This window comes from Umezawaea endophytica (assembly GCF_025061645.1).
Lineage (GTDB): Bacteria > Actinomycetota > Actinomycetes > Mycobacteriales > Pseudonocardiaceae > Umezawaea > Umezawaea endophytica.
Map to the genome: position 1 here is coordinate 112,314 of NZ_JANYMP010000014.1, position 93,423 is coordinate 205,736.

General features: G+C 72.5%; 88 protein-coding genes (1 of these 88 cut by a window edge). 40 read left to right on the plus strand and 48 right to left on the minus strand.

Features of this window, described 5'->3' with window-relative positions:
- Both NZH93_RS27280 and NZH93_RS27285 read right to left on the minus strand, forming a co-directional pair.
- On the minus strand, window positions 1-28 hold the beginning of the coding sequence (locus NZH93_RS27280) for a Zn-dependent alcohol dehydrogenase (protein WP_259626066.1). Its footprint begins 1,058 nt before the window's first position; 28 of the gene's 1,086 nt are visible here — the first part of the coding sequence; the start codon lies at window positions 26-28; the stop codon falls past the left edge of the window.
- A 92-nt stretch (window positions 29-120) separates the two neighbouring features.
- The gene (locus tag NZH93_RS27285; protein WP_259626067.1) at window positions 121-312 is read right to left on the minus strand and encodes a ferredoxin; all 192 of its coding nucleotides are present in this window, start codon (window positions 310-312) and stop codon (window positions 121-123) included.
- 84 nt (window positions 313-396) lie between these two features.
- Between NZH93_RS27285 and NZH93_RS27290 the strand changes: the two genes are divergently transcribed.
- Both NZH93_RS27290 and NZH93_RS27295 read left to right on the plus strand, forming a co-directional pair.
- Entirely contained in the window at window positions 397-1,581 is a 1,185-nt protein-coding gene (locus tag NZH93_RS27290; protein ID WP_259626068.1) for an acyl-CoA dehydrogenase family protein, read from the plus strand.
- Between the two features lie 13 nt (window positions 1,582-1,594).
- Window positions 1,595-2,710, plus strand: coding sequence for an acyl-CoA dehydrogenase family protein (locus NZH93_RS27295; protein WP_259626069.1), 1,116 nt, complete (start codon window positions 1,595-1,597; stop codon window positions 2,708-2,710).
- 42 nt (window positions 2,711-2,752) lie between these two features.
- Here the strand turns inward: NZH93_RS27295 and NZH93_RS27300 are convergent, their stop codons facing one another.
- Together NZH93_RS27300 and NZH93_RS27305 are read right to left on the minus strand one after the other, a co-directional pair.
- Entirely contained in the window at window positions 2,753-3,856 is a 1,104-nt protein-coding gene (locus NZH93_RS27300) for an NAD(P)H-dependent flavin oxidoreductase (protein ID WP_259626070.1), read from the minus strand.
- A gap of 9 nt (window positions 3,857-3,865) precedes the next feature.
- Entirely contained in the window at window positions 3,866-5,479 is a 1,614-nt protein-coding gene (locus tag NZH93_RS27305) for an acyl-CoA synthetase (RefSeq protein WP_259626071.1), read from the minus strand.
- A 75-nt stretch (window positions 5,480-5,554) separates the two neighbouring features.
- Between NZH93_RS27305 and NZH93_RS27310 the strand changes: the two genes are divergently transcribed.
- Window positions 5,555-6,352, plus strand: coding sequence for a crotonase/enoyl-CoA hydratase family protein (locus NZH93_RS27310; protein ID WP_276024224.1), 798 nt, complete (start codon window positions 5,555-5,557; stop codon window positions 6,350-6,352).
- A 45-nt stretch (window positions 6,353-6,397) separates the two neighbouring features.
- On the opposite strand, the gene kstD (NZH93_RS27315) is transcribed toward NZH93_RS27310, so the two are convergent.
- From kstD (NZH93_RS27315) to NZH93_RS27325, 3 genes are read right to left on the minus strand one after another with little or no spacing between them, the layout of a single operon-like run.
- The gene (gene kstD, locus NZH93_RS27315) at window positions 6,398-8,164 is read right to left on the minus strand and encodes a 3-oxosteroid 1-dehydrogenase (RefSeq protein ID WP_259626072.1); all 1,767 of its coding nucleotides are present in this window, start codon (window positions 8,162-8,164) and stop codon (window positions 6,398-6,400) included.
- 3 nt (window positions 8,165-8,167) lie between these two features.
- Window positions 8,168-10,168: a TIGR03618 family F420-dependent PPOX class oxidoreductase gene (locus tag NZH93_RS27320; protein WP_259626073.1), complete on the minus strand. Its 2,001-nt coding sequence runs from the start codon at window positions 10,166-10,168 to the stop codon at window positions 8,168-8,170.
- A 32-nt stretch (window positions 10,169-10,200) separates the two neighbouring features.
- A complete protein-coding gene (locus NZH93_RS27325) occupies window positions 10,201-11,256 on the minus strand; it encodes an LLM class F420-dependent oxidoreductase (protein WP_259626074.1) in 1,056 nt (351 codons plus the stop codon).
- A 63-nt stretch (window positions 11,257-11,319) separates the two neighbouring features.
- Between NZH93_RS27325 and NZH93_RS27330 the strand changes: the two genes are divergently transcribed.
- Genes NZH93_RS27330 through NZH93_RS27350 form a run of 5 tightly spaced genes read left to right on the plus strand, consistent with a single transcriptional unit; the run spans window position 11,320 to window position 15,823 of the window.
- Window positions 11,320-12,270 carry a Zn-ribbon domain-containing OB-fold protein gene (locus NZH93_RS27330; protein ID WP_372506862.1) on the plus strand — a complete coding sequence of 317 codons (951 nt, stop codon included), beginning with the start codon at window positions 11,320-11,322 and terminating at the stop codon, window positions 12,268-12,270.
- A gap of 17 nt (window positions 12,271-12,287) precedes the next feature.
- A complete protein-coding gene (locus NZH93_RS27335; RefSeq protein ID WP_259626075.1) occupies window positions 12,288-13,343 on the plus strand; it encodes a thiolase family protein in 1,056 nt (351 codons plus the stop codon).
- Window positions 13,343-14,500: a thiolase family protein gene (locus NZH93_RS27340; protein WP_259626076.1), complete on the plus strand. Its 1,158-nt coding sequence runs from the start codon at window positions 13,343-13,345 to the stop codon at window positions 14,498-14,500. The genes NZH93_RS27335 and NZH93_RS27340 overlap by 1 nt, the downstream gene beginning before the upstream one ends.
- Entirely contained in the window at window positions 14,497-15,366 is an 870-nt protein-coding gene (locus NZH93_RS27345) for a TIGR03619 family F420-dependent LLM class oxidoreductase (RefSeq protein ID WP_259626077.1), read from the plus strand. The genes NZH93_RS27340 and NZH93_RS27345 overlap by 4 nt, the downstream gene beginning before the upstream one ends.
- 13 nt (window positions 15,367-15,379) lie before the next feature.
- A complete protein-coding gene (locus tag NZH93_RS27350; protein WP_259626078.1) occupies window positions 15,380-15,823 on the plus strand; it encodes a nuclear transport factor 2 family protein in 444 nt (147 codons plus the stop codon).
- A 62-nt stretch (window positions 15,824-15,885) separates the two neighbouring features.
- Here NZH93_RS27350 and NZH93_RS27355 read toward each other — a convergent pair whose 3' ends face one another.
- Window positions 15,886-17,064 carry a cytochrome P450 gene (locus tag NZH93_RS27355; protein ID WP_276024253.1) on the minus strand — a complete coding sequence of 393 codons (1,179 nt, stop codon included), beginning with the start codon at window positions 17,062-17,064 and terminating at the stop codon, window positions 15,886-15,888.
- Between the two features lie 195 nt (window positions 17,065-17,259).
- On the opposite strand from NZH93_RS27355, the gene NZH93_RS27360 reads away from it, so the two are divergent.
- Window positions 17,260-18,390, plus strand: coding sequence for a steroid 3-ketoacyl-CoA thiolase (locus tag NZH93_RS27360; protein WP_259626080.1), 1,131 nt, complete (start codon window positions 17,260-17,262; stop codon window positions 18,388-18,390).
- 1 nt (window position 18,391) lies between these two features.
- Here the strand turns inward: NZH93_RS27360 and NZH93_RS27365 are convergent, their stop codons facing one another.
- Window positions 18,392-19,255, minus strand: coding sequence for an SDR family oxidoreductase (locus tag NZH93_RS27365; RefSeq protein WP_259626081.1), 864 nt, complete (start codon window positions 19,253-19,255; stop codon window positions 18,392-18,394).
- A complete protein-coding gene (locus tag NZH93_RS27370; protein WP_259626082.1) occupies window positions 19,252-20,019 on the minus strand; it encodes an SDR family oxidoreductase in 768 nt (255 codons plus the stop codon). The genes NZH93_RS27365 and NZH93_RS27370 overlap by 4 nt, the downstream gene beginning before the upstream one ends.
- A 77-nt stretch (window positions 20,020-20,096) precedes the next feature.
- On the opposite strand from NZH93_RS27370, the gene NZH93_RS27375 reads away from it, so the two are divergent.
- Genes NZH93_RS27375 through NZH93_RS27390 form a run of 4 tightly spaced genes read left to right on the plus strand, consistent with a single transcriptional unit; the run spans window position 20,097 to window position 23,480 of the window.
- Entirely contained in the window at window positions 20,097-20,846 is a 750-nt protein-coding gene (locus tag NZH93_RS27375; protein ID WP_259626083.1) for an enoyl-CoA hydratase family protein, read from the plus strand.
- A gap of 14 nt (window positions 20,847-20,860) precedes the next feature.
- Window positions 20,861-21,700 (plus strand): CoA transferase subunit A, encoded by an 840-nt coding sequence (locus NZH93_RS27380; RefSeq protein ID WP_259626084.1) that lies wholly within the window; start codon window positions 20,861-20,863, stop codon window positions 21,698-21,700.
- Entirely contained in the window at window positions 21,697-22,431 is a 735-nt protein-coding gene (locus NZH93_RS27385; protein ID WP_259626085.1) for a CoA-transferase subunit beta, read from the plus strand. The genes NZH93_RS27380 and NZH93_RS27385 overlap by 4 nt, the downstream gene beginning before the upstream one ends.
- On the plus strand, window positions 22,428-23,480 hold the full coding sequence (locus NZH93_RS27390; protein ID WP_259626086.1) for an NAD(P)H-dependent flavin oxidoreductase: 1,053 nt from the start codon (window positions 22,428-22,430) through the stop codon (window positions 23,478-23,480). The genes NZH93_RS27385 and NZH93_RS27390 overlap by 4 nt, the downstream gene beginning before the upstream one ends.
- Window positions 23,481-23,528: 48 nt before the next feature.
- Here NZH93_RS27390 and NZH93_RS50035 read toward each other — a convergent pair whose 3' ends face one another.
- The 6 genes from NZH93_RS50035 to NZH93_RS27420 form a co-directional block, all read right to left on the minus strand.
- Window positions 23,529-26,714, minus strand: coding sequence for a DUF4132 domain-containing protein (locus NZH93_RS50035; protein ID WP_308214243.1), 3,186 nt, complete (start codon window positions 26,712-26,714; stop codon window positions 23,529-23,531).
- Window positions 26,715-26,908: 194 nt separating this feature from the next.
- Window positions 26,909-29,275 (minus strand): phosphocholine-specific phospholipase C, encoded by a 2,367-nt coding sequence (locus NZH93_RS27400; RefSeq protein WP_259626087.1) that lies wholly within the window; start codon window positions 29,273-29,275, stop codon window positions 26,909-26,911.
- 116 nt (window positions 29,276-29,391) lie between these two features.
- Window positions 29,392-30,546: an acetyl-CoA C-acetyltransferase gene (locus NZH93_RS27405; protein ID WP_259626088.1), complete on the minus strand. Its 1,155-nt coding sequence runs from the start codon at window positions 30,544-30,546 to the stop codon at window positions 29,392-29,394.
- Window positions 30,547-30,558: 12 nt separating this feature from the next.
- Window positions 30,559-31,161, minus strand: coding sequence for a TetR/AcrR family transcriptional regulator (locus tag NZH93_RS27410; RefSeq protein ID WP_259626089.1), 603 nt, complete (start codon window positions 31,159-31,161; stop codon window positions 30,559-30,561).
- Window positions 31,162-31,180: 19 nt separating this feature from the next.
- Window positions 31,181-31,954: an SDR family oxidoreductase gene (locus NZH93_RS27415; protein ID WP_259626090.1), complete on the minus strand. Its 774-nt coding sequence runs from the start codon at window positions 31,952-31,954 to the stop codon at window positions 31,181-31,183.
- Window positions 31,951-33,084 (minus strand): acyl-CoA dehydrogenase family protein, encoded by a 1,134-nt coding sequence (locus NZH93_RS27420; protein ID WP_259626091.1) that lies wholly within the window; start codon window positions 33,082-33,084, stop codon window positions 31,951-31,953. The genes NZH93_RS27415 and NZH93_RS27420 overlap by 4 nt, the downstream gene beginning before the upstream one ends.
- Window positions 33,085-33,160: 76 nt before the next feature.
- Between NZH93_RS27420 and NZH93_RS27425 the strand changes: the two genes are divergently transcribed.
- Genes NZH93_RS27425 through NZH93_RS27445 form a run of 5 tightly spaced genes read left to right on the plus strand, consistent with a single transcriptional unit; the run spans window position 33,161 to window position 38,572 of the window.
- Window positions 33,161-34,708: a FadD3 family acyl-CoA ligase gene (locus tag NZH93_RS27425; RefSeq protein ID WP_259626092.1), complete on the plus strand. Its 1,548-nt coding sequence runs from the start codon at window positions 33,161-33,163 to the stop codon at window positions 34,706-34,708.
- A complete protein-coding gene (locus tag NZH93_RS27430) occupies window positions 34,705-35,538 on the plus strand; it encodes an enoyl-CoA hydratase (RefSeq protein ID WP_259626093.1) in 834 nt (277 codons plus the stop codon). The genes NZH93_RS27425 and NZH93_RS27430 overlap by 4 nt, the downstream gene beginning before the upstream one ends.
- A 3-nt stretch (window positions 35,539-35,541) precedes the next feature.
- Window positions 35,542-36,666 (plus strand): acyl-CoA dehydrogenase family protein, encoded by a 1,125-nt coding sequence (locus NZH93_RS27435; protein ID WP_259626094.1) that lies wholly within the window; start codon window positions 35,542-35,544, stop codon window positions 36,664-36,666.
- Window positions 36,663-37,541: an acyl-CoA dehydrogenase family protein gene (locus NZH93_RS27440; RefSeq protein WP_259626095.1), complete on the plus strand. Its 879-nt coding sequence runs from the start codon at window positions 36,663-36,665 to the stop codon at window positions 37,539-37,541. Before NZH93_RS27435 ends, NZH93_RS27440 begins: the two co-directional genes overlap by 4 nt.
- On the plus strand, window positions 37,538-38,572 hold the full coding sequence (locus tag NZH93_RS27445) for an acyl-CoA dehydrogenase family protein (RefSeq protein ID WP_259626096.1): 1,035 nt from the start codon (window positions 37,538-37,540) through the stop codon (window positions 38,570-38,572). Before NZH93_RS27440 ends, NZH93_RS27445 begins: the two co-directional genes overlap by 4 nt.
- A 34-nt stretch (window positions 38,573-38,606) precedes the next feature.
- Here NZH93_RS27445 and NZH93_RS27450 read toward each other — a convergent pair whose 3' ends face one another.
- From NZH93_RS27450 to NZH93_RS27495, 10 genes are all read right to left on the minus strand, one after another.
- Window positions 38,607-39,125 carry an HD domain-containing protein gene (locus NZH93_RS27450; protein ID WP_259626204.1) on the minus strand — a complete coding sequence of 173 codons (519 nt, stop codon included), beginning with the start codon at window positions 39,123-39,125 and terminating at the stop codon, window positions 38,607-38,609.
- Window positions 39,126-39,196: 71 nt separating this feature from the next.
- Window positions 39,197-39,751 carry a hypothetical protein gene (locus NZH93_RS27455; protein WP_259626097.1) on the minus strand — a complete coding sequence of 185 codons (555 nt, stop codon included), beginning with the start codon at window positions 39,749-39,751 and terminating at the stop codon, window positions 39,197-39,199.
- A 384-nt stretch (window positions 39,752-40,135) separates the two neighbouring features.
- Entirely contained in the window at window positions 40,136-40,702 is a 567-nt protein-coding gene (hsaB, locus tag NZH93_RS27460; RefSeq protein ID WP_308214244.1) for a 3-hydroxy-9,10-secoandrosta-1,3,5(10)-triene-9,17-dione monooxygenase reductase subunit, read from the minus strand.
- Window positions 40,699-41,601 (minus strand): iron-dependent extradiol dioxygenase HsaC, encoded by a 903-nt coding sequence (hsaC, locus tag NZH93_RS27465; RefSeq protein ID WP_259626098.1) that lies wholly within the window; start codon window positions 41,599-41,601, stop codon window positions 40,699-40,701. Before hsaC ends, hsaB begins: the two co-directional genes overlap by 4 nt.
- Before the next feature lie 5 nt (window positions 41,602-41,606).
- The gene (hsaD, locus tag NZH93_RS27470) at window positions 41,607-42,476 is read right to left on the minus strand and encodes a 4,5:9,10-diseco-3-hydroxy-5,9,17-trioxoandrosta-1(10),2-diene-4-oate hydrolase (protein WP_259626099.1); all 870 of its coding nucleotides are present in this window, start codon (window positions 42,474-42,476) and stop codon (window positions 41,607-41,609) included.
- Between the two features lie 13 nt (window positions 42,477-42,489).
- A complete protein-coding gene (hsaA, locus tag NZH93_RS27475) occupies window positions 42,490-43,668 on the minus strand; it encodes a 3-hydroxy-9,10-secoandrosta-1,3,5(10)-triene-9,17-dione monooxygenase oxygenase subunit (protein ID WP_259626100.1) in 1,179 nt (392 codons plus the stop codon).
- Between the two features lie 63 nt (window positions 43,669-43,731).
- Window positions 43,732-44,736 (minus strand): 4-hydroxy-2-oxovalerate aldolase, encoded by a 1,005-nt coding sequence (gene dmpG / locus NZH93_RS27480; RefSeq protein ID WP_259626101.1) that lies wholly within the window; start codon window positions 44,734-44,736, stop codon window positions 43,732-43,734.
- Complete coding sequence (locus tag NZH93_RS27485) at window positions 44,736-45,650, minus strand: acetaldehyde dehydrogenase (acetylating) (protein ID WP_259626102.1); 915 nt, start codon at window positions 45,648-45,650, stop codon at window positions 44,736-44,738. The genes dmpG and NZH93_RS27485 overlap by 1 nt, the downstream gene beginning before the upstream one ends.
- A gap of 10 nt (window positions 45,651-45,660) precedes the next feature.
- Complete coding sequence (locus NZH93_RS27490) at window positions 45,661-46,446, minus strand: 2-keto-4-pentenoate hydratase (protein WP_259626103.1); 786 nt, start codon at window positions 46,444-46,446, stop codon at window positions 45,661-45,663.
- Complete coding sequence (locus NZH93_RS27495; protein ID WP_259626104.1) at window positions 46,440-47,978, minus strand: FAD-binding protein; 1,539 nt, start codon at window positions 47,976-47,978, stop codon at window positions 46,440-46,442. The genes NZH93_RS27490 and NZH93_RS27495 overlap by 7 nt, the downstream gene beginning before the upstream one ends.
- A 113-nt stretch (window positions 47,979-48,091) precedes the next feature.
- Here NZH93_RS27495 and kstD (NZH93_RS27500) point away from each other — a divergent pair, with 113 nt between their 5' ends.
- From kstD (NZH93_RS27500) to NZH93_RS27535, 8 genes are all read left to right on the plus strand, one after another.
- Entirely contained in the window at window positions 48,092-49,738 is a 1,647-nt protein-coding gene (gene kstD, locus NZH93_RS27500) for a 3-oxosteroid 1-dehydrogenase (RefSeq protein ID WP_259626105.1), read from the plus strand.
- Window positions 49,735-50,865 carry a 3-ketosteroid-9-alpha-monooxygenase, oxygenase component gene (locus NZH93_RS27505; protein ID WP_259626106.1) on the plus strand — a complete coding sequence of 377 codons (1,131 nt, stop codon included), beginning with the start codon at window positions 49,735-49,737 and terminating at the stop codon, window positions 50,863-50,865. The genes kstD (NZH93_RS27500) and NZH93_RS27505 overlap by 4 nt, the downstream gene beginning before the upstream one ends.
- A complete protein-coding gene (locus tag NZH93_RS27510) occupies window positions 50,862-51,113 on the plus strand; it encodes a hypothetical protein (protein WP_259626107.1) in 252 nt (83 codons plus the stop codon). The genes NZH93_RS27505 and NZH93_RS27510 overlap by 4 nt, the downstream gene beginning before the upstream one ends.
- Entirely contained in the window at window positions 51,106-52,083 is a 978-nt protein-coding gene (locus NZH93_RS27515) for a ferredoxin--NADP reductase (RefSeq protein ID WP_259626108.1), read from the plus strand. The genes NZH93_RS27510 and NZH93_RS27515 overlap by 8 nt, the downstream gene beginning before the upstream one ends.
- 9 nt (window positions 52,084-52,092) lie before the next feature.
- Window positions 52,093-52,938, plus strand: coding sequence for an enoyl-CoA hydratase ChsH3 (gene chsH3 / locus NZH93_RS27520; protein WP_259626109.1), 846 nt, complete (start codon window positions 52,093-52,095; stop codon window positions 52,936-52,938).
- A gap of 49 nt (window positions 52,939-52,987) precedes the next feature.
- On the plus strand, window positions 52,988-53,557 hold the full coding sequence (locus tag NZH93_RS27525; protein ID WP_259626110.1) for a QsdR family transcriptional regulator: 570 nt from the start codon (window positions 52,988-52,990) through the stop codon (window positions 53,555-53,557).
- A 97-nt stretch (window positions 53,558-53,654) separates the two neighbouring features.
- Window positions 53,655-54,977, plus strand: a complete 1,323-nt coding sequence (locus NZH93_RS27530) for a hypothetical protein (protein ID WP_259626111.1) — start codon at window positions 53,655-53,657, stop codon at window positions 54,975-54,977.
- A gap of 10 nt (window positions 54,978-54,987) precedes the next feature.
- Window positions 54,988-55,398 (plus strand): MmcQ/YjbR family DNA-binding protein, encoded by a 411-nt coding sequence (locus tag NZH93_RS27535; protein ID WP_259626112.1) that lies wholly within the window; start codon window positions 54,988-54,990, stop codon window positions 55,396-55,398.
- A gap of 3 nt (window positions 55,399-55,401) precedes the next feature.
- Here NZH93_RS27535 and NZH93_RS27540 read toward each other — a convergent pair whose 3' ends face one another.
- The 6 genes from NZH93_RS27540 to NZH93_RS27565 are packed head-to-tail and all read right to left on the minus strand — an operon-like array spanning window position 55,402 to window position 62,227.
- Window positions 55,402-56,559 carry a lipid-transfer protein gene (locus tag NZH93_RS27540; protein ID WP_259626113.1) on the minus strand — a complete coding sequence of 386 codons (1,158 nt, stop codon included), beginning with the start codon at window positions 56,557-56,559 and terminating at the stop codon, window positions 55,402-55,404.
- Entirely contained in the window at window positions 56,556-56,954 is a 399-nt protein-coding gene (locus NZH93_RS27545) for a MaoC family dehydratase (protein WP_259626114.1), read from the minus strand. Before NZH93_RS27545 ends, NZH93_RS27540 begins: the two co-directional genes overlap by 4 nt.
- Window positions 56,951-57,892, minus strand: coding sequence for a bifunctional MaoC family dehydratase N-terminal/OB-fold nucleic acid binding domain-containing protein (locus NZH93_RS27550; RefSeq protein ID WP_259626115.1), 942 nt, complete (start codon window positions 57,890-57,892; stop codon window positions 56,951-56,953). Before NZH93_RS27550 ends, NZH93_RS27545 begins: the two co-directional genes overlap by 4 nt.
- A complete protein-coding gene (locus NZH93_RS27555; protein ID WP_259626116.1) occupies window positions 57,889-59,052 on the minus strand; it encodes an acyl-CoA dehydrogenase family protein in 1,164 nt (387 codons plus the stop codon). The genes NZH93_RS27550 and NZH93_RS27555 overlap by 4 nt, the downstream gene beginning before the upstream one ends.
- Window positions 59,042-60,130 (minus strand): acyl-CoA dehydrogenase family protein, encoded by a 1,089-nt coding sequence (locus NZH93_RS27560; RefSeq protein WP_259626117.1) that lies wholly within the window; start codon window positions 60,128-60,130, stop codon window positions 59,042-59,044. Before NZH93_RS27560 ends, NZH93_RS27555 begins: the two co-directional genes overlap by 11 nt.
- Before the next feature lie 12 nt (window positions 60,131-60,142).
- The gene (locus NZH93_RS27565; protein ID WP_259626118.1) at window positions 60,143-62,227 is read right to left on the minus strand and encodes an acyl-CoA dehydrogenase family protein; all 2,085 of its coding nucleotides are present in this window, start codon (window positions 62,225-62,227) and stop codon (window positions 60,143-60,145) included.
- Between the two features lie 161 nt (window positions 62,228-62,388).
- Here NZH93_RS27565 and kstR point away from each other — a divergent pair, with 161 nt between their 5' ends.
- Window positions 62,389-63,069 (plus strand): cholesterol catabolism transcriptional regulator KstR, encoded by a 681-nt coding sequence (kstR, locus tag NZH93_RS27570; protein WP_276024226.1) that lies wholly within the window; start codon window positions 62,389-62,391, stop codon window positions 63,067-63,069.
- Here kstR and NZH93_RS27575 read toward each other — a convergent pair.
- Both NZH93_RS27575 and NZH93_RS27580 read right to left on the minus strand, forming a co-directional pair.
- Entirely contained in the window at window positions 63,044-64,087 is a 1,044-nt protein-coding gene (locus NZH93_RS27575) for an MBL fold metallo-hydrolase (RefSeq protein WP_259626120.1), read from the minus strand. The genes kstR and NZH93_RS27575 overlap by 26 nt on opposite strands.
- Before the next feature lie 129 nt (window positions 64,088-64,216).
- Window positions 64,217-65,071 carry a DUF4394 domain-containing protein gene (locus tag NZH93_RS27580; protein ID WP_259626121.1) on the minus strand — a complete coding sequence of 285 codons (855 nt, stop codon included), beginning with the start codon at window positions 65,069-65,071 and terminating at the stop codon, window positions 64,217-64,219.
- Window positions 65,072-65,225: 154 nt separating this feature from the next.
- Here NZH93_RS27580 and NZH93_RS27585 point away from each other — a divergent pair, with 154 nt between their 5' ends.
- Window positions 65,226-65,666 carry a hypothetical protein gene (locus NZH93_RS27585; RefSeq protein ID WP_259626122.1) on the plus strand — a complete coding sequence of 147 codons (441 nt, stop codon included), beginning with the start codon at window positions 65,226-65,228 and terminating at the stop codon, window positions 65,664-65,666.
- Window positions 65,667-65,684: 18 nt separating this feature from the next.
- On the opposite strand, the gene NZH93_RS27590 is transcribed toward NZH93_RS27585, so the two are convergent.
- Both NZH93_RS27590 and NZH93_RS27595 read right to left on the minus strand, forming a co-directional pair.
- Window positions 65,685-68,831, minus strand: coding sequence for an AfsR/SARP family transcriptional regulator (locus NZH93_RS27590; protein ID WP_259626123.1), 3,147 nt, complete (start codon window positions 68,829-68,831; stop codon window positions 65,685-65,687).
- A gap of 285 nt (window positions 68,832-69,116) precedes the next feature.
- On the minus strand, window positions 69,117-69,689 hold the full coding sequence (locus NZH93_RS27595) for a TetR/AcrR family transcriptional regulator (RefSeq protein ID WP_259626124.1): 573 nt from the start codon (window positions 69,687-69,689) through the stop codon (window positions 69,117-69,119).
- Between the two features lie 148 nt (window positions 69,690-69,837).
- Here NZH93_RS27595 and NZH93_RS27600 point away from each other — a divergent pair, with 148 nt between their 5' ends.
- The 3 genes from NZH93_RS27600 to NZH93_RS27610 are packed head-to-tail and all read left to right on the plus strand — an operon-like array spanning window position 69,838 to window position 73,540.
- A complete protein-coding gene (locus NZH93_RS27600; protein WP_259626125.1) occupies window positions 69,838-70,452 on the plus strand; it encodes a (2Fe-2S)-binding protein in 615 nt (204 codons plus the stop codon).
- Entirely contained in the window at window positions 70,449-71,441 is a 993-nt protein-coding gene (locus NZH93_RS50835) for an FAD binding domain-containing protein (protein WP_259626126.1), read from the plus strand. Before NZH93_RS27600 ends, NZH93_RS50835 begins: the two co-directional genes overlap by 4 nt.
- The gene (locus NZH93_RS27610; RefSeq protein ID WP_259626127.1) at window positions 71,438-73,540 is read left to right on the plus strand and encodes a xanthine dehydrogenase family protein molybdopterin-binding subunit; all 2,103 of its coding nucleotides are present in this window, start codon (window positions 71,438-71,440) and stop codon (window positions 73,538-73,540) included. Before NZH93_RS50835 ends, NZH93_RS27610 begins: the two co-directional genes overlap by 4 nt.
- A gap of 43 nt (window positions 73,541-73,583) precedes the next feature.
- Here NZH93_RS27610 and NZH93_RS27615 read toward each other — a convergent pair whose 3' ends face one another.
- Window positions 73,584-74,159, minus strand: coding sequence for a TetR/AcrR family transcriptional regulator (locus NZH93_RS27615; RefSeq protein ID WP_259626128.1), 576 nt, complete (start codon window positions 74,157-74,159; stop codon window positions 73,584-73,586).
- Window positions 74,160-74,262: 103 nt separating this feature from the next.
- On the opposite strand from NZH93_RS27615, the gene NZH93_RS27620 reads away from it, so the two are divergent.
- Entirely contained in the window at window positions 74,263-75,234 is a 972-nt protein-coding gene (locus NZH93_RS27620) for an SDR family NAD(P)-dependent oxidoreductase (protein WP_308214245.1), read from the plus strand.
- 46 nt (window positions 75,235-75,280) lie between these two features.
- The gene (locus NZH93_RS27625; protein WP_259626129.1) at window positions 75,281-75,622 is read left to right on the plus strand and encodes a VOC family protein; all 342 of its coding nucleotides are present in this window, start codon (window positions 75,281-75,283) and stop codon (window positions 75,620-75,622) included.
- Between the two features lie 144 nt (window positions 75,623-75,766).
- Here the strand turns inward: NZH93_RS27625 and NZH93_RS27630 are convergent, their stop codons facing one another.
- From NZH93_RS27630 to NZH93_RS27670, 9 genes are all read right to left on the minus strand, one after another.
- A complete protein-coding gene (locus tag NZH93_RS27630) occupies window positions 75,767-76,060 on the minus strand; it encodes a hypothetical protein (RefSeq protein WP_259626130.1) in 294 nt (97 codons plus the stop codon).
- A gap of 18 nt (window positions 76,061-76,078) precedes the next feature.
- Entirely contained in the window at window positions 76,079-77,242 is a 1,164-nt protein-coding gene (locus NZH93_RS27635) for a M64 family metallopeptidase (protein WP_259626131.1), read from the minus strand.
- Complete coding sequence (locus tag NZH93_RS27640; protein ID WP_259626132.1) at window positions 77,239-77,658, minus strand: hypothetical protein; 420 nt, start codon at window positions 77,656-77,658, stop codon at window positions 77,239-77,241. The genes NZH93_RS27635 and NZH93_RS27640 overlap by 4 nt, the downstream gene beginning before the upstream one ends.
- A gap of 65 nt (window positions 77,659-77,723) precedes the next feature.
- Complete coding sequence (locus NZH93_RS27645; protein WP_259626133.1) at window positions 77,724-78,716, minus strand: proline racemase family protein; 993 nt, start codon at window positions 78,714-78,716, stop codon at window positions 77,724-77,726.
- Window position 78,717: 1 nt separating this feature from the next.
- Complete coding sequence (locus NZH93_RS27650; RefSeq protein ID WP_259626134.1) at window positions 78,718-79,626, minus strand: dihydrodipicolinate synthase family protein; 909 nt, start codon at window positions 79,624-79,626, stop codon at window positions 78,718-78,720.
- Window positions 79,623-80,891, minus strand: a complete 1,269-nt coding sequence (locus NZH93_RS27655; RefSeq protein ID WP_259626135.1) for an FAD/NAD(P)-dependent oxidoreductase — start codon at window positions 80,889-80,891, stop codon at window positions 79,623-79,625. The genes NZH93_RS27650 and NZH93_RS27655 overlap by 4 nt, the downstream gene beginning before the upstream one ends.
- Window positions 80,888-81,145: a (2Fe-2S)-binding protein gene (locus NZH93_RS27660; RefSeq protein WP_259626136.1), complete on the minus strand. Its 258-nt coding sequence runs from the start codon at window positions 81,143-81,145 to the stop codon at window positions 80,888-80,890. The genes NZH93_RS27655 and NZH93_RS27660 overlap by 4 nt, the downstream gene beginning before the upstream one ends.
- Window positions 81,142-82,281: an NAD(P)/FAD-dependent oxidoreductase gene (locus NZH93_RS27665; RefSeq protein ID WP_259626137.1), complete on the minus strand. Its 1,140-nt coding sequence runs from the start codon at window positions 82,279-82,281 to the stop codon at window positions 81,142-81,144. The genes NZH93_RS27660 and NZH93_RS27665 overlap by 4 nt, the downstream gene beginning before the upstream one ends.
- A gap of 61 nt (window positions 82,282-82,342) precedes the next feature.
- Entirely contained in the window at window positions 82,343-82,927 is a 585-nt protein-coding gene (locus NZH93_RS27670) for a helix-turn-helix domain-containing protein (RefSeq protein WP_259626138.1), read from the minus strand.
- 123 nt (window positions 82,928-83,050) lie between these two features.
- Between NZH93_RS27670 and NZH93_RS27675 the strand changes: the two genes are divergently transcribed.
- Both NZH93_RS27675 and NZH93_RS27680 read left to right on the plus strand, forming a co-directional pair.
- The gene (locus NZH93_RS27675) at window positions 83,051-84,556 is read left to right on the plus strand and encodes a carotenoid oxygenase family protein (RefSeq protein WP_259626139.1); all 1,506 of its coding nucleotides are present in this window, start codon (window positions 83,051-83,053) and stop codon (window positions 84,554-84,556) included.
- The gene (locus NZH93_RS27680) at window positions 84,528-85,460 is read left to right on the plus strand and encodes a winged helix-turn-helix transcriptional regulator (RefSeq protein ID WP_259626140.1); all 933 of its coding nucleotides are present in this window, start codon (window positions 84,528-84,530) and stop codon (window positions 85,458-85,460) included. The genes NZH93_RS27675 and NZH93_RS27680 overlap by 29 nt, the downstream gene beginning before the upstream one ends.
- Here NZH93_RS27680 and NZH93_RS27685 read toward each other — a convergent pair.
- Window positions 85,454-86,080, minus strand: a complete 627-nt coding sequence (locus tag NZH93_RS27685) for an NAD(P)-dependent oxidoreductase (protein ID WP_259626141.1) — start codon at window positions 86,078-86,080, stop codon at window positions 85,454-85,456. The two genes, NZH93_RS27680 and NZH93_RS27685, sit on opposite strands and share 7 nt — an antisense overlap.
- A gap of 63 nt (window positions 86,081-86,143) precedes the next feature.
- On the opposite strand from NZH93_RS27685, the gene NZH93_RS27690 reads away from it, so the two are divergent.
- Both NZH93_RS27690 and NZH93_RS27695 read left to right on the plus strand, forming a co-directional pair.
- Entirely contained in the window at window positions 86,144-86,629 is a 486-nt protein-coding gene (locus NZH93_RS27690; RefSeq protein ID WP_259626142.1) for a MarR family transcriptional regulator, read from the plus strand.
- On the plus strand, window positions 86,626-87,120 hold the full coding sequence (locus NZH93_RS27695) for a hemerythrin domain-containing protein (RefSeq protein ID WP_259626143.1): 495 nt from the start codon (window positions 86,626-86,628) through the stop codon (window positions 87,118-87,120). Before NZH93_RS27690 ends, NZH93_RS27695 begins: the two co-directional genes overlap by 4 nt.
- 3 nt (window positions 87,121-87,123) lie before the next feature.
- Here the strand turns inward: NZH93_RS27695 and NZH93_RS27700 are convergent, their stop codons facing one another.
- The gene (locus NZH93_RS27700) at window positions 87,124-88,002 is read right to left on the minus strand and encodes an alpha/beta fold hydrolase (RefSeq protein WP_259626144.1); all 879 of its coding nucleotides are present in this window, start codon (window positions 88,000-88,002) and stop codon (window positions 87,124-87,126) included.
- A 104-nt stretch (window positions 88,003-88,106) separates the two neighbouring features.
- Here NZH93_RS27700 and NZH93_RS27705 point away from each other — a divergent pair, with 104 nt between their 5' ends.
- The 3 genes from NZH93_RS27705 (at window position 88,107) to NZH93_RS27715 (ending at window position 93,341) form a co-directional block, all read left to right on the plus strand.
- Entirely contained in the window at window positions 88,107-91,133 is a 3,027-nt protein-coding gene (locus NZH93_RS27705; RefSeq protein ID WP_308214246.1) for an ATP-binding protein, read from the plus strand.
- A 108-nt stretch (window positions 91,134-91,241) separates the two neighbouring features.
- Complete coding sequence (locus NZH93_RS27710) at window positions 91,242-91,430, plus strand: hypothetical protein (RefSeq protein ID WP_259626145.1); 189 nt, start codon at window positions 91,242-91,244, stop codon at window positions 91,428-91,430.
- Between the two features lie 63 nt (window positions 91,431-91,493).
- Complete coding sequence (locus tag NZH93_RS27715; protein ID WP_259626146.1) at window positions 91,494-93,341, plus strand: glycoside hydrolase family 5 protein; 1,848 nt, start codon at window positions 91,494-91,496, stop codon at window positions 93,339-93,341.
- The last annotated feature ends 82 nt before the right edge of the window (window positions 93,342-93,423 follow it).

Sequence of the window (93,423 nt, forward strand, 5' to 3'; positions counted from 1 at the left end):
CGATCTGGTTCAGCACGGCTGCCTTCACCGGTATCACTCCTCGTCGAGTTCACGGCTGAGCTGGATACAGGGCACACTAGAATCTGTTCTCATTCATCACAAGGCCCATCCGTGTGGGCCCTACCCGTTGAGCCGCAAGGCGTTCCTCGGGCAGGCCGCGACCGACTTCCTCGCCGACTCGACCTCCCCTTCCGCCAACTCACCGGGTCGCACCTGCAACACCTCATCGTCGTCGAGATCGAACACGTCCGGGAGGATCCCGACGCAGACGCCGTTCGCCTCGCACAGCACCGGGTCGACGCTGACCTTCACGACTACCTCCCGACAGCTCTTCACACTGAACTAGAACTCGTTCTAGAGTAGGGTCGCTTCGCTTCCCGAGCCAGCGGAGGACGCATGCACATCGGGTACACGCCGGAGCAGGAAGACCTGCGCCGGGAACTGCGGAGCTACTTCGCCGCGCTGATGACCCCGGAGCGGCGGGCCGCCCTCACCTCCGGCGGCGGCGACTACGGCGATTCGGCCACCTACAAGGACACCGTCCGCCGGATGGGACTCGACGGGTGGCTGACGCTCGGCTGGCCGGAGGAGTACGGCGGGCAGGACCGCCCGATGATCGACCAGCTCATCTTCGTGGACGAGGCGGCCGTCGCGGGCGCGCCGGTGCCGTTCCTGACGCTCAACTCGATCGGGCCGACGATCATGGCCTACGGCACCCCGGAGCAGAAGGCCGACTACCTGCCGAAGATCGCGAGCGGCGAGATCCACTTCGCGATCGGCTACTCGGAGCCCGAGGCGGGCACCGACCTGGCCGCCCTGCGCACCCGCGCCGTCCGCGACGGCGACGAGTACGTGATCACCGGGCAGAAGATGTGGACCAGCCTCGTCCAGTACGCGGACTACGTGTGGCTGGCGTGCCGCACCGACCAGGAAGCGCCGCGGCACAAGGGGTTGAGCATGGTCGTCGTGCCGACCGACTCGCCCGGCTTCTCCTGGACGCCCGTGCGCACGATGGCCGGGCCGACCACCAGCGCGACCTACTACCAGGACGTGCGCGTGCCCGTGGCGAACCGGGTCGGCGCGGAGAACCAGGGCTGGAAGCTGATCACCAACCAGCTCAACCACGAGCGCGTCGCGCTCAGCTCCGCCGCGCCCCTCCAGACCGCGCTCCAGGAGGTCCGGGAGTGGGCGCAGTCCACCAAGCTGCCCGGCACCGGCGACCGCGTCATCGACCAGGAGTGGGTGCGGCTGCACCTGGCCCGCGTGCACGCGAAGACCGAGTTCCTGAAGCTGCTGAACTGGAAGATCGCCACCGACGCCGACCGGGCGCCGAGCCCGGCGGAGGCGTCGGCCACGAAGGTCTTCGGCACCGAGTTCGCGACCGAGGCGTACCGGCTGCTGATGGAGGTGCTCGGCGCGCACGCCGTCGTGCGCGCCGGATCGCGCGGCGCCCTGCTGCGCGGCCGGGTCGAGCGGATGCACCGGTCGTCGCTGATCCTCACCTTCGGCGGCGGCACCAACGAGATCCAGCGGGACATCATCGCGAGGGTCGGCCTCGGCCTGCCCGCCGCCCCGCGCTGACCGGGAGGACCGCATGGACTTCGTGCCCACCGAGGCGACCCTGGAACTGGCCGGGTTGACCCGCGACATCCTGGCCGACCACGTGACCCCGGCCAGGCTGCGCCAGGTCGAGACCACTCCCGGCCACGTCGACCGCGCGCTCTGGGCCGACCTCGCCGGGGCCGGGGTGCTGTCCGCCGCACTGCCGGAGGAGGTGGGCGGTGGCGGGTTCGGCCTGCTGGAGCAGTGCGGCGTGCTGGTCGAACTGGGCCGCGCGGTGGCCCCCGTGCCGTACCTGCCCTCGATCGTCGTGGCCGCGTCCGCGCTGGCCGCGTTCGGCTCCGCCGAGCAGCGCGAGAAGTGGGCGAGGCCCACCGCCGAAGGGCGGCTGCTGCCGACCGCGGCGCTCGTGGAGGAACTGGACGACGGCACGGGGACGCCCGCCACCACCGCCGAGCGCGGGCCGGACGGGTGGACGCTGACCGGCGTGAAGACCACCGTGCCGTGGGGCGCGGTGGCGGACCTGTTCCTCGTGCCCGCGACGACTCCCCAGGGTCGGGCGGTGTTCCTGGTCGATCCGCGCGACGAGCACGTCACCGTGACCGGGCAACAGGTCGTGGACGGCGACGACACGGCCTGGCTCGACCTGGCGGGCGTGCGGCTGGACGACGACCGGCTGCTCGGCTCACCGGGTGACGAGACCGCGGCGTGGCTGCTCGCGCGGGCCACGGTGGGGCTGTGCGCCCTCCAGTTCGGCATCACCGAACGCGCGCTGGAGCTGACGGCCGAGCACGCCAGGACCCGCGTCCAGTTCGACCGGCCGATCGGCAGCTTCCAGGCGGTGTCCCAGCGGCTGGCCGACGCGTTCGTGGACGTGGCGGCGATCCGGCTGACGCTGTGGCAGGCGGCTTGGCGGCTGGCCTCGGACCTGCCGTGCGAGACGGAGGTCGCGACGGCCAAGTTCTGGGCGGCCGACGCGGGCCACCGGGTCGCGCACACGGCCGTCCACGTGCACGGCGGGCAGGGCATCGACGTCGAGCACGGCCTGCACCGCTACTTCACCGCGGCCAAGCGGGTAGAGTTCGAGCTGGGCGGGGCGACCGCCCACCTGCGCAGGATCGGCGCGGCGCTGGCCACGCACCCGGCGTGACGGGGTGGCGGGTCGGGAACCCGCCACCACCCCGCCCTCCGGTCAGCGCAGCTTGCCCAGCCTGTCGATCGCCTCGTCGGCTTCGCGCAGCAGCGTCGCCATGACCTCGGCGACCGGCCGCACGTCGTTCATCCGACCCACGACCTGGCCCACGGGCATGGAGACCACGCCCGGATCGTCGGACAGCGTGATGCGCTGGTGCGCCTCGCTGACCAACAGGTTCTGCAACGGCATCGGCAGCGGCGCGGGCGCGTCCGCCTCGGCCCACGCCTCCGTCCACCTGGTCTTGAGCAGGCGCGCGGGTTTCCCGGTGTAGATCCTGGTGCGCACGGTGTCGCTCGACCCGGCGGCGAGCAGCGCGCGCTGGGTGGCCGTGCTCTGCCCCATCAGCGCGTACTCCGCGGTGGTGAGCCAGTAGGAACCCATCCAGGCGCCGGAAGCGCCCAGCGCGAGCGCGGCGGCCATCTGCCGGCCGGAGCCGATGCCACCCGCGGCGAGCACCGGGACGCGCTCGCCGACGGCGTCCACGACCTCCGGGACGAGGACCATCGAGGCCACCTCACCGGTGTGGCCGCCCGCCTCGTAGCCCTGCGCCACCACGATGTCCACGCCGTTGTCGACGTGCCTGCTCGCGTGCTCGCTCTTCCCGGCGAGCGCGGCGACCGGGACGCCGTGCTCGTGCACCCGCCGGATCACGTCGTCCGGCGGTGAGCCGAGCGCGTTCGCGATGAGCCGGATGGGGTGTTCGAGCGCGACGTCGACGTGCGACCGCGCCACCGAGTGCAGCCAGCCGAGCACGCCGGCGCCGGACTCCTCGTCGGCGGGCAGCGGTGGCACGCCGAGCTTCTGGAGCGTGCGCTGGACGAAGTCCCGGTGCCCCTGCGGGATGAGCTTGTCGAGGTCGAAGGAGGTGCCCTCGGTCGGCACGGTCGCGGGCATCACGATGTCCACGCCGTACGGCCTGCCGTCGGTGTTCTCGTCCATCCAGGTCAACGCGCGGTCCAGGTCCGCGGCGTCGTTGAAGCGCACGCACCCCAGCACGCCGAGCCCTCCCGCGCGGCTGATCGCCGCCGCCACGTGCTCGGACGGGGTGAACCCGAACACGGGGTGCTCGATGCCCAGCGTGTCGCACAACGGCGTGCGCATGGAACCTCCTCAACCCGGCAGCGACGCCGTCTCGTGGTCTTGCGCGTAGCTCTTGGCCCACTGGTAGTCCGGTTTCCCGCTGGGCAGCCGGACGATCTCGTCCACCAGCCACACGCTGCGGGGCACCTTGTAGCCCGCGATCTCCTGCCGCACGTGGGTGTCCAGTTCGGACAGTCGCGGCACGCGGTCGGGACGTGCCTGCACGAGCGCGCCGACCCGTTGGCCGAGCCGGTCGTCGGGGACGCCGATCACCAGCGCGTCGAACACGTCGGGGTGGGACTTCAGCGCGGCCTCCACCTCCTCCGGGAACACCTTCTCCCCGCCGGTGTTGACGCACGTGTTCCCCCGGCCCAGCAACGTGATCGTGCCGTCGGCCTCGAACCGCGCGAAGTCGCCGGGCACGGTGTACCGCTTGCCGTCGATCTCCTGGAACATGGCCGCGGTCTTCACGGGATCCTTGTAGTAGCCCAGCGGGACGTTGCCACCGCGGGCGAGCCTGCCGACGACGCCCGTCTCCGGCTTCAGCGGCCGCCCGTCGTCGTCGATGACGATGGTGTCGTCGTTCAGCTTCACCCGCGTGCCGTCGGTCTTCCGCACCTCCTTGGACACCGCCCCGATGCCCGTGGAGCCGGTCTCGGACGCGCCGATCGACTCCAGCAGGGTGACGTTCGGCAGGGCCTCCAGGTACTGCTCCTTGACAGTGTGCGAGAACAGCGCGGCGCTGCTGTTGATGATCCCGAGCGACGAGGCGTCGTACTGCCCGGCCCGGTACTCCTCGATCATCGGGCGGGCCATCGCGTCGCCGACGATCACCGCCACCTGGACGCGGTGCCGCTCGACCACGCGCCACACCTCGTCCGGCTCGAACTTGGGCACCAGCACGACGGTGCTGCCGGAGAACAGCGCGCCGAGCATCGCCCACTGGGCCGCGCCGTGGATCATCGGCGGTAAGCACAGCCGGATGAGCCCGTAGTCCTTGCCCTGCCTGGCCTGGTGCCACTCGTCGGTGACGTGCTCGCCGGTGACGAAGTCGATGCCGCCGCCGAGCACCCGCCACACGTCCTCGTGCCGCCACATCACGCCCTTGGGCATGCCGGTGGTGCCGCCCGTGTAGAGGATGTAGAGGTCGTCCGCGCTGCGCGGCCCGAAGTCCCGCTCGGGTGACGCCTCGGCCAGCGCCGTCTCGTAGTCGACACCGCCGTACCCGGAGAAGTCCGCGTCGGACTCGTCGTCGATCACCACGACGTGCCGCAGCAGCGGCACCGCGGGCAGCACCTCGGCCACCAGCTCGGAGTACCGGCGCTCGTGCACCAGCGCGACGAGGTCCGCCTGGTCGAACAAGTACTGCAACTCGTTCTTGGTGTAGCGGTAGTTCACGTTGATGGCCACGGCCCGCAGCTTGTACACGGCGATCATGGCTTCGACGAGTTCGATGGAGTTGCGCGCGTACAGGCCCACGTGCGAACCCTCGACGACGCCGTTCAACGCCAGGTGGTGGGCCAGGCGGTTCGCGCGCTCCTCAAGCAGCGCATAGGTTTCCTCCCGTTCGCCGCACACGATGGCGACGCGATCCGGAACGATGTCAACGGCGTGCTCGACGAGATCTGCGACGTTGAGGGCCATGCCGTGAAAGTAGAACGTGTTATCGTTGTGGACAATCCCCCAGGTGGTCAGACTCGATCCAGGAGGCCCTCGGAGATGACGTCGCAGGTTATTGAGGAACCGCATTGCCTGGTCGAACGGGTGGGGCCCGTCCTGATCGTCACGATGAACCGGCCGAAGGCGCGCAACGCGTTGTCCGGACCGATGATGGAGATCATGCTGTCCGCCTGGGACCGGGTGGACACCGATCCGGAGATCCGGGCGTGCGTGCTGACCGGGGCGGGCGGAGCGTTCTGCGCGGGCGCCGACCTGAAGGCGATGAACCAGCGCCATCCGGGTGACAGCTTCGGCGACTCCGACCTGTCGGTGATCGAACCCCTGCTGAAGGGGCGGCGGCTGACGAAGCCGTTGATCGCGGCGGTCGAGGGGCCCGCGGTGGCCGGTGGGACGGAGATCCTCCAGGCCACCGACATCCGGGTCGCGGGCGAGAGCGCCCGGTTCGGCGTGTCGGAGGCCCGGTGGGGCCTGTTCCCGCTCGGCGGATCCGCGGTGCGGCTGCCCCGGCAGATCCCGTACACGGTCGCGGCGGAGTTGTTGTTGACCGGACGGCACATCCTTGCGCCCGAGGCCCTGCGGATCGGGTTGATCGGGCACGTGGTGCCCGACGGGACGGCGCTGGAGAAGGCGATGGAGTTGGCGTCGCTGATCGCCGCCAACGGGCCACTGGCCGTCGCGGCGATCCTGCGGACGATGCGCGAGACCGAGGGTATGCCCGAGGAGGAGGCGTTCAAGGTCGACGCCCGGCTCGGGATCGAGGTGTTCCGCAGCGCGGACGCGAAGGAGGGCCCGGTGGCGTTCGCCGCCAAGCGCCGACCGGAGTTCCGCGGGGTGTGAGCCGTTGAACGACCCTGTCGGGGGACCGAGGTCCCCCGACAGGGCTCAGCGCGCCGGGTGGTCGGCGATGTCGTTCGCCGCCACGTAGCCGAAGGTCATGGCGGGCCCGATGGTCGAGCCCGCGCCGGCGTAGCTGTGGCCCATGACGGCCGCGCTGGCGTTGCCCGCGGCGTACAGGCCGGTGATGACCGAGCCGTCCGGCCTGAGCACCCTGGCGCGGGCGTCGGTGCGCATGCCGCCCTTGGTACCCAGGTCGCCGGGCACGATCTTGAAGGCGTAGTACGGCGCCGCCCACAGCGGTGCCAGGCAGGAGTTCGGGATCACCGCGGGGTCGGTGTAGTAGTGGTCGTACGCGCTGTCGCCGCGGCGGAAGTCGGTGTCCTGGCCCGACCTCGCGAAGCCGTTGAACTTGGCGACCGTGGCCTTCAGCGCGGTGGCCGGGACGCCGATCGCCGTCGCCAGGCCGTCCAGGCTCCAGTTCCTCACCACCGCGCCCGACTGGTACCAGGAGTCCGGCAGCGGCAGCGCCGGGGCGATGTCGGCGAACAGGTAGCGGTTGCGGTAGTTCTGGTCGACGACCAGCCAGGACGGGATGCATGGGTTGGCGGGGTCGCGGTCGTACATGACGTGCACGACGTCGCCGTAGGGGGCGGCCTCGTTGACGTAGCGCTGCCCCGCCTGGTTGATGATGAGCCCGCCGGGGAGGGTCCGTTCGGCGAGGCAGAAGTACGGCGAGCCGGGGGTGGGGATCGCCGGGCCCCACCAGGCGTCTTCCATGAGGTCCAGCGCCGCGCCCGCCCGTTGGCCCGCGCGGTGGCCGTCGCCGGTGTTCTCCTTGGCGCCCACCGACCACTGGGTGCCGATCGGCTGCCGCTGGTACTGGGCGCGCATGGCGGCGTTGTGCTCGAACCCGCCGGAGCCGACGATGACGCCGCGCCTGGCCTTGAGGAGGCCCTGGGCGCCGTTGCGCTGGACGACCACACCGGTCACCGCGCCGCCCTCGACGTTCAGGTCCACCAGCGGAGTGTTGAGCCAGACCGGGACGTTGGCGGACATCAGGCCCGCGCGGAGGCCGCCCGCCAGCGCCTGGCCCATGGTCAGGGGTTTCTGGCCGAGCAGCGCCGCCCTGGTGCCCCTGGCGAGCGCCGCCGTCGCCACCGCGAGCCCCTTGGCGTTCACCAGGGACAGCGCCAGCCACTTGTAGTCGGCGCCGAACACGACCATGCCCGCCGGGGTGGCCAGGTACGGCGGGTTCAGGTTCGCCAACTCGGGGCCGAGGACGTTGCCGTCGAGCTGGTCCGGTTCGATCGACCGGCCGTTCGGCAGCCCGCCCGGCAGTTCCGGGTAGTAGTCGCTGTAGCCCTCCATCCAGCGGAACCGCAGCGGGCTGTTGCGGATGACGAACGAGATCATGGCCGGGCCGTTCGCCAGGTACGCCTGCTGGCGGGCGGCGGGCACGGAGCCACCGACCACCGCGGCCAGGTACGCGGTCGCCTTCTGCGGGGTGTCCGGCACGCCCGCGGCCAGCAGGACCTCGTTGTTGGGGACCCAGATGCCCGCGCCGGACCTCGCGGCCGAACCGCCGTAGGTAGGGGCCTTCTCGACCACCACGCAGCTCAGGCCGCGTTTCGCCGCGGTCAGTGCGGCGGTCATGCCCGCCGCGCCCGAGCCGACCACGACGACGTCGTACTCCCCCAGCGTAGGGACGGCCGCCGCCTCGGCGGGCTGGTGGCCGAGCAGACCGGCGGCCAGCGTGAAGCCGGTTCCGGCGAGGACCTGGCGGCGGGTGGGCAGACCTTCGGGTAACGGCATGGCTCACTGCTCCGGCGAAGTGGTGGCGGGGAAGGCCTTGCGGTGGTCCCAACTGGCCACGCGGGTCGGTCGGAAGACCACCGCCACGCGCTTGGCCATCGCGTGGCGCACCCCCTCGCGGCCGGCGTCGTCGACCGGACCGACGTTGCGCGCTACGACGGCGTCGACCACGCGGGCCAGCTCGGCCGGGTCGTCGGACACCTCCGCCACGCCCTCCAGGAACACGCCGCGCAGCTCCTCGTACGCCTCGCCGGTCTCGACCAGCGCGCTCATCCGGGGGTCGCGGCGGAGGTTCACGATCTTCTGCGACGAGCGGTCGGTGCAGAACACGATGTCGCCGTCCAGCACGGCGAACCACATCGGTGCCAGGTGCGGCAGGCCGGACCTGCCGAGGCTCGCGACGACCAGCGTGCGCTGCTCCCGGAGGAACTCGTCGACTTCCTCCGACGACATCTTCACGCGGTCACGGCCGCGCGACTTCTTCTTCCAGTACGGGTCGCGCAGCTTCCGCTTGTACAGCTTGCCGTTCGGATCGCGCGGGAGTTCCCGGACGTAGTCGACGGTGCGCGGCAGCTTGAACTTCGCCAGCCGCCCGGCGGCGAACGCCAGTAGTTCCTCGGTGAACTCCGCGCCGGGCTCCACCGGTTGGACGACCGCCTTGATCTCCTCGCCCCAGTCCGGGTGCGGCACGCCGAACACCGCCACGTCCGCGACCTTGGGGTGGCAGGCCAGTTCGCCCTCGATCTCGGCGGGGTAGATGTTGACGCCGCCGGAGATGATCATGTCGCTCTTGCGGTCGCACAGGAACAGGTAGCCGTCCTCGTCCAGGTAGCCGACGTCCCCCAGCGTGAACAGGTCGCCCAGCCGCGCGGTCCGGGTCTTCTCCGCGTCCTTGTGGTACTCGAACGTGGCCGTGCCCATCCGCATGTAGACCAGGCCCTGCTCCCCCGCGGGCAGCTCGTTGCCGTCCTCGTCGAAGACCTGGACCACCGACGACGGCCACGGCAGGCCGACCGATCCCGGTTTGCGCAGCCACTCCTCGGCGCCGATCGCGGTGCCGCCGCCCTCGGTCGCCGCGTAGTACTCGATCACGACCGGACCCCACCAGTCGAGCATCCGGCGCTTGACCTCGATCGGGCACGGGGCCGCGCCGTGGATCATCGCGCGCAGCGACGACAGGTCGTAGCGCGACCGGACGTCGTCCGGCAGCGCCAGGAGCCGGTGGAACTGGGTCGGCACCATGTGGCTGTGCGTCACGCGGTGGCGCTCGATCAGCCGCAGCATCTCCTCGGGGTCCCAGTGGTCCATCAGGACGGCGGTGTGCCCGAGCTGGATCGAGATGACGACGAAGTTGAGCACCGCCGTGTGGTAGAGCGGCGACCCGCACAGGTGCACGTGCGCGTCGAACGGCTTGATGCCGAAGATCCCGAAGAACCACGCGGCCGACGGCGGGACGACGTCGGGGTCGGCTCCGGTCAGCGGCCTGCGCACGCCCTTGGGCCGTCCCGTCGTCCCCGAGGTGTAGAGCATCGGCGAGCCCGTGGTGCGCACGTCCGGGCGGGTGGCGGGCTCACCCTCCCCCAGCCTGCCCAGCGGCTGGAAGCCGGGGACGTCGCCGACGGCGAAGCGCGCCTCCGGCGGGAGGTCCGTGCGCGCGGCGGCGTCGACGGCGACGTCCGCGAACCGCTCGTGCGCGATGAACGCCTTGGCGCCGCTGTCCTGCACGAGGTAGGCGACCTCGGGTCCGACGAGGTGCCAGTTGACCATGACCACGTACAGGCCGGTCTGCACCGCGGCGAAGTAGACCGCCACCAGCTCGGAGCTGTTGGGCAGCATCAGGACGACGCTGTCGCCCGGTTCCAGCCCCATGGCCTGCAACCCGCGCCCGTACCGGTCGGCGGTCGCCGCGAGGTCGCGGTAGGTGGTCTCCAGGCCCGCCGGGTCGACCAGCGCACACCGGTCCGGATCCGCGGCGGCGATGTTCCACAGTCCCTCGGAGGTCACGTGAGCGCTCCCGTCCTCGCGGCTACATCCGCTCAAATTAGAACGTGTTTCACTAGTTGGCAAGCGTCGGCGACGGCCCGGATGGACGCCACGTCGCGGCAGCCGACGATCACCGTCGACACCCCGGCGGCGCTCCACCGGGCCAGGTCGGCGCGCACCTGCTCGGCCGTGCCGACGATGGAGATCTCCGCGACCAGCTCGTCGGGCACGGCCCGCGCCGCCTCCTCCTTGCGCCCCGCCGCGAACAGCCGCCCGACGTCCTCGACCACCTCGCCGTACCCCATGCGGGAGAACACCTCCGCGTGGAAGTTCATCCCCGGCGCGCCCATCCCGCCCAGGTAGAGGGCCATCACCGGCTTGAGCTGGGCCCGCGCGGACGCCGGGTCGTCGGTCACCACGACCTGGACCGCGGCGGCGACCTCGAAGTCCTCCCGCGTCCGCCGCGCGCCGGGCTTGGCGAACCCCTCTGCCAGCCACTCGTCGTACATCGGCGCGAGCCGCGGCGCGTAGTAGATCGCCAGCCACCCGTCGGCGATCTCGGCGGCCAGCGCCACGTTGCGCGGCCCCTCCGCGCCGAGCCAGATCGGCAGGTCGGCGCGCAGCGGGTGGGTGATGGGCCGCAACGACTTCCCGAGCCCGAGCGAGCCGGGTCCCTGGTAGGGCAACGGGTAGTGCGGGCCCGCGTTGCTCACCGGACGTTCCCGCGCGAGCACCTGGCGGATGATCGACACGTACTCCCTGGTCCTGGCCAGCGGTTTGCCAAAAGGCGCGCCATACCAGCCCTCCACCACCTGCGGCCCGGACACGCCGAGGCCGAGCACGAACCGCCCGCCGGACAGGTGGTCCAGGGTCAGCGCGTGCATCGCGCAGGCCGCGGGCGAGCGCGCCGACATCTGCACCACCGACGTGCCCAGCCGCACCCGCGAGGTGGACGACCCCCACCAGGCCAGCGGCGTGAACGCGTCGGAACCCCAGGCCTCCGCGGCGAACACGGCGTCGAAACCGGCCTCCTCGGCCGCCGCCACCAACTGCGCCGCGTCGGTCGGCGGCTGCGCGCCCCAGTACCCGAGCTGTAGCCCCACCTTCATGCCCAACCTCCTCGATCACCTGGCATCTTGCCACGAAATCGAGAACCTGTTTCACTTTGGATCGTGACCAAGCCGCTCAGTGCTCCGCTAGAGGTTGGCTTCGACTACACCCGGTCGCTCGGCCCGACGCTGAGCCGGTTCATGACGGCGCTGAGGCAGCGGCGGGTGACCGGTGTGCGCGGCTCGGACGGGCGCGTGCACGTCCCGCCCGCCGAGTACGACCCGGTGACCGCGGAACCACTTACCGAGGTGGTCGACGTGGCGTCGACCGGTGTCGTGCGGAGCTGGTCGTGGGCGGCCGAGCCCCTGGAGGGCCAGCCGCTCGACCGCCCGTTCGCCTGGGCGCTGGTCCTGCTGGACGGCGCGGACACCGCGCTGCTGCACGCCGTCGACGCCGGGTCGCCCGACCGGATGCGGACCGGGATGCGGGTCCGCGTGCGCTGGGCCGACGACCGGGTCGGGGCCATCACCGACATCGCCTGCTTCGAGCCGTCCGACGAGCCCGCGCTCGAACCGCTGGACGACGACGGCGACCCGGTCACGATGATCACCAGCCCGGTGCGGCTGCACTACCGGCACACCGCGTCGGCCGAGGAGAGCTCGTTCCTGCGCGGCCTGGCCGAGGGTCGGCTGCTCGGCCAGCGCTGCCCCGCGTGCGGCAAGGTCTACCTGCCGCCCAGGCCCGCGTGCCCCACCGACGGCGTGCCCACCGCCGAGGAGGTGGAGCTGCCCGACCACGGGACGGTGACCACCTTCTGCATCGTCAACGTGCCGTTCCTCGGCCAGCGGATCACGCCGCCGTACGTGGCGGCCTACGTGCTGCTGGACGGCGCGGACATCGCGTTCCTGCACCTCGTGCTCGGGTGCGCCGCCGACGAGGTGCGGATGGGCATGCGCGTCGAGGCCGTGTGGAAACCGAGGGAGGAGTGGGGGCCGACGTTGCAGAACATCGACCACTTCCGCCCGACCGGCGAGCCGGACGCGCCGTACGACACCTATTCGCAGCACCTGTGACGAGAGGAGGTCGGTCCATGTCGGACGTCGCGGTCGTCGGCTTCGCACAGACACCCAGCGTGCGCAGGACGACCGGAACCACCAACGGTGTCGAGATGCTGGTGCCGATCTTCCAGGAGGTGCTCGGCGGGCTCGGTCTGTCCACACCGGACATCGGGTTCTGGTGCTCCGGGTCGTCGGACTACCTGGCGGGGCGGGCGTTCTCGTTCGTCTCCGCTGTCGACGCGATCGGCGCGTTCCCCCCGATCACCGAGTCGCACGTGGAGATGGACGCCGCCTGGGCGCTCTACGAGGCGTGGGTGAAGATCCGCACCGGGGAGGTCGACACCGCGCTGGTCTACGGCTTCGGCAAGTCCTCCGCCGGTCACCTGCGCCGGGTGCTGGCGCTCCAGCTCGACCCTTATCTGGTGACGCCGCTGTGGCCCGACTCGGTCGGACTGGCCGGGATCCAGGCGAGGCTGGGCATCGAGAGCGGCCTGTGGAGCGAGCGCGCCATGGCCGAGGTCGTCGCCCGCAGCCGGTCGGACGCGCGGGCGAACCCGCTCGCCCAGCTCTCCGGCGAGGTCGACGTCGAGGACCTGCTCGCCCAGCCGTACCTGGCGGACCCGCTGCGGGCGCACGACTGCGCGCCGATCACCGACGGGGCCGCGACGATCGTGCTGGCGTCCGGTGACCGGGCCCGTGAACTGTGCGAGCGCCCGGCGTGGATCACCGGCATCGACCACCGGGTCGACTCGCCGAGCCTCGGCGGGCGCGACCTCACGACGTCGCCCTCCACCGTGGCGGCCGGGAAGGCCGCGGGCGCGGACGGTGTCTCGGTGGCGGAGCTGCACGCGCCGTTCAGCCACCAGGAGATCCTGCTGCGCCAAGCGCTCGGGCTCGGCGACGAGGTCGGGGTCAACCCCTCCGGCGGCACGCTGTGCGGCAACCCGATGTTCGCGGCCGGACTGGCGCGGATCGGCGAGGCGGCCCGGCGGGTGCTGGACGGGGAGGCCGAACGCGTGCTCGGGCACGCCACCAGCGGACCGCTGCTCCAGCAGAACCTGGTCTGCGTGATGGAGGGACGGGACTGATGGCCAAGCAGCAGGCGGCCGTGGTCGGCACCGGCCAGACCCACCACGCCGCGAAGCGGCTCGACGTGTCCATGGCCGGGCTGTGCCGCGAGGCCGTCGACCGCGCGATGGCCGACGCGGGCGTGGACTGGCCGGACATCGACGCCGTCGTCGTCGGCAAGGCGCCGGACCTGTTCGAGGGCGTGATGATGCCCGAGCTGTTCCTGGCGGACGCGTTGGGCGCCAACGGGAAACCGCTGCTGCGCGTGCACACGGCGGGCTCGGTCGGCGGCACCACGGCGAACGTGGCCGCCAGCCTCGTGCAGGCAGGCGTGCACCGGCGGGTGCTGGCCGTGGCGTTCGAGAAGCAGTCGGAGTCCAACGCGATGTGGGCGCTGTCCGTGCCGATCCCGTTCACCATGCCGGTGCACGCGGGCGCGGGCGGCTACTTCGCGCCGCACGTGCGCTCCTACATCCGCCGGGCGGGCGCCCCGGAGCACATCGGCGCGATGGTCGCGGTGAAGGACCGGCGCAACGGCGCCCGCAACCCGCACGCGCACCTGCGCCAGCCGGACATCACGCTGGAGTCGGTGCGGGCGTCCAAGATGCTGTGGGACCCGATCCGCTACGACGAGACGTGCCCGTCGTCGGACGGCGCGTGCGCGATCGTCCTGTCCGACGAGCCGACCAGCGGCGCGGCCGCGTGGATCCACGCCACGGCCCTGCGCACCGAGCCGACGACGTTCGCCGGGCGGGACCAGGTCAACCCGCAGGCGGGCCGGGACGCCGCTGCGGCGCTATGGAAGCAGGCCGGGATCACGAACCCGCTGGCGCAGGTGGACGTCGCCGAGATCTACGTGCCGTTCTCCTGGTTCGAGCCGATGTGGCTGGAGAACCTCGGGTTCACCGACGAGGGCCAGGGCTGGAAGCTCACCGAGGCGGGCGAGACCGAGATCGGCGGCAGGCTGCCGGTGAACCCGAGCGGTGGCGTGCTGTCGTCGAACCCGATCGGCGCGTCCGGGATGCTCCGGTTCGCCGAGGCGGCGAGGCAGGTGATGGGCCGCGCGGGCGACCACCAGGTCGACGGGGCGCGCACGGCGCTGGGACACGCCTACGGCGGCGGTTCCCAGTTCTTCGCGATGTGGGTGGTCGGCTCGGAGAGGGCGGGTGTGCGATGAAGTTCAGCCTGGGTATCGCGATGAGTCCGCTGGACCAGTTGACCGAGCTGGCCAGGACCGCCGAGGAGTGCGGCTACGCCTCCATCGCGCTGCCGGACTCGCTGTTCTTCTCCGAGAAGGTGTCCGCCGAGTACCCGTACACCCCGGACGGCTCGCGGATGTGGAACGAGGAGACCCCCTGGGTCGACCCGATGGTCGCGGCGGCGGCGATGGGGGCGGTCACCGAGCACATCGGCTTCTACACCCAGGTGCTCAAGCTCGGGTCGCGCAACCCGCTGCTGCTGGCCCGCCAGGTCGGCTCGGTGGCGAACCTGACCGGCGGCCGGTTCGGCCTCGGCGTCGGGCTCGGCTGGGCGCCGGAGGAGTTCGAGTGGTGCGGCGCGCCCTACGAGAACCGCGGCAAGCGCGCGGACGAGATGATCGACGTGCTGAAGCTCGTGCTCGGCGGCGGGATGGTCGAGTACCACGGGGAGTTCTTCGACTTCGACCGGCTGCGGATGAGCCCGGCCCCGAAGGACCCGGTGCCGTTCTACGTCGGCGGCCACACCCCCGTGGCGCTGCGCCGGGCGGCGCGCGTCGGCGACGGGTGGACGTCGGCGATGATCAAGTTCGACGACCTGAAGACGGTGATCGACAAGCTGGCCGTGCTGCGCGCCGAGTACGAGCGCGCGGACGAGCCGTACGAGATCCAGGCCGTGTGCGTCGACCGGTTCGGCCTCGACGGCTACCGGCAGCAGGCCGACATCGGCGTGACCGACGCGATCGTCGTCCCCTGGCTGTTCTACGGCGTGGGCTTCGACGGCACGCTGGCGGCGAAGAAGGACGGCCTGCGGCGGTTCGCCGACGAGGTCATCACCCGGATGTGAGGAGTGGGGCCGCATGTTGGTGGACGAGATCACCTGGACCGCGTCGGAGGTCGAGCACCCGGCGCGCACCGCGTCGTGGCGGTCGATGGAGGCGGTGGTCAAGGGGGCCAAGGAGGAGTGGTTGGCGCTGTTCGCCGACGACGCCGTCGTGGAGGACCCGGTCGGCCCGTCGATGTTCGACCCGGAGGGCAAGGGCCACCACGGCCAGGAGGGGATCTCCGCCTTCTGGGACCTCGCCATCGCGCTGGCCGAGCGCTTCGAGTTCGCCATCCACGACTCGTTCGCCACCGGGCACGAGGTCGCGAACGTCGGCACCATCAGCGCGTTCCTGCCGGGAGGGAGCCGGATCGACACCGAGGGCGTGTTCGTCTACCGGGTGAACCCGGACGGCCTGATCAGGTCCATGCGCGCATTCTGGGAGGTCGACCGCGCGATGGCCACGATCCGCCAGGTCTGAGTCCGACGAGGACGTGAGAACGGCCCGGCACCCCCTCAGGTGCCGGGCCGTTCCGCCGAGCGTCACGAGTAGTGGACCTGGAACTCCTTGATCCCGTTCAGCCACCCGGACCGCAGTCGACGCGGCTCGGCGGCCTGCCGGATGTCCGGCATGTGGTCCGCGATGGCGTTGAAGATCAGGTCGATCTCCAGCCGGGCGAGGTTCGCGCCGAGGCAGAAGTGCGCCCCGCTGCCGCCGAACCCGAGGTGCGGGTTCGGGTCACGGGTGATGTCGAACCGCTCGGGCTGCTCGAAGACGTCCTCGTCGAAGTTGGCCGAGCTGTAGAACAGCCCCACCCGCTGCCCCTGCTTGATCGGCACGCCGCCCAGCTCGGTGTCCGCCAGCGCCGTGCGCTGGAACGACATCACCGGCGTCGCGAAGCGGACGATCTCGTCGGCCGCCGTCTTCGGCCGCGTCCGCTTGAACAGCTCCCACTGGTCCGGGTGGTCGATGAACGCCTTCATGCCGTGCGTGATGGCGTTGCGCGTCGTCTCGTTGCCCGCGACCGCCAGCAGCAGCACGAAGAACCCGAACTCGTCCGACGCCAGCCCGGCCCCGTCCACGTCCGCCTGCACGAGCTTGGTCACGATGTCGTCCATCGGACACCCGCGCCGGTCCTCCGCCATCGTCCAGGCGTAGCCCAGCAGCTCGGTCGCCGCCGCCATCGGGTCGCGGTCGTACTCCGGGTCGTCGTAGGAGATCATCTCGTTGGACCAGTCGAAGATCTTGCGCCGGTCGGACTGCGGGATCCCGATCAGCTCCGCGATGGCCTGCAACGGCAGCTCGCACGCCACGTCGGTGACGAAGTCGCCGCTGCCCTTCTCCAACGCCGCCGTGACGATCCGCTCGGCCCTGGCGTCGAGCGCGTCCCGCAGGCTGTTGATGGCCCGCGGCGTGAACCCGCGCGACACGATGCCGCGCAGCTTCGTGTGCACCGGCGGGTCCATGTTCAGCAGCACCAGCCGCTGCATCTCGATCCGATCGCGCGTCATCCCGTCCTCGAACCGGATGATCGCGGTGTTCTGCCAACTGGAGAAGAGGTCGCTGTTGCGCGACACCTCCTTCACCTCGGCGTGCCGCGAGACGACCCAGTACCCCTCGTCGTCGAACCCGCCGCGCTGCCGCGGCTGCGCGTTCCACCAGACCGGAGCGGTGCGCCGCAACTCGGCGAACTCCTCCACCGGGATTCGGCTCGCGTACATATCGGGGTCGGTGAAGTCGAAACCAGCGGGTAGGCGGGGCTCGGTCACGGCTAACCTCCTGCACCCAGATATGGAACACGTTCTACTCGATTCAAGCACAGTCACAGCAGACATTGAAGCCCTCAACGGGGCATCCTTGCCCAGATCAAGAACGTGTTCTAACTTTCAGGGAAGGCACGGCGAGAGGAGATCGACGTGGGGCATCCGGTGATCGTGGGAGCCGTGCGCACCCCCATCGGCAAGCGCGGCGGCTGGCTCTCCACCCTCCACGCGGCGGAACTGCTGGGCGCGGCGCAGCGGGCGCTGGTGGACCGCACCGGCATCGACGCGGGCCTGGTGGAGCAGGTCATCGGCGGCACCGTCACCCAGGCGGGTGAACAGTCCAACAACATCACCAGGACGGCCTGGCTGCACGCGGGCCTCCCGCCGGAGACCGGCTGCACGACGGTCGACTGCCAGTGCGGCTCGGCCCAGCAGTCCACGCACCTGATCGCGGGCCTGATAGCGGCGGGCGCCATCGACGTCGGCATGGCGTGCGGCGTCGAGGCGATGAGCCGGGTCCCCCTGCGCAGCAACACGGGCGGCAACGCAGGGACGCCCAGGCCCGAGAGCTGGGCGATCGACCTGCCGAACCAGTTCGTCGCGGCCGAGCGCATCGCCGCCAGGCGGGGCATGGGCCGCGAGGAGGTGGACAGGTTCGGCGTCAGGTCCCAGGTGAAGGCCGCCCGAGCCTGGTCGGAAGGCCGTTTCACCGCGGAGGTGGTCCCGGTGACCGTGAACGGCGCCGTCGTCGACCACGACCAGGGCCTGCGGGAAACCCGCCTGGAATCACTGGCCGCCCTCAAACCGGTCCTGGAGGACGGCGTCCACACGGCGGGCACGTCCTCGCAGATCTCGGACGGCGCCTCGGCGGTGCTGCTGGCGGACGAGGACTGGGCCCGAGCACACGGCCTGCGCCCGAGGGCGAGGATCGTCGCCCAGTGCCTGGTGGGCGCGGAACCGTACTACCACCTCGACGGCCCGATAGCCGCCACCACCCGCGTGCTGAACCGCAGCGGCATGAAGATGGGCGACCTGGACCTCTTCGAGGTCAACGAGGCCTTCGCCTCGGTGGTGCTCTCCTGGACAGCGGTGCACAAACCGGACCTCGACAAGGTCAACGTCAACGGCGGCGCGATCGCCCTGGGTCACCCGGTGGGCAGCACCGGCACCAGGCTCATCACCACCGCCCTGCACGAGCTGGAACGCAGGGACGCCACCACAGCCCTGATCACCATGTGCGCAGGAGGCGCCCTCTCCACCGGCACCATCATCGAACGCCTCTAGCTCAAGCCCCGTACACGGGCGAACTGGACACCCCCTCCAGCAACCCCCGAACCACCACCCCCACCTCGGCCGGATCCCACCGCCCCCCTTTGTCCACCACGGGCCCGTGCCGCCACCCCTCGGCCACCCCGATCCGCCCACCGTCCACTTCGAACATCCGCCCGGTGACGTCACCGGACTCCACGCTCCCCAACCACACCACCAACGGCGACACGTTCTCCGGCGCCATCGCGTCGAACCCGCTCTCCGGCGCGGCCATCATGGACGCGAACGTCCCCTCCGTCATCCGCGTCCGAGCGGCCGGGGCTATCGCGTTCACCGTCACCCCGTACCGCGCCAGCTCGGCCGCCGCCACCACCGTCAACCCGGCGATCCCGGCCTTGGCCGCCGAGTAGTTCCCCTGCCCCACGCTCCCCAGCAGCCCGGCGCCGGAGCTGGTGTTCACCACCCGCCCGTCGACGGACCCCCCGGCCTTCCGCACGGCCCGCCAGTACGCGGCGGCGTGACGCAACGGCGCGAAGTGCCCCTTCAGGTGCACCCGCACCACGTCGTCCCACTCCTGCTCCGACATCGTCACCAGCATCCGGTCCCGCAGGAACCCGGCGTTGTTGACCAGCACGTCCAACCCGCCGAACGACTCCAGCGCGGTGCGCACCAACCGCCCCGCCCCGTCCCAGTCCGCGACGTCGTCGGTGTTCACCACGGCGGAGGGGCCGATCTCCTCCGCCACCGCGTGGGCGGCCGACTCCGACACGTCGTTGACGACCACGAAGGCCCCGGCAGCGGCGAAGGCGAGCGCGTGCGCCCGTCCGATCCCCCGCCCGGCCCCGGTCACGACCACCACTCGATCAGCGCACAGGCTCATGTCGACTCCGAGTTCACGGTGGCCGCCGCCAGGAAGGCGGGCACCTCTCCTCCACCGTGCACGACCAGACTGGCCCCCGTCACGTAGGAGGCCAACGGGGAAGCCAGGAACACGGCGCACGCACCGATCTCGTCCGGTTCGGCCAGCCTCCCCAGCGGCACCGTCCGCGCCACGGAGGCGATCCCGGCCTCGTCCCCGTAGTGCAGGTGCGACAGCTCCGTCCGCACCATCCCCACGGCCAGCGAGTTCACCCTGACCTTCGGCGCCCACTCGACCGCCAGGCTCGCGGTCAGGCCGTCCAGCCCGGCCTTCGCCGCTCCGTACACGGCGGTGCCGGGCGACGGCCGCCGCCCGCTCACGCTGCCCACCATCACGATGCTCCCGCCCGTGGCCTGCTCCCGCATCACCGCGTTGGCGGCCTGGGACACCAGCAGCGGCGCCAGCAGGTTCAGCTCCACGACCTTCCGGTGGAACCCCACCGACGCGTCGGCGACCATCGCGAACGGGGCCCCGCCCGCGTTGTTCACCACCACGTCCAACCGCCCGTGCCGCTCGACGACCGCCGCGAGGAGCCGCGCCACCGCCTCCGGTTCCCGCACGTCGCAGGACAGGAACTCCACACCGTCCACGGGCGCGTCCGGTTCACGCCGAGCGCAGGCCACGACCACGGCCCCGGCCGCCACGAACGCCCGGCTGATCCCGGCGCCGACACCGCGAACCCCGCCGGTGACCAGCACCACCGCTCCGCCGAGGTCCAGATCCACGCGCGCCTCCGACCCTATCCCGGTCGCCCGAGCACTGGTAAGTTACCAAGCAATCGCTTGGTTCGGAAGGCGGCGCGATGGGAATCTCCAGCAGCCACACCGAAGACGGCATCACCGTCATCACCCTCGACTTCCCCCCGGTCAACGCCGTGCCGTCCAAGGGCTGGTTCGCGCTGGCCGACGCCCTGCGCGACGCGGGCGACGACCCCGGCACCCACGTCGTCGTCCTGAGGGCGGAGGGCAGGGGTTTCTGCGCGGGCGTGGACATCAAGGAGATCCAGCGCTCCGAGGACCACCAGGCCATCCTGGCGGCGAACCGGGGCTGCGCCGCGGCCTTCGGAGCCGTCTACGACTGCGCGGTGCCGGTCATCGCCGCCGTGCACGGCTTCTGCCTCGGTGGCGGCATCGGCCTGGTCGGCAACGCCGACGTGGTGATCGCCTCGACCGACGCCACCTTCGGCCTGCCGGAGGTGGACCGCGGCGCGCTCGGCGCGGCGACCCACCTGTCCAGGCTCGTGCCGCAGCACCTGATGCGCGCCCTCTACTACACCGCCCGCACCATCACCGCGGCCGACCTCCACCACCACGGCGGCGTCTACCAGGTCGTCCCGCGCGCGGACCTGGACGGCGCGGCGCACGCGCTGGCGGGTGAGATCGCCAAGAAGGACACCAGGGTCATCCGCCGCGCCAAGGAAGCGATCAACGGCATCGACGCGCAGCCCGTGCGGCACAACTACCGCTTCGAACAGGGCTTCACCTACGAGCTGGACCTCACCGGCGCGGCGGACGACGCGCGCCGGGCGTTCCTGGACGGCAAAGCTCGCTGACAGCGGGAGGACCCATGCGGGACAAGCGGATGACACCCGACGAGGTGGTCGCCGAACTCGTCGACGGCATGACCGTCGGCATAGGCGGATGGGGTTCGCGGCGCAAGCCGATGGCCCTGGTCCGCGCCATCCTGCGGTCACCGCTGCGGGACCTGACCGTCGTCTCCTACGGCGGTCCCGACGTCGGCCTGCTCTGCGCGGCGGGCAAGGTCCGCAAGCTCGTCTACGGGTTCGTCTCGCTCGACACCATCGCCTACGACCCGTGGTTCCGCCGGGTCCGCGAAGCGGGCGGGCCGAAGGTGCTCGAACTCGACGAGGGCATGTTCCAGTGCGGTCTGCGGGCCGCGGCCCACCGGCTCCCGTTCCTGCCCATCAGGGCCGGTCTCGGCTCGGACGTCCTGCGCCTGGCGCCGGAACTCCGCACCGTGCGCTCCCCCTACGACGGCGAGGAGTTGGTGGCGATGCCCGCGCTGCGCCTGGACGCCGCCCTCGTCCACCTCAACCGCGCCGACCGGCACGGCAACGCCCAGTACCTGGGCCCGGACCCGTACTTCGACGACCTGTTCTGCCTCGCCGCGACCCGCCGGTACGTCTCGTGCGAACGGATCGTCGAGACGTCCGACCTCACCGGGTCGGGGCCCGTGCAGTCGTTGCTGCTGAACCGGATGATGGTCGACGGCGTGGTGGAGACGCCGAACGGCGCCCACTTCACGAGCTGCGTGCCGGACTACGGCCGTGACGAGCCGTTCCAACGGCTGTACGCCGAGGCGGCGGGCGACCCGGAACGCTGGCCGGGCTTCGTCGACCGGTTCCTCTCCGGCACCGAGGCCGACTACCTGGAGGCGGTCCGATGAAGCCGGTCGACGTGGCGGTGGAAACCGCCACCCGCGCCGAGATCTGCGCGGTCGCGTGCGCCGACCTGTTCCTCGGCGCGGGCGAGATCCTGGCCAGCCCGATGGGCCTCATCCCCTCGTTGGGCGCCCGGCTGGCCAGGCTGACCTCCGAGCCCGACCTCCTGCTCTCCGACGGCGAGGCGTTCCTGCTGACCCCGGAGTCCACTGTGGAGGGTTGGATGCCGTACCGGCGGGTGTTCGACGTGGTGGCGCACGGCCGCAGGCACGTGGTGATGGGCGCGAACCAGCTCGACCGCTTCGGCAACCAGAACATCTCCGCCATCGGCGACCACGCCAAACCCACCCGCCAGCTACTCGGGTTCCGCGGCGCTCCCGGCAACACCGCCAACCACCGCACCAGCTACTGGGTCCCCCGGCACAACCCCCGCGTCTTCGTCGACGCCGTCGACGTCGTGTCCGGCGTCGGCTACGACCACGCCGTGGGGCCGTTCCACGACGTCCACCGGGTCGTCACGAACCTGGCGGTCCTGGACTTCGACACCCCGGACCACTCCATGCGCCTGGTCTCCGTGCACCCCGGCGTCGACGTGGACGACGTGCTGCGCCAGACCTCGTTCCCGCTGGAGCACGACGAGGTGGACGAGACCAGGCAGCCGACGGACGTGGAGCTGGACCTGCTGCGCACCGTGCTCGACCCCGCGGGCGCGCGGAACCGCGAGGTTCCGTCGTGAGGACCGCGCTCACCGACCTGGTCGGCGTGCGGCACCCGGTCGTGCAGACCGGAATGGGCTGGGTGGCGGGCCCGCGCCTGGTCGCGGCGACCGCCGAGGCGGGCGGGCTGGGCATCCTCGCGTCGGCGACGATGGGGTTCCGGGAACTCGAAGCGGCCATCGAGGAGACCACGGCCCGCACCGACCGCCCGTTCGGCGTGAACCTGCGGGCCGACGCGGTGGACGCGGCCGACCGGGTCGACCTGCTGATCCGCCACGAGGTCCGCGTCGCGTCGTTCGCGCTGGCCCCGAAACCCGACCTGATCAGCAAGCTCGCCGACGCGGGCGTGGTCGTCATCCCGTCCGTCGGCGCGGCCCGGCACGCCGAGAAGGTCGCCGCGTGGGGCGCGCACGCGGTGATCGTGCAGGGCGGCGAGGGCGGCGGCCACACCGGCGGCGTGGCCACGACGCTGCTGCTCCCCTCCGTCGTCGACGCGGTCGACATCCCGGTGATCGCCGCGGGCGGCTTCTTCGACGGCCGGGGCCTGGCCGCCGCGCTCGCCTACGGCGCGGCGGGCGTGGCCATGGGCACCCGCTTCCTGCTCACGAAGGAGAGCACCGTCCCGGACGCGGTGAAGCAGGCCTACCTGGCCAGAGGCCTCGACGGCACCGTCGTGACCACCCGCGTCGACGGCCTCCCCCACCGCGTGCTGCGCACCGACCTGGTCGAACGCCTGGAACACTCCGGCCGCCTCGGCGGCCTGCTCCGCGCCGTCGCCAACGCCGCCAGGTTCCGCGGCCACACCGGCCTCTCCTGGTCCGCCATGCTCCGCGAGGGAAGGTCGATGAAACACGGCCGCGACCTCACCTGGTCACAGGTCGTCATGGCCGCCAACACCCCGATGCTCCTCCGCTCCGGCCTGGTCGAGGGCCGCACCGACGCGGGCGTACTCGCGTCGGGCCAGGTCGTAGGGATGCTCGACGACCTCCCGACGTGCGCCGACCTGATCACCGGCATCGTCACGGACGCGACCACGATCATCCACGGCCTCGATGGGACGACCCGGTGACCTGCCGGGCACACCCGCGCCGAGCGGGTGGGCCGGAGAAGCAGCGGCTCAGGCCGTCAAGGTCGCCAGTTCGGCCAGCACCTCCGACGCGGTGACCGGGTTCAGGTCGGCGAAGGTGTGCTTGGTGCCGACCAGGTACACCTCCCGCAGGAGTTGGGGGCCGGACTCGTGCGGTTCGCCGATCACCAGGCCGGGGTCCAGGGTGATCTCGATCGTGCCGCCGCCCGGCAGCGGGCGGGTGATCTCGTTCTCGATGCCCGCGTCCATCGGCGTGCCGCGTTCCCACGCGCCCTTGGTCAGCCGCAGCAGCCTGCCGACCTCCACGTCGACGCCCTTGAACCTGTCCAGCACCCGCGACGTCAGCTCGGCCTCGGTGAACCGGTGCACCGGACGGCCGAGCTGCTGGAACGGTTGCAGGATCTCGTAGTCCGCGAACACCTCCGCCCACGCCGCGACGCTGTCGCCCAGGTGCAGCGGGTGCGCCACGCCGACCACGGCGTCGGTTCGCAGGGCGAAGGTGTCGTCGTGCGCGTCGGCGAACGTGCCGTCCTCGGCCACCCGGAACGACTCGCCGGACCCGGTCACCCACACCAGCCGCCGGACCAGGTGCCGCAGCAGCGGGTGCGCGACCAGCAGGGTCCGGAACTCGGTGGCGGGCCACCGGCGTTCCAGCACCATGGACCGCTCCAGCCGGACGACCTGGTCGCCCGCGATCGTCCGGACGTCCTTCTTCACCTGCGCGAACCGCTTGTGCTCCGCGGGCGCCACCTCGGCGTCGTCCTTCGCGCCCGGCTTCGGCAGGTCCTTGAGCCGCCTGCCCGACTCGTCCAGCACGAACGGCTTGAGCTGCTCGTCGAACCCGATCCTGAACCGCCGCGTCCCGTAGTCGACCGTCATCCGCGACGGGTCGTCCAGCCCGAAGTCGGGCACCAGGCGGTCGCTCAACTCCTCGGCGGTCAGCCCCATCCCGGTGGCGACCTCCTCGATCTTCTCCCGCGCCCGCTGCTTGATCCCGTCGAACTTCACCCGCTGCGCGATGCTGTTCAGCACCCCCAACGCCGTGTCGGTGCCGATCACGGCCAGGACGTCCAGCCCGACCACCGCACGCGCGTGCTGCGCCTCACCCGGCCACGCGCGGATGTACGGCTCCAACGCGCGCGCCGTCCCGTCGTCGCCCAGCAGGCCGAGCGACATCAGCACCCACCCCTCCTTGGCGGGCATCCCGTTCGTCCGCCACAGCTCGAACAGCTCCCACGCGAACCGCGCCGCCGACGCCTGGTCGAACGCCTCGCGCACGGCCTTCACCTCCGCGTGCCCGTCCTCCGGCGTGCTCAGCGCCAGCAGGACGAGCAGGTTTCCGACGGCCTCGGCGGACAACGCCTGGTTCGTCCCGCGCAGCAGCACCGGGGGCAGCACGACCTGGACGAGCCACTCGCCGAACTTCGGGGCCACCACCGGCGGCACGTCCGCGAGCACCGCCTCGACGGCCTTCTCCGCCTCGGGCCCGTACTCGCGCGCCGCGTCCCTGGCGTGGTCCGGGATGACGCGCAGCGCCGCCTCCGCCGCCTGGCGCGCCGCCCCCGGCTTGCCCACCGCGTCCGGCACCAGGAACCGGGCGGCGTGCCCGGCGTGCCGTCGGAGCCACGTCGGGGCGAACTCCTTGGCGGACTTGAGCTTCACCAGCCACTTCGCGACCAGCCGCGCCGTCTTCAGCGACACCACCGGTGCCACCACCTCGCCCTTGTCCTCCCGCGCCAGCGTCGCGATGGCCAGCGCGTTCGGAATGGCGTCGGCGCCGAAGCGGGCCAGGAGCCACTTTCCGTAGTGGGCGCTGAGGGACAGCGCGCCGACGTCCCACCCGGACAGCAGCGGGCGCAGTTCCTCCACCGGGCCGTGCATGAACAGGTTGACCTGCCGGACGCTGTAGAGGCTCCCGGCCCGGTACTCCTCGATGGTCGGAGCCCAGTCGACCGTGTCGTAGTAGCTGTTGTTGTCACCAGCGTACCTGTCCTGCTCGCCGGGCTCCCACTCCACCGCCTCGTGGTCCACCGCCTTGAGGCCCTTGACCACCAACGGTTCCACCGGCACGACCTCCGCCACCCACGGCGGGTCCACCAGCACGGTGGGCAGCGCGTCCGCGGGCGCCACGTCCAGGACCACCATCGACTCCAGGACCGCCCGCGCGGCCTCGGGGAGGTCGACGCGGTCGGCCAGTTCGGGGTGGCTCTTGAGGTGGCGTTCCAGCAGCGGCCCGACCTGCGGGTCCTCGGACGCGGCGAACCGCTCCAGCGCCGTCACGGGATGCTTGCGCGCCAGGTCGAGCACAGCGGGCAGGACCCGCTTGACCTTGAGGCGGGTCAGCAGCGCGTCGAACGTCCCGGCGGTCGGGTACACCGCCAGCGTCTCCAGGACCAGGTCCCGAATACCGCTGTCCAGCTCGGGGCTCGGGTCCAGCAGCACCGCGAGCGCGGGCATCACGTCGACGCCGACGCCGTCGATCAGCGTGTACAGCCCGTCCCTGTTCCTCAGGTACCGCCCGACGGCCACGAAGGTCAGCGCCCGTTCCACCTGGGCGACGGTGCTCGCCGCGAAGACCAGCGAGGCGTGCACCGGCACGCGCAGGTACGAGGCGAGATCGACCCGCTCGGCCTCCTCGAACGCCTCGTCGACCCAGCCCTGCCTGGTCGGGAAGAGGTACGAGGCGGCCACCATCGACCGGAGGTCGGTGCGGTGCGCTCCGGCCGCAAGCATGGCCGCGTCGTACTCCTCCTCGGACGCCGACGCCAGCAACGCCCGCAACCGCCGCGCCGTCCCGACGCTCAGGTCGCTGTTCATCGGCACCCGCCGCAGGTGGGGTGCCGTGTTCGGGTAGCCCGGCCGGTACAGCTCGACGCAGCGCATCTCGACGACGGCACGCGCGGCGAACGTCAACCCGTGCTCCACCGCCAGCGCGTCCGCCACCACCGGCCCGGACCCCAGCAGCACCGCCACCACGGCGGCACCCACCGGCGACACCTCACCGGCCAGGTGCGCCCGCGCCGCGACCACCAGCTCCTGATCACTGGTCGGCTCGGCCAACACCTCCTCCACCGTCGGCATCTTCTCGGCCAGCGCCGCCCGCACCTCCTCCACCGCACCGGCCTCGACCACGGCACCAGCCGGCACCCCGCCGCCGCGCCGCACGTGCACGTGCGGCTCCCACTCGGCCGGAAGGCTGAACGCAGACAAACTCACATCGCCCCTTTTCCTCGTCGGTGAACACTTCTCCGAAGACCACCGCGCCGCGCCGATCGAACATCCACAAAGGACGGACACGTCCTCGCGCACATCCCCGGCCCGGTCGGTGCCGCAGACCCTATTGCGGGGGTACGACAATTCCGCTCGGCAGACCATTCGGTTCAGTGGTTTCCCCAGGAGGAAGGGGAATTTCACCAACCCAGCGCTGTCACCTCGGTCAGCGCCGCCCGCACGCGGACGTGCCGCGAGGTGGCAGGCCACAGGCGGACGGTGGTGGTCGCGGTGTCCGGGAAGGTGCCCGAAGCCACCGGGCTGCCCCACGACGTGCCGTCCGTGCTCAGGTGCACCTCGTATGATCCGGACTGGCGGGGCTTGCAGGTGACCGCGGTGACCGTCCGCTCGCGGCCGAGGTCCACGCGGACCTCGCCGGTGGCGACCTGTGAAGTCCCGGCGAGCGCGACGGACCCCATGACCGGGTCGGACGTGCTCTCCGCGCCGGTCTCGCAGTGGCCCGCGAAGCGCCTGGCGAAGCCGTCCGGGCCGGACGCGGTCAGGTCGTACCAGCCGGACGTCCTGCCCACCGAGAACCAGTCCTCGGTGCTGGCGCCGGGTGCGAGGGTGTACGTCCACGGGCCGCCCGCGCGGTTGCCCGCGCGCACGGTCAGCGTGCACGACGCGCCGCCGGTGTTGGTCATCCTCAGCCACACCAGGCCGTCGGCGGGGGCGTGGCGGAGCGTCACCTCCGGGTTCGCGCCGCCCGCGGTGGCGGTGACCCGGTTGCCCGCGAAGCGGCGGAGGAAACCGTTGGGGCCCAACGCCGTCAGGTCGTAGGCGCCGGTCGGTGACCCGGCCTGCCAGTAGTCGGTCAAGGTCCGGCCCGCCCCGACGGTGTAGCGCCACGGGCCGTCGGTGCGGAAAGCGTTGGCGTAGACGTAGAAGTGCGCGCCCGCAGCACCAGCGGAGGCGAAGTCGATCCAGAACTTCTCCGCCGTCACGCGGCCGGACGCCGACAGGTCGTAGGGCAGCGGCCGGGCCGGGCGCACGCCGGGTTCCTGCACGGGCATGACCTGCGTGCCGGGCGGGGTGGGTGAGGTGGGGCGCGGGCCGGACGTGGGCACGGGTGGGGGCAGCGGCGGGTAGCCGCCGGTCGCGGACAGGTCCAGCGCGGAGGTGAGGTCGCCGCACACCGCGCGCCGCCACGGGGAGATGTTCGGTTCGGCGACGCCGGTCCAGCGTTCGAGCAGCCGCAGCACGGAGGTGTGGTCGAACACCTCGGAGCACACCTTGCCGCCGCGGCTCCACGGTGAGACGACGAGCAGCGGCACGCGCTGGCCGAGCCCGATGGGCCACCCGTCGTAGATCTCGTCGGCCACCGCCGCGGTCGACAGGCCCTGCGACGGCGACGCCGGCGGCGCGGGCTGCGGGACGTGGTCGAAGAACCCGTCGTTCTCGTCGTAGTTGAGCAGGAACACCGTCTTCCGCCACACCTCCGGGTTGGCGGCGAGCGCGTCGAGCACCTGCTTGACCAGGTCGGCCCCGGTGTTCGGCCCCCAGTCCGGGTGCTCGCTCTGCGATTCCGGCGCCACGACCCACGACACGGCGGGCAGCCGCCCAGCGGCGACGTCGGCGCGGAAGACCGGCGCCAACTGCCCGGTGCGCTGCCGCGCCAGGCCCCGGTCGTACAGCGACCGGTCGGCCGCCGACAGCGCCGCCACGCCCTTGTCCAGTTGCGCCAGCAGTTCCTCGCGTCGCGCGGCCGACGCCGACGCCACGTCGTAGTAGAAGTACTCCAGCTTCGAGTAGGGCTTGCCCGCCCCGTCCTTGGTGGCGGCCAACGCCTTGCGCCCGACGGCGAGGAACGAGGCGAAGTAGTCCAGGGAGTTGTCGCCGTAGTTGTCCCACTCCTGGTAGACCCGCCAGCTCCGCCCGGCCTGCTGGAGCCGCTCGGCGTAGCTGGTCCACGTGTAGCCGGTGTGGCCGGGGTTCTGCCAGCTATCGTTGCCGATGGCGCGCTTCGTGGTGCCGGGCTCGTAGCCGATGGTCCCGGAGAACAGGTAGAAGCGGTTGGGGTTGGTGGGACCGGCCTCGGAGCAGTGGTAGGCGTCGCAGATGGTGAAGGCGTCGGCGAGCGCGTGGTAGAACGGCAGGCCCGCGCGGTCCAGGTGGGTCATGGTGCGCACGCCCTTCTGCGCGACCCACTGGTCGTGCCGACCGTCGTTCCACGCCCGGTGGCTGTCGCCCCAGCCGTGGGGCGTGCCGGACATGAACTCGTCGCCGACGCGGTACGGCAGCAGGTGCCCGCCGCCGTTGGGCTGGCGGAACACCGAGCCACCGCCGGGCAGGGTGATGGCGGCGGGGTCGTTGAAGCCGCGAACGCCGCGCAGCGTGCCGAAGTAGTGGTCGAACGACCGGTTCTCCTGCATGAACACCACGACGTGCTCGACGGCGTCCAACCCTCCCGCGGGCACCTCCATCGCGAGCGCCCGCCGCAGGCTCACGGGCAGCAGGGCCAGTCCTGATCCGGCGGCGGCGGCTTTGAGCAGGGAACGGCGATCCATCGTCATCTCCTCGTCCAGGGCGCAGGGCGGCGCTGGGCGATGCTGACCGCACAGGGTTAATCGGACGTTACCAGCGGTGATCACGGACGAACAGCCTCGGTGACAACCCGTCGGTGTCAGCCGAGCCGTTCGACGATCGTCACGTTGGCCTGGCCACCGCCCTCGCACATCGTCTGCAAGCCGAACCGGCCCCCGGTGCGTTCGAGCTCGTGGACGAGGGTGGCGCACAGCTTCGTGCCGGTCGCGCCGATCGGGTGGCCCAGCGCGATGGCTCCCCCGTTGACGTTGACCCGGTCCAGGTCCGCGCCCGTCTCCTTGGCCCAGGCGAGCACCACGCTGGCGAACGCCTCGTTCACCTCGAACAGGTCGATGTCGCCGATGCTCATCCCGGCGCGGTCCAGCGCGTGCCTGGTGGCCCGGATCGGGCCGGTGAGCATGTACACCGGATCGGAGCCGCGGGCCGACAGGTGGTGCACCCGCGCCCGCGGGATCAGGCGGTGCTGCCGGACGGCGCGCTCCGAGGCGACCAGCACGGCGCTCGCGCCGTCGGAGATCTGGCTGGCCAGCGCGGCGGTGGTCCGACCGCCCTCCCGCAGCGACGGCAGCGTCGCCATCTTCTCCACGCTGGTGTCCGTCCGCGGGCACTCGTCGTGCGCGACGCCGTCGACCGGGGCGATCTCGCGGTCGAACCGGCCCTCCTTGATCGCGGTCACCGCGCGCAGGTGGCTGGTGTAGGCGAACTCCTCCATCACCTCGCGGGACAGGTCCCAGCGCGTGGCGATCAGGTCGGCCGCGCGGAACTGGGAGATCTCCTCGTCGCCGTAGCGGTGCTCCCACCCCCGGCAGCCGCTGTACGGGTCGTCGAAGCCGAACTGCGCGCCCACGGTCATCGACGCGCCGATCGGGATCCGGCTCATGCTCTGCACGCCGCCCGCGACGACGAGGTCCGCGGTGCCGCTCATCACCGCCTGCGCGGCGAAGTGCAGCGCCTGCTGGCTCGCCCCGCACTGCCGGTCGACGGTCACCCCCGGCACCTGCTCCGGGAACCCGGCGGCCAGCCACGCCGTCCTGGCGATGTCGCCCGCCTGCGGCCCGACGGTGTCCACGCAGCCGAACACGACGTCGTCCACGTCGATCGGGTCGACGTCCACGCGGTCCAGCAGCGCGGTGATCACGTGAGCGCCCAGGTCCGCCGGGTGCAGGTGGCTCAGCGCGCCCCCGCGTCGGCCGACCGGGGTGCGCACGGCCTCGATGATGTACGCCTCGGACACGCCACTCCTCCTCTACCTCTTGGTGTTCCTCCTGCGCCGCGTCGAGATGCCGTCCAGCAGGATGCCCAGGTACTGCTCGGCGACGGCCCGCGCGGACAGCCCGCCGCCGGGCCGGTACCAGCGCACCGCGACCCACACGGTGTCCCGGATGAACCTGTACACCAGGTCGACGTCGAGGTCCGAGCGGAAGTCACCCGCTCGGACGCCGTCCTCCAGCAGGACGGTCCACATCTTCCGGAACTCCGCCCCGCGGTCGCGCAGGTAGGAGAACCGCTCGAACTGGGCCAGGTGCTTGGACTCGTTCTGGTAGATCGCCACCTCGGCGTGCCGGTGGTCGATGGCCTCGAACGACGCCACGACGATCGCGTCCAGCGTCGCGCGCGGCCCCAGCTCGGCGTCGACGATCTCCTGGTACCTCGTGAACAGCTCGTCCAGGAACGTCCGCAGGATCTCGTCGACCATCGACTCCTTGGAGTCGAAGTGGTGGTAGAGGCTGCCGGACAAGATGCCCGCCGCGTCCGCGATGTCCCGCACCGTCGTCGGCACGAACCCCCGCTCGGCGAACAGGTCCGCCGCCAACGCGAGCAGCTCCGCCCTGCGCACGGATCGACTCATCCCGGTACCTCCACGACTCTCACGGGTGCTGGCTGCTCACCGACACGACCTCGCCCGTGAGGTACGAGGAGTAGTCGCTGGCGAGGAACACGATCACATTCGCCACCTCCCACGGTTCGGCGGCCCTCCCGAAGGCCTCGCGGCCGGTCAGCTCGGTCAGCAGCTCCTCGCTGGTCACCTTGCTCAGGAACGGGTGCATGGCCAGGCTCGGCGCGACCGCGTTCACCCTGATCCCGTGCGCCGCGACGTCGACCGCCGCGCACCGGGTGAACGCCATGACGCCCGCTTTCGCGGCGGCGTAGTGCGCCTGACCGGCCTGCGCCCGCCACCCGATCACCGACGCGTTGTTGACCACGACCCCGCCGCCCTGGGCGACCATCTGCTTCAGCACCGCCCTGGTGCAGCGGAACGTGCCGCTCAGCGTCACGTCCAGGACCCGCGACCACTCGTCGTCGGTCATGTCCAGCACGGACTTCTCGCCGCCGAGCCCGGCGTTGTTGACCATCACGTCGAGCCTGCCGTACCGCTCCACCGCGCCGGAGACCAGCGCTTGGACCTGGTCCTCGTCGGTGACGTCGCAGACCGCCGACCACACCCGGTCGCCGTGCAGCGCCGCCAGCCGGTCGCGGGTCTCCCCGAGGCGCCGCTCGTGCCAGTCGCTGACGACCACGCTCGCGCCCTCGTCCAGGCAGCGCTCGGCGGTGGCCGAGCCGATTCCCGTGCCCGCCGCGGCGGTGACGACGACGACCTTGCCCGCGAGCAGGTCGTGGCCGGGCGGGCAGACGGGCGTCACGGGCGGGTCTCCTTCGGCAGGCCGAGGATCCGCTCGGCGATGACGTTGCGCTGGACCTCGTCGGACCCGCCGTAGATCGTGTCCGCCCGGCTGAACAGGAACAGCCGCTGCCACTCGTCCAGGCCGTCGGGGGCGACCATCGACCGGGCGCCGAGCACGTCCACCGCCAGCTCCCCGAGCGAGCGGTGCCACCCGGCCCAGAACAGCTTGGTCACCGACGCCTCCGGCCCCGGCGGCCCTCCCAGCGTGCGCAGGGCGTGCGAGCGCATGACGTGCAGCCCGATCCACGCCCTGGTGAGCCTGTCGCGCAGCACCGGGTCGCAGTCGGGCCCGGCCAGCGCGGCGATGCCGTCCCACTGGCGGCGGAACCCGACCTGCTGGCCGAGCGTCGCCACGCCCCGCTCGAAACCCAGGGTGGCCATGGCGATCCGCCACCCGTCGCCGACCTCGCCGATCACGTTCCCGCGCGCCGTGCGGGCGCCGTCGAAGAACACCTCGTTGAACTCGGACGTGCCGGTGAGCTGCTGGATCGGCCGCACCTCCACCCCCGCCTGGCGCATGGGCACCAGCAGGTACGACAGGCCGCGGTGGCGCTTCGACCCCGGTTCCGTGCGCACCAGCGCGAAGCACCAGTCGGCCACGTGCGCCAGCGACGTCCACACCTTCTGGCCGGTGATCACCCACTCGTCGCCGTCGAGCACCGCGCTCGTGCCGACGGAGGCCAGGTCCGAGCCCGCTCCCGGTTCGGAGTAGCCCTGGCACCACAGCTCCTCGACCCGCGCGATCGGCGGCAGGAACCGCCGCCGCTGCTCGGGCGTGCCGAAGGCGATCACCGTCGGACCGAGCAGCTCCTCGCCGAGGTGGCTCACCCGAGCGGGCGCGCCCGACCGGGCGTACTCCTCGTGGAACACCACCTGCTGGTCCAGGGGAAGGGCCTTGCCGCCGTGCTCGACCGGCCAGCCGAGACACGTCCACCCGGCGGCGGCCAGGTGCCTGTCCCACGCGACGCGCCGGTCGAACTCCTCGTGCTCGCGCCCCGGTCCGCCGAGGCCGCGCAGCCCTTCGAACTCGCCGGAGAGCGCGGTGGACAGCCAGTCCCGCACCTCGCGGCGGAAGCTCTCCTCGCGCACGAGCACCTCCGGCGTCTGGCCAAGTGGTCGGCTTCCTGCGTAGGCTACCCTACCAAGCACTTGCTTTGGAGTCGTGATGGACCTCGAACTCGGCAAGCACACCATCCCCGCCGCGCTGGACGCGGCCGCGGCGCGCTTCGGCGACGCGGAAGCGTTGGTGGACGGGGACATCCGGCTCTCGTGGACCGAGCTGCGCGAGCGCGTCCGCACGGTCGCGCGGGCGTTCACCGCGCTGGGCGTCGGTGCGGGAGACCGGGTCGCGCTCTGCTCCCCCAACACCCACCACTGGGTCGTCGCCGCGCTCGGGGCGCTGCACGCGGGCGCGGTGCTGGTGCCGGTCAACACCCGGTTCACCGCGGCGGAGACGCTCGACGTCCTGCACCGCAGCCAAGCCCGCGCGCTCGTGGTCGTGGGGCTGTTCCTGGACGCCGACCGGCTCGCCCGGCTCCGCGCCACCGGCCGGGAACTGCCCGAGGTGCTCGTGCGGATCCCGACCGTCGACGAGCCCCGCGCGGACGGCGTGGTCGAGTGGGCCGACCTCGACCGGATCGCCGAGGACGTCCCGCTGGAGGTGGTCCTGGGGCGCGCGAACGCGGTCACCCCGGACCAGGTCGCCGACGTCCTGTTCACCTCTGGCACGACCGGGCGCAGCAAGGGGGCGATGAGCGCCCACCGGCAGTCGATCGGCGTCGCCGAGGCGTGGGCCGAGCGCGGCGACCTCACCCGGTCGGACCGCTACCTCGTCGTGAACCCGTTCTTCAACAGCTTCGGCTACAAGGCGGGGATCCTGGCGTGCCTGCTGCGCGGCGCGACAATCGTGCCGCAGCGGGTGTTCGACGTCGACGAGTCCATGCGACTGGTCGAGCTGGAGCGCGTCACCGTGCTGCCCGGACCGCCGACGATCTACCAGACGATGCTCGACCACCCCGGCCGTGCCGAGCGCGACCTGTCCAGCCTGCGCCTGGCGGTGACGGGGGCGGCGGTCGTGCCCGTCGCGCTGGTCGAGCGGATGCAGCGGGAGCTCAGCTTCTCGTCGGTGCTCACGGCCTACGGCCTGACCGAGGCCGTCGTGGCGACGATGTGCCGGGCGAGCGACGACGCCGAGACCGTCGCCCGGACCTGCGGGACAACCGCGGCGGGCTTCGAACTCCGCTTGGGGGGCAAGGACGAGGTGCTGCTCCGCGGGCCGAACGTCATGCTCGGGTACTTCGACGACCCGGAGGCCACCGCGGCGGCCGTGGACGCCGACGGGTGGCTGCACACCGGGGACGTGGGCCGGGTCGACGAGCGCGGGTACCTCGCCATCACCGACCGGCTCAAGGACATGTACATCTGCGGCGGGTTCAACGTCTACCCGGCCGAGGTGGAGCAGGTGCTGGCCCGGCTGCCCGGCGTGGCGGAGGCGGCCGTGGTCGGCGTGCCCGACGCCCGGCTCGGCGAGGTCGGCGTGGCGCACGTCGTGACGGCGCCCGGCCACGCCCTGTCGGCCGGGGACGTGATCGGGTTCTGCCGCGAGCGGCTGGCGAACTACAAGGTCCCCCGGCTCGTCAAGTTCCCGCCGAGCCTGCCCCGCAACGCCGGGGGCAAGGTCGTCAAGCACCTGCTGCGCAAGGAGGACACGTGACCGTCGTCCAGTACGAGCGGCGCGGCGCCGTCGCCGTCGTGACCATGAACCGGCCCGAGTACCGCAACGCGCAGAACTCGGCGATGACCTACGCGCTCGACGCCGCGTTCACCCGTGCCGTCGACGACGACGAGGTGTCGGTGATCGTGCTGGCGGGAGCGGGCGAGCACTTCTCGGCGGGGCACGACATCGGGTCGCCCGGCCGGGACGTGGACACCTCGTTCGAGCGGAAGTCCGTGCTGTGGTGGGACCACGTGGGCAAGGAGGGCGGGGACCTGCGGTACGCCAGGGAGATGGAGGTGTACCTCGGGATGTGCCGCCGCTGGCGGGAGATCCCCAAGCCCACCATCGCGATGGTCCAGGGCGCGTGCGTCGCGGGCGGGCTCATGCTGGCCTGGGTGTGCGACCTGATCATCGCCGCGGAGGACGCGTTCTTCGCCGATCCCGTGGTGCGGATGGGGATTCCGGGCGTCGAGTACTTCGCGCACCCGTGGGTGCTCGGGCCGCGCGCGGCCAAGGAGGTGCTGTTCACCGGCGACCGGTTCGACGCCCACCGCGCGCGGGAGTGGGGCATGGTCAGCCGGGTGGTGCCGCGCGTCGACCTGGAAGCCGAGGCGCACCGGCTGGCCGAGCGGATCGCCACGATGCCGCGGTTCGGCCTGGCGCTGGCCAAGCGCGCGGTCAACCAGTCCGAGGACCTGATGGGGATGCGGGCGGGCATGGACTCGGTGTTCGGGCTGCACCACTTCGCGCACGCGCACAACGCCGAGGTCGGCAAGGACTCGTTGGCGGGCATGGACGCGCGCGCCATGAAGAAGGCCGGGAGCTGAGCGGTGGACCTCGACCTGGACGACGCGACGCTGGAGTTCCGCGACGAGGTGCGCGCGTGGCTGGCCGAGCACGTGCGGCGACTGTCCTCGATGGACACCGAGGCCGGGTTCGCGGCGCACCGCGAGTGGGAGCGCGAGCTGGCCGACGCGCGGCTGTCGGTCGTGTCGTGGCCGGAGGAGTTCGGCGGCCGGGGCGCGTCGCTGCTGCGGTGGGTGGTCTTCGAGGAGGAGTACCACGCGGCGGGCGCGCCCGGTCGGGTCAGCCAGAACGGGATCTTCCTGCTCGCGCCGACGCTGTTCGCGCACGGGACCCCCGAGCAGCGCGCCCGGCTGCTGCCCGCGATGGCGCGGGCCGACGAGGTGTGGGCGCAGGCGTGGTCGGAGCCGGAGGCGGGCAGCGACCTCGCCGCGATCCGCAGCCACGCCGTGCGCACCGACGGCGGCTGGCTGCTGCGCGGGCAGAAGACGTGGAGTTCACGGGCGGCGTTCGCGGACAAGGGGTTCGGGCTGTTCCGCACGGACCGGGACGCGCCGCGCCACCGCGGGCTGACCTACCTGCTCTTCGACCTGCGGGCGGACGGCGTGACGGTACGGCCGATCGCGCAGCTCGACGGCGAGCCCGGTTTCGCGGAGATCTTCCTGGACGACGTGTTCGTGCCCGACGCCGACGTGCTCGGCGAGGTCGGCGACGGCTGGCGGGTGGCCATGAGCACCGCGAGCAGCGAGCGCGGCCTGTCGCTGCGCAGCCCCGGCCGGTTCACGGCCGCCGCGGGCAGGCTCGTCGACCTGTGGCGGACCTCGCCGGACCGGGCGCTGCGGGACCGGGTGGTCGACGCCTGGATCGGCGCGCAGGCCTACCGGCTGCACACGTTCGGCACGGTCACCAGGCTGGCGGAGGGCGGCGCGCTCGGCCCGGAGTCCAGCGTCACCAAGGTGTTCTGGTCGGAGCTGGACGTGGCGCTGCACGAGACCGCGCTCGACCTGCTCGGCCCTCGGGGCGAGCTGGAGGGCGAGTGGCTGGACGGCTACCTGTTCTCGCTGGCGGGCCCGATCTACGCCGGGACCAACGAGATCCAGCGCGACGTGATCGCGGAACGGCTGCTCGGGCTGCCGAGGGGAGACCGATGAGGTTCGCGCTGTCCGCCGAGCAGGTCCAGTTCGGGGCCGCCCTGCACGACTTCCTGGCCGCGGGCAGGCTTGACCTGGCCGAGATCGGGGTCACGGCGCTGGCCGTGCCGGAGCGGTTCGGCGGGCTGGCCGCCGATCCGGTCGACCTCGTGGTCGCGTTCGAGGAACTCGGCCACCACGCCGTGGCGGGCCCGCTGGTGGAGTCGGTCGTGGTGGTGCCGACGCTGCTGGCCGACGTCGGCGGCGACCGCTGGCTGCCCGACCTGGCGACCGGCAAGACCACCGCGTCGGTCGTGTTCCCGCCGCACGTGCCGTACGCGCACGAGGCCGAGCTGTACTTCCTGCTCGACGGCGAGACGCTGCGGACGGCCGACCCGGTCAAGGAACTGGCCTCCGTCGACCTGGAGCGGCGGCTGGTCGAGGTCGTCGGCGGCACCGCGCTCGGCACGACCACGCGGGCGGGCCGGGCGTTCGACCTCGGTGTCCTCGCCTGCGCCGCGCAGCTCCTCGGGCTCGGCAGGGCGATGCTGGAGATGACCACCGCGCACGCCCGCCACCGCACCCAGTTCGGCAGGCCGATCGGGGGCTTCCAGGCGGTCAAGCACCAGCTCGCGGACGTGCTGATCGGTCTGGAACTGGCCAGGCCGCTGGTGCACGGCGCCGCGGTCACCCTCACCTCCCTGGACGTCTCGGCGGCCAAGGTCGCCGCGGGTGACGCCGCCTACCGCGCCGCGCGCACGGCGCTCCAGGTGCACGGCGCTATCGGCTACACCGCGGAGCACGACCTGGCGCGGTGGCTGACGAAGACACGCGCGCTGGTCGGCGCCTGGGGCGGGCCGTCGACACACCGGGACCGCGTCCTGGAGGCGTTGTGACCACCGAGCGCCTCGCGCTGCGCGACTCCGTGCGGGCCCTGCTGGCCAAGCACTCCGACGTCCGCGCCGCGATGGTGTCGCCGGGCGGCTACGACACCGACCTGTGGGCCCGGCTCTGCGGGGACATCGGCGTGGCCGGGCTCGCCATCCCCGAGGTCTACGGCGGGCTCGGCGCAGGGCTGGCGGAAGCGCACGTCGTGCTGGAGGAACTGGGACGCACGCTCACCCCCGCGCCCCTGCTCGGCTCAGCCGTCGTGGCCGCCCAGGCGCTGCTCGCCACCGGTGACGAGCGGGCGTGCCACCGGTGGCTGCCGGGGATCGCCGACGGCACCACGATCGCCGCGCTCGCCTGGGCCGGCGCCGACGGCCGGTGGGACCCCGACGACGTCGCCGTGACGGCGTCGGACACGCTCGACGGCACGGCGCACTACGTGCTCGACGGCGACCTGGCGGACGTGCTGCTGGTGGCGGCTCGGGCTTTCGACGGGACCACCCTGTGGGAGGTCGACCCGGCGCAGGACGGGGTGGCGCGCGAGCACGTGCCGACGATGGACCCGACCCGCCGCCTGGCCACCGTCACGCTGACCGGCGCGGTCGGCCGCCGCCTCGGCCCGGCGGCGCTGCCGCACGTCCGCGACGTCGCCTGCGCCGCGCTGAGCGCGGAACAGGTCGGCACCGCGGCGCGCTGCCTGGAGCTGACGGTCGAGCACACCAGCACCCGAGTCCAGTTCGGCAGACCCATCGGCACCTTCCAGGCCCTCAAGCACCGGATGGCCGACCTGCACGTCCTCGTCGAGACCGCCCGATCGGCGTCGGGAGCCGCCGACGACCCGGTGTCCACGGCGGTCGCCAAGGTCCACTGCTCGGAGGCGCTGTGCCGGGTGGCGGCCGAGATGGTCCAGTTGCACGGCGGCATCGCCATCACCTGGGAACACGACGCGCACCTGTACTTCAAACGCGCCCACGGCAGCGCCCTGCTGTTCGGCGGCCCGGCCGAGCACGTCCGGCGGCTGGCGGGTCAGGTGTTCTGAGCAGCGTGGTCCTACCTTCTCAGCCGGTCACAGGTCAGCGATCCCGCCAGGCGAGAGGTGACGTCGTCAGCGCCGCGTCCGCGATGGCCTTTGCGGTGTCGGTGTGCAGTCCTCGCCGCGACGAGTCGATCCACCCCTGCACGTGCTGATACCCCGACGACCGGTACTCCACGGCTTGGACCAGGCATTCGAGCTTGTCCGCGTCCTTCGCGCACCGAGCCTCCGCGGTCGACTGCGACTCGTACTCCGCGACCGCCTCACTCACCGTCTTCGCCGCCGCCTCGGGCATCCGCGCGACCTGGTCCGCCGTGATCGCCTCCGGATCCGCCTTGCCGAGATACGGACGAGCAGTATGCGGAACATCTCCCGTCCGGGTCTCCTGGGAGTCGTGCCATATCGCCAGGAACGCCGCTCGCGCCGGATCGGCACCTTCCTGCGCGGCGATCAACGAAGCCAACTGGGCCACCCGAAGACTGTGCTCGGCGACCGACTCGGGATCGCGCACGCCAACGTGCCACCAACCCGCTCGCCGCATCCGCTTCAGGATGCCCATCTCGAACACGAACCCGGCGATCCCAGCAGCACTTCGGTCGGCGGAGTCCTCAGTCACTTCGGTGGCCCTTCCTAGCGCTCGGCGAGTCGAATCGCGTACCCCACGCTAGCCAACTCCTGCCGGGTGCGAGCGGGGAGATCCCCGCGATCCACTTCGCCCAACTTCTCGCTGGCCAGCGCGCGGAGTGCGGGTCGTGAGTCGAGGAGCCTCGGACGGGCCAACACCAGCGACCAGAGCGTGTGGACGTTGAGTTCGATGTGGTCGGATGTCGGACGCAGACTGGCGAGCAGGTGCTCGAACAGGTGGGCCCCCTCCCACGTCGTCAGGCGGTCGGGAGCCATGAACCCGTCGTCGGCCAGCCCCGTCGACACGAAAGCAGCCAGGGGTTCCCTGTTCCCGGTGGGGGCCAACGCCACCGCGGATGAGCGCACGGCCAACCAGGAAGGCACGTCGTCCGCCCGGCCCACCGCACGCACAGCGCGCCTTTGCTCGTCCATCAGCCAAGCGATCGTTTCCGGACGCTCGTCGAACCCGATCAGGTAGATCGCCTGACGCCGGAGCAAAGCCGTCTCTTCTTTGCGATTGGCCGTTCGGTGCAGATCTGGTGTTGACGGCGGAACGAACACGGGCCGCCGCACTCGTCGGCTACCACCCTGTGGCCGTGCCGAGCCTGCTGCGGACCGATCGAGCCGTGGAATTTCCGGCTCAGGCCGAGTTCTTCGTGGGCGAGGAGACGGAGCGGCGGACGACGTCAGAGCAGGTGCTCCACCTTCTGCTGGTGCCCGCGAAGGTCCGGGTCGTTCCGGCAAGGCAATGCCGTTGCTGTTCGCCACCTGACCGAGATTGCTTGCGACGTCAACTGATCTCGCGAACTACTGGCTACGACCTAGGTGTTCGATTCCGTGAAGATCATGTGACGTGGCCCGGTGGATTGCCAGAAGAGAAGGGCATCCAAGATCGATGTGTGAGCGAAAATCAGGCGATCACCGTGAACGCCGCTGATCCAGCCCTCAGATCCAGTCCGACTGCCGGGGCCAGGTGAGGAGGGCGTCCAGGACCTCGCCGGTCCAGCCGCGGTCGTCGGGCGGGGTGGTGTCGGTCGCGGCGTAGTGGCCCCGGTAGAACAGCAGCGGGCGTTCGTCGCGGTGTTCTCCCAGGTCTACGACGCGGCCGATGACGACGTGGTGGTCGCCCGCGTCGTGCACGGCCTCGACCGTGCAGTCCACCCAGGTCAGCGCCCCGTCCAGCACGGGAGCGCCGGTCGACGACGGGGTCCAGGGGACGGTGTCGAACTTGTCCGCCCCGCCGGTGCCGAAGACCGTCGACACCGCGCGCTGGCCCTCCGCCAGCACGTTCACGCAGAAGTGGCCCGCCCGTTCGATGACGGGCCAGCTCCGCGAGGACTTGGCCGGGCAGAACAGGACCAGCGGTGGGGCGAGGGACAGCGCGGCGAACGCCTGGCAGGCGAACCCGACGGGCTGGTCACCGTCCACACTGGTCACCACCGTGACGCCCGTGCAGAAGTGGCCCAGCACCGTCCGGAACCGGGCGGCGTCGAACCCGCTGCGCACGGTCACTTCCGCGCCCCGACGCTGAAGTCGTGGCCCCACAGGCTGACCGCCGTGCTCTCCCGCGCGATCCACTCCTCGTCGGACACCTGCCTGCCCTCGGTGCCGAACTCGATGTCGAACCCGCCGGGCGACTTCATGTAGAACGACAGCATCAGGTCGTTGACGTGCCTGCCCAGCGTCGCGGACAGCGGCACCTTCCGGCGCAGCGCGCGGTCCAGCGTCAGGCCGACGTCGTCGGTCTCGGCCACCTCGACCATCAGGTGCACGATGCCGCTCGGCGTCGGCATCGGCAGGAACGCGAGGCTGTGGTGGCGGGAGTTGCAGCCGAAGAAGCGCAGCCACGCGGGCGGCCCGTCGGCGGGTCGGCCGACGAACTGCGGCGGCAGGCGCATCGAGTCGCGCAGCCGGAACCCGAGCACGTCGCGGTAGAACGCCAGCGCCGCCGCGTCGTCGTGGGTCGACAGCACGACGTGCCCGAGCCCCTGCCCCTCGGTCACGAACCGGTGCCCGTACGGGCTGACGACCCTGCGGTGCTGGAGCGCGGCCCCGTGGAAGACCTCCAGCGTGTTGCCGGACGGGTCGTCGAACCGGATCAGCCCGGTCACCCGGCGGTCGGCCAGGTCGGCGTCGTCGCCCTCCTTCACCGTCACCCCGGCGGCGGCCAGCCGCTCGCCGACCTCGACCAGCTCGGCCTCGTTGGCCACCTCCCAGCCGGACTGGGCCAGCCGGTCGTGCTCACCGGGGAAGACCACCAGCCGGGCCGGGAAGTCGTCCATCCTCAGGTACAGCGCGGCCGGGTCGGCGCCTTGGCCCTCGACCATCCCGAGTACCTTCAGCCCAAACTCGCGCCACCGGTCCATGTCGGTCGCCTCGATGCGGAGGTAGCCGAGCGAACGGATTCCCATGCCTGTCACTCCCCGTCCGTGAGGAAGTCGATCGCGAGCCGGTTGAACTCGTCGAACTTCTCCACCTGGGCCCAGTGGCCGCAGCGGCCGAACACGTGCAACTGGGCACGCGGGATGAGCTTCAACGCCAGCAGCGCCCCGTCGAGCGGGTTGACCCGGTCCTCCCGGCCCCACACCAGCAGCACCCGCTGGCGCAGCCGGTACGCCTCGCGCCACAGCATCCCCTGCTCGAACGTGTCGGGGCGGGTGAACGAGGCGCCCATGGCGGCCATGGCGCGCAACGACTCCGGCGTGCTCGCGGCGGCGAAGCGCTCCTCGACCAGCTCCTCGGTGATGAGCGACTGGTCGAACACCATGGTGCGCAGGAACTCCTCCAGCTTCTCCTTGCTGGGCCCCGGTTTCGCGCCGAACCTGGACAGCTTGCGCACGCCCTCGGTCGGGTCCGGCGCGAACACGTTCACGCTCAGCCCGCCCGGTCCCATCAGCACGAGCCGCCCCGCCCGGTCCGGGTGGTCGAGCGCGAACCGCACCGCCGCTCCCCCGCCGAGCGAGTTGCCCAGCAGGTGCGCCTTGTCCACTCCGAGCGCGTCGAACAGGCCGAGCAACGCCCGTGCGCTGTGGGTGAAGTACTGGTCGTGCTCGGTCGGCTTGTCCGACAGGCCGAAGCCCGGCTGGTCCACCGCGAGCACCCGGAACGTCTTGGCGAACACCGGGATCGTGCGGCCGAAGTTGCTCCACGCCGACGCGCCCGGCCCGCCGCCGTGCAGCAGCACCACCGTCGTCCCGTGCTCGGAGCCCGCCTCGTGGTAGTGCAGCCGCAGGTCGCCCACGTCCGCGTAGCGGCTGGTGGACTCGAAGCCGAGCGCTGCCGTCACGTCGTCCCCCACTTCAGAACAGCCCGTCTCGGACGGGGAAACCGAGTTCGCCCTTGCCGTACAGGACGAGCGCGCGCTCCGGGTCGTTGGCCGCGTGCACCCTGGCGGCGTGGGCGTCGCGCCAGAACCGCGGGATCCGCAGGCCGTTGCCGATGGCCTTGCCGCCCGCGCTCTCGAACAGCCGGTCGATGGCGGCGATGGCCCTGGCGCTGCCGCACACCTGGTCGCGCCTGGCCCGCAGCCTGAGTTCCACCGGGATCTTGGTGCGCGTCTCCGCCAGCGCCATCTCCTCGTTGACGTTGCGCTCCAACTGGAGCCACGCGGCGTCGATGTCGTTGGCGGCGCTGGCGATCCGCACCTGGGCGAACGGGTCCTCCGACGCCTTCTCGCCGACGTAGGAGGCCCGGATCCGGTCGCGCGTCGCGCCGACGTGCTCGTCGTAGGCGCCGAGTGCCATCCCGATCATCGGCGCGGTGATCGCGTACGGGTGCACGGTGCCGTAGGGCATGCGGAACAGCGGCCCGGTGTTCAACTCCTGGCCGGGGCACGCGCACCGGGCGGTGTTGCTCATGCTCAGCGTCCGGTGCTCCGGCACGAACACGTCCTCGACGACGATGTCGTTGCTGCCGGTGCCGCGCAGCCCCACGGTGTCCCAGACGTCGTCGATCCGGTAGTCGGCGATCGGCAGCAGGAACGTGCGGAAGTCGACCGGTTTGCCGTCCTCGCCCATCACCAGCCCGCCGAGCAGCACCCACGTCGCGTGGTCGCAGCCGGAGGAGAAGCTCCACCGGCCGGTGAACCGGAACCCGCCGTCGACCGGGGTCGCCCGACCGACCGGCGCGTACGACGACGAGATGCGCGTGTCGCGGTCCTCGGCCCAGACGTCCTGCTGGGCCTGCTCGGCGAACAGGCCGACGTGCCACGGGTGCACGCCGAGCACCGAGGCCACCCAGCCCGTCGAGCCGCAGGCGCTCGCGATCAGCTTGACCGCGGTGTAGAAGGTGAGCGGGTGCGCTTCCGCCCCGCCGTGGCGAACGGGTTGCAGCAGCTTGAAGAAGCCGATCTCCTGCAACGACTTCACCGACTCCTCCGGCACCCGGCGGAGGTCTTCGGCCTCCTGCGCCCGGTCGCGCAGCACCGGCAGCAGATCCCTCACCTTGGCCAGGACCTCGTGGCCGACCTGGTCGCTCATCGTTCGCTCCCGTTCTCCCGGCACGAGCCAGACTAGAACACGTTCTCGTTTCTGTCGACGAGCTCAAACCTGCTCGCGCCGCAGCTCCAGCGCGATGTCGATGAGCTGGTCCTCCTGCCCGCCGACGAGCTTGCGCTCACCCGCCCGCACGAGGATCTGCGCGCCGGACACCTGGTAGCGCTCGGCCTGGACGTAGGCGTGCTTGAGGAAGCTGGAGTACACGCCCGCGTACCCCATCATCAGCGCCATCCGGTCGAGCAGGCACTCCTCGGGCATCGCGGGCCGCACCACGTCCTCGGCCGCGTCGACGATCGCGAAGAAGTCCACGCCGGTGGCGATCCCGAGCTTGTCGCAGACCCCGACGAACGCCTCCAGCGGCGTGTTCCCCGCCCCGGCCCCGAACCGGCGGACGCTGCCGTCGATCTGCGCCGCTCCCGCGCGGGCCGCGATCACCGAGTTCGCGACGCCCAGCCCGAGGTTCTCGTGGCCGTGGAAGCCGACCTGGGCGTCGTCGCCCAACTCCGCCACCAGCGCCGACACCCGGTCGGCGACCTGCTCCAGCACCAGCGCGCCCGCCGAGTCGACCACGTAGACGCACTGGCACCCCGCGTCGGCCATGATCCGGGCCTGCTTGGCGAGCGCCTCCGGCGGCTGGGAGTGGGCCATCATCAGGAACCCGACGGTCTCCAGCCCCCGGTCCCGCGCCAGGCCGAAGTGCTGCACCGAGATGTCGGCCTCGGTGCAGTGCGTGGCGATCCGGCAGATCGAGGCTCCGTTGTCCTGCGCCACCAGGATGTCGTCCTTCACGCCCACGCCCGGCAGCATCAGCACGGCGATCCTGGCCCGCTTGGCGGTCCGCACCGCCGTGCTGATCAGCTCCTGCTCGGGCGTGCGGCTGAAGCCGTAGGTGAACGAGGAGCCGCCGAGCCCGTCGCCGTGCGCGACCTCGATCACCGGGACGCCCGCCTCGTCCAGCGCCGCCACCACCGAGCGGACCTCCTCCGCGGTGAACCGGTGCCGCTTGTGGTGCGAACCGTCCCGCAACGACGTGTCGGTCAACCGCAGCATCACTGTCCTCCCGAGACGGTCGCGAGCGATCGGACGAGCTCTTCGCCGACCCTGGTCGCGGCGGCGGTCATGATGTCGAGGTTCCCCGAGTACGGCGGCAGGAAGTCGCCCGCGCCCTCGACCTCGACGAAGACGGACACCCTGGAGATCTCGCCCTCGCCTGCCGCGACGCGGTCGAACTGGGGCTCGTTCAGCAGCCGGTAGCCGGGCACGTAGGTCGCGATGTCCGCCACCATCCGGGTGACCGACTCAGCGATGGCGCTCTCGTCGGCGTCGGCCGGGATCGCGCAGAAGATCGTGTCCCGCATGATCATCGGCGGGTCGGCGGGGTTCAGCACGATGATGGCCTTGCCCTTGGTGGCCCCGCCGATCTCCTCGATGCCCCGGCCGGTGGTCCGGGTGAACTCGTCGATGTTCGCCCTGGTCCCCGGTCCGGCGGACACCGAGGCGACGCTGGCCACGACCTCCGCGTAGACGACCGGGACGACCCTGGACACCGCGTGCACGATCGGGATCGTGGCCTGGCCGCCGCAGGTGATCAGGTTGATGTTCGGGGCGTCCAGGTGCGCGCGGAGGTTGACCGGCGGCACGACGTACGGCCCGATCGCCGCGGGCGTCAGGTCGATCGCCCGGATGCCCGCCTCGGCGTAGCGCGGCGCGTTCGCCCGGTGCACCGCCGCCGACGTCGCCTCGAACACCAGGTCGGGCAGCTCGTCCTGGCGCAGCAACCAGTCCACACCCTCGACGGTCGTCTCCACCCCGAGCGCACGGGCCCTGCGCAGCCCTTCGCTGCCGGGATCGATGCCCACCACCCACCGCGGCTCGATCCACGACGAGCGCGCGAGCTTGTGCAGCAGGTCGGTGCCGATGTTCCCCGACCCGACGATCGCCGCGGTCGCCTTCGCCGAACTCATCTCGTCCACCTCACTCGAAGGACAGGGACACGGAGCCGAGCCCGTCGAACTCGGCGTGGAACGAGTCGCCGGGGTGGGCGTCCACCGCCCGCGTGCAGGAGCCGGGCAGCACGACGTCGCCCGCCCTGAGCCGCACGCCGAACCCCGCGACCTTGGCCGCCAGCCAGGCGACCGCGACCACCGGGTTGCCCAGCACGGCGTCGCTGCGGCCCTCGACGAGCACCGCGCCGTCCTGGCGCAGCCGGACGGCGATGGCGCGCAGGTCCACCTCGGACGGTCGGAGCCGGTTCGCGCCGAGCACGAAGCCCGCCGACGAGGCGTTGTCCGCGATGGTGTCCACCAGGCCGATCCGCCAGTCGGCGATGCGGCTGTCGATCAGCTCGATGGACGGCGCGACGGCCTCGGTCGCGTCCAGCACGTCCTGCTCGGTGCACCCCTCGCCGGGCAGGTCGGCGCCGAGCACGAACGCCACCTCCACCTCGACGCGGGGGAAGCAGTAGTCCGCCGCGCGCACCGGTGTGGCCTCGGCCAGCCGCATGTCGTCGAGCAGGTGCCCGTAGTCGGGCTCGTCAACACCCATCATCCGCTGCATCGCGAGCGACGACAGGCCGACCTTGTGCCCGACCACCACGGCCCCGCGGTCGACCCGGCGGCGGATGTTGACGAGCTGGACCTCGTAGGCGTCGACCACGTCGAGGTCGGGGTAGTGCTCGACCAGCGGCTCGATCGGCGCGCGGTCGTGCTCGGCCCGCCGCAGCAACTCGGCCGCGGCGGTCCTCTGGTCGGTCGTCAGCACGGGGTCTCCTTCGCCACGTGGGCCCCGGCCCGGCGGCCGGAGAAGACGCAGTCGGCGAGCGAGAGCCCGCTGACGTAGGACTCGGAGCACACGCCGACCGCCGACCGGCCCGCCGCGTACAGGCCGTCGACGCCGGTCACCCGGCCGGTGTCCTCGTCGACCACCAGACCGCCCAGGGTGAGCACCGGGCACGGGTACCCGACGCGGGACCGGACGGAGACGTCGATCAGCGAGTACGGCGCCCTCAGCGGTCGGACGAGTTCGGGGAGCTTGCCGAGGGCGTCCGGCACGTCGCCGTAGGCCTTCGCGGTCGCCCGCAGCCCGGCCGCGTCCACCCCGACCTTCGCCGCGACCTCGTCGAGCGTCAGACCGGTGACGAGCCCGCGCGAGAGCAGGTAGCGGGCCTGCAACCGCTGGAACAGCAGCGTCTGCCACGGGACCTGCCGACGCGCCTCGCGGAGCACCTCGTCGTCGACGAGCAGCCACGCCCGACCCTCGTGACCGGTGACGATCGCCTCGCCGATGGCCGCGCCGTACAGGGACTCGTCGCACACCCGCCGCCCGGTCGCGCCGACCAGGACGCCCTTGCGCAGCGCGCTGGGCGGCGTGAGGAACCGCCACGCCGACACCCGGTCCATCCGCGCGGTCGTCCCGCCGACCGCCGTGCCCAGCTTGATGCCGCTGCCGTCGTCGCCGGGTGTGCCCAGCGGCAGACCGCCCCGGTACGCCGGGGCGTGCTCGCGCATCAGCTCGCGGTCGAAGACGAACCCGCCCGCGGCGATGACCACCCCCCGGTTCGCCCGGACCAGCACCTCACGGCCGTGGCGGCGTTCCAGCGCGGCGGCCAGCCGGTGCAGCGACCGGCCCACCGGCGGGTAGTACAGGCTCGGCTTCACGGCGAGCCGGGACAGTACCCGGTGGGCGATCCGGGGCGCGCCCGTCAGCCTGCGGCACCGGACGCCGGTCACCCGGCCGTCCTCGGTGACCAGCTCCACCGCGGTGGTCTGCGGCAGCACGCCCGCCCCGGTCCGGTGGACGGAGGCGGCCAGCCGCGCGAAGAGCAGCGCGCCGGACGTGCCCTTGCCCTTGGCCCGGTGACCGCGCGGCGCGGGCGGGGTGACGTCGCGCCGGGCCTGCTCGCTGCCCGAGTGGTAGAGGTAGTAGTCGTTGGTGGGGTACGAGGTCTTGAACGGGCAGAGGCTCGCGTCGAACGGCACGCCCTGGTCCTCCAGCCACCTCAGCATGTCCGCGCTGCCGCGGCAGAACCGCCACAGGGTCTCGCCGGAGACGGCGTCGCCGACCTCGTGGCGCAGGTACTCGAACATGCCGTCGGGGCTGTCCAGCACACCGGCCTCGACCTGCTGCCGCGTCCCGCCGCCCGCGTAGACCACACCGCCGGACAACGCCGTCGCCCCGCCACCGGCGAACCTGTCCAGCACGACCACCGACGCGCCCGCGCGGGCCGCCTCGATCGCGGCGCAGGCGCCCGCGGCGCCGAAGCCCACGATCACCACGTCGGCGCTGACGTCCACGCACCCTCCCGGAACACGTTCTCGATCGGCTGCCCAGTTGGCACTGTTCCACCATAGCGCCAAGACGCCCCGAAACTATAACCTGTTCTAGTCTTACTCTCCGTGGAGGCACCGTGGTCGAGGACAGCGAGTTCGACGTGGTCGTCGTGGGCAGTGGCGGGGCGGGCATGACGGCCGCGCTGTGCGCCGCCCACCGGGGCCTGCGGGTCGTGGTGGTCGAGAAGGCCGAGCGGTTCGGCGGGTCCACCGCGCGGTCCGGCGGCGGACTGTGGATCCCGAACAACGCCGTGCTGCGCGAGGCAGGCGTGACCGACACCCCGGAGCAGGCGCTCACCTACCTCCGGCACATCGTCGGCGACGACGTGCCGGACGACCTGCTGCGGACGTACCTGGACCGCGGTCCGGAGATGCTGTCGTTCATCCGCGAGCACACGCCGCTGGAGTTCCACTGGGTCCGCGGCTACGCCGACTACTACCCCGAGGCGCCCGGCGGTCAGGCGCGGGGCCGGTCGATCGAACCGGACCCGTTCAACGCCGACGTGCTCGGCGACGAGCTGGCGAACCTCCAGGCCCCCTACCTCCCCTCGCCCGCCAAGATCGTGGTCACGGCCGCCGACTACCGGTGGCTCACCCTCGTCGCCCGCCACCCGCGCGGCCTGCTCAGGGCTGCCAGGGTGTTCGTCCGGCGGTTCCGGCGCGGCACCCTGCTGGCGCTGGGCCAGGCGCTCTCCGCGGGCCTGCGGGCCGGGCTGCTCACGGCGGGCGTGCCGGTCCGGCTGAACACCCCGCTGGTCGACCTGCACGTGGAGGACGGCCGGGTGGCGGGTGTCGTGGTCGGCGGCGACGAGCTGGTCCGCGCCCGGTACGGCGTGCTGCTGGCGGCGGGCGGGTTCGAGCACAACGAGCGGATGCGCAAGGAGCACCAGAAGGCGCCCATCGGCACCGAGTGGACCTCCGGCGCCAAGGAGAACACCGGCGACGGCATCGAGGCCGGCGTCCGGGCGGGCGGCGCGGTCGGGCTGATGGACGACGCCTGGTGGGGCCCGTCGGTCCCGCTCCCCCGCGGCCCCTACTTCTGCCTGTCCGAACGCACCCAGCCCGGCTGCCTGATGGTCAACGGGGCGGGACGGCGGTTCGTCAACGAGGCCGCGCCGTACGTCGACGCGGTCAACGCCATGTACGACGGGAACATGCCCACCTGGCTGGTGGCCGACCAGCGGTACCGCGACCGCTACCCGTTCGCCGGGCGCACGCCGCGCCAGCCGTTCCCCGGCCACTGGTACAAGGCGGGCGTGGTGCACCGCGCCGACAGCGTCGAGGAGCTGGCGAAGCTGATCGACGTGCCGTCCGACGCGCTCGCCGAGACCGTGCGGCGGTTCAACGAGTTGGCCGAGACCGGCCGCGACGAGGACTTCCACCGCGGCGACAGCGCGTACGACCGGTACTACGGCGACCCGCGCAACCGCCCCAACCCCTGCCTCGCGCCGCTGCGGAAGCCGCCGTTCCACGCGGTCCGGATCGTGCCGGGCGACCTGGGCACCAAGGGCGGGCTGCGCACCGACACCCGCGCGCGGGTGCTCCGCGAGGACGGCACGGCCATCCCCGGCCTGTACGCGGCGGGCAACAGCAGCGCGGCGGTGATGGGCCACAGCTACGCGGGGCCGGGGGCCACCCTCGGTCCGGCGATGACCTTCGGCTACCTGGCCGCGCTGGACATCGCCGCAGCGGCGACCACCGACCACCGTGGAGGGACCCCATGACAGAGGACGCGGTTCGGACGATCGACGCCGGGACCCCGCCGACGAGGTTCGCGCGCGGCTGGCACTGCCTCGGGCTCGCCGACCGGTTCCGGGACGGTGAACCGCACGCCGTCGAGGCGTTCGGCACCAAGCTGGTGGTGTTCCAGGGCGAGGACGGCGCGCTCAACGTGCTGGACGCCTATTGCAGGCACATGGGCGGGGACCTCACCCAGGGCACGGTGAAGGGCGACACGATCGCCTGCCCGTTCCACGACTGGCGCTGGGCGGGCAACGGCCGGTGCGTCGGGATCCCGTACGCCAAGAGGGTCCCGCTGCGCGCCCGCACCCGCTCGTGGACGACGCTGGAGCAGAACAAGCAGTTGTTCGTCTGGCACGACCCGCAGGGGAACCCGCCGCCGGAGAACGTCGTGATCCCCCGGATCGAGGCGGCCTACAGCGGCGAGTGGAGCAACTGGACGTGGGACTCGGTGCTGATCGAGGGCGCCAACTGCCGCGAGGTCATCGACAACGTCGTGGACATGGCGCACTTCTTCTACATCCACTTCGCCTTCCCCACGTACTTCAAGAACGTGCTCGAGGGGCACGTCGCGTCGCAGTACCTGACGACGAGGGGGCGGCCGGACATCACCGGCGGCGGGACGAACTACACCGGTGACACGGTGGTCCGGTCCGAGGCGTCCTACTTCGGCCCGTCCTACATGATCGACTACCTGTGGAACGACTACCAGGGCACGATCATCGAGACGGTCCTGATCAACTGCCACTACCCGGTGACCGAGAACTCGTTCCTGCTCCAGTGGGGCGCGATCGTCAAGAAGCTGCCCGGCCTGACCGACGAGCACGCCGACAAGATCGCGCACAAGTTCGCCCGCGGCATCGGCGCGGGTTTCCTCCAGGACGTGGAGATCTGGCGGAACAAGTCGCGGATCGACAACCCGCTGCTGTGCGAGGAGGACGGGCCGGTCTACCAGTTGCGCCGCTGGTACGAGCAGTTCTACGTCGACGTGGAGGACGTCTCCGACGACATGGTGCGGCGCTTCGAGTTCGAGGTCGACACCACCAGGGCGGTCGAGGTGTGGGAGAAGGAGGTCGCGGCGAACATCGCTCGACGGGAAGGCGTCTCGTGACCGAGCGCCGCGAGTTCCTGGAGGGCGGGCTGAACCCGGTGAAGTGCCTCGACTGCGGGAACCGCGTGCTGGTGAAGAAGTACAGCCCGCACCACACGAGCGTGCAGTGGACGTCCGACGCGGCGGCGAGCTGCCCCGAGTTCGCCGCCGCCGGCCGGGACACCGCGCTCATCCAGACCTGCCTGACGCTGCGGGACAGCATCGACCAGGCGGTGCGGGACGGCGTGCTGGAGGTGGCCGATGGCTGACGTCCACCGGCTGCGGGTGGTGGAGGTCGTCGACGAGACGCCGGACGCCAAGTCGTTCGTGCTGGAGGGCGGCGGGTTCACCCCCAAGCCGGGGCAGTTCCTGACCGTGCGGATCGGGACCGCCGCGCGGTGCTACTCGCTGTGCAGCGCGCCGGACGAGCCGCTGAAGATCACCGTCAAGCGCACGCAGGACGGGTACGGGTCGCACTGGCTGTGCGACAACGCCGTCGTGGGCACGGAACTGGACGTGCTCGGCCCGGTGGGCGTGTTCACCCCGGCGTCGCTGGACGCCGACCTGCTCGCGTTCGCGGGCGGCAGCGGCATCACGCCGGTGATGTCGATCATCAGGTCGGTGCTCTCCGGCGGCACCGGCCGCGTGACCCTGGTGTACGCCAACCGCGACGAGCGGTCGGTGATCTTCGCGCGCGAGCTGACCCGCCTCAGCGCCGAGCACCCCGACCGGCTGGCGGTCGTGCACTGGCTGGAGTCCGTGCAGGGCCTGCCGACCACCGCCCAGCTCGCCGCGCTCGCCCGGCCGTGCGCCGAGGCCTTCCTCTGCGGCCCGGCGCCCTTCATGGACGCCGCCAAGGCCGCCGCCCGCCAGGCGGGGGTGCAGCGGGTCCACGTCGAGCGGTTCACCTCCCTGTCCAGCAACCCGTTCGAGGACGCGGTGGCCGCTGCCACCGACGACGGCCCGGACGCGACGGTGGAGGTCGAACTCGACGGCGAGCAGCACCGGTTCCCCTGGCCCGCCCGCACGCGGCTGCTCGACCTGCTGCTGGACAAGGGGCTCGACGCGCCGTTCTCCTGCCGCGAGGGGGCGTGCAGCGCGTGCGTCTGCCGCCTGGTGGAGGGCGAGGTGAAGATGCTCAACAACGACGTGCTCGACGAGCAGGACCTCGCCGAGGGCTTCGTCCTCGCCTGCCAGTCGGTCCCGGTGACCGACGCGGTGAAGATCACCTACACCTGAGGGGGAGCCATGCCGATCGATCCCGCCACCGCCATCGGCGCCGAACTGCCGGAGACGAAGTTCTCCTGGACCCCGACGGACGTCCTGCTCTACCACCTCGCGCTCGGCGCGGGGCCGGAGGACCTGCGGTACACCTACGAGCGGGACCTGCACGTGCTGCCGACGTTCGGCGTGATCGCGGCCCACCTGCGCGCGACCGAACCGCCCACCGTGTCGTTCCCCGGCGTCGACGTCGACCTCGCCAAGGTCCTGCACGGCACCCAGGAGATCACCGTGCACCGCCCGCTGCCGGTGCGCGGCGAGGCGGTCCTGCGCACGAGGGTGGCCGACGTGCTGGACAAGGGGACGGCCGCCGTCATCGTGCAGGAGTCGACCGGCGTCACCACGGACGGGACCGCGCTGTTCACCGCGCGCTCCAGCATCTTCGCCCGCGGCGAGGGCGGGTTCGGCGGCTCGCGCGGGCCGTCCACGCGGCTGCGGGTCCCCGACCGCGCACCGGACGCCGTGCTGGAAACGCCGACGCTGCCGCAGCAGGCGCTGCTGTACCGGCTGTGCGGCGACCGCAACCCGCTGCACGCGGACCCGGAGTTCGCGAAGCTCGCCGGGTTCGACGCGCCGATCCTGCACGGGCTGTGCACCTACGGCGTGGTGTGCAAGGCCGTGGTGGACGCGCTGCTCGACGGGCGGGTGGACCGGGTCAGCTCGTTCGCCGCGAAGTTCACCGGCGTCGTCTACCCCGGTGAGACCCTGCGCACCGGGGTGTGGCGCGACGGCGACCGCTTCGTGCTCACCACGACGGCCGCTGACCGCGACGACGCGCCCGTGCTGTCGGACGTGGTGCTGACCGTCTCCTGACGGGGGCGACCCGTTGCCGCGCGGTCGGCCCACCGGGCAGGCTGGGCGCGTGGGTGGTGACGCGGGTGCGACCCGGCGGGTGATGAGCCGCGAGCAGGTCGTCCGGGGCGGGTGCCGGTTCTTCCTGCGCCACCACACGATCGACATGGAGCGCCTGGCGGCGGGCCTCGCGATCAGCCGGGCGACGCTCTACCGGGTGGTGCGCAGCCGGGACGTGCTGCTCGCCGACGTGCTGTGGCTGCTCGGCGAGAGGACGCTCACCCAGGCACGGCGGGAGCGCCGGAGCACCGGGGCGGACGGGGTCCTGGAGGTGACCCGGCTGTTCGTCGACCGGCTGCGCGAGTCGGCGCCGTTCCGCGCGTTCCTGCTCGCCGAGCCGGACACGGCGACACGGGTGCTGTTCCACGCCTCGTGCGGCGTGCACCGCCGGGTGGTGTCGGCGCAGAAGGAGATCCTGCTGGAGGCCCGTGCCGCGGAGGAGCCGTCCGCGGCGCTCGACCAGATCGCGTTCCTGTACGTGCGGATCGTCGAGTCGGAGGTGTACGCCGAGCTGCTGGGTGGCGAGCCGGTCGACCGCGCGCTGGCCGAGCGGGCGACCAGGGCGGTGCTGCCGGGGTGACCTGCGACGGCGGTCTCACGTTCGGCCGCGCGCTGGTGCGGGCCGGCGGGCCCTGGATACGGTGCGGTGGCCCGTTCCCGACGCCGTGGGGGCCGCCATGCCGATCGTCCGCCTGCCGCTGCTCACGGCGCTCCTCGCGGTCCTGACGGCGATGGCGACCGCGCCCGTCGCCGTCGCCTCGTCGGCCGGGTGCACGCCGATGGTCTTCGTGCACGGCCAGCAGGGGTCGGCCCAGCAGTGGCAGTCCAACGCGAAGCGGTTCTCCTCCAACGGTTTCCCGAACCGCCTGCTGCACGCCTACGAGTACGACACCAGCGTCGCGACCAACGACGCTGCGGTCGCCGGGCTCGACGCGTTCGTCGCCGACGTGCTGGCCCGCACCGGAGCGCGGTCGGTGGACGTCATCGCGCACTCCCGCGGCACGACCGTCCTGCACGCCTTCCTGGCCACGCCCGAGCGGGCCGCGCTGGTGCGCCGGTACGTGAACGTCGACGGCCGGTCCAGCGCCACCCCACCGGGCGGGGTGCCGACGCTCGCGCTCTGGGGCAGCCTGCAACCCACGGGCTCGATCGGCGGCGCGACCAACGTGTACCTGACCCACCTGGGGCACACGGAGACCGCCACGTCGGCCGAGGGCTTCGGGTACGTCCACCGGTTCCTCACCGGCCGGGACGCGGCCACCACCGACGTGCGGCCCGAACCGCCCGCCCTGGTCCGGATCGCGGGCCGGGCGGTGTTCTTCCCGCAGAACCAGGGCGCCGCGGGTCTGCTGCGGGTCTGGGAGCTCGACGGCCGGACCGGGGCGCGCCGCGCCGCCCGGCAGAGCGTGGAGGTCGGGGCCGACGGCGCGTTCGGGCCGTTGCGGGTCGACGGCCGCGGGCACTACGAACTGGTCCTCGAACGCGAGGGCCAGCGGACCTACCACTACTACTTCGAGCCGTTCGAGCGCTCCGACCTCTTCCTGCGCCTCCAGGTCTCGGGTCCGGGCGGCATCGGCGACCTCGTCGACCGGTGCCCCGGCAGTTCGGCGTTCACCGTGCTGCGCAACCGGGAGTGGTGGGCCGACCAGGCCACCGACAACGACCGCCTGGAGTTCGACGGCGTCGACGTGCTGGCACCCGCCGTCGCGCCGCGCGCCCGGCAGGTCCTCGCGGGCTTCGTGTTCGACGACGGCTGCGACGGCGTGTCCGTGCCGGGCACACCGCCGGTCCCGTTCGGCTCGCTGCCCTTCCTGACCGGCGTGGACACCTACCTGCCAGCCCAGCCGAGCGGCACGATCCGCGTCACCGAGACCGTCCGGGGCGGCGCGGGGCGGTCGCGCACCGTCGCCGTGCCGAACTGGCCGTCGGACCAGCACACGATCAGCCTCCAGTTCAAGGACTACCTCGATCGCGCGTTCGGCGGCGGCCCGCGCCGGTAGTGTCGACCGCGTGGTCGACTACGGAGACGTGCCCGCGCCCGTCGTGGCCCGGTTGAGGTCGCTGTGCCTCGGGCTGCCCGACGCCTACGAGGAGCGGGCGTGGCGGGGCACGCGGTGGATGGTCCGCAAGCGGACCTTCGCGCACGTCCTCACCGTCGAGCCCGAGCACCCGGCGGCCTACGCCAGGGCGGCGGGGGCGACGGGGGCGATCGTCGTCATGACGTTCCGGGCGCCCGGCTCCGAACTCGACGCGCTGGTCGGCTCCGGCCACCCGTTCTTCAAGGCCGGGTGGGGAACCGACGTCGTCGGCCTGGTGCTCACCGACGACGTCGACTGGACCGAGGTCGGCGAGCTGCTGACCGACAGCTACTGCGTCCTGGCGCCGAAGAAGCTGGTGGCGCTGGTGGACCGGCCCGGCTGAGCGCTAGTCCACCCCCAGCACCAGCCCGCTGGTCGGCACGCCGGTGCCCGCCGTGACCAGCACGTGCGCCACCGCGCGGACCTGGTTCGCCGCCGTGCCGCGCACCTGGCGCACCGCTTCGGCGATCCCGTTCATGCCGTGCACGTAGGCCTCGCCGAGCTGGCCCCCGTGCGGGTTGAGCGGCAGCCCGCCGTCCAGTTCCAGCATCCCGTCCGCGATGAAGTGCCGGGCCTCGCCGCGCTGGCAGAAGCCGAGTTCCTCGAGCTGCACCAGGACGAACGGCGTGAAGTGGTCGTAGAGCACGGCGACGTCCACATCGGACGGTCCGAGTCCCGACTGGCGCCACAGCGCTTTCGCGACCACGCCCATCTCCGGCAGGCCGGTGAGGTCGTCGCGGTAGTAGCTGGTCATGGTGAACTGGTCGGTGCCGCTGCCCTGCGCGGCGGCCCTGATCACCGCGGGCGGCCTGCGCAGGTCGCGCGCCCGTTCCGCGCTGGTGACGACGATCGCGACCGCGCCGTCGCTCTCCTGGCAGCAGTCGAGCAGCCGCAGCGGCTCCGCGATCCAGCGCGACGACTGGTGCTCCTCCAGGGTGATCGGCCGTTCGTGGAACCACGCCTTCGGGTTGGTGGCCGCGTGCTTGCGGTCGACCACGGCGATCCGGCCGAAGTCCTCGCTGGTGGCGCCGTGGGCGTGCATGTACCGGCGGGCGAACATCGCGACCATCGCGGCGGGCGTGCCCAGGCCCATCGGGTACGACCAGCTATTGTCCACCGACCCCACGGCCGCCGCCGTCTGCACCTGGCCGAACCGGTGCCCGGACCGCTCGTTGAACGCGCGGTAGCAGACCACCACCTCGGCCATGCCGGTCGCTACCGCCATCGCCGCCTGCTGGACCGTCGCGCACGCGGCCCCGCCGCCGTAGTGGATCCTGCTGAAGAACGTCAGCTCCGGTATCCCGAGTTCGCGCGCGACGGCGATCTCGGTGTTGGAGTCCATGGTGAAGCTGACCAATCCGTCCACATCGGACGGTTCGAGGCCCGCGTCGGTGAGCGCGTCGCGCACCGCCTCGGCGGCCAGCCGCAACTCGCTGCGGCCGGAGTCCTTGGAGAACTCGGTGGCCCCGATCCCGACGACCGCGGCGGCTCCGGAGACGCTCACGCGGGCACCTCGATCCGCACGGTGCCGACGACGTGGTCGCCCTGCGGCGTGCGGCCGACCACCTCCACGACGTAGACCCCGTCGTCGAAGCGCTCGACGACCTGGCCGAAGAACTTCAGCGTGTCGTGGGCGTAGCAGGGCGCACCGAGCCGGATGTCCACCGCGCGCACCAGCGCCTCCGGGCCCGCCCAGTCCGTGACGTACCGCTGCACCAGGCCGGTCGTGGTGAGGATGTTGACGAAGATGTCCTTGGAGCCGCGCGCGACGGCGAGGTCGCGGTCGTGGTGCACGTCCTGGAAGTCCCGCGTCGCGATGGCGCTGCTGATCACGAACGTCGGGGTGGCCTCGACGTGCACCTCCGGCAGCGAGTCGCCGAGGTTCAGGGTCCGGGTCATGAGCCGCCTCCCGCGCGTGGTCGCCAAGTCGGCATGGTCAGGTCGTCGTCGACCTTCGTGAACACGACCTCCACGGGGAGGCCGACGCGGACGTCGTCCGGCGCGATCCCGGTCAGCTCGCCCAGCATCCGCACGCCCTCGTCCAGCTCGACCAGCGCGACGACGAACGGCGTCGCCCGGCCGGGAACGCGGGGGTGGTGGTGCACGACGTAGCTGTAGACCTCGCCGACGCCGTCGGACACCAGGTGGGTCGGTTTGGTGGCACCGCACTCCGGGCACATCGGCCCCGGCGGGTGCCGCAGCAGCCCGCAGCCGCCGCACCGCTGGATCCGCAGCTCCCCCAGCGCCGTGCCCTGCCAGAAGTACTCGGTGTCGTGGTTCACCGCGGGCCGGATCACCGCCGCGGGCACGGCCTCCGCGACCGCCGCGGGTTTCTCGGCGGGGCGGAACTTCAGCACCCGGAACCGCATCTCCGCGACGACCTCGTCCCCGACGTACCAGGTGTTCCTGGTCGTCACGAACCAGCCTTCGCCGAGCGCGGTGCGCTTGGGCCCCACCACGTCGTCCAGCCGCGTCGTCACCGCGACGTGCTCGCCCTGCCTCAGGTAGCGGTGGTAGGTCTGGTCGCTGTTGGTCGCCACCACGGACGTGTAGCCCGCCTCGTCGAGCACGGCCATCATCGCGCCGAGCGGGTCGTCCGACGAGCGCTGCCCGTGCAGCCCGCCCATCGTCCACACCTGGATCATCGCGGGCGGCGCGACCAGTCCCCCGTGCCCGGCCTTCTCGGCGGCCTCGGGGTCGGTGTAGACGGGGTTCGCGTCGCCGATCGCCTCCACCCAGTTGAGCACCATCGGCAGGTTCACCGGGTCGCGGGCGAGCCGGGGCGCGCTCTCGCCCGCCGCGGCGATGCGGGCCGCCTCCTCCTCGACGCGCGTCATCGCGGCACCCTCGGGAGACCGAGCCCGATCGACGCCACCAACTCGCGCTGGACCTCGTTCACGCCCCCGCCGAACGTCAGCACGAGGTTCCGCCTGGCCTGCACGTCCAGCCACAGCGCCAGTTCCGCCGTCGCCGGGTCGGCCGGGTCGCCGTGCCTGCCGACGACCTCCTCCAGCACCCGCCCGACCCGCTGGGTCCGCTCGGAGGCGAACACCTTGGTCGCCGAGGCGTCCGCGACGTCCCCGCCGGGCGACGAGGCCACCTGCCAGTTCAGCAGTTCGTTGACCCGCACGACCGCTCTCACCTCCGCCAGCGCCCGCCGCACGTCCGGGCGCGCGAGCAGCGGCTCGCCGTCCGGACCGGTCCTGGTCGACGCCCACCGGCGCACGCGGTCGAGCTGCGCGGCGATCCGGCCCGCCGGTCCGAGCATGACCCGCTCGTGGTTGAGCTGCGTGGTGATCAGCCGCCAGCCCCCGTTCTCCTCGCCGACCCGCATGCCGACCGGCACCCGCACGTCGGAGTAGTAGGTCGCGTTGACGTGGTGGGCGCCGTCGCAGGTGATGATCGGCGTCCAGGAGTAGCCGGGGTCGGTGGTGTCGACGATCAGGATCGAGATCCCGCGGTGCCGCGAGTCCTCCGTGCCGGTCCGGCAGGCCAGCCACACGTAGTCCGCGTCGTGCCCGCCCGTGGTGAACGTCTTCTGCCCGTTCACCACGTAGTGGTCGCCGTCGCGAACGGCCTTGGTGCGCAGCGCGGCCAGGTCCGTGCCCGCCTCCGGCTCGGTGTAGCCGATCGCGAAGTGCAGGTCGCCGGACAGGATGCGCGGCAGGAAGAAGTCCTTCTGCTCCACCGTCCCCCGCGCCTGCAACGTGGGTCCGACGGTCTGGAGGGTGACGTACGGCAGCGGCACGTCCGCGCGCGCGGCCTCGTTGACGAAGATCTGCTGCTCCACCTCGCCGAACCCTCGTCCGCCGTACTCGCGCGGCCAGCCGACGCCGAGCCACCCGTCGCGGCCCATCCGGCGGACCACGGCGCGGTAGACCTCGCCGTGCCGCTCGGTGAGCATCGCCGCGCGGTCCTCCGGGGACAGCAGCGCGGCGAAGTACTCGCGCACCTCGTCGCGCAGCGCGCGCTGGTCGTCGGTGAGGTCAACGAACACCGGACTCCTCCTCGTGCCGGGCGAGCAGGTCGAGCCGGTGCTCCGCGCCGCCGACGAACCTGGTGAGGTCCTTGGCCAGCCCGTAGAACCGGTGCATCGGGTGGGTGATGTCCACGCCGAGCCCGCCGTGCAGGTGGTGGCACGTGTGCACGGCCACGAGCGCCTCCTGGGCGAGCCAGTGCGCGGCGGTGTCCAGGTCCACCTCGGCGTCGCGCCCGGCCGACAGGCGCCAGCACGCGGCCAGCGCGGCCAGGTGCAGCGTGCGGGCGGCCACGTACACGTCGGCGACCTGACCCGCGACGGCCTGGAACGCCGACAGCGGTTTGCCGAACTGGTGCCGCGTCCCCACGTGCGCCACCGTCAGTGCCAGCGCGCCCGCCAGCACCCCGTCGCCGACCGCGCAGGCGCCCGCCAGCGCGAACCCGCGCAGGCCCGCCACCGCGCCGTCACCCAGCAGGGAGCCCGCGGGGACCAGGACGTCGTTCAACCGCAGGGTGTACTCCGGCGCCCCGCCCGAGGTGCGGGTCCGCGTCAGCGACACCCCGTCCGCCGTCGGGTCGATGACCAGCACGCCCGGTCCGTCCCGGAGCGTCGCGGTCACCAGCACCCGGTGCGCGGTGCCCGCGTGCGGCACACCGACCTTCGTGCCGGACAGCACGTACCGCGCGCCGTCGAGCCGGGCCGTGGTGCGCGGAACGGACGGCAGCGGGTCGGACGGCTCGCTCTGCGCCGCCGTGAGCACGCCGTTGTGGTCCGCCACCACCGGCAGGAGTTCGTCCTGCTGCTCGGGGGTGCCGTACCGGACGAGCGGCAGCACGCCCAGCGCCAGCGCGGCGAACGCGGGCACGGCCGCGGCCCGGCGGCCGACCTCGGTCAGCACCGCGGCGACCTCCAGGACGCCCAGCCCGTCGCCGCCGAGCCGTTCCGGCACCGCGAGCGCGAGCAACCCGGCCTCTCCCATGGCCTTCCACGCCGCGTCGTCGTGGCCGGGGTCGCCGCGCTCGCCGGTCTCGCGGCCGAGCACCCGCGCGCACAGGCCTCGGATCTCGGTCAGGGTGTCGTCGGGGGCAAAGTCCACATCGACTCCTCGTCAGTGCGCGTTTTCCCTTGGCAGGCCGAGAATCCGTTCGCCCGCCAGGTTCAGCAGGACCTGCGTGGTGCCGCCCGCGATGCTCAGGCAGCGGCTGAGCAGGAACTCGTGCACGGCGGCCCGCGCCGAGCCCTCGGTGGTCGCGCCGTCCGGGCCGAGCAGTTCGACGGCGAACTCCGCCACGGTCTGCCGGTGCCGCACGCCGACCAGCTTGCGCACGCTCGACTCCGCGCCGGGGTCCTGGCCGCCCAACCGCCGCAGGCTCGCGCGCAGGTCGAGCAGCGACACCGCGAGCCCCTCGCCGACCAGCGCGCCAACGCGTTCCCGCACGTCCGGGTCGTGGGCGGCGTCCAGCGCGAGCACGCGTTCCAGCGACTCCCCCAGCGACGACCCGCGGCCCATGGCGACGCGCTCGTCGGCCAGCGTCGAGCGGGCCAGCTTCCAGCCGCCGTCGACCTCGCCGACCACGCGGTCGTCCGGCACGAACACGCCGTCCAGGAAGACCTCGTTGAACACCGACTCGCCGGTGATCTCCCGCAGCGGCCGCACATCGAGGCCCGGTGCGCGCATGTCCACCAGGAAGTAGGTGATGCCGCGGTGCTTCGGCGCCTCGGGGTCGGTGCGGGCCAGGCAGATCGCCCAGTCCGCCTCCCTCGCCAGCGACGTCCACACCTTCTGGCCGGTCAGGGTCCACCCGCCGTCGGCCCGCACCGCCCTGGTGCGCAACGAGGCCAGGTCCGACCCCGCCTCGGGTTCGCTGAACATCTGGCACCAGGTGATCTCACCGAGCAGGGTCGGCCGGATGAACCGCTCCCGCTGCTCCGGCGACCCATGGCGCAGGATCGTCGGCGCCGCCCAGCCGCCGATGACCAGGTCGGGCCGCCGGACCCCGACGCGGTCCAACTCCTCGTCGATCACGAGCAGACGCGCGGGCGACGCGTCGAGCCCGTACGGCCTCGGCCAGTGCGGCACCAGGTGGCCGGTGTCGACGAGCCGCGCGCGCCGCTGCTCGGGCGGCAGCGCGGCGACCTCCTCGGCCACCGCGCGGGCGGCGGCGCGGTCCTCGGCGGAGTCGTCGTCGAGTTCGACGCGCAACGAGCGGCGCGCGCCGCCCAGCGCGAGTTCCGCCGCCCGCCTGCGCCACTTCGCCCCGCCACCCGCGAGCTGCCGCAGGACGAGGGCGCGGCGCAGGTAGCGGTGGGCGTCGTGCTCCCAGGTGAACCCGATACCGCCGAGCACCTGGACGCAGTCCTTGGCGTTGTCCACCGCGGCGTCCAGCGCGACGGCGGCGGCGACCGCCGCGGCCAGCGGGTGTTCGGCGGGTGCCTCGTCGGCCGCGCGCGCCGCGTCCCACGCGACGGCGCTCGCCTGCTCGACCCGGCACAGCATCTCGACGCACAGGTGCTTGACCGCCTGGAACGACCCGATCGGCCTGCCGAACTGCTCGCGCGCGCGGGCGTGCTCCACGGCGGTGCGCAGGCACCACCCGGCGATCCCGCTGGCCTCGGCGGCGAACAGCGTGACCGCGAGGGCCACCGGGTCGGGCGGGTCGACCAGCACGTGCTCCGGCGGGACCTCGACGCCGTCCAGGGTCACGTCGCCCAGCGCGCGGGAGGGGTCGACGGCGCCGTGCTCGACCACGGTCACGGCCTCGGCGGGCACGAAGAACCAGGTCTCCCCGTCGGTGAGCAGCAGGTGCGTCGTCGCGCCCGCGCCGAGGACGTGCCCCACCCCGCCGGTGACCACGAGCCCGCCGTCCTCGCGCCGCACCGCGGCGACCGTGCCCGCGGTCAGCGACAGCGCGACCGTCGCGGTCCCGTCGGCGAGGCGCCGGGACATCTCCTCCTCCCGGCACAGCACGCCCGCCAGCGCCGTGGGCAGGACCGGGCCGGGCACCAGCGAGTCCGCCGCCTGTTCGAGGACGGCCGCGAGGTCGACCACGCCGCCGCCCTCCTCGGGCCGCGTGAGGGAGAAGACCCCGAGGCGCGCGAGGTCCGGCCAGTGCACGGGCCGCTCGGCCTTGGCCGCCCACTCGCGCACCCCCGCCTGCACAGCGCGCTGCTCGTCGGTCATCGCGATGGGCATGCGACCTCCTCCGGTACCTGAGGACGACTATAGAACGTGTTCCAGTTTTGCCGACAGGCCCAGATCGGTAGAAAGTGGAACGAGCAGGTCTCGGATAGTTCGCGGCTGGGAGCGTGACTCACGACACCGCTCCGCTCGCACGCCCCGCGCGGTCGGGTACGATGTTCGCACTACTGGAACAGGTTCCTATCAGACCGTGCAGGGGGTTCACCTCGGTGGCAGCCGCATCGAAACCACGCGCGACCGGCACGGTCGCCCTCACCACGCTGGCGGGCGAGGAGCTCGGGTCGGCCGCCCAGCGCGACCGGCGCAAGCGGATCATCGACGCGACCATCGCGCTGGCGTCCAAGGGCGGGTACGACGCCGTGCAGATGCGCGCGGTCGCCGATCGGGCGGACGTCGCACTCGGCACCCTGTACCGGTACTTCCCCTCGAAGGTCCACCTGCTGGTGTCCAGCCTCGCCGCCGAGTTCGAGCGCGCGCAGGACAAGATGGACCGCACCACCATCCCCGGCGAGAACCCCTACGAGCGCGTGCTCTTCGTCCTCGGGCGGATCACCAGGGGCCTCCAGCGCAACCCGCACCTCACCGAGGCGATGACGCGCGCGTTCACGTTCGCCGACGCCTCGGCGGGCGCGGAGGTCGACACCGTCGCGCTGCTGATGGAGCGCATGTTCACCAAGGCGATGAGCGACCAGGAACCGACCGAGGAGCACAAGGCCATCGCCAGGGTGATCGGCGACGTGTGGCTGTCGAACCTGGTCGCGTGGGTGACCAGGCGGGCGACGGCCACGGACGTCGCCACCCGCCTCGAACTCACCGTTCGGCTGCTGCTCGCCTGACCGGCGCGTACTCGACCACACCGTCCACGACGGACGATTCCAGCTCACCGCGGACCACCAGCACGTCCAGGTGCGCCCCGGTCTCGCCGGTCGCCAGGATCCGGTCGAACAGGCCCAGGTCCTCGAACCGGCGCTGCCTGCTCGTCCAGCCGAGCTTGCGCGCGGCCTCGTGCGTCGTGACCGCGCCGGAGAGCACCGCGTCCAGCGTCGCGCCGAGCCGGTCCTCGTGGTGCGCCACCAGCTCGTCGACGCGGGCGTGCACGCTGGGCGCGACCGGCCCGTGCGCGGGCAGCAGCCGCATGTCCGGATAGGACCGCATGAGCCGCAACGAGTCCAGGTAGTCGCCGAGCGGGAGTTCCGACCGCGCGGGCTCGAACCCGATCGACGGGGTGATGTGCGGCAGGACGTGGTCACCCGCGAAGAGCAGCGACGACTCGGCGTCGACGTAGACCACGTGGCCGTTGGTGTGCCCCGGTGTCGGCACGGCGCGCAGCACGCGGCTCCGCAGCGCGATGTCCGTCGTGCCGTCGAGCCACTCGTCCGGCTCCTCGTACCCCCGCGTCGCCTCGCTCCGGTCGAAGTTCTTGTACGCCTCCCGCAGCTCGTCGGCGACGCTCCCCGCGCCCCACCGGGCCAGTTCCGCGAGCTGGCCGTCGGCGCGGCCGCTGAGGATCTTCTCCAGCGACGGCTGCTCGCCGATCCCCAGCGCGACCTTCGCCCCGAACAGCTTCCGCAGCGTGATCGCCATCGTGTAGTGGTCGCGGTGCAGGTGCGTGACCAGGAACCGGTGCACCTGCTCCAACCCGAACCCGATGGAGTCGAGCGACGACTCCAGCCGCTCGCGGGCCTCGTCCAACGCCCAACCGGAGTCGATCAGCACCAGCCCGTCGCCGTCCTCGACGGCGTACACGTTCACCGCGCGCAGGCCGTCCATCGGCAGCGGCAGCGGGATCCGGTGCACACCCGGCGCCACCTCGTAGGCCCCCTGCTCGGTCCAGGCGTGCTTGGCGTCCGGCATCCGCACCTCCGTGTCGTTCGGAGGCCGATGTTAACCGGGACTCGCGGCGCGGCACGGTGTCCCGACAGGTGGAAACCTGGTGGACGCGGTCGGGAACGCGCCCACCAGGCGTCGGATCACCCGGTCGTCTCAGCTACCGGTCAGCGAGATGGCCAGGTCGGGGAACGCGAACGGGTGCTTCCCGATCACGGTGGCCTCACCGTTGAGCAGGTTGACGCTGTAGAGGCTCGTCGAGCCGTTGGACGCCGTGAGGCTGGCGAAGCCGAGCACCGAGCTGGCCTTGCCGTTGTTCAGGACGCTGAAGATGTCGAAACCAGCCTTGAGACCCGCGTCCACGGTGAGCGACCCGGTCGGGACCAGGCTCCCCAGGTTGGGCGGTGACTGGATCACGACCTGGTCCAGGATCGTGCCGATGTCGAACAGCGTGGTGCCGCTGTCGGCGTTCAGGTCGTTGTTGGTGTACGCGGCGGCGGTGACGCCCTTGGTCGTCGCGGGTGACGGCGGGGTGTTGAGGTTGCCGTCCTCCTCCGTGATGTGGGTGGCCAGGTTGTGGCGCAGGTTCTGGCCGTTGTCGCTGATCACCCGCAGGCGGTCGGCCGCCGGGTTGAAGTCGACGCCGAAGGTCGTGCCGTACAGCGCGACCGACAACTGCGACACCTTCGTGAGGACCGGTTCCGGGGTGAACTTGACCGTGTAGATGCCACCCTTGCTGCCCACGACGTACAGCAGGCCGTCCTGCACCCGGAAGTCGAGCCCGATCGCGGCGTCGTCGCCGACGAAACCGACGATCTCCTTGACCCAGTCGAGTCTGTCCGGCCGGTCGGTGGTGTAGGTCGCCATCACCCTGCCGTCGGGCGAGATCCCGTACGCCCTCAAGCTGGGCGTCGCCGCCGAACTGGTGCCGGGGCTGCCGACTACCACGGCCGAGATCACGGACACCGCCACGGCAGCCGCCGCGAGCCTTTTCTTGATCCGTGCCTTCATGGTGCTTCTCCCCTCTCGGATCACTGCGCGGCACAAGCTATTCGGCGCGACTGGACATCCGTTGGACGTCGCGCGGCTACTCGCCTCGGCGTCTTGTCCCCGCCCCCGACGGGCACCACAGTGGAGGTACACCGGCGAAGAGGGGGAACGAACGATGAGGATCAGGCTCGGGGCCGTGGCACTCGCGGGCTGCGCGGCGGTCCTGGGGGCCGTCGCCCAGCCCGCCGCGGCGGGCACGGTCGTGGGCGAGCGGCTGACGTGCGCCTCGGACCTCAGGACGACCGGGCCGCTGGAGATCGTGAACGCCGACTGGACCTACGTCTACACGCTGTCCTGGTGCGTGCTGGAAGGGCGGATCGTCGACGCCGAGCACGTCGTGGAGCACGTGGTGCACACGTCGAACTGCACGTGGGCCGGACGGAAGAAGGAGGAGATCGACCGGGGGGTGTCGGCCTGGAAGGCCTTCGACATGAGCGAGTTCGTCTGCGTGGGAGGTGACGGCAAGACCGAGGGCGTGAACCCGTGGGTGGACGTGACCTTCTACCCGGACGGCCACTTCGACCGGGACGGCGGCGTCGCGCGGTCGGCGCGGTAGCCGGTGCCGCGCGCCCGCTCAGACCGCGGAGCGGCGGCGGGCCCGGTGGAGGACGGCGAGGGTGCGGGCCGCTCCTCGGCGGTCCCCGGTCTCGCGGTGGACGGCGAGCGCGCGGTGGGCGTGCTGGAGGGCGGCGCGGGGTTCGCCCGAGGCCAGGAAGATGCCCGCGAGAGCGGTCATCGCCTGCCCACGCAGCGCCTGGAAGCCCGCCTGCTCGGCCAGGGCGAGCGCGTGCCGGGCGCGGCCGACGTCCCCCGTGGCCGTCGCGAGGCCGATGAGGATGTCGACCTCGGGGTACCGGTCGCCGGTCTCCCGGATGAGGTCGAGCGCCTGCTCGTAGCGGTGGACCGCGTCGTGCCGGTGGCCGAGGTGGAGGTGGAGGGTGGCGAGCGTGGCGAGCGCCTCCGCCTCGGTCCGGGGGTCGCCCGCCTCTTGGGCCAGGGTGAGACCCTCGCGGGCGTGGTCGAGCGCTTCGGCGCGGCGGCCCAGGTCGAACAGCGCGGCGGCCAGCCTGCTGTTCGCCTCGGCCTCGCCGCTGCGGTCGCCGCCCTCGCGGTGCAGGGTGAGCGACCTGGTGAGCAGGTCGACCGCCTGGTCGGGCAGCCCTCGGGCGCACTGCGCCTGGCCGAGGTTGCTGAGGTTGATCGCCTCGCCGTAGTCCGACCCGATCTCCCGGTACCGGGTCAGGGCCTGGTCGTAGTGCTCCGCCGCCTGGGAGAGCCTGCCCATCTCCCAGTGGACGAGACCGAGGTTCCCGAGCGCGACGGCCTCCCCCGCGGGCTGGCCGATCCCGCGGCTGAGCGCCAGCGCGCGCTCGAACCGGGCACCGGCGACGGCGAGCTTCCCGGACTGCCAGTACACGCACCCGAGGTTGCCGAGCACCGCCGCCTGGGCCTCGACCCAGCCCGCTCGACGTGCCAGCAGGAGCCCGTGCGCGTAGTGCCGGACGGCCTGCCGGTACCGGCCCTGGCGGAAGTGCAGGTCGGCGAGGCTGAGCCGGGCCGCCGCCCCGGCCCGGTGCTCACCGGTCTCCTCGGCCGCGGCGAGCCCGGCCTCCGCCGTGGCCAGCCAGTCCACCCGGCGCATGCTCTTCCAGAAGTAGCCGCGCAGGGCGTCGGCCAGGCGCCAGGCCATGGGCAGCGGCCCGCTCCGCGCCGCTTCCCGGACGGCCGCGACGAGGTTGCCGCGCTCGGTGTCCAGCCAGGTCGACGCGGCGGCCAGGTCGGTGACGGCGGCGGGGGTCCGCGCGTCCGTCACGGGCGCGGGCAGGCGCAGCATGTGCGGGTAGAGCAGCCGGGCGGCGGCGTCGACGGCGTGCAGGTACCAGTCGTACAACCGGTGTCGGGCTGCTTCGCGGTCGGCATCGGGTTCCTGCCGGTCGAGCTGGTCGGCCGCGTAGCGGCGGAGCAGGTCGTGGAAGCGGTAGCGGTCCGGCCCGTGGCGTTCGACGAGGTGCGCGCTCGCGAGCCGGTCCAGCAGCCGACCGGTGGCCTCCTGGTCCGCGCCGGTGAGGGCGGCCACCGCCTCCGTGCTGAAGTCGGTCCCCGGCACCAGGCTCAGCAGGCGGAACAACCGCTGCGCCTCGGCGGGCAGTGCGGCGCAGGACAGGTCGAAGGCCGTCCGCACCGCGATCTGCTCGTCGCCCCGCACCGACAGCGCGGCCAGCAGGTTCCCCTCCCGCAGCTTCGCGACGTAGTCCTCGACACCGCGCCCGGAGTGGTCGGCGAGGTTGGCCGCCGCGATCCGCAGCGCGAGCGGGAGGTAGGCGCACAGCTCGGCCAGTTCGGCGGCCACCTCGTGCTTGGTGCCGAGCACGGACGCCAGCAGCTCCAGCGCGTCGTCGGGGCTCAGCACGTCGAGCGTGAGCTGGCGGGCACCGTGCAGGGCCACGAGCCCGGTCATCCGGTCCCGACCCGTCACCAGCACCAGGCACCCCGGACCGGCGGGCAGCAGCGGGCGGATCTGGTCCGGCCCGACAACGTTGTCCAGCAGCACCAGCGTTCGCCGGTCCGTCATCAGCGTCCGGTACATCGCCGCCGCGGTCTCCAGGTCGAACGGAACGCGCTCGGCGGGGACGCCCAGTGCCGACAGGAACTGCGCGAGCACCTCGATCGGCGCCGCCGCCGGGCCCGGCGCGTGCCCGCGCAGGTTGGCGTAGAGCTGCCCGTCGGGGAACCGGTCCCGCACGCGGTGCGCCCAGTGCACGGCCAGCGCCGTCTTGCCGACGCCCGCCGTGCCGGAGATCGCGGCGATCGTCACCGCCCCGCCCGACCGACCGCCCTCCAGCAGACCGTCCAACGTGGACAGTTGCGCCGTCCGACCGGTGAACCCGCCCGGTTCGGCCGGGAGCTGCTTCGGGACCCGCAGCGCGGACCCCGTCCCCCCGCCGCCCACCGGTTCGCTGTTGTCCCGCAGCAGTTCCGTGTGCGCTTCGCGCAGTTCCGGTCCGGGGTCGATCCCGAGTTCGTCGACGAGCCGGTCGCGGACCTCGTGGTAGATCCGGAAGGCCTTCGCCCGCTGCCCGACCGCGTGGTGCGCGCGGATCAGGCGGGCCTGCGCGGGTTCGTCCAGCGGCTGCTCGGCCGCGGCCTCCACCACGTCCGGCAGGATGTCCGCCGCCGCACCGATCTCGATCATCGCGTCGGCGCGCCGGGCGAGGACCTCCCAGCGCTTCTCGACCAGCGCCACGACCTTCGGGTACGTGGCGAGGAACGGCACGTCCGCGAGCGGCCTGCCCTGCCACAGCCGCAGCGCCTCGCCGAGCAGGGCCGCGACGCGCCCCGTCTCGCCCCCGCGGTGCGCCGTGCCCGCTTCGGCGACGAGGCTCCGGAAGCGCACCAGGTCGATGTCCACGACGTCCTGGTTCAGCGCGTAGCCGCCGCTCACGTGGGGCAGGACCTCGCTGCTGGTGCGGCGGGGGCGGTCGGGCTCCAGCAGTCGGCGCAGGTGCTTGATGTGCGTCTGGAGCACGTTGACCGCGCTGCGCGGCGGCCGGTCGCCCCACAGGGAGTCGACCAGTTCGAGCTTCGTCATCGCCTCGCCCTCGGCGAGGACCAGCAGCCCCAGCACGGCCCGCCGGGCGGGTGGCCCGAGGTCGACCTCCGCGGCACCGTTCCACGCCCGCGACGAACCCAGCACCTGGATCCGCACGGAGTTGACCACCACTGGTCGGAACGTAACCAACCGGCCGGAACCCCACAAGAACATTCGGACGAAACCGGCCCGCCGACCCGACAATGGGGCCGCTCAGGCTAGCGGCCCGCAACCAAGTGGTCCGCTCCCTATCGAGACGGCGGCGGTTCTCGGGACGTGGAAGGGGCGGTCGCCGGAGGAAGCCGACGGCCGCCACCGCCCAGTATCCGGCACGGAGCCCGGTCCTCGCCCGCGCAGTACCGCAGTCCCGTGGTCCCGTCCGGGTGGAAAGCGGTTCCACCTCGGCGACGCCCCGCGCTAGCGGCTGGTGACGAGGCCGTCCATGAGCAGGTCCAGGAGGCGTTCGGCGAGGTCCGGCTGCGGTGGTTTGCCGCTCGCGATGGCGATCCCGAGGAGGCTCGCGCCGACGTCGGAGGCGGACACGTCGGCCCGGACGCTGCCGTCGGCCACCCCCGCCGCCAGCAGGGCGGTGATGGACTCGGTCACCAGCTCCGTGGTGTGGTCGTACGGGTTGACGCCGGACTCGACGAGGGAGCGGAGGGCGTCGGCCATGCCGATCTTGGCGTTCACGTAGTCCATGAAGCGGCCCATCCACGCCCTCAGCGCCTGCCGTGGCGGGAGCGCGGCGAGCAGGTCGGTGGAGGCTTCGCAGAGCTTGCCCAGCTCACTGCGGTAGGCGGCTTCGATCAGCGCCTCGCGGGTCGGGAAGTTGCGGTACAGGGTGGCCGGGCCGACGCCCGCCTCCTTGGCGATGCGGTCGAGCGTGGCGTCGAGGCCGTCCCTGGCGAACATGGTGACCGCGGTGCAGAGGATCTTGTCGCGGTTGCGCTGGGCGTCGGCGCGCAGCGGCCGTCCCTCGAACCTGCCCATTGTTCGCCATCCTTTCCCGCCCCGGTTGCAAGTGGAGACTGCTATCACTTAGCCTCGGAAGTGAGAGCGATCTCCACTTTATCGGCGTGAGGCCTCTGAACACGCACGATGTGAGAAAGGGATCGCCCGAGCCCTGAGAGGACATGCTGTGCCACCCACCACGCGCAGTGACATCTCCTTGCGGGTCAACGGGGAGACGCACGCGCTCACCGTCGACAACCGCACCACCCTGCTGGACGCGCTGAGGGAAAACCTCGGCTTGACCGGTACGAAGAAGGGCTGCGACCAGGGCCAGTGCGGCGCGTGCACCGTGCTGGCCGACGGCAGGCGAGCGGTCTCGTGCCTGCAACTCGCCGTCGCGGCCGAAGGCGCCGACATCACCACCGTCGAGGGCATCTCCGACGGCGAGGACCTGCACCCGGTGCAGGAGGCGTTCCTCGAACTCGACGGCTACCAGTGCGGCTACTGCACCTCCGGCCAGATCTGCTCGGCCGTCGCCGTCATCCGGGAGCACGCGGCGGGCTGGCCCAGCGCGGCCACCGGCGACGTGCGGCCCGACGCGGAGCCCCCGCCGCTGGACGCGGCCGAGATCCGCGAGCGGATGAGCGGCAACCTGTGCCGGTGCGGGGCGTACCCGGCGATCGTGCGAGCGGTCGGCCGAGCCGCCGAGCAGACGAACGCAGGCCAAGGCGCCGAGCGGACGAACGCAGGCCGTGCGGCCGTCGGTCTTGGCACGGCCGAGGAATCGAAGGTGACGGCGTGAAGGAATTCGGCTACAACCGCGCGTCGGGCGTCCGGGACGCGGTCGCCCTGCTCGCGCACGAGCCCGAGGCCCGGTTCCTCGGCGGCGGCACGAACCTCGTCGACCTGATGAAGGCGGGGGTGGAGACCCCCGACCTGCTGGTCGACGTCCGCGGCCTCCCGCTCGGCCGCGTCGAGCTCCGGTCCGACGGCGCCCTCACGATCGGCGCGACGGTCACCAACAGCGACCTCGCCGCCCACCCCGAGGTCCGGCGCCGGTTCCCCGCGCTGGCCGAGGCGGTGCTGGCGGGCGCGTCCGGCCAGCTCCGCAACGTGGCCACGGTCGGCGGCAACCTGCTCCAGCGCACCCGGTGCGGCTACTTCACCGACACGTCGTTCCCGTGCAACAAGCGGGTCCCCGGCAGCGGCTGCCCCGCGATCACCGGCGAGCACCACAACCACGCGATCCTGGGCGCGTCGGACCACTGCGTCGCGACCAACCCGTCGGACATGGGCGTGGCGCTCGCGGCGTTCGACGCGGTGATCTCCTTCGAGACCGTCGACGGCCCCGGCGAGCTGGCACTGAGCGAGTTCTACCCGCCGGTCGGCGACACCCCGCACGTCGAGACCTCGCTGCCAGCGGGCGCGCTGATCACCGCCGTCACGCTGCCCGCGGCACCGGTCGCGGCGCGGTCCCGCTACCGCAAGGTCCGCGAGCGCGCGTCCTACGCGTTCGCCACCGGCTCGATCGCCGCGGCGGTCGACGTCGAGGGCGGCGTGGTGCGCGACGTCCGGATCGCCTTCGGCGCCGTGGCCTCCCGGCCGTGGCGCGCCCACGAGGCCGAGCGGGCGCTGATCGGGGCGCCCGCGACGGCGCAGGCGTTCGGCGCCGCGGCCGACGCCGAACTGGCCGCCGCGAAACCGTTGGCGCACAACGGGTACAAGGTGCCGCTGCTGCGCAACCTCGTGGTGTCCGTGCTGACCGAACTCACCGAGGAGGCCGCCCGATGACCGATCTGACGGACAGCGCCACCCGCGCCGTCGGCACGTCGACCGTCCGCGTGGAGGGCCGCGAGAAGGTCACCGGCGCGGCCCGCTACGCCGCCGACGTCCCGTTCGAGGGGCTCGCGCACGGCTGGCTGGTGCTCGCCACGGTGGCGCGCGGTCGCGTGAGTTCGATCGGCGTGGACCCGGTGCTCGCCATGCCCGGCGTGATCGGCGTCATCCACCACGGCAACGCCCCGCGCCTCAACCCCAAGGCGGGCATGTTCGGGATCCCCGACGGGACCCTGCAACTGCTCCAGGACGACCGGGTGCCGCACTTCGGCAGGCCGGTGGCGCTGGTCGTCGCGGAAACCCTCGAACAGGCGAGGGCGGGCGCGGACGCGCTGGTCGTCACCTACGAGGAGGAGCCGCACGACACCGCCTTCTCCGCCGACCACCCCGGCGCCTACACGCCCGTCTCCGCGCCCGTCTCGGCCAAGGGCGACGTGGACGCCGAGATCGCCGCCTCCCCCGTCGTGGTCGACCAGCGGTACTCCACGCCGGAGGAGCACCACGGGTCGATGGAGCCGCACGCCTCGATGGCGCGCTGGGAGAACGGCCGCCTGGAGGTCGTGGACTCCAACCAGGGCTCGTTCATGGTGTCGACGATCCTCTCCGCGCTGTTCCACCTCGACGAGGGCGTCGTCCGGGTGCGGGCCGAGCACGTCGGCGGCGGGTTCGGGTCCAAGGGCGTGGGGGCTCAGCTCATCCTCGCGGTGATGGCCGCGACCACGTTCGACCGGCCGGTGCGCGTCACGCTGACGCGCCACCAGGTGTTCACCGTGACCGGCATGCGGCCCGCGACCCGGCAGCGCATCCGGCTGGGCGCGGACTCCACCGGGCGGCTGCGGGCGATCGACCACGAGTCGGTCAACCAGACCTCGACCATCTACGAGTACGTCGAGCGCAACGGCGAGGTCACGCACGCCCTGTACGCCGCGGACGCCATCCGCATCAGCACCTCCGTGGTCCCGGTCGACCTGCCGACGCCCACGTGGATGCGCGCGCCGGGCTGCGCGCCCGGCTCGTTCGCCGTGGAGTCGGCGATGGACGAGCTGGCCGAGGCCACCGGGATCGACCCGGTCGAACTGCGGCTGCGCAACGAACCGCAGGTGGGGCCGCTGTCGGGGCTCCCGTTCAGCAGCCGCAACCTCGTCGGCTGCCTCCAGGAGGGAGCCCGCCGCTTCGGCTGGGCCGACCGCGACCCGCGACCGGGCGTCCGCCGCGACGGCCGGTGGCTGGTCGGCACCGGGATGGCCGCCGGGATCTACGGCGCGGGCTCGGTGCCGTCCACGGCGGCGGTCACGGCCGAGGCCGACGGCGGGTACACGGTGGCCATCGGCGCCGCCGATATCGGCACCGGCGCCAGGACGGCGCTGACGCTCGTGGCGGCCGAGGCGCTGAACGTGCCCCCGTCCGCCGTGCGGATGAAGATCGCCGACAGCGACCTGGGCTCCGCGTGGTTCGCGGGCGGCTCCAGGGGCACGTCGTCCTGGTCGTGGGCCGTCACGGCCGCGGCGGAAGACCTGCGCGACAAGCTGGTCGGGATCGACCGGATCCCCCCGGAGGGGATCACCGGCCGTGGCGACACCGCCGCCCAGATCGCCGCGCTCGCCCAGCAGGAGCGGCACGCGCACGGCGCCCAGTTCGCCGAGGTGGCCGTCGACCCGCTGACCGGTGAGGTGCGGGTGCGGCGGATGCTCGGGATCTTCGCGGCGGGCCGGATCGTCAACCCGCTGACCACGCGCAGCCAACTCGTCGGCGGCATGGTCATGGGTCTGTCGATGGCCCTGCACGAGGAGGGGCTCCGCGACGCCGCGTTCGGCGGCCAGGTCAACGGCGACTTCGCCGGGTACCACGTCGCCGCGCACGCCGACGTGCCGGACATCGAGGCCGACTGGGTCGACGACTACGACCCCAGCCACCCCAGCGGGATCAAGGGGGTCGGCGAGGTCGCCATCGTGGGCACGGCTGCCGCGGTCGCGAACGCCGTGTGGCACGCGACCGGCGTCCGCCACCGCACGCTGCCGATCAGCCTGAGCCGCGTCCTGACGTCCCAGGCGTGACCGACGGGTGGGCCCGGCCGAGCCGGGCCCACCCGTGGCATCTCTACCTCGAAGGCGAGAACGCGCGGCGCACGGTCGCGGCGAGGGCCGCGCGGCGCCGGTCGTGGTCCGCCACGGGGTCGGCGGGGGCGGCGGCGTGGAGCAGGCTGACCGGTGACCAGGTCAGCGCCATCGCCGTGACGATCGACAGGACGTCGGCCGGGTCCAGTTCCGGGTCCACGTGGCCGGTGCGCTGCGCGGCGGCGATGGCCCCCAGCTTGACCTCGGTCTGCTCCTCCATGGTGGACACCAGGTGGCCGGTGGGAACGCGTTCGAGGCGGGCCCACGCCGCCAGGCGCACCAGTTCCGGCTGGAGCAGGCAGGCGTCGTACAGGCGGACGGCGTAGCCGGGCAGGTCCTCCGCCGTCATCGGCACGGTGTCGACGATCCGGTCGGCGTGCTCGGCGAAGACCGCCTCGAACAGGCCGTCCTTGTTGCCGTAGTACGCGTAGAGCTGTGCCTTGTTGGCACGGGCGTTGGCCGAGATCCGGTCGACGCGGGCGCCCGCGATGCCGTGGGTGGCGAACTCCTCGGCCGCCGCGTCGAGCAAGCGGCGGCGGGTGGCCTGTCCGTCCTTCATGGGTCTCATTCTAACTAACCAGTCTGTTTGACCGCTCGCCGGATCGCGCCTATGGTCGGAAGAGCAAGTAACTGACTAGTTTGTTTGACCCTGGAGGCTGACCATGACTTCCCTGATCACCACGGCTTTCACCGCGCGGAGCACCGCCGACGAGGTGGTGGAGGGGATCGACCTGTCCGGCGTGCGCGCCGTCGTCACCGGCGCGTCCTCCGGCATCGGCGTCGAGACCGCCCGGTCGCTGGCCCGAGCGCGGGCCGACGTCACCCTCGCGGTGCGCGACCCGGAGGCGGGCGCTCGCGTCGCGCGGGACCTGGCGGAGACGACCGGCAACCACGCGGTCCACGTCGCGCACCTGGACCTCGCCGACCGCGGCAGCGTCGACCGGTTCCTGGCCGACCACGACGGCCCCTTGCACCTGCTGATCACCAACGCGGGCATCATGGCCACGCCCGAGACGCGCACCGCGGAGGGCTGGGAACTCCAGTTCGCCACCAACCACCTCGGGCACTTCGCCCTCGCGCTCGGCCTGCACGACGCCCTCGCCGCGGGCGCCGCCGAGCGGGGCGGCGCCCGCGTCGTCGCGCTCAGCTCCGCCGCCCACATGGTCGCGCCGGTCGACTTCGACGACCTCCACTTCCGCGAGCGCCCCTACGACCCGATGGTCGCCTACGGCCAGTCCAAGACCGCCGCGGTCCTGTTCGCGGTGGAGGCCACCCGCCGGTGGGCGGCCGACGGGATCATCGCCAACGCCGTCAACCCCGGCGGTGTCGCCACCGGGCTCCAGAAGCACTTCACCCAGGAGGTCCACGACCAGTTCGACCGCTTCGAGGCCGAGGGCGTCTTCACCTACAAGACCCCGCAGCAGGGCGCGGCCACCACGATGGTCGCCGCGGTCGCGCCGGAGTTCGCGAACACCGGCGGCCACTACCTCGACGACGGCCGCGAAGCCGCCACCGTCCCCGACGACGCCAAGCCCGACGAGCACCCCCACGGCGTCAAGCGCTGGGCACTCGACCCGGTCGCGGCCGAGAAGCTGTGGACGGTCTCGCTCGACCTGCTCGACAAGACCGCCTGACGCCCGTTCCGATTCACCAGCCACCGCCGGTTGGTAACTTCGATCGGTGACCTCACGGAACTTCGAGATCTGCGTCGACGCGAACGACCCCGACCTGCTGCGTCCGTTCTGGCGCACGGCGTTGGGTTACGTCGACGAGCGAACCCCCGAAGGCGCGCTCGACCTCGTCGATCCTCAGGGCAACCGGCCGACGGTGTGGTTCCAGACCGTTCCGGAGACCAAGACCGCCAAGAACCGCCTGCACCTGGACATCCGGGTCACGCCGGAGGAACGCGATCGGATCGCCGCCGAACTGGTCGCCCTCGGCGGGACCGTCGTGGCGGTGCACGCCCGGTTCACCACGCTGACCGATCCCGAGGGCAACGAACTGTGCCTCACGGCGCACTGACCACCCCGCCAAGCTCCACCACGGGTCGTTGCCAGCCGTCCGACGCCTGCTCCGGTGCAGGATCTCCCGCAGCCCGTCGAAAGCTCATTTCATTCAACACTGAAGCAATAGTGGTGGCCGGTCCCCCAGGGCTGGCCACCACGATCACTTGACCAGCGCCACCCTCATCGCCACGCCGTTCTGCCTGCCCGCGTCGATGTCGTAGTCGACGGACACGGTCAGGTTGTTGGCGAACGCGTCGCGCAGCAGGTCGAGCATCCCCTGCCGCGCCACGCGGTTGCCGTCGTTGCGGAGCTGGAAGCCCATCGCTCGCGCGGGCTCGGTGTTGATCTTCAGGACCGCCTCGGTGTCGATGAAGTCGGCGGGGGGACCGAACCCCGTGCCGACGTCGTGCACGCGCAGGAAGGTCAGCTTCCCGGTGGTGTTCAGCCGTGCCATGTCACTCTCCTTCTGGCTTCACGGGAGGTCGGCGACCCGGACGAGGACGCCGTTGTCGATGCCGGTGCGCCGGTAGTCGACGCGGACCGGGCTGTTGCGGTCGAACGCCGTGCGCAGGGTGTCGAGCATCCCCTTGCGCACGACCTCGGTCGTGCCCTCGCGGAGCTGGAACCCGAACGCGCGGCCGGGTTCGGTGTCGAGCTGGACGACGACCTCGACGTCCAGGAAGTCCGACGGCGGCCCGAACCCGGTGCCGACGTCGTGCACCCGCAGGAACGTCACCCTGCCGGTGGTCTCCACGACGCTCGGCAGGAACGGGTTGAGGACCTGGCGGATCCGGCGCGCGCACACCGCGCAGAACTCCTGGTCCACGAACCTCATCCGGCAGGTGAACTGCGGCCGAAAGGCACCGCAGTGGAAGTGGTCGGCGCCTTCGTACGCGCCGACCGCGCTCGCGGGTACACCGGCGGGCGGCCCGGTCCGGGGATCGCACTTCGTGCAATCCGGGTTCGTCGTGGTGGGCAGCGGCGTGGCCGACGCGACCAGCTCGCGCCACTTGAGCGTCGCCCGGTCGGCGTTCGTGGTCACGTTGGGCTGGGCAGGCTCACCCGGTGGGTGGCGGTTGTGGTCGTCCTCCAGACCGCAACCCTGGAGGTACTCGTACTCGTCGGCGAGCCCGAAAGCGCTGTGCCCCAACTCGTGCAGCGCGACCTGGTTCGAGTCCGACGCCTGGGAGAAGACCGCCACCTCACCGCCGGAACCGCCGCGCTTGGTCGAGTTCACCGACACCACGATCTTGTGCCACTGCGGCACCTGCGCGGTGGCGACCGCCATCGCCGTGGCGTCGTCGACGACCAGCAGCCGGTCGAGGCCGTTGGCGCAGAACGTGCCGTCGAGGTAGGTCGCCGCCACCGCACCCGTGCCGCCGCAGGTCGTCGGGTCGTCGGCTCCGCTGTCGGTCGACACGACGTCGACCCGGAACACGTTGATCGCCTGCCGCAGCGACGAGAACGGCACCGAGCCCAACAGCCCGTCGGTGAACGACTTCACGTCCGTGGCGTAGTCCGCCAGTTCGGTCTCGCGGTACCCGTCGCCGAGCACCACCAGGTTCCAGCGGGACGCCGGGTCACCCGCGTCCACGATCTTGGTGGTCCCGACGACCCTGCCGTCCGAGGTCGTCACGACCCACCTCCCCCGCCGAGCGGGAACCTGGCCAGTTCCGTCGCGCCCTCCGCCCGCGCCGTGCTCCCGACGCCGCTCAGGAACGACAGGTGGTCCGCTTCGGCGAAACCCGGTACCAGCACGGCGAAACCGCCCCGCCGCCCGGTCACGCGGGTCCGCCGCAGCGACGGTCCGGAGTCGTCCGCGAGCACCTCGACGGTCTCCTCCAGCGGCCCGGTCAGCACCCGCCGGTGCAGCGGGCGACCGTCCGCGTCCCGCACCTCGACCCACACGCCGAGGTGGTCGTCGTACCCGTCGAGCTGGTCGGTCGGCGGCACCAGCGCGTCGACGGCCTCGCTCGACACCAGCCGCACCTCGCGGCCCTCGTACTCGAAGATGAGCCGCACCGCCCGCGGCTTGGGTTCGCTCAACGCCATGGGGTTCCCCTCTCCTGTTCCTCACCCCTCTCGGCGTTCCACCCCCGTTCCAGCGAGTTCCACGGTCACAGCACGAAGCCCTCCGGGAACGGGTCGGTCGGGTCGAGCAGGTACTGGGCGGTGCCGGTGATCCACGCGCGGCCAGTGACGGTGGGGATGACGGTGTCGCCGTCGCCCGCGCGGACGAGCCTGCCGGTGAACCTGGTGCCCAGCAGGGACTCGTTGACGAAGTCCACGCCGAAGCCCAGTTCGCCGCGCGCGTGGAGCTGGGCGAGGCGGGCGGACGTGCCGGTGCCGCAGGGGGAGCGGTCGAACCAGCCGGGGTGGATGGCCATCGCGTTGCGCGAGTCGCTGCCGTTCACGCCGGGCGCGGTGAACTGCACGTGCTTGCAGCCCGAGATCGCCGGGTCGACCGGGTGCACGGGCCGGTCGGTGGCGTCGATCGCGGCCATGATGTCCAGCCCGGCGGCCAACATCCGGTCCTTCTCGGCCCGGTCGAACGGGATCCCGAGGTCGGCCAGGGGCAGGATCGCGTAGAAGTTGCCGCCGTACGCCATGTCGTAGCGGACGGTCCCCAGGCCGGGCACCTCCACGGTCGCGTCCAGCGCGGCCGCGAACGACGGCACGTTCTCGATGGTCACCGACTCGGCCCGACCGTCGCGCACGGCCACCCGCGCCTCGACCAGTCCGGCCGGGGTGTCCAGGCGCACCAGGGTTTCCGGCTCGGTGACGGTCACCATGCCGGTCTCCACCAGCACCGTCGCCACTCCGATCGTGCCGTGCCCGCACATCGGCAGGCACCCGGACACCTCGATGTAGAGGACGCCCCAGTCGGCGTCCGGGCGGGTCGGCGGCTGGAGGATCGCGCCGCTCATCGCGGGGTGGCCGCGCGGCTCGTTGACCAGGAACCTCCGCAGGTGGTCGAGGTGCTCGACGAAGTGCAGCCGCCGCGCGGCCATGGTGTCGCCGGGGATCACGCCCACGCCGCCGGTGATCACCCGCGTGGGCATGCCCTCGGTGTGTGAGTCGACGGCGGTCAGGCAGCGGGTGGAGCGCACGTCACTCCCCCTTCAGGTGGTCGAACGCCCGGCGCAGGTCCGCGTCGAGCACCTCGAGCTGGGCGTCCGACAGCGGTCCGCGCGGCGGCCTGCACGGACCCCCGAAGCGCCCGGCCGCGTCCATGCCGCGCTTGATGGCCTGCACGAACTCCGTGCGCGAGTCCCAGCGGAACGCCGCGACCAGCGGCTCGTAGAGCGCCCGCGCCTCCTCCACCTCCCCGGCGCGCGCCAGTTCGTAGAGCCGGGCGGACTCGGCCGGGAACACGTTGGGGAACCCGGCGAACCACCCGGTCGCGCCCATCAGCAGCGACTCCAGCACCACGTCGTCCGCGCCCGCGACCACGGTCAGCCCCGGCGCGCGTTCGCGGATCTCCAGCACCCGCCGCACGTCGCCGGAGAACTCCTTCACCGCCTCCACGTTGTCGATGGCGGCGATCTCGGCGAGCAGGTCGGGGGTCAGGTCGACCTTGGTGTCGAAGGGGTTGTTGTAGACCATCACCGGCAGCCCGACCGCGGCCACCTCGGTGAAGTGGGCGACGACCTCGCGCGGGTTCGCCCGGTACATCGTGGGTGGCAGGCACAGCACGCCGTCCGCGCCGTCCTCGGCCGCCAGTTCGGCCCAGTGCCTGGCCTGGTGCGAGCCGGGCCCGTGCACGCCGACCACGACCACGGCGTCCGAGCCGACGGCGGCCACGGCCGTCCGCACGACCGAGCGGCGTTCGGCGTCGGTGAGCGACGAGTACTCCCCCAGCGAGCCGTTCGGGCCGACGCCGCGGCAGCCGTTGTCGACCACCCACCGGCAGTGCTCCGCGTAGCGGTCCAGGTCGGGCCTCAGCCCGGCGGGCGCGCTCGGGTCCTCGGCGTAGGGCAGCGCGGTCGCCACGATCACGCCGTCGAGACGTTCGGTCACGGGTCCTCCTCGGGGTGCTGGGCGAGTTCGCCGAGCCTCAACGGCGTGGCGAACGGTCTGCGGTGGAACGCGTCGGCGTCGGGCAGCGGGTGCCCGAGCCGGGCCGCGGCCAGGTCGGCGACCTCCCGGCCGCACGTCCGGCCCTGGCACGGGCCCAGTCCGGCGCGGCTGACGAGCTTGAGCGTGCGGCCGTCGGCGGCGCCCCGGTCCAGGGCGGCGTGCAGGTCGCCCACGGTGACCTCCTCGCACCGGCACAGCAGCGTGTCGGGGGTGAGCCAGCCGTGGCGGCCGGTCGGCACGGGGTGGGCGGCGGCGAGGGCCGCGGCGAACCGCCTGCCCCGCCGGATGGCCCGCAGGGCGGCGATCGGCGGGTCCGGCGCGCGGGCGGCGGCCGCCCCGGCGACCTCGCCCTCGGCCGCCGCGAGGTCCGCGCCGCCGATACCGGTGATCTCCCCCGCCGCGTACACGCCGCGAACGGACGTGGCGCCGACCGCGTCGACCCGCACGAAGCCGTCCACGAGGTCGCAGCCCAGGCCCACGGCCAGGTCCAGGCGCGGGGTGAAGCCGTGGCCGACGCACACCGCGTCCACGGCCACCCGCACGCCGTCGCACACCGTCCAGTCCGGTCGGAGGCGGGCCACGGTCACCGACGTGACCCGGTCGTCCCCGTGCGCGGCGACCACGGCGGTCCGCAGGCGCACCCGGCCCAGCAGCCGGGCGTAGCGCGCGAGTTCGGGTAGCTTCTGCGGCACGGCCAGTGGATGCCGTGCCCAGCCGGTCACCCCGTTGGCCTCCAGCACGGTGACGGTCGCGCCGACGTCCAGCAGCGACGAGGCGACGGGCAGCAGGAACGGGCCGGTGCCGGACACGACGACCCGCCTCCCGACCGCCACGCCGTGCCCCTTGGCCAACGCCTGCGCCGCGCCCGCCGTGTAGACGCCGGGCAGGTCCCAGCCGGGGAACGGCACCACCCGGTCGTGAGCGCCCGTCGCGAGCACCACGGCGTCGGCGTCGAGCACCCGCCCGGTCCGGTGTGGACTGTCGGCCGGACCGGTGCGGACGTGCAGCCGCAGGCCTTCCGCCGCCCACGCGGTGCTCTCCGGCAGGTGGCGCACGCGCGGATCGGCGCGCTGGGCGGTGCCCCGGTGGTACTGGCCGCCGAGCTGCCTCTCGGAGTCCACCAGCACGACCTCGGCGCCCGCCCGCGCCGCGGCGTCGGCGGCGGCGAGTCCGGCGGGCCCTCCCCCGACCACGACGACCCTCATCCCGGCAGCTCCGCCCCGCGCTGCGAGCGCACGACGTCACCGTCGGCGGGAACCCGTTGGCACGCCCGGACGTCCGGCACGCCGTTGACGACGACCAGGCAGTCGAAGCACACGCCGATCCCGCAGAACACCCCGCGCGGCCTGCCACCGGCGCGGGTCGTCCGCCACGACACCCGGCCCGCGGCGATCAGCGCGGCGGCGATCGTCCGCCCCTCCGGCACGTCGAACGGCTCGCCGTCCACGGTGATCCTCACGCGCACACCCCCGGTCGGTCCACTCGGAACGGTCGCGCGTCCACGTGCGGCTCGACGCCCGTGACCAGTTCGGCCAGCAGGCGTCCGGTGGCCGCCGCCAGCCCGATGCCCGCGCCCTCGTGACCGGTGGCGTGCCACAGGCCCGGACAGCGCGGATCGGGCCCGATGACCGGCAGGTGGTCGGGCGCGTATGGCCGGAACCCGCCGTAGGCGCGCAGGACCTGGACGTCGGCCAGCACCGGGAACAGCCCGACCGCGCGGCGGGCGAGCGCGCGGGGCACCTCGACCCGCAGCGAGGCGTCGAAGCCGACCCGTTCGCGGCTCGAACCGATGAGCACGGTGCCTCCCGCCGTCGACTCGACCACCGTGGACACCTGGAGGTCCGCGTCACCGCTGGCGACCGCGCCCACGTAATCGGCGTCGTACACCTTGTGCCGCACGGTGCCCGGCGGCAGCGGGGCCGTCACGAGGATGACGCCCCGGCGCGGGAGCACGGTGATCGGCGCGCCGAACGCCGTGGACACCTCGCCGGACCACGGGCCGCAGGCGATCACCACGGCCCCGCACGGCACGTCGCCGTCGTCGGTCCGGACGGCCGCGACCGCGCCGTTCGCCAGTCGCACCCCGAGCGCCCGCACGCCGGGCCTCAGCGTGCCGCCTCTGCGGCGGACGGCGGCGAGCAGCGCCTTCGTCACGAGCACCGGCTGGAGCTGGGCGTCCTGCGGGTAGTGGACGGCCGCGACGACGGCGCGCGTGAGGTGCGGTTCGAGGTCGAACGCCTCGGCCGGGGTGATCGGCCGCGCGTCCACGCCCGCCGCCCGCTGGGCCTCGGCGAAGGCCGTCAACGCGGTGTCGCCGGTGGCGACGACCAGACCGCCCTTGGGGTCCCACTCCACGTCCGCGCCGAGTTCGGCGAGCAGGTCGGGCCAGCGGCCCAGCGAGGCGAGCGCGAGGTCGAGTTCGGGGCCTGGTTCCTTGTCGGAGACCAGGACGTTGCCCTCTCCCGCGGCGGACGTGCCCGCGCCGAGCGGGCCGCGGTCCAGCACGGTCACCCGGAGTCCGGCCGCGCTCAGCGCCTCGGCGCACGCCGCGCCGATGACGCCCGCGCCGACCACCACCACGTCCGGGTACCGCACTCGCACTCCAATCGTTCATTGAAGTGAACGATCCGAGCCTAGGCTCGCGGCGGGACCGGGGTCAATCCCCGTGGGCGTCCCGACCTGGGTGAACGCCGTCCGGGTACTCCAGCAGCAGCACGGACTCCACCGGGCCGCCGACGGTCTCGTAGGTGTGCGGTCCCTGGGCCGGGAAGCACACGTAGTCGCCGGGCCCCAGCTCGTAGGGCGCGTGCGCCGGGCCGACCCGGAGCACTCCCGACGTGACCAGCACGTGCTCGCGGCCGGGGTGTCCGGCCGAGTACTGGGTCTGGCCCGGTCGGACGCGCTGGTCGTAGACCTCGACGACGGTGTCGCCGACGGTGAGCCTGCGGACCATCCGGAGGTCGACGGCGTTGCTGGAGAGCACGTCGAGGTCGGCGGCGCGCACCAGCACGACCTCCGAATCGGCGGGCGCGGTCAGCAGATCGGACACGGGCACGCCCAGGGCGTTCGACAAACTGAACACCGTGTCGATGGTGGGATTGCCCGACCCCGACTCCAACTGGGACAGCGTGCCCTTGGCGATGCCCGACCGGCGGGCCAGTTCCGACAGCGACAGACCGCCGTGGTCGCGCAGCGCGCGCAGGTTCGCCGCGAGCACCTGACCGGCTTGCTCCCTGACCACCCGTGACCTCCTCCTCGCAGGCGAGCACCGTACGGGTGATGGTGCGCGCGCGACCACTCGACGCCGTTGACCGGTCACTCTGCTTGTTGTAGTAAGGGAGGAGTCGACCCCAGGAGCCCGACCATGGACGTGGAAGTTCTCGGACGCGTGCTCAGCACCCTCCCCCCGGACGACGATCACCCGTACCGCACGGGCGCGTGGCAGGGGCAGACCACCGAGTGGCGGGCCGACGACCTGGACGTGGTCGGCGAGATCCCGGCCGACCTCGACGGCGTGTACCTGCGCAACACCGAGACGGCCCTGCACCCGGCGATCGAGCGCTACCACCCGTTCGACGGCGACGGGATGGTGCACGTGGTCGGCTTCCGCGACGGGAAGGCGTTCTACCGCAACAGGTTCGTCCGCACCGACGGGTTCGTCGCCGAGCAGGAGGCCGGTCGGTCGCTGTGGGCGGGCATCACCGAGGACCCGAGGAGCGCCGAGCGGGAGGGCCGGGGCGCCCGCGGCCGGATGAAGGACGCGTCGAGCACGGACGTCGTGGTGCACGCCGGGGTGGCGCTGACGAGCTTCTACCAGTGCGGCGACCTGTACCGGCTCGACCCGCTCACGCTCGACACCCTCGGGAAGTCCGACTGGGAGGGGAAGTTCCCGTCGTCGGTGGGCGTCAGCGCGCACACCAAGGTCGATCCGCACACCGGCGAACTGCTGTTCTTCGGCTACGGCAAGGACGCCCCGTACCTGCACTACGGCGTGGTCGGCTCCGACGACAGGCTGCTGCACCACACCGGCATCGAGCTGCCGGGACCGCGCCTGCCGCACGACATGGCGTTCACCGAGAACTACGCGATCCTCAACGACTGCCCGCTGTTCTGGGACGCCGAACTGCTCAAGCAGGGCGCGCACGTCCCGCGCTTCCACCGCGACCTGCCGCTGCGGCTCGGCGTCGTGCCGCGCCGGGGCGGCGACGTGCGCTGGTTCGAGGCCGACCCGACGTACGTGCTGCACTGGACGAACGCCTACGAGGAGGGCGACGAGGTCGTCCTGGACGGGTTCTTCCAGGAGGACCCGATGCCGAAGTTCAACGGGTCGACCGACAACCGCGAACGGGTCTTCCGCGGGCTAGCGCTCGACCGGCTCGGGACGAAGCTGCACCGGTGGCGGCTCGACCTGGTCACGGGCCAGGTCAAGGAGGAGCGGATCTCCGACAGCGTCACCGAGTTCGGCATGATCAACCCCGTGCACGGCGGCCGGTCCTACCGGTACGTCTACGCGGCGACCGGCGAGCCGGGGTGGTTCCTGTTCAACGGCCTGGTCAAGCACGACCTGCTGACCGGCGCGGAGGAGCGGATCTCGTTCGGCGACGGCGTGTTCGGCAGCGAGACGGTCCTGGCGCCGCGACTCGGCTCGACGGGCGAGGACGACGGCTACCTCGTCACGATCACCGTCGACATGAACCGGAACCTGTCGGAGTGCCTGGTGTTCGACGCGCGGAACCTGGCCACCGGCCCGGTCGCGCGGGTGCGGCTGCCGGAGCGGGTGTCCAGCGGGACGCACGCGACGTGGGCGGCCGGGGAGAGCCTGCCGGACTGGCGGAAGACCGATGACGCCGCGTCCGCCCTCGGTCTCTGAGGACGTCACCGCCCTCCCGAGGGGCGGGCAGAACGCGATCGGGGTCACGCTCGGGCTGCTCGGCGACGAGTGGACGCTGCTGATCCTGCGGCAGGCCCTCCAGGGCACGCGCCTGTACGGCGACTGGATGCGCGCGCTGCCGATCTCGCACGCCGTCCTGTCCGGCAGGCTGGGGCGGCTCACCGAGTTCGGCCTGTTGGAGCGGGTCGCCTACCAGGAGCGGCCGGAGCGCCACGAGTACCGGCTGACCCGCCGGGGCCGGGGCGTGTGGCCGATCCTGCTGGGCATCTGGGCGTGGGAGCTGTCCCACGTGGAGCGGCACGCCGAGGAGCTGCCCCGGATGCGGCACCACGGGCACCTGTTCGAGCCGGTGCTGGTGTGCGGCGGGTGCGCGGCCCCGGTGGGACCGCGCGACCTCGTCGGCGGGTTCGGGCCGAGCGGCACCTGGGAGCGGTCGCTCCCGTCGGCCACGACCCGGCGCCGGTCGGCCAGCGCGCCGGGCCACCTGGAGGGGTTCTTCCCCCAGACCACGGCGCTGGTCGGCAACCGGTGGTCGTGCGCGATGCTGGGGGCCGCCTTCCAGGGGGCGCGGCGGTTCCGCGACTTCGAGCGGCAACTCGCCGCGCCGCCCGTGGTGATCGCCGACCGGCTGCGGACGTTCGCGGAGCTGGACGTCATGACCGCCTCCGCGAACGGCGGGTACCGCCTCACCGCGAAGGGGCTCGCGTTCTTCCCCGTCGCCGTGCACACGATGGAGTGGGCGCAGCGGTGGTTCCGGTCCCCCGAGGGGCCGGCGCTGAGCTACCGCCACACCGCGTGCGGTGCCCCGTTCCGCCCGCGCCACACGTGCTCGGAGTGCGCGGAGCCGTTGCGGGGCGGCACGATCGAACGCGTCGGTCAGTAGGCCACGCCGACCGCCCGCCGGATCGTCGCCGGGTCGTCGAGCGCGGCCAGCACCGCGTGGGCGGTGTCGGCGCGGGAGATCGAGTAGCCACCCCGCGGGCTGCCGCCGATCACCCGCCGGTACTCCCCGGTCACCGGCTTGTCGGTCAGCTTGGGCGGACGGACCGCCGTCCACTCGACACCGCTGCTCCGCAGTTCCTCCTCCATGGCGGTCAGGTCCGCGTAGACGTCCCGCAGGACGGCGCCGACGACCGGCAGGAGCAGCCTGCGGTTCAGGAACGTCTCGTCCTCGGGCGGCGGCCCGACGGGCGCGGCGCTGACCACCACGATCCGCCGCACGCCCGCGGCCGCCATGGCGCGCAGGATGCCGCGCGTGGCGGTGGTGGCGACCAACCCCTCCTTGCGTCCGCGCGGGCCGACGCCGGACAGGACCGCGTCGCACGGGTCCAGCTCGGTCAGCGCCGCCAGATCCGGGACGGTGCGCACGGCCAGCGACGGGTGTTCCAGGTCGAACCGGGCCGCGTCGCGCACCACCGCCGTGACCTGGTGTCCCGCGTCGAGCGCCTGTCGGACGACGTGCCCGCCGACCCCTCCGGTGGCGCCGAAAACGGTGATCTTCATCCGTGTCTCCCCAGCTCGGGTACCTTGTGATCCGCACCCCATATACTACGAGGCCGATATCATATGAGTTCCAAAGTACCTGAGGAAGCGCGGCAGCGGAGGCGAACCGCGAACTCGATCAAGGACTCGCTGCGCGGGCTCCGCGTCCAGCTCTCCTTCCTGAACCACCGGGTCGGCACGCGCGTCGCACTCAAGGACATCGACCTCGACTGCCTCGACCTGCTCTCCCAGCGGGGCCCGCTGAGCCCGACCGCGCTCTCCCGGCTCGCGGGCCTGCACCCCGCCACCACGACCGGCGTCCTGGACCGCCTCGAACGCGGCGGCTGGATCACCCGCGACCGCGACCCCGCCGACCGCCGCGCCGTCGTCGTCCGGGTGCTGCCCGACCGCCACGCCGAGGTGTTCGAGCACTACCGCGGCGCCAACGCGCAGATGGACGACCTCCTCGCCGACTACGACGCCGCCCAGCTCGAGCTGATCGCCGACTTCCTCACCCGCGCCACCGCCGTCAGCAGGCAGGCGACCGACGATCTGGGAGACCCCGCGTGAACCCCCGCCTCACGGCGTTCGGCCACCAGTTGATCGAGGTCCACGTCTGGCTGCGCGGGCGGTTGGAGGACCTCCGCGACGACGTCGACGCCTACTTCGCGGGCGACGGCCCGCTCCCCCGCGACCTGCGCGCCCACTGCCTGTCGTTCTGCTCGGCGCTGACCCGCCACCACACCGGCGAGGACCGGGTCGCGTTCCCGGAGATCGCCGAGGAGTTCCCCGAACTGCGCCCGGTGATCACCCAGTTGAAGACCGACCACAACCGGATCGACTGGATCCTGGGCGCGCTGGACAAGCTCCTCGCCGGTCTCCCAGACGAACCGGACCAGGCCGCGAGGACACGGGTGATCGCCGAGCTGGAGGGGCTCTCGGCGATCATGGAGACGCACTTCACCTACGAGGAGAAGAAGCTGCTCACCGTGCTGAACGGCCTGGACGTGCCGGGGTGGCGGGCGGAGCGGCCCGACTTCCTGCTGGTCGACGAGGACTGAGCCCTACCGGGCCAGCAGGTCGCGCAGCGCCTTGACGACCTCGCCGGGCGCCTCCTCGGCCATGAAGTGCCCGCAGGTCACGGTCCGGTGGTCCAGGTCAGGCGCCCACGCGCGCCAGCGGGCGGCGGCGTCGAAGCCCAGTGCCGAGCCCCAGTCCTGCTGGAGGACCGCCACGGGCATGCGCAGGTGGTTTCCCGCCTCGCGGTCGGCCTGGTCGTGCTCGACGTCGACGGTGGCCGACGCGCGGTAGTCGGCGACGATCGACGGGACGGCCTCGCGGCAGGCCTCGAGGTAGACCTCGCGGACGTCGGCGGGGATCGCGTCGGGGTCGTTGGCCCACAGGTCGAGGAAGTGGCCGAAGAAGTCGTCGGGCGCGCCCGCGATCAGCTTCTCCGGCAGGCCGGGCGGCTGGGCCATCAGGTACAGGTGGAAGGCGACGGCGGCGGTGGTGCCGTGCAGGACGTCCCACGTGTCCAGCGTGGGCAGGACGTCGAGCGACGCCAGGTGGGTGATCACGTCCGGGTGGTCGAGACCCGCGCGGATCGCGACCAGCGCGCCCCGGTCGTGGCCCGCGAGGGCGAAGCGGTCGTGGCCCAGCTCGCGGACGAGCGCGACGACGTCGGCGGCCATCGTCCGCTTGGAGTAGGTCCGGCCGTCGGCGTCGACCGGCTTGTCGCTGGCCCCGTAGCCGCGCAGGTCGGGGCAGATGACGGTGTGGTCGGCGGCCAGGTCGGCGGCGACGTGCCGCCACATGAGGTGGGTCTGCGGGAAGCCGTGCAGCAGCACGACGGGGCTGCCCGACCCGCCTACGGCGGCGTTCAGCGCCACGCCGTCGGCGACGGTGACGCGGCGCTCGGTGAACCCGGTGATCTGCGGTGCCATGTGTTCTCCCGGTGGATCGGTTGGTGTCGGGACCGACTCTGCGGCAGACCGATCAGCGTTGGATCAGCGCGGCGGGGCACCTCGGCCGGCGCTAGGTTGTGCCGGTGGTGAGGTTCGGTGTCCTGGGGCCGCTGGAGGCCTCCGACGAGCGCGGGTCGGTGAACCTCAAGGGGCCGCGGCACCGGGCGGTGCTGGCGCGGCTGCTGGTGGCCAGGGGTCGGGCCGTGCCCGCGGCGGTGCTGATCGACGACCTGTGGGACGAGGCCCCCGACGGGGCGCTGGGCGCGGTGCAGACGTTCGTCGGCGCGCTGCGCAAGGCGCTCGAACCCGACCGTCCACCCAGGACGCCCTCCCGGCTGCTGGTGTCCGCTCCCCCCGGCTACGCGCTGCGGGCCGAACCGGACGCGGTGGACGCCCAGCGCTTCGAGGCCGCCGTCGCCACGGCCGCCGCGTCCCGACCGGAGGCGGCGCTCGGGCTGCTGGACGAGGCGCTCGGGCTGTGGCGCGGGCCTGCCTACGCCGAGTTCGCCGACCAGGCCTGGGCCCGCGGTGAGGCGACCCGCCTGGACGAGGTGCGGCTGCTGGCCGTGGCCCGCCGGGCGGAGGCCGCGCTGGCGCTGGGCCGGGCAGCCGAGTCGGTGCCGGACCTGGAGGCGCACGTGGCCGCCCACCCGCTGCACGAGGACGGTCGACGGCTGCTGGCGCTCGCGCTGTACCGGACGGGACGGCAGGGTGACGCGCTGGCGACGCTGCGCCGGGCGCGGGAGGCGCTGCTCGCCGACCTGGGCGTCGACCCCGGCGAGGACCTGCGGCGGCTGGAGGCGGACATCCTCGCGCAGGCCCCGCACCTCGCCCCCCGGACGCGCGTCGAGCACCCGTTCGTCGGCAGGCACGCCGAGCTGGCCGCGCTGGAGGACGCCGCCGCGACCACCGCCCGGCCCCGGCTCGCGCTGGTGTCCGGTGTGGCGGGCGCGGGCAAGACGGCGTTGGCCAGGACGCTGTCCGACCGGCTGGCCGCACGGGGCTGGACCACCGCGTGGGGCACGTGCCCGGAACTCCGCGGCGGCACGGGGCCGTGGACCCGGATGCGTGCCGCCCTCGGCGTGCCCGAGGGCGGCGCGTTCACCGCGGCGGAACCGGTCCTGCTGGTGTTCGACGACCTGCACTGGGCCGACGAGGACACCCTCGCGGTGGTGACGTCGCTGGTCGCCGATCCCGACACCGGCCCGGTACTGGTCGTCGGCACCTACCGCTCGACCGACATCACGCCCGCGCTGGCCGACGCGCTGGGCCGCGCCGCCCGCGCCGAGCCGACCAGGGTCTACCTCGGCGGTCTGAGCAGGCCGCAGGTCGACGAGATGGTCCGGGCGATCACCGAGCGCGAGATGTCCCCGGACGGCGCGCGGCTCGTGCACGCCCGGAGCGCGGGCAACCCGTTCTTCGTCCGCGAGCTGATGCGGCTGTGGGAGACCGAGGGCGATCCGGGGCTGCACGCCGTGCCCGCGGGGGTCCGCGACGTGATCCGGCACCGGCTGGCGGGCCTGTCCGAGACCGCGCGGACGCACCTGCGGCAGGCGGCCGTCCTCGGTGACGACGTGGACCTCGACGTGCTGGTCGCGCTCGTCGGCGACGAGGACGCGGTGCTGGACTCGGTCGAGTCGGCCATCCGGGCCGGGTTCCTGGTGGAGCGCTCCGACCACCCCCGGTTCGCCCACGCCCTGGTCCGGGAGACCTTGTACGAGGACAGCACCCGCGCGCGTCGGACGCGGTGGCACGCGTCCGTCGCCGACGTCGTGGAGCGGACCCGGCCCGACGACGTGGAGACGATCGCCCACCACCTCCTGCACGCTGGGAGCCGGGCCGCCGCGGACCGCACCGCGACCTTCGCCCGTGCCGCGGCCGAGCGGGCGGAACAGCGGTCCGCGCCGCACGAGGCCGCCCGGCTGTGGCGGGAGGTCCTGGCCCGCGTCGAGGTCGGCCGGGGGCGGCTGGAGGCCCTCATGGGTCTGGTGCGGGCGCTGGCCGTGACCGGCGACCTGCGGGAGGCGCGACGGCTGCGCGCGGAGGCGACGGGCGCGGCCGAGGCGTTCGGCGACCCGGTGCTGACCGCGGGCGTGATCGGGTCGTTCGACGTGCCCGCGATCTGGACCGCCAACGACGACGAGGCCCTGTCCGCCCGCCTGGTGGCGACCGCGGAGCGGACCCTGGCCGCCCTGCCCGCCGACCACCTCCACGACCGCGCCCGGCTGCTGGTCACCATCGCCGTCGAGCGGCGGGCCGACTCCGGGCCTCGGGGTGACCTGGCGGCGCGGGAGGCCGAGGCGATCGCCCGCGGCCTGGGCGACCCGACCCTGCTGGCGTTCGCCCTCAACGGGCGGTTCCTCCAGACGTTCCACCGCGCGGGCCTCGCCCCCGACCGGGGCCGGATCGGCGGGGAACTCCTGGAACTGGCCCGTGTGAACGGACTCGTCGTGTTCGAGGTGCTGGCGCACCTGATCGGGATCCAGTCGAGCGCCGCCGTGGGCGACCTCGCCGCGGCCGACGGGCACGCGGCGGCGGCCGACGACCTCGCGGCCCGGCACGAACTCCCGGTCGTCGGCGTGTTCACGGCCTGGTACGCCGCGCTCCGGCTGGCGGTGACCGGGCGGACCTCCGAGGCCGTCGCCGCCTACCGGTCCGCCGCCTCGCGGTTGACCGGCACGGGGATGCCGGGACTGGAGGACGGCCTGCTGCCGTTCGCGCTGCTCGGGCTCGGGGTGAGGTCGGCGAACGCCGACTGGGGACCGTACCGGCCGTGGACGCTGGACCGCGACCTCCCGGAGTCACCGCACGACCTGCTGTTCGAAGCACGCACCTGCCTGCGCGCCCGAGCGGCGGTCCGCGCCGGGGACCGGGAGGTGGCCGAACGCCTCCACGCCGACCTGCTGCCCGCGGAGGACGAGATCGCGGGCGCGGGCAGCGGCCTGGTCGCGTTCGGACCCGTCGCCCAGCACCTCGGTGATCTCGCGGTGGTGCTCGGACGGAATGGGAAAGCGTCCGCGCACTACCGGCACGCGCTGGTCGTCGCCGGGCGCGCGGGGGCCCCTCACTGGATCAGCGCTGCTCGGGAAGCGCTGGAGCGCACGCGGTAGCGGGTCTGGACCGGCGATTCCCGCACGAATGTGGTGTTCGGTCGCGGGAATCATCAAGCCTTTCCCAAAAAGGGATCGTGCCGCTGCGGAAATACCTAATCTGCCGATATGAGAATCCTGTTCTGGACCACCGTCCTCTGCGTCGACGCGGCTCAAGGGGCACTGGCCGTGCCGGTGATCGCGGGCGCCGTCATCGTCGCCTGCGCCGACGCCCACGCGAACGCCCGCCGCCGCGGGCGCTTCCCGAACCGCGCTTCGGTGTGGCACCAGCCTCCCGACGTGGGAGCGGTGCTGTGACCGCCTGACCGATCCGCCGATCGGCCCCTGCCGGTGGGCGGCTCGGCTCGCTACCGTCCAGACATGAAGCTTGTTCGCGTACTGCTGGCCGGTGTCGTGGTGGCGGGTGTGGTGGCGGTGCCGTCGGCGAGCGCCGACCCCGCGGAACCGGGGTGGGTCGGGCCGTTGAGCACCCGCGGGCGGTACGTGGTCGACGCCCGAGGTGACCGGTTCAAGCTGAAGTCGGGCAACTGGCACGGCGCCAGCGGGACGTGGAACGGGTCCGGCGACGTCGCCGACCCGGCGAACCACCACGCCGGGGAGAAGGCGGACCGGATCCCGCTCGGGCTGGACCGCGCGCCGGTGGAGTCCATCATCGACGGGTTCGTCGAACTGGGGCTGAACAGCGTGCGCCTGCCGTTCTCGAACCAGGTGGTGCACGACGGCGCGGTGGTGCCGCTCGCGTCGGTCGCGGCGAACCCGGCGCTGGCGGGCAGGACGCCGCTGCAGGTGTACGACTTCGTCGTCGAACGGCTGACCGCGCGCGGGCTCGCGGTGATCCTGAACAACCACACGAACACCACGCGGTGGTGCTGCGGGGTCGACGGGAACGAGCGGTGGAACACCTCGCAGACCACCCGGCAGTGGCAGGACGACTGGGTGTTCATGGCTCGGCGGTACGCCGGGAACCAGCGGGTGGTCGGCGCGGACCTGTACAACGAGGTCCGGCGGAACGTGTGGGACGACCCGAACTGGGGGTCCGGGGACGACCGGGACTGGCAGCGGGCGTCGCAGGAGGTGGCCGACCGGATCCAACTGGAGGCCAACCGCGACCTGCTGATCATCGTCGAGGGCATCAACTGGACCGGGATCCCGGTCGACGGGCTGCCGCACGGGCGGCCGACGCTGGAGCCGGTGCGGACGCTGTCGCACACGCTGATCGACTCCGGGAAGCTGGTGTACTCGGCGCACTTCTACGGGTACACGGGGCCCAACCACTCCGGGGCGACCGGGATCGGGGAGACGCACGACCCCCGGTACCAGGACCTCTCCGTCGCGGAACTCCGGGACGTGGTGCGGCGGCAGGCCTTTTACGTGTCGGAGGAGACCGGGGCGCACTTCACCGCGCCGGTGTGGATCAGCGAGTTCGGGGTCGGGGGGCGGGAGAACACGGATCCCGTGTCACGGGCCTGGTTCTCGAACTTCGTCGACCTGCTGGTGGCGGCGGACGCCGATTTCGCGTACTGGCCGATGGTGGGGTTCCACAGCGGGCGGACCGGGAACGGGTGGGCGCTGTTGCACTGGGACGCCGCCGGGAACCGGATGGGGGTGTACGACGGGGATGACTGGAGGGCATCCGCGTGGTCGCGGTTGGTGGGGGCGGGCGGGAAGACCGGGCAGGTGGCTCCGGTGTCGCCCTGGTCGATGGTGAACCTGAACCACGGGGACTTCCAGCAGTCGCGGGCGGCTCGGGGGTTGGGTGACTGGAACTCCGGGGCGCGGAAGGGCGTGTGCCCGGATGGGCAGCGGGTGATCGGGTTGGCGCACACCGGGAACCGGGGGTTGTGCACGGGGGCCTGGGGGGTGCCTTCGTCGTTCGTGGTGGTGCGGGATGAGTCCTTTGTGGATGTGGACTGGGCTTCCGGGTACACGAAGGTGCAGTGTCCCGCGGATCACTACCTGGTGGGGTACAGCGTGAAGGGGGCGGCGTTCTCGGCCGGGTTGTGCGCTCGGGCCGCTGGGGCGTTGGGGAAGGCTGGGAGGACTGTTTGGTTCGATCGGGGGGATAACCGGCCTGCCGCTGGTGGTGGGGAGTTCGCGGTGGGGGCGTACAAGGGGCAGTGTGCGGTTGAGGAGTACGTGGCTGGGGTGGCTTATACGGGGAGGATCGGGTCTGGGCGTACGCCGGACGCGTTGCTGTGTCGGCGGTAGGTGGGTTGGATAGTCACCCCGATCGCTAATTGTCTCGATCTTCACGGTCGCTTTGTCAAGGCGGGAAACATGCCGTGACAAA

Bases quoted from the DNA above. Each gene is read 5' to 3' on its own strand.
- NZH93_RS27300 (WP_259626070.1), bottom strand. From the start codon at position 3,856: ATGCGCACGCCGTTGTGCGACACGCTGGGCATCGAGCACCCCGTGTTC.
- kstR (WP_276024226.1), top strand. From the start codon at position 62,389: ATGTTCGCACTACTGGAACAGGTTCCTATCAGACCGTGCAGGGGGTTC.
- hsaA (WP_259626100.1), bottom strand. From the start codon at position 43,668: ATGAGCGACCAGGTCGGCCACGAGGTCCTGGCCAAGGTGAGGGATCTG.
- NZH93_RS27575 (WP_259626120.1), bottom strand. From the start codon at position 64,087: ATGCCGGACGCCAAGCACGCCTGGACCGAGCAGGGGGCCTACGAGGTG.
- NZH93_RS27295 (WP_259626069.1), top strand. From the start codon at position 1,595: ATGGACTTCGTGCCCACCGAGGCGACCCTGGAACTGGCCGGGTTGACC.
- NZH93_RS27375 (WP_259626083.1), top strand. From the start codon at position 20,097: ATGGGAATCTCCAGCAGCCACACCGAAGACGGCATCACCGTCATCACC.
- NZH93_RS27530 (WP_259626111.1), top strand. From the start codon at position 53,655: ATGCCGATCGTCCGCCTGCCGCTGCTCACGGCGCTCCTCGCGGTCCTG.
- hsaC (WP_259626098.1), bottom strand. From the start codon at position 41,601: ATGGGAATCCGTTCGCTCGGCTACCTCCGCATCGAGGCGACCGACATG.
- NZH93_RS27365 (WP_259626081.1), bottom strand. From the start codon at position 19,255: ATGAGCCTGTGCGCTGATCGAGTGGTGGTCGTGACCGGGGCCGGGCGG.
- NZH93_RS27595 (WP_259626124.1), bottom strand. From the start codon at position 69,689: ATGGGCAGGTTCGAGGGACGGCCGCTGCGCGCCGACGCCCAGCGCAAC.
- NZH93_RS27585 (WP_259626122.1), top strand. From the start codon at position 65,226: ATGAGGATCAGGCTCGGGGCCGTGGCACTCGCGGGCTGCGCGGCGGTC.
- NZH93_RS27440 (WP_259626095.1), top strand. From the start codon at position 36,663: ATGAGGTTCGCGCTGTCCGCCGAGCAGGTCCAGTTCGGGGCCGCCCTG.
- NZH93_RS27380 (WP_259626084.1), top strand. From the start codon at position 20,861: ATGCGGGACAAGCGGATGACACCCGACGAGGTGGTCGCCGAACTCGTC.
- kstD (WP_259626072.1), bottom strand. From the start codon at position 8,164: ATGCCGTTACCCGAAGGTCTGCCCACCCGCCGCCAGGTCCTCGCCGGA.
- NZH93_RS27340 (WP_259626076.1), top strand. From the start codon at position 13,343: ATGGCCAAGCAGCAGGCGGCCGTGGTCGGCACCGGCCAGACCCACCAC.
- NZH93_RS27410 (WP_259626089.1), bottom strand. From the start codon at position 31,161: ATGAGTCGATCCGTGCGCAGGGCGGAGCTGCTCGCGTTGGCGGCGGAC.
- NZH93_RS27310 (WP_276024224.1), top strand. From the start codon at position 5,555: ATGACGTCGCAGGTTATTGAGGAACCGCATTGCCTGGTCGAACGGGTG.
- NZH93_RS27335 (WP_259626075.1), top strand. From the start codon at position 12,288: ATGTCGGACGTCGCGGTCGTCGGCTTCGCACAGACACCCAGCGTGCGC.
- NZH93_RS27400 (WP_259626087.1), bottom strand. From the start codon at position 29,275: ATGGATCGCCGTTCCCTGCTCAAAGCCGCCGCCGCCGGATCAGGACTG.
- NZH93_RS27325 (WP_259626074.1), bottom strand. From the start codon at position 11,256: ATGAAGGTGGGGCTACAGCTCGGGTACTGGGGCGCGCAGCCGCCGACC.
- NZH93_RS27565 (WP_259626118.1), bottom strand. From the start codon at position 62,227: ATGCCCATCGCGATGACCGACGAGCAGCGCGCTGTGCAGGCGGGGGTG.
- NZH93_RS27355 (WP_276024253.1), bottom strand. From the start codon at position 17,064: ATGTACGCGAGCCGAATCCCGGTGGAGGAGTTCGCCGAGTTGCGGCGC.
- NZH93_RS27515 (WP_259626108.1), top strand. From the start codon at position 51,106: ATGGCTGACGTCCACCGGCTGCGGGTGGTGGAGGTCGTCGACGAGACG.
- NZH93_RS27685 (WP_259626141.1), bottom strand. From the start codon at position 86,080: ATGAAGATCACCGTTTTCGGCGCCACCGGAGGGGTCGGCGGGCACGTC.
- NZH93_RS27690 (WP_259626142.1), top strand. From the start codon at position 86,144: ATGAGTTCCAAAGTACCTGAGGAAGCGCGGCAGCGGAGGCGAACCGCG.
- NZH93_RS27680 (WP_259626140.1), top strand. From the start codon at position 84,528: ATGACGCCGCGTCCGCCCTCGGTCTCTGAGGACGTCACCGCCCTCCCG.
- NZH93_RS27305 (WP_259626071.1), bottom strand. From the start codon at position 5,479: ATGGCCCTCAACGTCGCAGATCTCGTCGAGCACGCCGTTGACATCGTT.
- NZH93_RS27485 (WP_259626102.1), bottom strand. From the start codon at position 45,650: ATGAGTTCGGCGAAGGCGACCGCGGCGATCGTCGGGTCGGGGAACATC.
- chsH3 (WP_259626109.1), top strand. From the start codon at position 52,093: ATGCCGATCGATCCCGCCACCGCCATCGGCGCCGAACTGCCGGAGACG.
- NZH93_RS27710 (WP_259626145.1), top strand. From the start codon at position 91,242: ATGAGAATCCTGTTCTGGACCACCGTCCTCTGCGTCGACGCGGCTCAA.
- NZH93_RS27675 (WP_259626139.1), top strand. From the start codon at position 83,051: ATGGACGTGGAAGTTCTCGGACGCGTGCTCAGCACCCTCCCCCCGGAC.
- NZH93_RS27640 (WP_259626132.1), bottom strand. From the start codon at position 77,658: ATGGCGTTGAGCGAACCCAAGCCGCGGGCGGTGCGGCTCATCTTCGAG.
- NZH93_RS27550 (WP_259626115.1), bottom strand. From the start codon at position 57,892: ATGACGCGCGTCGAGGAGGAGGCGGCCCGCATCGCCGCGGCGGGCGAG.
- NZH93_RS27620 (WP_308214245.1), top strand. From the start codon at position 74,263: ATGACTTCCCTGATCACCACGGCTTTCACCGCGCGGAGCACCGCCGAC.
- NZH93_RS27580 (WP_259626121.1), bottom strand. From the start codon at position 65,071: ATGAAGGCACGGATCAAGAAAAGGCTCGCGGCGGCTGCCGTGGCGGTG.
- NZH93_RS27385 (WP_259626085.1), top strand. From the start codon at position 21,697: ATGAAGCCGGTCGACGTGGCGGTGGAAACCGCCACCCGCGCCGAGATC.
- NZH93_RS27630 (WP_259626130.1), bottom strand. From the start codon at position 76,060: ATGGCACGGCTGAACACCACCGGGAAGCTGACCTTCCTGCGCGTGCAC.
- NZH93_RS27290 (WP_259626068.1), top strand. From the start codon at position 397: ATGCACATCGGGTACACGCCGGAGCAGGAAGACCTGCGCCGGGAACTG.
- NZH93_RS27345 (WP_259626077.1), top strand. From the start codon at position 14,497: ATGAAGTTCAGCCTGGGTATCGCGATGAGTCCGCTGGACCAGTTGACC.
- NZH93_RS27615 (WP_259626128.1), bottom strand. From the start codon at position 74,159: ATGAAGGACGGACAGGCCACCCGCCGCCGCTTGCTCGACGCGGCGGCC.
- NZH93_RS27610 (WP_259626127.1), top strand. From the start codon at position 71,438: ATGACCGATCTGACGGACAGCGCCACCCGCGCCGTCGGCACGTCGACC.
- NZH93_RS27425 (WP_259626092.1), top strand. From the start codon at position 33,161: ATGGACCTCGAACTCGGCAAGCACACCATCCCCGCCGCGCTGGACGCG.
- dmpG (WP_259626101.1), bottom strand. From the start codon at position 44,736: ATGCTGCGGTTGACCGACACGTCGTTGCGGGACGGTTCGCACCACAAG.
- NZH93_RS27715 (WP_259626146.1), top strand. From the start codon at position 91,494: ATGAAGCTTGTTCGCGTACTGCTGGCCGGTGTCGTGGTGGCGGGTGTG.
- NZH93_RS27350 (WP_259626078.1), top strand. From the start codon at position 15,380: ATGTTGGTGGACGAGATCACCTGGACCGCGTCGGAGGTCGAGCACCCG.
- NZH93_RS27655 (WP_259626135.1), bottom strand. From the start codon at position 80,891: ATGAGGGTCGTCGTGGTCGGGGGAGGGCCCGCCGGACTCGCCGCCGCC.
- NZH93_RS27545 (WP_259626114.1), bottom strand. From the start codon at position 56,954: ATGACCCGGACCCTGAACCTCGGCGACTCGCTGCCGGAGGTGCACGTC.
- NZH93_RS27700 (WP_259626144.1), bottom strand. From the start codon at position 88,002: ATGGCACCGCAGATCACCGGGTTCACCGAGCGCCGCGTCACCGTCGCC.
- NZH93_RS27505 (WP_259626106.1), top strand. From the start codon at position 49,735: ATGACAGAGGACGCGGTTCGGACGATCGACGCCGGGACCCCGCCGACG.
- NZH93_RS27450 (WP_259626204.1), bottom strand. From the start codon at position 39,125: ATGGGCATCCTGAAGCGGATGCGGCGAGCGGGTTGGTGGCACGTTGGC.